Below are 100,195 nucleotides of genomic sequence, written 5' to 3' on the forward strand. Positions count from 1 at the left end.
CAACATTTAATTCCATAATTTCGCGTTCAGGTGAAAATGTTAACAAATTAGCGCCATTTAGATAAACACTTAATTCATTAAAAAATGAATTTTGAATTACTTTCTTTGGGAAATCATACGTTATTTGAACTCTAGACAAGTCTATTCTATTAGTACTATAAATCCAAAAATCTGATGAACGATAATTATTATCACTAGTAGTAGTTGTAAGTCTTGGATAAGTAGCTGTTGCTTGATTTTCAACAGTCCAACTATTTCGAACCATTTCAGAGTATTTATCTTCTCCATCAATCCAAAAATAGGAGTTGTTTTTCATTGCATGTGCTCCAAATTGACCTGTAGCTAAGGCAAAAAATGTTAGGTTTTTCCATTTGGCTGTAAAATTAATTCCTCCAGTGAATGGAGCTCCAAACCAACCTGCTTTTCCTAAATAAACCTCATCTTGTGCGTTAATAACCCCATCACCATTTTGATCTTTATATTTAATATCTCCTGGTTTAACCTGCCCAAATGATGGTTTTGCATGATTAGCAACATCCATAGCATCAGTGTAAAAACCTTCATTTTTAAGTCCCCACATCGCATCTAGAGGTTTACCTTGTCTATTTTGATATTCATCCTCAAACATCTCTGCTCTTTTAGATGCTTTGCTATCAAAATAATTTCCTGTAACTCCAACAGATAAATCTACTTGACCAACCCTTTTATTGACTCTTACATTAAAATCAAAACCTATACGTTGGTCATCATTATAGTTAACATATGGTATGAATGATGTATTAGGGAAATTTGTGGTAAAATAATTAGGATATAAAACACTAGCTTGAATTACATTTCCTTTCACTTTATTAGCAAAAAATGAACCATTGAAAGTAATTAATTTATTAAGAAATGAAGCCTCAATACCTGCATTAATTTCTTCTTTTTTAGCATAAGTAAGTGCTAAATTTTCTCCTCTTCTTGAATCAGTACTTCTATTTAATGCTCCATCTCTCCAACTAAACCATGCACCATCAGTTTGTGAATATATTGATTCATATAAATAATAATTAGAAACATCTAAATCTGTATTTAATATACCTGCAGAAACTGTAAATTTAAGATTATCTAACGCTTTCCAATTTTTTAGAAAATTCTCTTCACTTAATCTCCATCCCAAAGACAAAGTTGGAGAAGTTGCATTTCTTTTAGTTTCAGCAAACTTGGCAGAGTGTACTAATGCTTCACTAAATTCCACATAATACTTGTTAGCATAATTATAACTTAAATTAAGACCTAAGTTAGCATTACTTACTTTGTGATAGACTTCAGAAAGTGATTGTTGAAATCCATTAACTAACAATATTCCTGAAAAGTTATGAACATCATTAATTTTTTTAACATAATCAAACTGTCCCGAAAATGCAATTGTTTGTTGGTAAGCACTGTTAGCTATATTTTGAACTCCAGATTTAGCGTCTTCTCCAAATTTGGTTAAAGAAGTTATTTGATCAAAACCAGCATAGTTATTCCAATTTGCTTGGTATACCGCATAAGTATTATTAAATGATTGATTGTATGAAGTTTCATAATCAACAGCAAATTTTGAATGAAAAGATAAACCTTTAACAAAACTGTCTAATTTTGCATCAATACCTGTATTAAACTGAAACTGACGATTAGTATAAGTATTATATCCTCCTGCATAAATTGCAGCAAAAGAATTATTTAAATCTAATTGGGTTCCTCCCAGTAAATATTTACCTCCTATAATATTATTACTATTATTAACAATAGTTTGAGATGCTTCATCCCCTTCTTCAATCATATCAATAGGTACTAATGGGGTAAAACGATATGGTCTTGCAGTAGCAGCACTATTCCAATAATCAGTATTCACTCCGCGACCATTATAATAAATAGCATTGGTTCCAATAGTACATGAAATAAAATCATTTATAGCTAAATCTACATTACCCCTAATGTTAAAACGACTGGTATTGTTGTTCTTAGCTTCACCAAAATCTAATAAATCACCTGCTTTTGAAAAATTAACAATTGTATAATATTTGGCAACATTATTTCCTCCTTTAATTTCAACATTTGCATCATATCTTCTTGAAAAATCTTTTAAATATTTAGAAGAATAATAATCTACATCTGCATATCTATAAGGATTATTACCTGATGCATAATTGTAAATTGTTTCATCACTGTATAAAGATGGTAAACCGTCATTCATACGCGCTTGATTATAATACTTCATATACTCAGCAGAACCTAGATATTTAGGAAATCTTTTTACAACATCTATTCCTGCATTAGCTCTAACACTTATTTGTTGTTTTTGAGCCACACCTTTTTTGGAAGTTATATAAATAACTCCTTTAGCTGCTCGACTACCATATAATGCTACGGCAGCTACTCCTTTCATAAATGTAACTTGCTCAATCTCTACAGGTAAAATTGAACCTGCACCACGAGGTATTCCGTCTACTAAAACCAAATAACCTCCTGAACCCCATATATTCCCATTAAATCCTCCAACAAAAGTTTGCAAACCATCTAAACTATAAGTCGTATAATTTTTTTCTAAAATTTCCGGTAAATTAACATAAGATACTCCGCCTAAAAGATCAGCCTCTTGAACTTTCTTAAAAGCAACTTGAACCTCCTTGCTTTTTTCAAGAATTAGGTTGATTTCAGTTGATGTAGCTACCACTGTTTTCGTTATGTAACCAGGTGCTTGGAATATTATTTTTGAATTTCCAGGTAACTTAATTGAGAATTTTCCTGCAAAATCACTCGTTGTAGATATATTGTCTTTTTCACTTACTATTGAAGCACCAATAATTGGATTTCCTTCAATAGTCTTAACAAAACCTTGTACTTCTATTTTAAGACCAGCTTGAGCAATTAGAATTGTAGGAGAAAAAGCAATAATTAAAAAACATAACACTATTCTTAGTTGTATATATCTCATTATTTTCTAATTTGTATTTATAATTTTTAAAATAAACGGCATTATTACCATCCTGGATTCTGTGCAAATTCCAGATAAATATTCACATCTGAATTTTTCAATGGTAACCAATAATGCTTATCACTAAAGTTTCTCTCTAGAATAACATTTTCACGGATATTAAGCACTTTGTTGTTTTTAGGATTTGCAGTACTAAAACTAGGATCTCTATCAAATTCTATTGATTTTTTCAAAGTATATGGACTTTGAGTTAACAACATCCATCTACGTAAATCATTAAAACGATGTCCTTCAAAAGCTAATTCAACTGCTCTTTCACGTCTCACTTCACTCATAAATAAATCTAGAGATACTAAAAATTTATTCGCAACATGACCTACATTAGCCCTATCTCTAACTACATTAATTGCTTCAACCGCAGTTTTACTATATGATGCAACTTTTCCATTAGGTGAATTGTAAGCTACAGCAGCTGACTCTGCATACATCAAATAAATATCTGACAAACGCATCCAAGGTATGTGTATATTTAAATTACTTCCCCAATCATAACCGCCATCATATTTGTTTGCTGTAATTGGAATAAACTTGTATAACAAATACCCTGTTCTACTCCCTGTACTAATATTACGATAATTACCACCGGTAAATAAATTAGCATAACGATCAGCTGCATTAGCAGCCGGAAGTGTTCCTTTTACACATTGTACACCATCATAAACTATATCATTATAAAAACGAGGATCGCGCCCTTTCCAAGGATATGATGGATTATAACCAGACTCTGCATCAGCTTGAGTAATATTAGTGATAGGTAAACCATTAGCCATACCGTAATAATCAACATAGTTTGCCGTAGGTAAAAATTTAACATCACCATCAACTAAGATAGGAGCAGGTTGATACTGTTTACTTGTCCCCCAGTTAGAACCATTAGCTCCCCAATATGGTCCTCTAAAAATAGCTTCTGTACCACCTGGAATTGCCCAGTTTTGTCCAGTTGTATAAAAATTATCACTATATTTAGAAAAAGGTAACAACGCATATTTCGAACCACTGCTTTCAGTGTGATTTAATAATTCTGCAAAAGCTTCTGCTGCTTTTTTACAAAATTCAGTATTATAAGTTGCACTTCCTGTAGATACTTTATTCATTAATGGACTTCCTGCCCAAAGATAATTTTTACCTAAATATCCTAAAGCCATGATTTTATTAATGCGTAAAGCATTTTTTCCAAGAGTTCTTTTACCTACCGTGGTTTCATCCCAATCTACAGGCAATAAATCAGCTGCTAATCTAAAATCGGCTGCCGCCTTTTCAGCACACTCAGCATAACTTAATCTTGGTAATGTTAAAGGTTGATCGCTAGGTAATACTTGATCGATATATGGTAGACCTCCAAAATATTGCATAAATTGAAAGTGAAACCATCCTCTAAAAAACAATAGTTGTCCCTTAATTATGTCTTTTTCTTCCTGAGTTGCATCCTGTAATTGATCAATATTGGCCAAACCAATATTAGCCTTACGAATACCAGCCCACCCCAAAGTCCATAAATCTTTTGAAAAACGGTCGTTATTTGTTGAAACGTTTCTTCGGTTCATCCAGCCAGCCTGCCAGCCATCGTGCTCAGATTGCCATCCCCAAAAATTTCCATTATCAATTTTAACAACAAAGTGAAAATCACGTGCTGTAGATTGAATTTCATCTTCTCCCCAATTCCATGAATTTGTCCAATACCCATTGGTGAAATCTGGAATACATTGATATAATTCTTCAGTGAAACCTTGAAATTTAACAAAATTTTCAAAAGCTTCTTTTTCAGAAATTATAGTATCCGGAGATCTATCAAGATAATCTTCACAGGATACTGAACTAACAAATAAGCTAAATATAAAGCTATATTTTACTATGGTTTTGCAATAATTTTTCATTTTTTTAAAATTTAAAAAATAATATTAGCTCCTATATTAAAACGTCTTACCGTTGGATAAGCTCCTTGAGAGGCCCAACCGGTTCCTGCATAATTACTCTCTCTATCATCTGGCATTTTTGACCAGAAATATAGATTATCACCATTAATAAAAACTCGTATATTTTGAATTCCTAAAGATTTTACAAACGGAGTAGTACTTCCATCAAAAGTATAGGCTATCTCAGCATTCTTTAATCGAACGTATGATCCATCATACATATGACGTTGTGCATCATTGTAACTACTAGGAGTTGAAAGCCAACGAGGCATAGGTACATCGGCATTTATATTATCTTGAGACCATAATGATCCTTGATTATAAACTACATGATTTTGAGATACTAAACTTCCTAAAACAACTTGTCTAGTAACATTATTAACACCATAAAACTGAACAAAAGCACTAAAATTTTTCCAGTTAAATCCAACAGTAGCATTATAGGTGTTTTGAGGTATACCTGAATGACCATAAGGAATATTGTCATAATTATCTATTACACCATCAGCATTATAATCTAATAAGTTATAGTTACCAGGTAATTTTTGATTATCATTTGTATTTGTCATTGTACTAGCATATAACTCATCCCAAGTGTTGTAATAACCTTGTCCAACATAAGAATAAGCTTGTCCAATTACTTTACCTTCCGTTTTTTGATAATCTGGTAGTAACTTAGCATTATTCGCATCTACAATTTTATTTTTTGCATGACTCATATTTAAATCAGCCCAAAGATTTAAATTGTTAGCAAAAGTATGGTTCAACTTAATCTCTATTTCGTAACCTCTATTAGTTGTTACACCTAAATTGGCTGCAGGTGCTATTGCTCCATAATATGACGGAATTGCTCTACCTGAACCCCCAATAAAAATATCAGAACGATCTTCTTTGAACATATTCAAAGTTCCTTTTAAGAAACCTTTAAAAAATCCAAAATCCACACCTAAATTTGATTTCTTAGCAGTTGCCCAAGTAACATCAGGATTTCCAACGGCTGTCTCTCTATACCAATCGTAGGGACTAGCCTCTCCTCCTTCACCTGTTGTACCAAGCTGTGTACGCCCCCCAAATCCCCATTGAGTTAAATAAAGCCATCTGTTACCTCCAATATTATCATCTCCTACTTCTCCATAATTCAATCGAACTTTAAGCAGATCTAAAAATGATTCTGTTTTTTTCATAAATTTTTCTTTGGATATTATCCAAGTTACCCCACCAGATGAAAAAAATGCAAAACGTTTTCCTTTAACAAATCTTTCAGAACCGTTATAAGCTCCGTTATACTCAGCAAAATATTTACCCGCATAGCCGTAAGTAGTTCGAAAAACCCAATCTTCACGATAACGAGGAATTTCACTTCCTGTAGCACTTTGATCACGATTAAAAAGTCCCATCGCAGTAATTTCATGCTGAGAATTTATGTTGACTGCATAATTCATTTGAGCCTGATAAAAAATTCTTCTGTTAGTCGCTCCATCTTGCACCGTACCAGCACTTGGAGACCATTTTATACCTTCTTGAAAATCAAATCTATTATTAGAATCATAATTTTGTTTATAGATTACAGTTCCAGTAATAGGATCAATCCACTTTTCTTGTGTATTATTAAACAAATCGCTTACTCCTCGATTAGCTTCAATAAAGGTATTATCTAATGCAATAGTACCTTTAAAATTAAGCCCTTTAACTAGCATATCTAATTTTTGATCTATAGTAAAGTCAGTAGTGATTCTAGTAGTGGTTCTATATTGAATACCGCTAATAGCTAAGTTACGAACAGAATTCGATGCTTTTCCTTCATTAGGCGCAAAATACCCCCATGAACCATCCGATTCATAATAGGGTAAAAACACATCGGGCGCTGTAGAATAGGCTGCATCCCACATTGTATATTCACCTCCAGTAGCTCCCCATGGACTTTTCTTAACTCCATGCGAACCAGAAAGATTAACTTTAAAAGTAGTAGTTGGCGAAAATTGAAAATCCAAATTTGTCCTTACATTTAAACGATCAAAACCATAACCCGGTTCGTATCCTCTATTGTTATCATATTTTCTAAAAAGATCCCCTTCATGTAAAAAATCAGCACTAGAAAAATACTTAACAAATTCAGTACCTCCACTTACATTTAAACTTGCGTTATGCGACATTACATATTCTTTGAATAATGTTTTAGCCCAATCGACATTAGGATAGCGCTCTCTTTCCTCTTGATTAGCCGGAAACCTGTATTTGTTAATAATGTCTTGTGGAAGATAATCGTTCCAACCAGACGGGGCCAAGGATAATTCATTTTCAATAGCCTGATTTCTAATCATCAATGCATCATAAGCATCATACTTATTAGGTAATTGTGAAGGAACTTTCATAGTCGAATTTACTCGAGCTCTAATCAAAGCTTTACCTGCACTTCCACGTTTAGTTGTAATAATTATTACTCCATTAGCTCCCCTTGAACCATATACTGCAGTTGCAGATGCATCTTTTAAAATTGATATAGACTCTACTGATCCAATATCCACACTGTTCATTGGACGCTCTATTCCATCAACTAATATAAGTGGGGATGAATCATTCCATGTACCAGCTCCCCTAATTATGATACGTGGATCTTCTTCACCTGGCATACCTGTACTAGCTGTAGTTACTAAACCAGGAGCATTACCCGTTAAAGCAGCACCAATACTAGAAACTCCTCCGGCTCGCTCTAAAGTACTTCCTGAAACTTGAGATATAGCCGCTACTAAACTTTCCTTTTTTTGTTTACCATAACCCACCACCACAACTTCTTGCAAAGAAGTTTGATCTGTAGACATCGCAACATTAATAGTTGATTGTCCATTAACTTTTTTATCGACTGTTTTAAAACCAATACTAGTAAAAACTAATACTGCATCTGAAGAAGGCACGTTTATTTTATATTTTCCATCAAAATCTGAAATGACAGTAATCTTTGGGTTTCCTTTAACTGAAACAGTTACTCCAGGAATAGGAAGCTTATCTTCTGAAGAGGTTATAGTTCCAACAATTGTTATTTGTTGAATATATCGATCTTTTGCTGATTCACTCAAAGAAATCGACAAACTCCCCTCATTAGCTAACAACACATTCGAAAACAGATATAAAACACCCATCACCACGAACTTCCCTTTTCGCGGAATTTTTATTGATTGTATTTTCATATTATTTTTTTGACATTTTTTAATTTGTTAAAAATTATAACTTGAGATTTTTTTTAAAACTCATAGAAATTATATTTGCGCACTAGCCTAATGATATAAATCGAAAAGACTTAATACAGATTATAAAAATCCGATTAAATAATTTCGGATAATCTATTAATAAATAAAAGCGAAATACTCTATGATGATTAATTTGACTAAAACTAAATTTTAAAGAATGATTATCAATAACAATAAAATCCTAATTTCATAAATGTTAGTTTTACAAAACCAGACCAATAACCACAAATCAACTTTCAAAAATCAGTTTTTTTATTACATTATTATTTCATAGGCTTGAGTGGTTGTTAAAGTTGGTTGGTTAATAATATATTTTTGGTTACTCCTGATAATAGCACTTCACAGTATATAAAAATTCTGTTGAGTATAAATTAAAGCAATCGGTTGTTTAATTATAAGCGTAAATTTTACACAAATTAAATTAACAGAACTTTATGCTTTTTTTTCATAAACAAATATAATTAAAATTTCAAAATGAACAACCGATTGCTTAAATATTTTTTAATATATTTTTAATTTAATTTCACAATACATAATTTATATAATATATTATTATCACATGAATAATTAATCAGATAAATAATCCTTATGAATAATAGTATATTTATGCTTCTAGGATAATGATATGTTAAAAAATAAGATGTTTTTTTTCCTAAGAGTATCATTTTATTTTTTAGGAAGAAATAAAAAAGATAGATCAAATTGAGTATATATCTTTATTGAAACCGTATCCAATCTAATTCTACGTTTTTATCATTTTCTTTGAGAGTAACAAATAAATCGTGAATAGCTGTTAGTTGCTTAATAATTGGAACCTCTATTTCTTGCCAATCTGGTTTGGCTTTAATTTTAACTTCTGTGATCAATGCTCCATCAATAGTATTAGATTTTATGTGCAAGGTTCCTCCAGTTGTAGAATAGGCTTTTACAACACAAGTCTTTGCCTTATTTTTTCCAAAATCAACCTGATCGTATTCGATCCAGGCATTAGAACTGGACAAAGTCGTTTTCCAACCCTTAAAAGTATTTTTAGGGTCTAAAAATGATATATTACTACCTACATCACTTTTCTTACTGTACCTATCAATCTGTATTTCAGTCGTAGCCTTTGTAATTCCAACGCCTCTAAAAGTAGGAATTACTTTTTTTATAGTACCGTCTGAATTAAAAAACAAACTATCTATTCTAACAGACCTTGCTTTATCAAAAGATGGTGAATAGTCATTATGATGATAAAACAGATACCACTGATTTTTAAATTCAATTATGGAATGATGATTTGTCCAACAATTCGTTGAAGATTCATCCATGATTACACCTGCAACTTTAAAAGGACCAAGAGGATTATCACTGATAGCATACTCGAGACGTTCAATTTTATTAGCTACATGAGGGTAAGTCATATAATATATTCCGTTTCTCTCAAAAACGTAGGGCCCTTCCTTTAAACCTTGTGAAGGTAAATCTCCTAAAATTTTAATTTCAGAATCTAACTCAAGCATATTGTCTTTCAATTTAGCTCCATAAATATTACCCTGAGACCAATACAAATAAGCCTGACCGTCCTTATCTATAAAAACATTGGGATCAATTCCTTTTACCCCTTTGATAGGCATTTTTTCAGGAATAAAAGGCCCTGTAGGACTACTTGCTATTGCAACACCTATTGTGAAACCTTTTTCATTTGTAAGCGTATCGTTTACAGTAGATGGAAAATAAAAATAATATTTACCTCCTTTTTCAATGCAATCAGGTGCCCACATACTATAGCTTTCAGGACGAACCCATGGAACTTTATTTTGGTGTACAATCATACCATGATCTGTCCAATCTATCAAATTATCTGATGAAAAAACATGATAATCTTCCATACAAAACCAATCTTTCCTGCCTTTACCCTCACTTGCTAAAATATCATGTGAGGGATACAAATACACACGATTATTAAAAACTCTTGCCGAAGGATCCGCAGAGAATTGATTTCTAATTATTGGATTTTGGGCTGAAACACAAAGGATAAAAAGTCCAAAAAACAATGTGAAAGTCCGTGATTTTGACATTATCATAACTTGGGGAATTACTTTAAAATTCTAATAAGAGTAAATCTTGGTGTAGGCATTTTATCTTTTGCCAATATTTTTAAATGAACTGTTTCAGCTTTAGGAACTTTGACTTTGAAAGAATTCTTATCTACAGCTAGTATTTCAGCTGGAATTTCATTAATAAGGATTTCAAATTTCTTTGTATCTACTGCATCCAAAGTACTAATCTCAATATAGCTTCCAGTATTGTCTTTATTGATTAACTTATACGAAATATACGAACGTGTACTTCTCCAGAATTTATCATTATCATAACCCGAATTACTTTGTTCTCCTTTGTATTGATGGTCAACTTCAGGCTGCTGTTCTCCACAATTTATTTTATCTACTGTAAGAGCTTCAATTGCTAACTGTTGTAATTCTTGTTTTTGTTGAAGTTCTTTTTGTAATTCATAACCTTCTTTGCTAAAAGTTTGAAAATACATTTGGTAACGGGCATCATGTATTTGATAAAATGGTTCCAATTTCAATGTGTCCAATTTGAAACTCATATTATCAATAGTTTTTAATTGGGAAACGTAATCGTTTTTATTACCTACTAAAACATGTGCCTCATTAATTGGATATAATTTACCTCTTGTTTCATGCCCCATTCTACTATCATCTGCAAAAAGTCCTTTTAAATCTTTTGTAGATGTTTTAGCCGCTAAAACAATAGGACCACGAACAAATGCAGCCCAATTAGAACCATCTGGAAGATATTCTAATTGTGTCTCCATTGTAAATTGCACCACTACTTTGTCATTATTTCTCCATTTTCTATTCAAATTAATATATTGCGAAGGATTAGCAGTAAATAGTTCAGCTTTTCCATTTACTACTACTTTAATGTTCTTCGCCCATTTTGGATAACGAATATTTAATGAAAAATTTTGGCTTTTATTTAATTTTAAAATCAACTCTGTCCCATTTTCGTGTGGAAAATTATTATTCTGAATCAATTGTATCCCTCTTTCTTTCCAATTTAATTCTGATGGAATAAAAAGGTTCACAAAAACAGCATTGTCAGTATGGCTATAAATTAATTCCCCGTATTTCGTGTGGTTTTCAAGTCCAGATCCCACACAACACCACATACTCGTTTCAGGTTGTGAATAAACTCTGTAATGATTAGGTCGAATAGGTGTAAAATATACGAATCCACCTTTTTCTGGGTGTTGAGTAGATAAAATGTGGTTATACAGGGTTCGCTCATAAAAATCGAGATAACTAGGATCGTTATTGTTTAAAAACAAAGCCATCGTTAATCGTAACATATTATAACTATTGCAAGTTTCAGGCCCCTGATTTGATTCTAATACTTTTTTAAAATCATCAATCGGATTGAAATGTTCTCGATAGCTGTTTCCCCCAAATGCTACACTTCTTTTTTCGGTTACATTATGCCAAAAATAGTCAGAAGCATTTTTCCACGCTTTATTATCGTTTAGTGCTGCAATTTTTTCAAAACCTATTACTTTCGGGATCTGAGTATTAGCATGTAAACCTGTTAATTTATCTTGCTGCTCTAGTAGAGGATCTAGTAATTTGTGATGCGAAAGTTTTTCGGCTGTATCTAAATACTTTTTATCTTTTGTAATGATATACAAATCAGCAAAAGTTTCATTTATTCCACCATGCTCTGTGTCTAAAATTCGCTGAATTTGTTCTTTAGAAAGTGGTTTTATGAGTTCAATAAACCAATCTCCTAAGCCTAATAACACTTTTTTTGCTTGTTCATTTCCTGCAATTTCATAAGCATCACGTAATCCCGCAAAAAGTTTATGAATATTGTAAATTGGTACCCAAGTATTATTTAATCCAAAAGTACTTCCATCAATATCTCCTTTATGAATGCGTTCCCAAAAGATTTTCCCATTAGGAATACCCCCCACATAACCGTTCCCATTTTTTGCCTGACATAATGCTAATTCATTCACCATGTAATCCAAGCGAGTTTTCATTTCAGCATTCCCAGTACTGGCATACATCATTGCTAAAGCCGACAAATAATGTCCTGCAATATGACCATCTAATCCTGAACTTTCCCAATTTCCATATCGGCTAGCCTTTAGCGGCAAACCAGCATCAATTAAATAAGGTGCTAATAATTTATCAGGGTTAAGTGCTAAAATATATTGTTGATCTACATCTTGTGCCTTTTTAAAAATACCTTCTTTTAATTTTACATCTTGTAACTTAAAAGGTTGCATTTGAGCAAAAGATGATTGAATACAAAGAAACAATAATACATTTTTAATTTTAGTGAACTTCATAATTACTATTTTGAATGATAATCAATCGCTTTTTTATAGATTGACTCATCGGTTAAACTATTTTTGTAAAGTTATTTTGTTCCTCCAATTATTTGATAAAAAAATAAAATTATTTTAACCATCTGTTTAATACCAATTTAGGACATACAAAATAACCGCTACAATTATAATTATTGCCGCATTTTTATCCGTAAACTATTGGGTTTAACTTATGATTTTTTGGAAAAAACGAGATTATAAAGTTTTTAATTAAAAACCTCTCAAACAAATCAATTAAAATTAAATTTTAAATAATTCTAAATCAATTGACTCACCTAAACGACGATATCCTTTTTCATTAGGATGTAAAAAATCGTTATCATGCATATCAGGTAGTATAGTCTGTGATTCTGTACTGGATTCCATTACTTTATCAAAATCAATTACCGCATCAAAACTATGGCTAGAGCGTATCCATTCATTTACCATATTTCTTGCTTGTTGTTTAAAATCAGCATCATAAAATGATTTTTTAAATGGTAAAATGGTACAACCATACACTTTTATACCTTTAGCATGGGCTTTACTAATCATTAGTTTATAAGCTTCAATAAGTTCATTTGCTCGCACTGGAGCTTCTTCTGCTTTACGAATCCCTCCAATATCATTAATTCCTTCTAAAAGAATTAACCATTTAACTCCATTTTGAGATAGTACATCCCTATCAAAACGTTCTAAGGCTGTAGGTCCTAAACCACCTCTCAAAACACAGTTTCCGCCAATTCCTAAATTTAATACTCCGATAGTTTTTGTAGCTTCTTTTGCCAATAATCGCTCAGACAAAATATCTGTCCATCTATTTTGCTTATTTGTTCCAGAACCTCTCCCATCTGTTATTGAATTTCCCAAACAAACAATAGCACTTGTTTTTTTAGAAGCCATAACATCGACTCCCATTATGTTATACCAATGATCGGTTTTAATTGCACCAGAAAAATTCACATCCTTACTATGATCCCCTTCTAAAAGAAATGATGTGGTTCGAGATCCAGGATGACCAGAAATTTTCGAAGCTGTTTTGCCATAATGAATGGTAATGGCTAATAATTGACCGGGTTGTAATGGAAAATCAAATGCATCTGAAAAAACATCCGATTTTGCTTCAATAGCCACTGATGATTTTCCATCAAAAGTAAGTTGCTTAAGTGATTGACCATCAATCATTGCAGCATCAACAACATTTGCAACAGTTACCGATTCCAGAACTGTAGATTCATCACTAAATAAATTAGAAAAATGTAACCTTATATTTTTACCTCCTATGGAAACTCTAATAATTTGTCGCAAGGTATTATTGGTAAGTCCAGGACTTGGAGGAACATTATGAGGTTCAACGAGTTGTTGTGCAGTAGCCCAAGTTCCAACCCAACTTGACTTATTATTTGATAAGCGTTGAGATTGACATCCTGAAAAAAGAATCAGTAAATTTAAAAAAAAGACCCAACTTGTAAATCGTTTGTACATTAGCACGTATTTATTATTTCGTTTTAACAACTTAATTTATATAATACATTAATGACCAAAGAATGGCAATTAAAAATATAAAATAGGTCAATGTAAATACACCATTAGATTTCACAATGGTTATTTATCGAACATTATTGAAAAAAACTGAATTAAAATTAGGTTTGTCCTGAATATTTCTAGTCAGGACAAATCCAATGAATTATACCAATTTACTTTGGTTGTGCATCGTTGTTTGAAGTAGCATACAAGCCTAGCAAACAACCTGTAAACCCACCAGCAACATCTGTTGATAAAATATCGCCAGATACTGCTCCTCCAACATTAACAAATTCAACTCCATCTGTTGAATAACCAAAAGTATATTGATCTCCTTGGGCTTTGATTTGCAATTGTAGTGGTTTTTTAAGTTCAATTTTGGCACTAGCAACAATTGTAGAATTTACAGCTGTATCTCTTCTCGTTTTTTGATTTTTTTGTAATACTACATAATAATCATTATCCTTTTTTGTAATTCCAAATACATAATTTGACCCCTCATTTTGTAAAGCAACAACCCCTGCTAAATCTTTATCTGAATTTGGCTTGTATTCGATAGCTGTTGTAAAAGAAAAACTATTGTGTTGCTGACGATAAAACAAAGTTGAAGTAGGTTTCATCTCTTTGATGTTAGTATCAAATGGATTTATTTGTAAGCCTTTCTTAGTTGTTGCAATAAATTTTTCACGAGGTCCTCTCAGACCAATCCAACGGTAGTCTAATTTACTAGCTGTAAAATTATCTTTGAATGTAAAATTTCCATTAGGGAAAAAACCCTCTTTACCTGCTTTATTTTCGGTAACCCCTTTAGGCATTTTAATTTTTGGTTCTAATGGAATTAATCCATTTTCAAAAACGGGAAACTCTCCAGACCAATCTACTGGCAAAATAAATGTTTCACGTCCTGTATTCACTCTATTTTTTTCATTAGGTCTAACCGCTAAGAAAACACCATAATACTTATCACCAGGACCTTTAACTAAATCGGCATGACCAGCCCAGTCTACTTTATTTTTTCTGTCTTTTTCAAAATATCTTTGAGTCAATATCGGGTTGTTTGGTGCAGGAATAAAGGGCCCTTTTGGACTATCACTTTTAAAAATTACTTCGCTATGCCAACCTCCTGTACCTCCTTCGGCGCACATTAAAAAGTATTTTCCATCTTTTTTATACAAATGAGGAGCTTCAATCCAGATAGGTTTTTTAGCAGGATCTACACCACCATCAACAATAATTTTATCTGTACCAGGAATTACTTTATCGTTTTCAACATCGTATTCCCATAATTTAATCACACGGTGACCATTATAACGTTCTTTTCCTTGATCCGGAGCATCATTATGAACTATATATCCTTTCCCGTCATCATCGAAAAATATACATGGATCAATACCGCCAAAACCTAATTTAATTGGGTTCCCCCATCCTTTCTTAGGATCTTTAGTCTTTACTATTATATTATTCAATCCTCCTGAAAAAGCAGTTACAATCATATAAAAAGTATCATTATGAGGATTGTAAGTAATTCCAGGAGCATATACTCCAGCGCTAATTCCTGTGTCATGAGGGTTAAATTGAGTTACATCATTTAATACGCCTCCTAAATCTGTCCAGTTTACTAAATCTTTAGAGTGAAAAACAGGTACTCCTGGAAACATCGCAAAAGATGAACATACCATATAATAATCATCGCCTTTGCGAGTTATGGCTGGATCTGGATAACAACCTTGCAAAACAGGAGTATAAAATTCATCTGATTTTAATGGGTTATCTTTATAAATCTGATCATCACCTTGGTAGGTAAAATTCGAAAAGATAGGAGCGTTATTTTTTGACTTGTTTTGACTATTTGCTCCTGTCAAGGAGAACAAAACTGTACTTAAAAAAAGTAGTACTTGTGTTTTTTTCATTACATTATTTTTTTTGGTTGATTTCATTATTTTTTTTTTGAAACTCGTTAATCAGATGTTCTTTAAAAAAATATTTTGGTGATTAAAAATCTAAATTACATTATTTTTTTATTAAAACAACCGATTGCTTAAATATTTGAAAGGAAAATTATTTCCCAAACATCCAATAATCAAAATACAGGATATTGCTGCTGGCTTTTCCTTTGAAAACAAAATACAAATCATGAATGCCTGTTGTTTTTTTAACATCCACTGTTTTTAGAGCCCATCGGTCATTACCTCCCGTCATTGGTACATTTATCGTTCCTATTAGTTCACCTTCATTGGAATCTAATCGTATTTCCATTGTCACATTTCCATTGTGAGTAGTACCAATTCTGCTTGTGAATTTTGAAGCCCCTTCTTTACCAAAATCTACCTCTTTCACTTTTGTAAAAGAATTGTTGCTTTTGGCTGTGATAAAGTTACCAACACTATTATTTTTCATTGATTTTACCCCTTCTGACCAAGCGATTGTCTCTGCTTCTGTTTTAACATAAGGGTTCAAAGGTTTTAAAGTTTGCTTGATTCCTTCTGTCATATTCATTGGAATGATAGTACCATCTTTATTAAATTTAAGTTCTTCAACGCATACTGAACGAGTAAAACCTCCTCCTCCAGGAAGCGCTCCGTTATGATAGAAAAAATAACTTTTCCCTTTAAAATCAATGATCCCAGGATGATTTGTAAACGAGCCTCCTTGTGTAGGCATTACAATCCCTTGGTATTTCCAAGGTCCTAAAATATTTGTACTTGTAGAATATCCAATATGTTCTGAAATAGGCCCAGCAGCAAAAAATAAATAATACAGATTATTGCGCTCATATAACCAAGGTCCTTCTTCATAAGTAGTTGGCCTTTGTTCGTTTACTTTTCCTTCTCTTTTACCAAATGCTTCAATAGTATTTGGTATTTGTTGGATTTCGCCTTCGTAGGAAATCATATTCTCTTTTAATTTCACAAAATGACATACTGGATTCCCCCAAAACAAATAAGCCTGACCATCATTATCAATAAAAACCGTTGGATCAATATCGGCATTACTATTCGAAATTAAAGGTTTCCCTAATGGGTCAATAAAAGGACCGTAAGGACTATCCGAGACAGCAACTCCAATACCGTTCTTTCCCTGCCGATCAGTAATAGGCACATACATATAAAACTTTCCTTGTCGCTCGATACATTGAGTAGCCCAGGCATTCATTTTTGCCCAATCAAATTCTTTATACGAAAGAACAGCTCCATGATCTGTCCAATTGACCATATCTTCGGTAGTATATAAGCGCCAATCATTCATAGTAAACCAAGTGGATTCATCTTCGTCATGACTGGTGTATAAGTACACTTTTCCGTTATAAACCATTGGGGCGGGATCGGCAGTGTAATTCGTTTGAACAATAGGATTTTGAGCCTTTAACAAAGAAAGATTCAAAAATGCTACAAAAATAAAAAGTAATACTGCCTTTGATTGAAAAAATTTAAACATTAAAATGTATTGAATTATTAGTAAAAAAGGGGTTATTTGTCAGTTGAGGCTGTATTCAAAATTGTGTATTGACTCAATGAAGCTACATCTACTGGCTTAAATAAAAATTGAGAATACATGTACAATCCATTTTTCCAAACTTTAAAATCATGACCTCCTGGCTCTAAATAATACACATGAGGAACATTGTTTTTTAGTAAATATTCATGTGTACGTTTGCTAAAATTCAATAGTCCATCTGCATCACCACAAGAAATCCATAAAAGTTGTAATTTTTTCTTTGTTTCTTCTGGATTTGGAACCAAAACTTCTGGCAATTTCGTATTAGGAGCCGATGAAAAACCACCTACCCAGGCAAATTTATCCAGATTACCTAAACCAAAATTCAAAGATTGACCGCCACCCATGGAAAGTCCTGCAATAGCACGATGCTCTCTATCGGTTAATGTTGGATAGTTTTTTTCGATAAATGGAATTAAATCGTCCAAAAGATCTCTTTCAAAAGTAGCAAAACCTTGCACTTTTTCTGGAGCCATGATATTTCCTGTAGCACGATCGTCTTTTATCGCTCTACCATTAGGCATCACTACAATCATTGGCTTTATTTTTCCTTCGGCAAATAAATTGTCTAAAATAATTTGTGGTGTTCCGCCTTTTAACCATTCTTTTTCATCACCACCAATTCCATGAAGTAAATACAAAACTGGGTATTTTTTATCTTTAGAAAAACCTGGCGTTTTGTATACCAATGCTTTTCTGATGGTGCCTACGGTAGTAGAATTATAACTAATTGAATCTATTGTCCCATGAGCAATTGTTGGCCTTAATTGGTCAAATCCTTTAGGTCCTTCTTTTTCGATTTTCTGTGCAATTAGCATTAAATTACACATAAAAAGCATTGAAGCCGTTGCAATAATTTTTTTCATTGTTTAAGAGTTGTTGGTTGGTAAATATTTTATTTTTTAAAAATTTTAGAAGCAAATTGGTTCAAGCATCTACGCCAAGTAAGCCATTCATGAGCTGTTTCGGGTGATTCATAGTACACATATTTAATACCTTGTTTGTCTAACATTGTTTTAAATGCACCTACTGAACCCGGAAAAGGCACAGGTTCTTTAGTCCCTAATCCCAACCAAAACAGTTTTATCTTATTGTTTAGTGAATTGGCATCTTTAAATTTTCCCTCTAAAAAAGTATCAACATCAATAGGTTCTGCACTTGGATAATTAGAGGTTCCACTAAATCCACCATAATACGAAAAGGTGTCTAAATGATTCATCATAATTCTCATGGTTTGATTAGCTCCCATTGAAAGTCCTGCTATTGCTCTGTTTTCGCGATTGGCTATCGTACGAAACTTAGCATCAATCATAGGGATAATTTCATTAATTACCACTTCTTCAAAAACAGATTCTGGTCTAGAATTATTTGCTTGCGGTTTATATGCATATCCATTATCCATCACAATGAGCATTGGTGTCGCTTTTTGATCAGCAATTAAATTATCTAAAATTAAATTCGCTTTTCCTTGTTGAGACCATCCTGTTTCATCTTCAAAACTTCCGTGTTGTAAATACAGCACTGGATATCGTTTGTTTTGATTTTGATAATATTCTGCCGGTGTATAAACATAGCAGCGTCTATACGAATTAGTCAATTTAGAAAAATAAATATTTTCACTGACCAATCCGTGAGCAACATCTTTAAGAGCATAAAATTCTTTGTCTGTAGCCGGAATTTCAATACCACTTCCTAATCGACCAGCCCCATAAAAATATTGAGACCCTGGATCAGGAACCGATGCGCCATCAATATTTAATTGATAATAATGAAATCCTTCGTCTTGAGGATTAGATTCTCCAGTCCAAATTCCATTGGCATCTTTAATCATGTCGTATTTTGTCCCTCCAATGTCCAACTGTACTTTGTGGGCTTGAGGAGCAGAAATACTGGCTCTTACTCTACCCTGTGAGTTTACTTGAGGGAATAATTTCCCTTGTTGATTAACAGGAGATGGCTTAAAATCTTCAACTATTTGAGCGGTATTTGTTTGCCCCATTACGAATGAAGCAGACAACATCACAATTCCGAATACAATTGATTTAGTGACCATAATCTTTATTTATCAGTAAAAAGTAAAGGAGCGAATTCTTTAAAACTACGACGCCAAGTTAAAAATTCATGTGCTGTTTTATCCGAAACATATGAAACGGCTTTAAAACCTGCTTCTTTTAGCGTATTTACAGCACTATTTACACGATCTGGATTTTCTTTACTTCCACAACTGATAAAAATAAGTTTTACTTTAGACTTGTCTTTAATTTCTTCTGGTTTATAAATACCACCACTTAAAAGCGCATAATGTGAAAATACATCCGGTTTATTCAATGTGATTGTATGTGTTTCCATGCCGCCCATTGATAAACCTGCCATAGCTCTGTGGCTTTGCTTAGCAATCGTACGGAAATTAGAATCTACATAAGGAATTAATTCATCAACAAGTACAGTTTGAAAAGGTTCAATTTTAAAACTTGCCATACCTCCCCATTTAACTTCATTGGTCATACCATAAGTCATCACTATGATGAACGGTTTTATTTTTCCTTCGGCTATTAAATTATCCATGATTAGGTTAACACGTCCTTGATTACTCCAAGCGGTTTCATCTTCGCCCCAACCGTGTTGCAAGTACAAAACAGGAAACTTCTTAGAGGTTTCTGTAAAATAGGTTGGCGGTGTATAAACATAGGCTCTTCTCGAAGTATTAGTACTCTTAGAAGGAAAAAGAATTTGTTGAACACTGCCATGAGGTAGCTCCTTAAGTGCATAAAAATCTTGATCATGAGCCGGAATTTCTATCCCGCTTTCCCAACGAGTAGAACCATAATAATTTAATGCTCCAGGATCATTAAAAACCCCGCCATCAACAGTCACATGATAATAATGAAATCCTTCGTCCATAGGTCCTGCAGTTGTTCCTGTCCAAAAACCCTTTTCTCCTTTTGTCAGAACCGTTCCTCCTTTGGCTCCGCCTAATCCTAAGCTAACCACAACCGATTGTGCTTCTGGTGCAAAAATTTGAAACCTCGCATATCCTTGCGAATTAACTTTGGGAAATTCCTGTCCTGGCTGATTAAGCACAGAAGGTTTAAAATCTTCAGTAATTGTTCCCTGAGCTTTACATACCATGCAAGTCATGGCTAACACGAATGCAAATAAAATTGAAAATTTCTTCATAAAATATTTTTTAAGTAATTAATTTTTAAACAAAAGCGGTGCAAATTCATGTAAACTTCTTCTCCAACTTTGCCATTCGTGAGCTGTTAATGGAGAAATATAAAAATGTGTATTCATTCCTAAATTTTTAACCGCTTCGGTATTAACTTTTGGATCACCACCAATCCCAGCACGACGATTATCTAATTCGTGACTTCCGTAACTTACAAATAATAATTTTACATTTTCTTTAAATTCAGGTGCATTTTTTACATCTTCAACCGAGATACTTCCTCCACTAAACATGCCTACGTAAGAAAACATTTTGGGATTAGCCAATGTAATAACACGAGTTTGCATTCCCCCCATCGAAAGTCCAGCCATAGCTCTGTTAGCCGAATTAGGCAATGTTCTATAATTAGCATCAATCATTGGAATAATTTCTTCTAATAAGGTTTTGGAAAAACCATCCGCCCAACCTTTAGGAGGCCAAGTTCCGTTTGAACGTTGTTGTTGGATCGCCTCGGGACTTAATTTAGGAGGTGTCCAAGTCCCATTGTCCATAACAATAATAAAAGGATTTGTTTTCCCTTCGGCTAATAAATTATCCATAATCAAATTAGCATGTCCTTGGTTAGACCAACCTGTTTCATTTTCGCCTCCACCATGTTGCAAATACAAAACAGGGTAGCGTTTATTGTCTTTATTATAACCTGGTGGCGTATAAACAAAACAACGACGCATAGCATTATTGATTTTCGAAAAATAGAGTTGCTCTCTTAACTCACCATGAGGAACATTCTTGTTAGCATAAAAATCTTGATCTTTTGCAGGGACTTCTATTCCACTTCCCCATCTACTGGCACCATAAAAATACATACTTCCTGGATCAGGTACTGAAGCACCATCAATGTTCAATTGGTAATAATGAAAACCTTCATCTTGTGGTTCTGAATCTCCAGTCCAAAGTCCTTGAGCATCTTTAACTAAATCGTATTTTTTTCCTCCTAAATCAAGCTGAACTTTACTTGCTTCTGGAGCAGCAATTTGTACTCGTACTTTTCCTTGCGAATTTACCTGAGGATATTGCTTACCCTGCTGAGTGGTAGCCGAAACTTTAAAATCTTCATTTGATGGAGCTGTTTGAGCCAAACAAAGTCCACTAGAAACGAAAGAAATTAAAAGAAATCCTAAAATTTTCTGATTCATATTTTTTGGTTTAATAGTTAATAGACAATTAATTCGTTTGAGGTGCTATAATTTGATACTTTCCACTAAGATGCATTAAACTAAACAAGTACATCAAGCCATCATAATAAGGGTCAAAATAACCGTCCTCATAAGGTTCTAACTTGGCATTCCATAATGCATGCACAAAATCCAGACTAGCTTTATCCTTATTAACCAATGATGCTGTTGCTGAAGTTGCCACTAATCCAATAGAATGTCTTAATTTTTTAACTGGACCAGCCTGAAGAATAAAATCGGGGGTAGTTCCATCTAAATTGTATTGGTCTACATAGGTCTCCATTCCTTTGGAGCGTAAAAAATTTTGAAATCGCTTAGCATAATCTTCTTGCCAATCTTTGTCTTTACCGTACCAAGTATAATCCATGGCTATATTCATTGGCACACGCCATGAATCGTATCTAAAGGCTGCAGGCATCCAAGGTGTTGAATGAGGTGTCCCATCAAAATTGGTATAATCGGCATTTAAACCCGTTACGGGATGACACGCTTTATGCAAAAAATTTCGCGATACTTCGGCACAATCTTTATAAAATTGTTCATGACCATCTTTGGCGTATAAAGCCCATATTTCATAAAAAGCAGGCAAATGATACGAAGGGTCAGTCCATAGGTAAGCTCCTCCTTCTGGTACAAAAGATATTTGTTTATGTTCTGTGTTAATTAGATTAAAAATTTTATCCTTTCCGTCTTTTTTCCACATGGCATCCAAAATACGACGGGCTTCTTTATAATAATTAATCCCAGTATCATTGCCCCATCTATTGGATGCAAATAACAAACTAGTGATATAATATAGTTCTCCATCAGATGCTGAACCTTTCGCATTTTGCTTTTTTGTTTGCGGATTCACACTCCATGCAAAATAACCTTCTCTTGAACCTTCCTGATGCTGCATGTATTTTACAGACCATCGCCATAAACGATCAAAAACCTCCTTCTTATTTAATTGAACCGCAACCATCATTCCGTAGGACATTCCTTCTGTACGGGCATCATTATTTTTGATATCAGAAACGTAACCTAAAGAATCACCTTCTTCAAAATATACTCTGTTAGGTCCTTCAAAAACATCGTAATACGCTTTATTTAGTTTTTCATCAATGTCTTTTTGACTATATCCTGCTTCTTTAAAAAGATTACGATATTGAGGTTTTTCCCAACCTAATAAGATTTTACCTTTTTTGTTTTGAGCAGTCACTAATGAACTCACAAGTACCAATAATGATACAGAAATGAGCTTTTTAAAAATTGTATTGTTTTTTTTCATTTTTCTAAACTACTAATTACTGTATAATTATTCTCCTTATTTTCAAACTATTAATATCCGAACTATTTCCATAATAAAGTTCGTATTCGCCTGGAGTTACTTTCATTCCAATAGTGGCTGCATCATAAAATTCAAAAGACGAAACAGGTAATTGGATAGTAACATTTTGCTTTTCCCCTGCTTTTAGATCAACTCGTTGAAAAGCACGTAGCGTTTTTAATGGACCGTCAGGATCATTCAATTTTCTAACATATACCTGAACGATTTCTGTACCATCTCGTTTACTTATATTTTGTATTGGAAAACTTAAACTTACCCCTTCATTCGATTGAATGATACTCTTGTTTACAGCAGCATTTCCAATGGAAAACTTGGAATAACTCAAACCAAAACCAAAAGGAAATAAAACATCCGTTGTGTACCGATACGTTCTTCCTTTCATTGAATAATCTTCAAAATCACCAAATTTCTCCGAATTCTTATAAAATGAAATAGGAAGTTTCCCTGCCGGATTATAATCTCCAAAAAGAACATCTGCAACGGCCTGTCCTCCAGCTTCTCCCGGATACCAAGCTTGCAAAATAGCGTCACAACTTTCTGTTTCTGGAGTTAATGCAATCGCTGAACCTGAACAATTAACAAAAATGATTTTTTTTCCTGCTGCTTTTAGTTGTTGTAGACACATTCTTTGCACGGCTGGAAGTTCGATATTGGTCCTATCGCCTCCCTTGAAACCTGGATAGGAAACTGGCATCTCTTCTCCTTCCAATAATGTAGAAAGACCACCAACAAAAACGACCGTATCAATCCCTTTTAATTGCTGGATTAAACCACTAAAATTGACTGGATATTCTTTTCCAAAATCAAATTCCAAATTCGCTTGCCAATTATTTGATTGCGCATACAAAATTTCAATTTGATATTTTTTCCCAGCTTCCACAGCAAAAGGAATTTTACCTGGAACCGTGCGCCAATTAGTATATTTAACTACTGATTTCCCGTTAACCAACAATTCAAAAGCACCTGTAGCTCCCGTTTTAAAAACTAAAGAATCATTTGTTTTTGCTGTAAATTCGGTTTCATATTTTGCCGAAAAACCTTCTAATTTAACTCCTGAAGCAAATTCGTGTTGACCTGCTGTAGTAATTTTGATAGGATGAAGAATTTGTTGCGAAATTACAGCATCGCCTTCGCGATTGGGGTTATTCCAAAATGTAACTTTCATTCCTTTTTTCCCTTCAAAAGAAAATTGATCAAAATACGATTGAGTAACCTTATCCTCAACTAAATCAGAAGCTTTATCATAAAAAATTTTATTTGAGTTAATTTTGGATTCTATCCCATCTTTAATAGTAATGGTTTTTACGGGAGTTCCATTATAGTTCCCCCATAACATAGGTTCGTTATCAGCATTAGGACCTATCACAGCGAGTTTTCCAATGGATTTATTCAAAGGAAGAATATTGTTTTTATTTTGTAAAAGAGTCATCGATTTTTGGGCCATTTCAAGAGTCAATTGCTGATGTTCTTTGCTATTTAGCACCGAAGGCGGAATTTGAGCCCAAGGTACAATCGCATCATCATCCATTTCACCTAAATCAAAACGACCAATTAAAACACGAAGCAAACTTTTATCAATATCTTCTTCTTTAATTAAATCTTTGGCTACAGCTGCCGGTAGTTCTTTAAATGGATATTTTTCCCATACACATTCTACATCTGTCCCTGCTAATACCGCTTTTGAGGCAGCATGTACAGCATCCGATGATACTTTATGCGTTGTGTAAAAATCAGTTACCGCGCCACAATCTGATACCACCAAATATTTATAGCCCCATTCATCTCGAAGGATTCGCTGTAAAAGTCGGGTATTACTACAACATGGTTCATCATCTAAGCGTTGATAAGCGCACATCACCTGACGCACATCGGCATCTTGTACTAACGATTTAAAAGCAGGCAAATAGGTCTCGTACAATTCACGAGGATTAACCTGATTCAAATTTAATTCGTGTCTACTCCACTCTGGTCCCGAATGTACCGCATAATGTTTGGCGCAAGCCAAAAGTTTTCGGTATTTTGCATCTGCAGGACCTTGCAAACCTTTCACCACCGAAATTCCCATTCGAGAAGTTAGGTAAGGATCTTCGCCATAGGTTTCCTGACCGCGCCCCCATCGAGGATCTCTAAAAATATTAACATTTGGTGTCCAAACGGAAAGACTCAAAAATCGTTTGTTTTCATTTCCATTTTTAATCCACTGATTGTATTTAGCTCTTGCTTCATCAGAAACGGCATTAAAAACGCGATAGAGTAATGCATCATCAAAAGAAGCTGCCATTCCTATTGGTTCTGGAAAAACAGTTACATTATCATTATTAGCATAACCATGCAAGGCTTCACTCCACCAATTGAATTTTTTAATGCCAAGTCTTGGTATTGCATCACTCTGATCACACATTAAGGCGGCTTTTTCTTCGAGAGTTAATCGTGAAATTAAATCTTTGGCACGTACTTCTGAACTAAGAGAAGGATCCTTGTATGGGTATTGCTGTGCACTTAAGCCAACTATTGAAAATAAACAAATACATAAATGACTTATTTTCATACTTTAAATTTTAAAATTGAGATTTAAAAAGAGGAAAACTATTCTTTTGAAATGCTGTCCTTGATATGGAAATAATCAAAATCTACATAGCCTCCTGGGTTTTTAGTCGCATAATTAAATAGGCCAAAACGATAGCCCATAAAATGTGGCAGTGTATATGGCAATTTTATAGGATTACCAATTGAAATCCATTTTTTCCCATCTAAACTGTAAAAAAACATTCCTTTATCAGCTCTGTTTTTAAAATCACATTCTGCCTTAAAATAAACTTCGTCTTGATTAAGAGGAATACTGCTAATTTCTTTTGCATTCCCTTTTGCAGCATCTATCTTTACAATTTTCTTAGCACCATTTTCAATTTTAACTGCTAAAAGCCCGAATTCTTTTTGCAGTAAACAAAGACCTGCAAGATCGCCTTCTTTCATTTTAGAAACTTCTAAACGCGTAATCGCTGCACTTTCTGGTCCAATAGTTCTTTGCGTTAAGGTATTTTTAGCTAGAACAAAACTGCTATCAATTCTGGCTGTTTTTAATCTTAAATATCCTTTTCGTTCTCTAACAGACCAAAGTGAATTATCTGGATTATGGTTCCATTGCCACACTAAAGGCAAAGCTGCATCTTTTTTATTTCGAGTGAATTCATCCGAGGCTACAATACCAGGAATTAAACCTTTACTTGGCGGTAAATCTAAAAATTCTGGAACTTTACCATTAGTTCCCAAAATTGGCCAACCATTTTCCCATTGTACAGGAACTAAATAAGGAATACGACCTACTCCTCCAGCATCTCTGAATAGATAAGAAAACCATTTTCCATCCGGAGTATCGATAAGTCCTCCTTGAGCCACTCCTTGATCTTGTAATCCAATTTTGCCTTCCCAAGGCCCATCAATACTATCGGCACGATGAATAACAACGGTACGCATACCGCCACGTGGCCAACAAATATTAAATAAATAGTATTTCCCATTTACTTTAAAAAGTTGAGAACCTTCAGAATTCAGCATAATATTGTCCCCTGCAGGAGCACTTGCATTTTCAATCAAAACTCTTTTCGTTTCTTCTTTAACTCCTGACAAATCGCTCTTTAATTCAATACATTGAATTTTACCAGCGCCCCAAACCATATACACTTTCCCATTATCATCAAAAAGGATAGAATGATCATGATAGGAATTATTGAAAACAATTTTTTTCCACGGTCCCTTTTCAATGTTTTTAGTTGAAAAAATATAGGTTTTACCTGTTGTCCCTGAAAAAGTACTTACATAATAAATACCATTATGAAAACGTAAAGAACTTGCCCAAGAACCTCTCCCGTAATCATTTTTACCATTTTCAAGTTTAAGTCTGTCATCGTTATCTTCTAGTGTTTCATAGGCGTAACTAACTAATTTCCAATTAACCAAATCATTCGATTTCATAATTGGAACACCTGGATTCACGTGCATTGTAGTACTACTCATGTAGTAAGTATCTCCTACCCTTATCATAGAAAGATCAGGAACATCTGCATAAATCAGAGGATTTTTAGCCTTGTTTTCCTGTGAAAACGCAACCGTTTGTGTCATTAAAGCCAAAAGAGCACAAATGAAAATAGTAGTACTTTTCATTATATAGAAATTTAAAAATTAGGAAATCTTGTTATTTGATCTTACTCACGCCTTCCGTCGTTTGTATTACTTTTTGGATAGTACCATCCTCATTATAGTACATGTAATCTACACATACAGAACGTCTATAACTTCCACCTGTAGGTAAAGTTCCATTGTGATAAAAGAAATAGGATTTTCCTTTGTAATCTACAATACCAGGATGCGTAGTGAAACTATTTGGTACATTTTCCTGAATTATTCCTTGATAGTTCCATGGTCCTGTAGGGCTTTTTGCTGTACAATATTCAATCATCTCTGGCTTAGTACCAGCACTGGCATAAACCAAATAATAGAGCCCTTTTCTTTTATACACCCATGGCCCTTCAATATAATTTTTAGGTTTGAATGCAGTAATTGGGCCATCCATTTCTATCATATTCTCTTTCAATTTAACCCATTTACAGCTCCCATTTCCCCAATACATATAGGCTTGACCATCATCGTCAACAAAAACAGTTGGATCAATATCATCCCATGCATGTGGTTTATCGGTAGTCATTTCATTGATTACAAGAGCCTTTCCTATTGCATCTTTAAATGGTCCCGTAGGACTGTCAGAAACAGCTACACCTATGGCAGCGCCTCCTCCGCTAACTTCATCTTTTTTATGAAAGGTAGAAACAAACCAATAAAACTTTCCGTTTCGTTCAACACATTGAGCAGCATAAGCATCTCCTGTAGCCCAAGAAAAAGTACTTGGTGAAAGTGGTGCTCCGTGATCTTTCCATGTTTTCATATCAGTTGTTGAAAAAACATGCCAATCGGCCATTTTATAATTGGTATCGGCCTCGGTAGCAACATCGTGACCGGTGTAAAGAAATAAAGTGCCTTTGTGTACTAACGGCGAAGGATCGGCCGTAAATATATGTTTAATAATGGGGTTTTGTGCTGCTATATCAAAAAATGATATGCAACAAAGAGTCAAGAAAATACTTGTCTTTAATTTCATAATAATAAGTTTTGGTTGGTTAAATGGTGAATAGTATATAAGTTCTATTTCATAAATTTTATTTTTTAAGAATTACTTTTTTTCCTGTGTATTTGATACTTTTTCTTTTGACATCACTTCCATCACCTGAAATCCATTTAATATTCATCGTATAATTAGCAATGGCATTTTTATAAGTTCCTTTTTGATTATCGAATGTTAACGTTTGCGCTTTTTCATCCCAGTTTATAGGTATTTCAATACACTTTCCCTTCTCATAATTGTAATTATCACCTTCATCTTCATACAATGTAAATGTAGCGTTCTTTCCTGTATACACACGTATTTCTAATACATCCTGTTTTTCTTTTGTACTTTGAACAACCTTTCCAAGTGGAATAATTGAACCCTCTTTTACAAAGACTGGAATAATATCTAAAGACGCTGGTGTTGAAACAGTTTGCCCTCCATTAAAACGCTTTTCAGACCAAAAATCATACCAAGCATTTTGTTTTGGTAAATATACATCCCAATTTGAAACGCTTGGTGAAGTTATAGGAGCTACTAAAAATGATTTCCCAAACATATATTGATAAGCTTGACTTACGGCAGTAGTATCCTTATTAAAATCCATAATCAAAGGTCGCATTAAAGTGGAATTATTCTTTGATATTTGCCAAGCTTCTGAATAAATATAAGACAATAACTGATACCTAAGATTCATCATTGCTCGCATATTATTTTCGACTTTTTCTCCATATTTCCATGGCTCAGTTTCCGTTTGATAACCATGCATACGGAATATGGGATTAAAAACGGCCCATTGAAACCAACGAGTAAGTATTTCATGGTATTTTTCATCTTTATATTGTCCTGAACCCGGACGGAAAAAACCACCAATATCAGTTGTCCAATAAGGCATTCCTGTGAGATTGTAATTCAATCCGGCTACTATTTGGCGTTTATAAGCATCCCAATCCCATCCTATATCTCCAGACCAGTTGATAGTAGCATAACGTTGTTGTCCTAAAAATGCCGATCGGGTTAAAATAGCAACTCTTTTTTCAGGATTTGTGTTTCTTTGTCCATCATATACCGCCTTACTAACAAATAATGGATAAGTCAATCGGTAAAAATCTCCCAATCCAAAAAAAGTTTGTTTTCCTCTTAATGCATCATTTTCGGGTTCTGTAGCATCCATCCACCAAGAATCTACTCCCAAAGCAAATAAATTCTTATTGAGAGCATTCCAATGCGTCGTTTGTGCTTCAGGATTATAAATATCAATCCAAGGACTATTTTTTATAAATAAATTTTTTGAAACATATTCCTTAGCAATTTCAGATTCTTTATTTAGATTTTCCCAAACAGAAACCGAAAAATGTGTATTCAAATCATGGAGTTCTTTAATAAATTTTTCTGGTTCAGGGTAATGAGTTTCATCAAATTTGGGTACTCCCCATCCATATTTTCCCCAATATTGCCAATCCTGAACAATAACATCAACAGGCAAATTACGTTTTCTAAATTCTTTAACGGTATTTACTAAATGCTCTCCCGATGTATAGCGTTCGCGACATTGCCAAAAGCCAAATGCCCATTTAGGCAACATCGGGACATTGCCTGACAGATTTCTGTAATTAGCTATAATTTCATCTGTGTTTTTACCAGCAAAAACTACATAATCAAGGGATTTAGCATTTGGTGAATTAAAAACGGTTTCATCATTTGATAATTTTATTCCTAATATTGGGGTATTACTCGATTTACAAACCACTTTTACATTATGTTCTCCTGCTTTTAAGTTAACTAATTGGCTTACTGCTGGCGGCAACCACAAATTAGATTGATTAATTACATCAATTCCATCAATTAATACTAAATGGCGACTATCCATATCACCAAGATCCAACATCAAGGAATATTCACCATCTTTAGCTACTGAAAAATTACCCGAATAAACCGATTGCTGTTGCGAAACTTTTTGTGTTCCCGATGTAGTAGTAACTTCAACTTCTCGTTTTTCTCCTTCGTTTACCGTATTTTTAACTAAACTAATATTTTGATTGCTGGGATTGAAATAAGTCAATCCATACTGATGCCACAACAAACCATAGCCTTTATTAGACACTAAAAATGGAATAGCTATTTGTGTATTAACCTGTATTAACTTTCTGCTTCTATTTTTTAGATTATAAAAACCATCTTGAAATTGTCCTAAACCAAATAAATATTCATCCTGAGGAGATTCAAAACCCAATTGAGCATCAAAACAGGATTCTCCCAAGACGGTATTTAGTTTCATTATCCTTGAATTTGCTTTCTCAGTAAGGAATACTCTTCCTGATTTATCTCTGTATTGTAAAGTGGTAGTCTTTTTGTCAAAAATAACAGTCACCTCTTTTGTAGCCAACTGTAAGCTATTAGTCGTTTCTACTAATTTAAAAGAAGGCGAATGAAGTTTGTGAATCAATACAAATTCTTGTGATTCATGAATTGTTCCCAAATGATATTGCACCCTTATTGACTTATCAGTAAGAGGGGTAATATTTAAAACGCCTTCTGAAAGTTCTATAACTAAAGCTTCCTTATTTAATGTATGCTTTCTATACTGTTGTGCACTTATTGTAGCGCAAAACAAGCCTAGGATAAAGAGAAAATATTTATTTATTTTTTGCATGAATTTTTACTTTTTTTTCACTTTCATTATCTCAAGCATTTTAGCCGCATATCGTTTACCCAACATTCTATAACCTTCTGCTGAAAAATGAAGATTATCAAATGTATCTGGGATTCCAACGGAAGAAATCACATAAGAATTAGGAATTGTTTGTGGTAACGTAGCAATAATAGTATTCATACTAGCACATACACCCCCTTGATCTGCATTAACTACTTCTCCTGCTAATAAAGGGGTAGATTCAGCTTTCAGATTTAAATCTTTCAATAGATTATCATATACTACTTTTACTTTTTTAGTCCAAAGAGTATCGTTTGTATTTGATTCACCTTGATGCAATAAAATTCCTTTTATGATGCCATCTTTTTGAGCAATCTTAGCCATTTCTACTAATCTGGCATAAGGATTTCCATCATATTGTGATACCGTATTTTTTAACCAATTAGGGGCTGTACTTACATAGGATTCATAATTGTCTTTGTCAAAAAGTTCAATTTTGCATCCACCTACAGCTACATTAATAACACCCACTTTTACATCCTTAGGTAAATTTGCTATCATTTCTCTTCCAAAATAATCAGCAGGAGTAAGTCCTGTTGTACAACGACTTAAAGGAGGAACAGCAGTATACCACTGTCCTTTTTTTCTTTTTAAATTTTCGCAATCTACAGCTTCCAAAACTTGAAATCTACTATCTACAATAGTATCTTGAGGTTCAAACTTAGCATGACCCTCCATGTTAGACTGACCTAAACATAAATAAATATAAAATTTAGGATTTGGTTTTTGCGCAAATGAATTCAATCCTAAAAAGATTACTGCTAGGAAAACTAGCCTATTCCAATTTTTTTTCATAGTGGTTGGTTGTTATAGTGATTATAATTTATTTTATTCCATTATTAAGCTATAAAGTCCTCCTTTAGTAGTCGATACATCTACTAGAAAAGTAGGTTTGAGTGTTATTGGTACGATAGTAGACACATTCGAAATGATCGGTTTTGATGTTTCATTTACATAATAAAATGGATTGGGATTATCACCCTGTGCTTCTACTAATTTCCCTCCTGATTGTAGTTTCATCTTATTAGGCAAACGCAATCTTAAGTTTCCTCCTAAATCAGATTTTACAACTAATTTGACTAATTTCCCTTCATTCCATTCCATTGCTACAATTTCAAATCCTCCACGAGCACGTATACCGCTAATACTTCCCATTTTCCAAACATCTGGTAATGCTGGTAATAAATGAATAGCACCATCTGAACTTTGAACTAACATTTCTGTGATTCCAGAAGTACAGCCAAAATTTCCATCAATTTGAAATGGCGGGTGTGCATCAAATAAATTGGTATAAGTACCACCACCACCTCTATTAACTCCTAAAGGTGTCAATTGGTTTTTAATCAATGAATAAGCATGATTACCATCTTGTAATTTTGCCCACCAATTAATCTTCCATCCCATACTCCAACCTGTAGAAACATCACCTCGATGCAATAAGGTATTTTTTGATGCTGCAAATAATTCTGGTGTTTTGTATGCCGAAATTTGATTCGAAGGAAATAATCCATACAAATGAGAAACATGTCGGTGATTATCTTTTGGATCATCAATATCGTCTAACCATTCTTGCAATTGATTGTGCTTCCCAATATGCATTGGTGGTAATTGACTACGCATTTGTTTTAAAGAATCTACTAATTTAGTATCCAAATTTAATATTTCAGCAGCACGAATAGTGGAATTAAAAACATCTGTCACAATTTGTGTATCCATAGTTGTTCCTGCATCTAATGATGAACCATTGTGTGCCTGAGGAGCATTCTCTGGAGAATTCCCTGGATTGACAACCAACCAATTGTATTTGGGATGTTTCACTAAAAAATCTACATAAAATAAAGCTGCTCCTTTTAGAACGGGATAAATCGAAGCTAAAAATTCTTTATCACCCGTGTAAAGATAATGTTCCCATAAATGCTGACTCGTCCAGCCTCCACCAGCAGTCCATAATCCCCAAAAAGCTCCGTCAACAGCACCAGTTGCTCTCCAAATATCTGTATTATGATGCGCCATCCATCCTCTAGCGCCATACATCGTTTTTGCAGTTTCTGCCCCTGTAACGGACAAGTCTTTTACCATTTGTAAAAAGGGTTCGTGTAATTCAGAAAGATTGGTTTTTTCGGCTGGCCAGTAATTCATCTCCGCATTAATGTTGATGGTATATTTACTATCCCAGGCCGGATTTAAACTATTGTTCCAAATCCCTTGCAAATTAGCTGGTTGACCTCCTGGCTGAGAGGAAGAAATGAGCAAGTAGCGTCCATACTGATAGTACAACACTACAAATTGTGGGTCGAAAGTATTTCTGAAATTTTTCAAACGCTCATCCGTTGGCAAATTGACATCAGGAGTATTACCTAAGTCAAATTTAACACGATTAAAAAACTTTTGGTAGTTTTCAATATGTGCTTTTTTTAGCGTTCCGTAAGACTTTCCAGTAGCCAAATTCAAATATTCTAATGCTCTTTGATTTTCATCGGCATTTACATCCTGATAATTATTAAAATTAGTAGCCAAGGATATAAATAAAGTAGCTGAATTTGCACCTTTTACAACAATTGTATTATCGTTTTGTTCTAATTTCCCCTTATCAAGCACAATACGGGTAATCCCCTTGAATTTTATAACACTCGCAACTCCTTCATGATCACTTGTTCCTCCTGAAATTTCAAGATCTTTAGAGGGACTTATTCCAATATTTTTATTTTTATGTGGTGAAGTATACTTTGCAACAAAAGAAATCTGTCCCTTTTTAGTTGCAGTAAGATGAATTACAATCACTCTAGAGGCAAAAGACACAAAAGCTTCTCTTGTAAAAGTAACACCATCAACATCATAGGTCGTTTTGGTTATAGCTTTTTCTATGTCTAATTCTCTTTTGTAATTGGAATATTTTTCATGCCCTTCAAAATGCAAATTAAGATTTCCAACAGGCTGAAACATTTGACCGTGAGATTTCTTAGAAATGAAGGTTTGATTAGCTAATTTTTCCGCATCCTTATGTTTACCTTCAAAAATCAGTTTTTGAATTTCTGGTAATGAAGCTAATGCAGCTGGATTATCATTTCTATTAGGACCACCACTCCAAACGGTGTTTTCATTTAATTGAATAATTTCATCTGGTACATTTCCATAAATCATGGCACCCAAAAAACCATTCCCAATTGGTAATGCACTTTCCCACTTATCTCCTGAAGGTTGATTATACCACAATTTAAGAGCTGATTTCGATTGAGCATAGACAACCGAGATTCCAATAAAAAAGTAAAAAACAACTATTTTTTTCATTTTACTACATAATTTATGTGTTTAAACAACACTTATGAAATTAGGCAAAAAAAATCATGAAAACATGATTTTGTTTTAACAACTCAATTAATTCTATTTCTGTTTAAAGAAACTCTCCTCAGGTCCTAAATAACTTGGTTTTAAGCCTCCTGTGTCTAAAATTATCTTCTCCAAAACAATTCCAGGATCAATCATCCATACCTTTAAAGTATGAAAACCTGAATTAGGTACTTTCAGACTTGCATAAGTACGTCGTGCCTGATCCACAACTGATTTACTCCAATCTAAATTGGAATAATCAATTTTATAGTCCTTAGCCACATTGGTAACATATGTAGGTTCTTGATCATCAAAAGAAATAGCCAATTTTAAATCGCGATTAGGCATAAAATTCAATAATGGCGAAGTTATTAAAGTAATATTGATGCTATCTTTTGAGAACAAATATACTGGATACTCTAAACAGGCAGCGTTTTTATTAGGAACAGCAGCAGGGGAATGAGCAGGAGCTGTAGCGCGCATTCCTGATAATGTTAATCCGTAATCCTCTACTTTTATCCATTCTCTGTCGGCTTCTTTTTTATTTTTTGAAAAATGTTCTGCTTCAATAGCAACTACACCTCCACTTTCAACAAATCCACTAATTGATTTCCATTCGCTATCGGATGGTTTAAATGCCTGAACTACTATTGTGACCTCTTGATTGGCGCCCTTAATATTAATTAAACCTTCTGTAGTACCTTGAGGTGCTTTTTCTGAATTGAATTGAATCCAAATCCTCTTATCATCTTGATTGATTAATCCTTTCGTTTCACTAAAATTTAACCAAGGTACATCTGAAATGATTTCATACTGAAATGATTCTGAACCTCTGTTAAAAATATCAATATAGTGTTTGTTATTATTAAAAGAATCAAAAACAGGCAAGATTGCTTTTTCATTTGCCCCTGGCCAACTTAATTCACTTTCATCTACACTTACTCCCATAGATGCCGCAGCAAGCGGATTGACCTCTTGTAATTTAATAGCATTTAAATTGTTCTTTCTTGGCGGCATCCAACTTGTATACCCCAAATGAGTTTGATCCATGAAATGATTCCATCTTCCATCAGCATAAATTTTATTATAATGATGCATTAGTGTTGTATCCTGACGAAATAATTCTCGGGTTTGAATTGCCATAGCATTTGCACTAACTCTACCTTGTGAGGCAAATAAACTATTTTTGGCTGCTGCAAAATACAATTCGTTTACTAATGCACTCGCTTTAGTAGGAAACAAAACAATTTGATAAAACGCATCTTTTTGTTCCTTTGGCAACTTGGCATAAATAGATTCGGCTTGATCCTTTATTTTATTATAGTCCTCAACCACTTTTTCGGCTTCGAGATAATTTGTAACGCTGTAAGTTTTAGGTGTAATCGACTCTGGTTTTCTTCGACCGTTAAACTTAGTATATTGGGACAAAATCGATGTGATTTCATTGGCATATGTTGGCCCAAACTCTCTTGTGGCCCACAATCGAGTATATTCATTTATGTTAGCATTTGTCCATTTGTTAGGATCCCAAGCTAAAGACATAAAATACTCCATAGGCAATTCATATCCTTTGAAATGTCCGACGTTGACAATCCAAATTTTATTTGCTCCATATTCCTTAGCCAAAGACATTTGATCCCATATTTTTGAAATAGGATTGGTATTTATCCATTCGTAACTTCTAGGTCCACCGTGATAATCAAAATGATAATAAACACCCGAACCACCAGATCTAAGGTTTTCTTCTACTGTTGGTAATCTACGAAGGTTTCCCCAATTATCATCTGCCCAAAGTAATGTAATATTATCTGGAACTCTAAGACCTTCATTATAATAATCCATAATTTCTTTGTACAAACACCAAGATTGTGGAACTTGAGAAATATCTGGATTAATTTCTTCTGAAATGATTTTTTGTTGCTTGCGAACAATTTCTTCGACCATGGCAATATTAGATTTTATATCGCCTTTCATTTCAGAATCATTAGCACCTCGTAAACCTAAAGTAATTATACTTTCAAATTTTTTGTTTCTACGCACACCTTCTCTCCAAAATTTCTCCAAAGTATCGGCATGTTTTGTATAATCCCAATGTCCAATTGTTCTAAAATAACGCCTATCCCACTCCTGTTGAGCTCTAAGCATTGGTTCTTGATGAGAAGTTCCCATTACAATTCCATATTCATCCGCTAATCGAGCATTGTTTGGATCATCTTCATTAAAAGCGTTTCCCCACATGGCAGGCCAAAGGTAATTTGCTTTTATTCGAAGCATTAATTCGAAAACTTTCTCATAAAATTCATGCCCATAATTTACAACACCGTTACCTATTGGAGGATTTTTACTTGGCTTTATAGTACCAAATTTTTCTTTGATCCATCCACTTAAAGCAGGGGCTTCATCGTTAATAAAAATACCTCTATATTGAACACTTGGCGATTGAACAATTTTGACTGGTTTAATAAAAAGGGCTTCTTTGTGAGGAATAGCAACATCCGCCCAAAAATACCAAGGAGAAACACCTATTTGTTGCGATAAATCATATATACCGTATATCGTTCCTCTCTTGTCGTTGCCTACAATGACTAGAGCGTGATCCACACCTGGAAAAGGTTTTTTTATGGTTTGAATACTATACGCTTCCCATTTTCCTTTAATTCCGCTTACATCTAATTTTTTATTTTTTACCAATGCATCAATCAACGAATTTTTACCATAAGTCCCTACAATTACAACATTTTTAGTTGTTACGGATTTATCGTAAAAAATAGCTGGAGAATAATTAGTTACTTTTTTAATATCAGATTGTAAATCTTTTAAAGCTCTAACAACACCTATATATTCATTTGGACTTACATAAAGAGCACTACTTTTACCATTTGAAGATAACGTAAAAAAATCTTTTCCACTAACTGTAGAAATATAAGAAGGTTCTCCAATTGCCCAAATGGGAGGAGATAGAAAAACAAATAAAAAGAACAAAATAGTACGCTTTTTATATCTAAAAACCATAGCCTTCATATTATCTCAATTAAAGAATTAAAAAGTCGAGAGTAACCAACTCTCGACTTTTTCTAAAAAAACAAACACTAACCAAACTAAATAAATGTTATTGTAAACTATAAATCAAATGTTTATATTAGTTCGTATATCCTGGATTTTGATAAGCTGCTTTCTCAGCTGCTGTCATATTCATTGTTTCAAATTGATTACTTGGAATAGGACGTAAGTATAAATAATTTGAAATAGTTCTATTAACAGTTATTGGTGTGTGATCTCCTTTGTTTGGACCACCAATTTCATAAGTAGAAGCAAGCTCAGCCCATTTTTGAGTTCTTACCAAGTCAAACCAACGATATCCTTCTGCATAATATTCACGAGAACGCTCCGCTAAAATATAATTGATAGTAATAACCGCTGGTGTTGCAGCAACCATAGCTGCACTATTATCTACTACTTTAGGAACATTTCCGTTATTATCAAATCTCCATTTTCCAGCACGAGCACGAATAACATTGATTAACTCTCTAGCTGATTTACCAGTTGTGGTAGAAGCTCCTTTTACAGCTGCCTCAGCAGCAATAAAATAGAATTCAGAAAACTTAGCAATGTTAAATGGACGAGTAGAACCTGCATTAGGTTGTCCTAAACCTGTGCCATTATCAGTACGGTAAGGCCCTAATTTCCATAAACCAGGATATGCTTTTCTACTAACTCCACGTGGAGAAATTACATAATCGGCTCTACCTGGTAATGTTCCTGCTCCAATATTACTATCACCACCATTTCCTGGTGCTGGGTATGTAATAGGAGTTCCCGATTCATTATTCAAAAATGTTAATACTGCATCACCAGGAACGATTGGTAAACCATTAGCATTAATAATACTTGTTTCAGTCATTCCGGCTTTTGGCCAGTTAGCTCTGTAAACTGTAACAAAAGTTCCATCATAACGAGAATCATTTACTTTATCTGCAAAGGTATTTTCAATAACTCCAATCGTTGGGCACATACGAGTCCAAGGACGCCCTAAAGATTGAACTGCTTCACGTTGAACTGTACTTTTTCCTGAACTTCTTAATTCGGTATAGTTCCATGTCATCATCCATCCAGCAAAATTATCAGGCGCACCACCACTTCCAAAAGTTAAACTTGAACCATTAAAAAGTTCACTTTTTTCAGTATGATCAGCATATAAAATCATTTCACTGTTTCTATCATTTTTACCTAAATGAACGTCATAATAAGTCTCTTGTAATTTGAATGGACCTGGATTTTCAATTCCCTCAACAGCAACATCATACGCTTTTTGAAAATACCATGCTGCATCACGTCCGTCAGGATCTACTCTATTTGTTTCTGGATAGGTAGGTATATTATTTGGGTTTTGTAACCACCAAGCGTAAGTTAAATAGGCTTTTGACAAATATAACCTAGCAGCCGATTTGGTTAAAGCTCCCGTAACACGCGGTGTTGCTGGTAAATCATTGATAGCCTTAATTAAATCAGGAAAAACAGCTTTAGTATACACTTCTGGTACTGTATTACGAACTGAAGTAAAAGAAGGTGAAATATTAAATTTAAGTTCACCTGAACCTAAATCCAATGGTACCCCTCCATAAGTTTGAGTCAACAAGAAGTAATGAAAAGAACGGAAAAACCTAGCTTCTGCCAGAAGTGACTCGGCAACTCCCACTGCTGCTCCGTTTTCAATAATTCCATTTGCAGTATTAATACTAATATAAGAATTATTCCACAGAATTGAAGTTGGAAAACTAGTTGGCGTTATTGATCCTACCCCTGACATGTCCATATCTTTAAAATTCCCGTCGGCACTTTGAGCATAAGTTGCTTCATCAGTACCTGTGATTAGAGAATTGTAATAATAAGCTTGTCCATATAAATTTCTTAAGTTAAAATACAAAGCAGTTAATCCACCATTTACTCCTTTTTCAGTTTTAAAATATTCTGGAGTAAAAGTTGCTCTTGGCTTCTCTTCTAAAAGATCAGAACATGCGGTTGACAATGAGGCAACCAAAACTGCTGATACTATATAATTTTTAAATTTTATTATTTTCATTGCATTGATTTTTAAAATGTTAAATTAAGTCCAAACACTACATTTTTAGTAGATGGAGTATTCGTTCCAATGGTCAAAATACGGCTTAAATTATTACCAAGAGGAACAGCTGCATTTTCATTTCCTAAAGAGTTTGCCTCTGGATCCATTCCTGATTCCTTATGAAAATCAGAGAAGAAAACAAAAGGGTTTTGAACTGTACAATACAAACGTAATTTTTGCATTCCTAATTTTTCTATTAAATCTTTTTCGAAATTATACCCAAGAGTAATAGTTCTGATTTTCAAATATGTTCCATCAAAATAACCTAAAGTGGAACCATATTTTGGATTATCCCCACTTTGAACTCCCCCTGGTGCTGGGTATTTTGCATCTGTATTATCAGGTGTCCAATAATCTACCTTCACATTAGCTCTACGACCAGTTAATAAATTCAAATATCCACCAGAACCATACAAGGTACTATTAATTAATCCACCACTTCTAAATGCTCCTACAGCACTCAAATCAAACCCTTTAAAAGTCAAACGAGTATTAAATCCACCAACAAAATCAGGGTCAGTATCAATAATTTGTCTATCTGAATTTCCTATTTGTCTTGTTGGTGTTCCATCTGGATTAAATGTACCTGTATATTTTACTTTAATCATCCCCACATTACCCCCTGGCTCTAAAATATTTCTATACAAATCATCTTGTTGCCACAGACCAATTTTCTCAAAATCATATATTGAATTTATAGAGTGCCCTACAAACCACCAGTTCGCCTCATTTCTATCTTGACCTGATGCTAATGAAGTAATTTTATTTCGGTTTGCGGTTAAATTAACTCCTAACTCCCAAGTTAATCCCTCTGGATTATCCAATATAACACCATTTAAAGATACTTCAATTCCTTTATTCTGAGTAGAACCAACATTTGCTGTATATACTGGTACACCATTAGTCGTAGGCACATTCACATCTAATAAAAGATCACTAGTATTTGTGATGTAATACTCTACTGTTCCAGATAATCTATTATTTAACAAACCAAAATCTACACCATAATTCCAAGTTTTTGAAAATTCCCATCCTAATGCTGGACTTGGTAGTCTGTCAACAAAATAACCAGTAGAATAATTAGTCTCTCCGAAATTATACTTTACAGCTGCCAATCTACCCAAAGTTTGATAAGGATTTACAGCTTGATTTGAAGTTTGTCCAAAACCTGCTCTGAATTTCAACGCATCAATCACAGAAACGTTTTTCATAAACGATTCATTCTTAACATTCCAACCAACAGATACTGCTGGATATGTATGCCATTTATAACCTGGAGCTAATACAGATGACCCATCAGAACGTACGGTTCCAGTAATCATATATTTATTATCATAAGTATACATCGCCCTAGCCATGTAAGAACGTAATCCTCTAACCTGATAAGCTCCATCATTTGCCACAAGATCTCCATTCGCATTTCTTAAATTATAAAATTGAAAATCATCAGCAGCAATGTCTCTTGCTGTAAAACTAGAACTATTAAAACTTGTTTTCTCGTTTGAATATAAAGCTACAAAGTTTACGTTGTGTTTTTCAGCAAATACCCTATCATACGTAATCATATTTTCTAACAACCATCTAGTCGTAATAGAACTATTCACATTAGCCACTGATGGAGTTTTTTCATTGACAGCAAACACCCCTTCTCCAGTATAGTTACCTCCAAAACTAGCTCTGAAATTCAAACCAAGATTAACACGGTATTTCAAACCTTCGATTCCTGGAATTTTTACTTCACCAAAAATATTATTATACGATCCAAAAGCTCTAGTTTGATCTATATACTTATCACCAAGACCATTTAAAACATCTTTAGTAATTACATAAGCGTCATCAGCTCCCATTTGTATAATTCTTCTTAAACTACCATCTGCATTATAAGGATTTGCGATAGGAGAATTACTCAATACACCACCTACACCTAGACCATTACCATTATTTACTGAATAATTACTATTGGATGTAAATCCTACTTTAAATCTACCAATTTCTTGATTTAATGAGGCATTCAAACTTATACGTTCAAAATATTGCCCCGGAATAACAGCTTCATCTTTGTAATAACCTAACCCAAAATTATAGGACCCCAATTCTGTACCTCCTGTTACACCAATATCATGACTTTTTACAGCTGCTGTAGTATATAATAATTTCTGCCAGTTAACATCCACATCGTTTGATTCAGATACTCCATTTGAAAATCGGCCTACTAATGTTCTTAATTTTACAAATTCTTCTCCATTCATCATTGGATACTCACCAAATACTTCTTTTATACCATAAAACTGATTGTATGAAAATTGCGCTTTTTGCCCTTTTTTACCACCGATAGAAGTCACTAAAATAACACCATTAGCCCCTCTTGATCCATAAATTGCTGTTGCTGAAGCATCTTTCAAGATATCCACACTTTTAATACTGTTTGGATTAATATCATTTAAACTACCAGCAAAAGGAACCCCATCCAATACCACTAATGGATTGTTATCGGCAGTTAATGAACGTGTACCACGAATTCTGATTTGCATATCAGCACCTGGCTTTGTATTTGTTTGAGAAATATCAACCCCAGTTAATCTTCCCTGCAAAGCTTGAGAAATATTTGTAGCCGGTATTTCACGTAGCTCCTCAGCTCCCATCGAAACCACTGATCCCGTCACTGCTTCTTTTCTTTGAGTTCCATAACCAATTACGACTACCTCCTGCAAAGTTTTAGCGTCCTCTTGCAAGACTACATTAATTTTAGTCTGTCCCTTTACAGCAACTTCCTTACTCTCCAACCCCACAAAACTAAAAACAAGCACCGCATTTGAAGGAACATCTTTTATAGAATAAACCCCATCAAAATTAGTCATTACTCCAGTATTAGTTCCCTTAAGCAAAACATTTGCACCTGGAATCGGGCCATTTGCATCTGAAACAACTCCAGTAACAACCGATTGCGCATTTGCGCCTAGAGAAAATACGAACAGAAAGACAAGAAAACAAAAGCTTTTTTGGCTTTTCAATTTACCCTTGACATTTAAAAAGTAAGTCATAAAAAAATAATTAAATGGTTAGTTAAAAATTAGCAAAACTTTTTTTGTAATGGTTAAAACAAAATTAAAGTTGAACAACATTACAAATATACAAAAACAACACAATCGGTTGCATTATTTTTAATTTTTTTTATAAATAAAAAAAAGAACTATTTTTTGTCGATATTGTAAAATATAATCTTATTAAATGTAATTTGACAATATAAATATTTAACAAATAAAAGACTATAATTTAAATTAACAAAAAAAATAATGTAAAAAAAAATCGAAAATATTATTAAAATTGTTACGATTGAATTAAATGCTCAATATCTAAAAATGAGATTTCCGGATTAGCACCCGGAGCTGCAGCAACCAAAGCTCCAACAGCACAAGCATAATCAATTGCTTTTTGAGGCATTTCGATCGTTAACAATAAAAACAGTAAGGTTGCCAAAAAAGAATCTCCTGCCCCTACTGTATCTGAAACCTCTACTGGATAACCCCCATTTTCATAGATTCGACCCTCCCAAAGTAAATAAGCACCATGCTTACCTCTGGTAACACATATAGCTTGAGTAGCTGTTTTTTCAGAAATATAATGAATATTATCTTTTACATCTTTATACGGAGAGTGTAATTGGGAGGCAATTTCTAACAACTCCTCATCGTTAAACTTTATAAAATGAGCTGCATTCATTAATTGTTCCAATACTGAATAACTGTAATGAGGTTTCCTTAGATTAACATCAAAAACTTTATAGACTTTATTGTTTAACAAACCCATAAGGACTTGCCTAGAAACCAAATCCCTACACGCTAAACTTCCAAAGATTAACACATCGGCATTTGAGACAAAATGATTAGCCTCCTTAGTTAAAACAATTTTATCCCAAGCAGATGGATATGCTATTTCATAACTTGCAGAACCAAATTGATCTAAAGTCACATTTACTAAACCTGTTGGATATTCTTCAGAAACACTAACTGTACTTGTATCTAATCTAAAATTACTAAGTTGATTAAGTATTTCTCTACCATTTTCATCATTCCCCACCGAACTAATCATCGTAACTTCAGCTCCAAAAGATTTCAATCGTAAGGCTACATTTAACGGAGCTCCCCCTAATGTTTTATATGAAGGAAATAAATCCCACAAAACTTCTCCAAAGCAAACAGCTTTTAATTTATTTTTCTTATTCATTAACAGTGTTTTTATAATCCAATATTGTTTATGAAAAAAGTTTAATCATAATAGATAGCATCCAAATTGGTAAGATAAATTACTTTTATCAAATCGGTAAAAAATAAGATTAAAATAAAAACCTACCAAAAAACGGTATACAAAGCAACTAATATACTACAGATTATAAAAGAACCAATTATAAATTCAGAGGAAACTTTAAACATTGTTTTATCAACTTCAATTTTATGCTGCTCATGCAATACGATAGGTTCAGGTTTCAACAAACTTATCAACACCATTACTAAAACAATAATCACAAAAGTAATAGTCATTCTATCCAAGAAAGGGAAATCTGGAAAAGAACCATCGGTCCACATTGGCAAAAACTTCAATACAGTTGCAATTGGCACCGTTAATAAGGCCCCAGCTAATCCTGCATTTGCTGTGGTTTTTTTCCAAAACATACCCAACATAAAAATGGCAAGTACACCTGGTGAAAAGAAACCTACATATTCTTGGATAAATTGATAGGCTTGATCCAAACTTTTCAAAGAAGGCGCCACAAGCGCACCAATAAACATAGCAACAACAACCGTTAAACGACCTACTCTAACTAATTTCTTTTCAGAAGATGATTTATCAAAATATTTTCTATAAATATCTAACGAAAAAATGGTTGAAATACTATTAGCTTTTCCTGCTAAAGAAGCTACAATTGCAGCAGTAAGAGCAGCCAATGCAATCCCTTTTAATCCAGCTGGCAATAAATTCATCAAAGTAGGATACGCACGGTCTGGTTTCAAAACACCAGAAGCATCTAACATCTCTGTTTGAAACATCCCATTTTGATGCATTACATACATTGCAATTCCAGGTAAAACAGCGATAACTGGAACTAATAATTTTAAGAATGCAGCAAACAAAATTCCTTTACGAGCTGTTTTCAAATCGGCTCCAAGAGCACGTTGAACAATATATTGATTACAACCCCAATAAGCCAAGTTATTAATTAGCATTCCTCCTATAATTACAGACATTCCTGGTAATTCTGTATAATGAGGATTTGATTTATCAAAAATCATTTGCAAATGCCCTGGGGCTTTATCAGCTATGACAGCCAAACCTTTAAAAATATCTTTTCCGTAACCAAACTGTTCCGAAAGCAGGGTCAAAGCCAAATAAGTAGTCACTAAACCTCCCAAAATCAACACAATAACTTGGAACATATCAGTATACCCAATTACTTTCATTCCTCCAAGCGTCACTATAATTGAGAACAAACTCAAGGCAATTACACAAAACTCAAAACTTACTGGAGCTATTGAAGAAATGGCTAAAGCTCCTAAATAAATAATAGAGGTAAGATTTACAAAAATATAAATCAACAACCAAATAACCGCCATAATAGCACTTACAGTATCATTATACCTTTTAGCCAAAAATTGCGGCATGGTAAAAATCTTGTTTTTCAAATAAACAGGAAGAATAAAAACAGCTACAATAATTAAAGTTGCAGCCGACATCCATTCATAAGAAGAAATTGCTAATCCAAGCGCAAAACCAGAACCACTCATCCCAATAAAATGTTCAGCAGAAATATTAGAAGCGATTAACGACGCTCCAATAGCCCACCAAGTAAGCGAACCTTCTGCTAAAAAATAATCATTAGAACTGGTTACAGCATTTTTTTTACTTTTATAAATATACATCCCGTAAGAGGCAACTATCACGAAATAAATTAGAAAAACAATGTAATCGGCGGTTTGTAAAGGATTCATAATTTTGGTTGGTTTATAATAGTTTATCAGATAACTCACATTTAATAGTACGCAAACTAAAAAGAGATTTTTTGTTATTAGTTAAAATAAAATGAATATAAATTTTCAATAACAAAAAAATAACACGCTTTTACAATGCATATTCGCAAAAGTAACCGCTAGACTTAACTCAAACATGGATTAATCATGCTAATACATGGATAATTTAAACACAAAAGCATTATTTAGATAATCCTAATACATAATTCACACAACAACAAACAACTTATAAACCAACTGCTTAAACATAAAAAAACCTCCAAAATCAATTGGAGGTTTTTTTATAAGCTTAACAAGTGAAAATTCTATGAACTTATTTTGAGTAGGCTACAGCAACTTGTTTACTTGAACCTAACCCTTCGATTCCTAATTCGATAACATCACCTGCTTTTACATAAATTGGATCTGGTTTAATTCCTAAACCTACACCTGGAGGTGTTCCTGTACTAATGATATCTCCAGGAAGCAAAGTCATAAACTGACTTAAATAATGTACTAAAAACGGAATCTTAAATACTAAATTAGAAGTGTTACTGTTTTGAAATGTTTTACCATTTACAGTCAACCACATTTTAAGATTGTTCACATCAACAATTTCGTCCTGAGTTGCCAAAACTGGTCCTAGAGGTGCAAAAGTATCACATCCTTTTCCTTTAGCCCATTGCCCACCCATTTCTATTTGGAACGCTCTCTCACTATAATCATTCAACAAAGCATAACCCCCAACATAATCTAAAGCTTCCGCTTCTTCAACATAACTTGCTTTTTTACCTACTACAAAAGCCAATTCCACTTCCCAGTCGGTTTTTTCACTTCCTTTTGGGATAACCAAATTATCATTTGGTCCACACAATGAGGTTGTTGATTTAAAGAAAATGATAGGCTCTGTTGGGATTGGAGCACCTGTTTCGTGGCAGTGATCCACATAATTCAAACCGATACAAATAATTTTTGAAGGGCGTGCAACTGGCGAACCTAAACGAACATCATTTGAAACTTCTGGAAAAGAAGTTCCATTATCAATTGCTGCTTTTAACTGCTCTAAACCATTATTTTCAAAAAATGACTCGTTATAATCCGTTACAATTGAAGAAACATCATATCTTTTTTCTCCAACTAAAATTCCTGGTTTCTCTTTTCCAGCTTCACCAAAACGTATTAATTTCATGCTATTTATTTTTGTTTAAATCTATTCAACTTTTACAATAAGTATTTTCTTCTGTCTAATTATTCAATTTAATAAAACCTCCATCAATTGGATAATCCGAACCGGTAATAAATCCCGCTTCATCACTTGCTAAAAACAAAGCTAATGTTGCAATTTCTTCTGGTTTACCCATGCGCCCTATAGGTTGCGATTTGGATAATTTATCAAAAATTTCCGCCTCATTTCCTGGATAATTTTTAGCAATAAATCCATCTACAAACGGAGTATGTACACGAGCAGGCGAAATTGAATTACAACGAATATTCTCGTTGATATAATCTTTGGCCACAGATAAAGTCATAGACATGACAGCTCCTTTAGCAGTTGAGTATGCAAAACGGTCTGGAATTCCTACCCACGAGGCAATTGAAGCTAAGTTAACAATTGCTCCTCCACCCGATTTACGGAACTGCGGAATAGAAGCGAACAAACAATTATAAACTCCTTTTACATTTACAGCCATAATTCTATCAAAATCAGCTTCTGGAGTCGTATCTACCTTACCTACATGAGCTATCCCAGCATTATTAACTAAAATATGGATATTACCTATTTTTTCGAAAGTAGCTACTACCTCATCATGATTAGCCACATTACAAGCATGAGCAAAAACCTTACCTCCCTGAGCAGTAATTTCATCTACCGTTGATTGTGCACTTTCGGTAGTTAATTCTAAAATATGAACCTCAGCTCCGTGCTTTGCAAATAAAACAGAAATTGCTTTTCCAATTCCACTTCCACCACCAGTTATGATTGCTTTCTTTTCGTTTAATGAGAACATTATATAATTGTATTAAAAATTAACATTACTAGACCTAAATGACAATTTTGAATCATAATTCCTATCCAAATGCTTCAAAATTACCAAAATAGAAAAATAAAAAAACGGAAATCCATACCAAAGCACCCCTATTTTCAATAAATAAGAGCTTGAAAATTACTAAAATATGAAAAAATAAAGGTACAGTGTGAATTGCCTAAAAAATAATTCAATTTTATCCTTAATTAATTATTATTTATCTTTGCCCACTGATGAAATTAGAGAAAACCAAAATATCAGCTTACATCAACAGCGCAATTTCTGTACAAGCCAGAGAAGAGCCTTTTTTTCAAGCTCCTTTCCATGCGCATCCCGAAATAGAATTGGTTTATATCAAAGAAAGTTTTGGGAAACGTATTATTGGAAATTCTGTAAATCCTTTTGAAGCTGGCGACATGGTTTTATTAGGTTCAGATATACCGCATGTATGGCTAAATGATGAAATATATTACCACGACATCAATCAATTAAAAGCCAAGTCGATTGTTAGCTATTTTAACAAAGATATTTTCGGACCTGTATTCTACGAAATGAAAGAGGCAAAAAAAATCAATTCTCTCTTTGAAAAAGCAAAAAAAGGCCTAGTAATTACAGGAAAAACCAAAAATATAATTGCCGAAAAATTAGAAATTTTGGTAACTAAAAAAGATTTTGAAATCATCATCGGTTTATTCGAAATCCTATCCCTTATCTCTGAAAGCTCAGACTACCAAATTATAAACATCGAAGCGTATAGTCCAACTAATGATACTTTCAAAAAAGACCGTCTCTCTGATGTTTTTCAATACATCAAAGACAATTACAAGAAAGAAGTATCACTGGATGAAGTAGCTAAAATAGCTAACCTTACACCCACTTCTTTTTGTCGAATGTTTAAAACAAAAACGAAAAAAAATTTTGTAGAATATTTGAATGAAATCCGCATTTCTAATGCTTGCAAACACCTGATAGAATCAGACATGAGCGTTTCGGAAATTGCTTATGAATGCGGTTACAAAACGGTCTCAAACTTCAACAAATTATTCAAAAAAAACACTGGAAATACCCCCAAAGAATACAAAAGCAAAATAGCGCGTTAGGTTTTTCCAAAACGATAAATAAATTTAAAACCTCCATATAAATTAATTGGATTCCCAGGATAATAATACCTAGGAGGCGCACTTCCAAAACCTACTGCATTAGGCAAAATACTTGAAGCATACTTTTCATTTAATAGGTTTTGAACTCCTAGTTCCCAATCCATTTTTAGATTTTTTAGTATCGACAAAAAATAGCTTGCCTTAATATCTAAAAGTTGATAGGAATTCATTTTTTTAGTATTGGCATCATTCAAAAACATTTTATCTGTCCATTGATAAGAGGCAACAAAATGGAAGGCGGAAGCCGTTTGCAAATCAAAACCAAAATTAAATTGCGAATTAGGAACAGCAGGCAAATAATTGCCCGAATAATCCACCCCACTATCAACAAAATCTGTAAACTTAAATTGATTGATTGTTCCAGACAAATAAGGATTTAATCGAATATTCGAATCAATAATTAGGCTGTAATTGACTAAAAACTCAACTCCTTGATGCGTACTCTTTCCTGCATTAATCCCAATATACTGATCTTCTGCAATGCGACGTGCTACTAATAAATCAGTAATTGGAGTATGGTAATATATAATTTCGGTATACAGCTGCTTATCAAAGAAATTAGCCTTAAAACCGATTTCATAATTGGCTCCTTTTTCCGATTTTAAGTTGGTGTTAATTGTTCCATTAGCCGTTAAAGACTCAGCAACTGTGGGAATTGAAAAACCTTTACTAAAAGAAATATAGATATTTTTTGTAGCATCAATACTGTACGACAAAGCCAATCTAGGCGACCAAACGGATCCAAATGTAAACTTCTCTTTGTCCTTTTTTGCATCTAAAAAAACATCTTGCTGACTGTAATAAGTGGTATTATAAGCCAATCCAGATTCTAAATTTAAACTCCTTGCCAGTTTGGTTTCCATTTGAAAAAAAACATTCCAATATCCTCTATTTTGTTCCATTTCACTAAACTGATTTCCTTGCACGCTACCTTTTCCTGGAAAAGATTGATACAAATTCTTGTACAATGAAAAGGAATAATCTTCGGTTAAAAATTCGGTACCAATGCTAAAAACAGTTGGTAAAGAAAACAATGAAGTTTTATGATTTACTTTAGAACGAAATCCTATCCTATTCGTTTTATCAGTTATTATATCAAAAGGTCTTGCTTCGTATGCATTCTTATAAATAGAAAAAACAGTTGTATTCAACGACCAATGGGATGAAAATTGATGATCAAATCCGAGACCAAATTGCAACTTATCATAGGATTCAAACCCCTTAGCAGCTAGCCAAGTTGAAGCAGCCGATTTAGGATTAGTATGAAATGCCGTTTCACTTATCGAACTTGGAATAAACGCGTTTAAACGAGTGGCGATGGTATATAAAGCTAGCGAACTTCTTTTAGAAAGTAATAGTTTACCAAATAGATTTAATGATTGTCTATCGTAATTACTATTAGCCCTATATCCGTCTTGATGTAAATTAGTATAATTGGCAAAAAATGTGTTTCTTGAATCATTAAATTCAGTCGACAACGATTGTTTATTCAAACCAAAACTCCCAAATGTTGTTCCTGATTTTCCAACAAAAGTATTTGCTTCTACTAATTTAGCTTTCAAACTGATCACACCTCCTAAACCAGATCCAAAACTAGTTGCATTAGGCCCTTTAATTATTTCTACTCCTCCTAAAGCAGTCAAATCAATATCTTCCAAAACCGTCTCACCATCAGTACTAGAAAGTGGAATCCCTTCAAAATACGCCTTAATTTTACTAGTCCCATATTGTGTTCTAGCCCCAATACCCCTGATAACAATTCGATTCGTATTTAAAGTTCCTTGCTGCATAAAAACACCAGGAATTTTATTTAATACAGAGGTCAAAATCACCCCATCAGATTGATTAATTTCTTTTTCGGTTAGCACTGAAACAGCAGCAGCAGAATGTTGTATCGATTTTTCTATAGGAACGTTTGTTACTACTAATTCTGATAAAGAAACGGTATCTTTTTTTATCTGACCAAAAACAGAACTACATAGCAAAAGCACTATATAAAAAATCAGCTTATTATTTATTTTCAATTTCAAAAGTATTAACAAAGAACAAAACTAATATTAACCGCATTATCGCTATTTCGATATTTATTTCCAATCCAATTTAATTAATGCCACAGCTTGTCTTTTTAAAGCAATAGGCACTTTTAAACTCCCTGATTTAATTACTACATTAGTATTTGAAATAGAAGCTAATTTTGCTGACTTTTCAAGAACTGCAATTTGTTCTGCTGTTGGATTTTGTGGCGACCCCATTTTTTTCCAAACTTCATAGGAATTAGAGTGATTTTGGTCTATTAAAAAAATCTCCATTCTGGCTTTTTGGGCTGGAATATTTTCGATAGTTATACTTACCGTTTCAATAGGTCCAGATTTATCATCATCATGATAATTCCATACCATAACTGCCGCAGACTTTAAATCCTTTGTTGCCAATGCTCCAATATCTGACTGAGTGCCGCGAATACTTGATTTAAGTACTTCTTCTATTGGATACATCCGATTACTTTTAACTGCTAATCGTTTGCCTGACATTATACCAAACATTCTGAAAACATTTAATACAGGTTTATCCACTCCATTTGTAGCCAAATCTCTAAAACCATAAAACCAGGGCTGATTTTCAAACTCAAAAGACCAAGAAACCGCTCCTAGAAAATTCGCCTTTGTCTGATCTGCCAATATATATTTACGCGCAAAGGATGCCGCTGTGTAACTAGAATACATGGTACCGTTTCGATAGGCATTCTCTGGATTTGTAGCCATACCGCAGGCTGCACAACCTTCAGGATCAGATTCACCAATTATGATGGGAAGATTTTTTGTTTCTGGATACGACATAGCAAGCTTAAAACCTGTTTCTATATCGTTTAATTGTGGCGCCATATTCATTCGAACAGCACCATCTACTAATTTCGGACTGCCTTTAGCATGAAAAAGAATTGCCTCCATAGGCGAACCGATTTTTCCTGTGGCATAATTGGTACCACTTATACAATGTTTAATAAAATCATTCGTCCATTCCTGAGCATCTTTCCCTCTCGTACCTGCAATATTAATTCCTCCAATTTTTGCAGTAGGCAGAGCTTTCTTAAGACCATCGGCAGCATAATCATACATCTTAAAAAATTCCTCCCTTGTACCTTTCCAATAGTGGCCATTTGGTTCGTTCCAAACTTCCCAATACCAACTTTCCACTTCCTTTTTCCCATATCGCTCCACCGAATGTTTAACCCATTCATGAACAAGATTACGCCATTTATCATAATCTTTAGGTGGATAAGCCCAACCTGTTATAATATCAGTATACGGATCACCTGGTTTCCAATAATGTCTGTACGGACTAGGATTAGTAGACAATGCTTCGGGCATAAAGCCTATTTGTGCCAAAGGTTTCATTCCTCTTTTTACATAAGTATCAAAAATACTATCTACAATTTTCCAGTTATAAATTGGATTCCCATTAGCATCTTCTGTATAAGCATTAGTTGAACCCCATTTTAATGCTGCTTCACCATCACCGGTCACTAATAAACTATGGGTACGTACATATACAGGAACTGGACTCAAAACTGCAATTTCGCTAAGCAGCTTTTTACCGTCTTTCATGTAAGTATAATTCGGTTCATCATAACCAAACCATGCCCAAACGGGGGTCATCGGAGCAATCTCCTTCTTTAAATCAACATGAATTAAAGCTTGTTCCTCATTTGTACTTTGGCCCTGAAGCACCGTAAAAGTCATCAAAATAAAGCTAAGGTAATAGGTTAATTTCAACATATTCATTGTTTATTTGGTTGGTTAATAACTAACTAAAATACTACTTTTAAATTTAGTACAAACATTCACATTAAACTATTATAAAGAATTACCTCTTAAACAAAAAAAACTCCAGATTGCTCTGGAGTTTAGTATAATCGAAAATAGAAAAAAATCTATTTAATCATTTCAATTTTTTGTACTTCTTCTTCATTGATACTATCAAAGAATCCTTGTTCATTCATCCAGTCGTCACTGAATACTTTACTCATATAACGTGACCCATGATCTGGAAAAATGGCAATCACATTACTGTTTTCATCAAACTCACCTTCTTCTGCATATTGTTTAATTGCTTGTAAAACGGCTCCTGAAGTATAACCTACAAACAAACCTTCTTTTCTTGTAATTTCTCTCGCCGAGTGTGCACTTTCTTCATCTGTAACTTTCATAAACTTGTCGATTACATCAAAATCAGTAGCAGATGGAATTAAATTTTTACCTAGACCTTCAATGCGGTATGGATAAATTTCTTTTGCATCAAATTCTCTGGTTTCATGGTATTTTTTCAATACCGATCCGAAAGCATCAACACCTAAAATTTTAATATTTGGATTTTGTTCTTTCAAATATTTAGCAGTCCCTGAGATTGTTCCTCCCGTTCCACTACAGGCTACAAGATGAGTAATTTTACCATTGGTTTGTTTCCAAATTTCAGGACCAGTCGAGTTGTAATGTGCATCAATATTTAACTCGTTAAAATATTGATTAATATAAACAGATCCTTTTGTTTCTTCGTGCAATCTTTTAGCAACACTGTAGTAAGAACGCTCATCATCTGCCGAAACGTGAGCAGGACAAACATATACTTTAGCTCCCATGCTTCGAAGCATGTCTATTTTATCTTTTGATGATTTAGAACTTACGGCTAAAATGCAATTATACCCTTTGATAATACTCACCATGGCTAAACTAAATCCTGTATTACCAGAAGTTGTTTCGATAATGGTGTCCCCAGGAGATAAAATGCCTTTTTTTTCTGCTTCTTCAATAATGTATAAAGCAATCCTATCTTTAGAGGAATGTCCCGGATTAAAAGCTTCTACCTTAGCATAGAAATTACCTTCTAAATGTTCGGTGACTTTGTTTATCTTGATAAGAGGTGTATTACCTATCAGTTCTAAAACATTATTATAAGCATTTATTTCTTCTTTCATAAAAAAATAGTTAATCAAGATTAAGTTTTATTTAACCTGGATACGCAGCAAATTTAACAAAAAAAAACTAATTAGTTTTCAATTTTTTCCAAATCTAGTAAAAAACTAAATTCTTTTGCTAATTCTTTGAGTGCTTCAAACCTTCCTGAAGCCCCACCATGACCTGCATCCATGTTCGTATCCAAGAACAAAACAGTATCGTCATTTTTAAATGTTCTTAGCTTAGCAACCCATTTTGCTGGTTCCCAATACTGTACTTGTGAATCATGCAAGCCAGTTGAAACATACATATTTGGATAACGCTGTTTTTTAATATTATCGTATGGCGAATACAATCTCATGTACTGATAATATTTTTTAACATTTGGATTTCCCCATTCGTCGTATTCTCCAGTTGTCAATGGTATACTTTCGTCAAGCATTGTAGTCATAACATCTACAAATGGCACTTGAGCGATTACTCCATTGTACAACTCTGGTGCTTCGTTGATAATTACCCCCATCAGCAATCCTCCAGCCGAACCTCCTTCGGCATAGAAATGAGCTGGCGAAGTATAGTTACATTCAATCAAATACTTGGAACAATCCATAAAATCCGTGAATGTATTTTTCTTATGAAGCAATTTTCCATCTTCATACCAGTGTCTACCTAAATCTTCTCCACCACGAATATGCGCTATTGCATAAATAAAACCTCTATCTAACAATGACAAACGTGTAGAAGAAAAATAGGCATCCATAGAATGTCCATAGGATCCATAAGCATATAACAACAGCGGATTTTTTCCGTTTTTCTCTATTTCTTTGCGATACACCATCGAAATAGGCACTTTAGTACCGTCTTTGGCAGTAGCCCAAACACGTTCTTCTATGTAATTATTTTTATCAAAAGTACCACCTAAAACTTCTTGTTCTTTTTTAACCTCCTTTTCTTTGGTACGCATATTAAAATCAATAATCGAAGAAGGCGTTGCCATTGACTGGTAACTATAACGCAAAATTTCCGTATCAAAATCAACGTTTGTAGAAGTATAAGCCGTATAGGTTTCACTGCCAAAAGGCAAATAATATTCTTCCTTACCATCCCAAGACATTATTCGGATTTTATTTAAACCTCCTGTTCTTTCTTCAAGTACCAAATAATTGGCAAAAATTTCAATATCTTCTAGCAAAACATCTTCACGATGTCCAATAATTTCTACCCAATTTTCTACTGAAGTAGCCTCCTCAGGGGTTTTCATTAATTTGAAATTTTCGGCCTTATCTTTATTTGTCAGAATATAAAAACTGTCTTTATAATGATTGATGCTGTACTCTACTCCTCTTTTTCGTTTTTGAAAAATCTTGAATTTCCCATCTGGATTATCTGCATTCAAAATACGATATTCAGTAGTCAATGTACTTCCTGATTCGATAGCCAGATATTTACGCGATTTTGATTTGGCAATATCTACGCTAAAAGTGTCGTCTTTTTCAAAATAAACTAAGACATCCTCTTCTTGTTTCGTTCCAAGTTTGTGTTTAAAAATAGAATCGGAGCGCAAAGTAACCTCATCTTGTTTCGAGTAAAAAATAGTTTTATTATCGTTAGCCCAAACTGCCGAACCGGTAACTTTTTCAATTTTATCTACCAAAATCTCATTGGTTTCTAAATTCTTGATCTGAATCGTATAAATTCTTCTCCCTATCACATCTGTACTAAAAAGAGCCAACTTATTATCCGGACTAATACTCATAGCTCCTAACTTGAAGTAGGATTGTCCTTCTGCCAAAACATTACAGTCAAAAAGAATTTCTTCGGCTGCCGAAAGACTACCTTTTTTTCGGGAATAAATTGGATAATTTTTTCCCGTTTCATAGCGGGTAATATAATAATAGCCATTGTACAAATAAGGAACTGATTCGTCCTGTTCCTTGATTCTGGCTTTCATTTCTTCAAATAATTTAGCTTGGAAATCCTTTGTATGAGCAGTCATTTTTTGATAATACTCATTTTCTTGGTTAAGGTATTCAATGACTTCAGGATTTTCGCGGTCATTTAACCAAAAATAATTATCGATTCTAAGATCTCCAAATTTCTCTAATTCGGTAGGTATGATTTTAGCAACAGGCGGTTGTAATTTTTCTATCATTTAGTAATTCTCAACATTTATATACTAGCTGATGCAAAAGTAGGCGAAACAGTAAGTAATACGAACTTCTTTTTCATCAATTTTAACATTGTTATCTTTGTAAAAATACTAATTTCGTAGACTAATTTTAAAAAAACAAAAATGGATTTAATGGGAATGATGGGTAAATTAAAAGAAACCCAAAACAAAATTGAAGCAACTAAAAAACGTTTAGATACCGTTCTTGTTGACGAACAAAGCACTGACGGACTATTGAAAGTAACAATCACAGCAAACAGAACTATAAAATCGATCTCAATCGCTGATGAATTATTAGAAGACAAAGAGCAACTAGAAGACTATATGATTTTAGTCTTGAACAAAGCCATTGAAAAAGCAACAAAAGTGAATGAAGCCGAACTAGATGCTGTTGCCAAAATGGATATGCCAATGATTCCAGGGATGGACAATTTGTTTAAATAAGAGGGATGCAAGAAGTTAGAAGTTGGAAGTTTATGTGAAGCAAAAAACTTCCAACTTCCAACTTCTAACTTCTAACTTCTAACTTCCAACCTCTAACTTCAATCTACATTTTCGCCAAAGTCTCTAACACATAAGTATGCATTACTTCTCGATAATCCAAGTGGGTCACCATACGTAATTTTCGATTTCCGATAGCATTGATAGAGATGTTTTTCTGTTTCAATTTTTCGATAAAAACGGCATCACTATATTCTGGAATCAAGGAAAAAATCAAGATATTCGTTTCTACTGGCTCAACAGTCGCTACCCATTCTTTTTTCTTTAACACATTGGCTAATTCTTTGGCGCGTCTGTGATCCTCTGTTAATAATTTGATGTTATTTTCTAGGGCGTACAATGCTCCAGCAGCTAAATAACCGGATTGTCGCATAGCTCCTCCTAAAACCTTTCTGATTCGCAATGCGCGCTTAATCGTTTCTTTATTCCCTAATAAAACGGAACCAACTGGAGCGCCTAATCCTTTTGAAAAACAAACCGAAATGGTATCAAATAATTTTCCGAAATCTTTTGGATTTTGTCTTTTAGCAACCAAAGCATTCCAAATGCGTGCTCCATCTAGGTGTAATTTTAAGCCATGCTCATCGCAAACCGCTTTTATCTTTTCCAACTCTTCCATTTCATAACAGGCTCCTCCTCCTAAATTGGTTGTATTCTCTAAACAAACCAATGAGGTTTTTGGGCTATGAAAAAAATCCGGATCATTAATTTGCGCTGAAACTTGCTCCGCTGTAATCATTCCTCTCTTACCTTCTATCAATCGGCAAGAAACACCGCTATTAAAGGAAACACCTCCTGCTTCAAAATGAAAAATATGAGCAAATTTATCAGCAATTAATTGATCGCCAGGTTGAGTATGCAATTTAACAGCCGTTTGATTAGCCATCGTTCCTGATGGAAAAAACAAGCCGGCTTCCATGCCAAAAATAGCGGCTACCCGGTCTTCAAGTTCATTTACTGTGGGATCTTCCTTGTACACATCGTCACCCACATCAGCATTGAACATATATTGTAACATTTCGTAGGACGGTTTTGTTACGGTATCACTTACTAAATTTATTTGCATTATTATATTTTTTATAAAGACTTAATTGGCTTCAGTCCTACTTATTTTTTACTATTTTTGTGCCACAAAATTACATAATTTATGACAACTACCGAACAAATTAAAGGTATTGTAGAACGCCTTGGTGCGTTGAGGAGGTATCTTTGACGTTGATGCTAAACTTATCGAAATTGCTAACGAAGAAGAGAAAACCTTTGCTCCAGATTTTTGGAACAACGCTAAGGAAGCCGAACTTATTGTAAAGAACCTTCGAAACAAAAAAAAATGGATTGAAGACTACGACAAAGCCGTTGCTCTTAACGACGAATTACAGCTAGCTTACGAATTTTACAAAGAAGGCGAACTTTCCGCTGAAGAACTTGACGAACAATACGCACTTACCGAAAAGCATATTGAAGGCATCGAATTCAAAAACATGCTTTCGGATGAAGGAGACAGCCTAAGTGCCGTATTACAAATTACAGCCGGAGCTGGTGGAACTGAAAGTTGCGACTGGGCTTCGATGTTAATGCGTATGTACATGATGTGGGGCGAAAAATACGGTTTCAAAATCAAAGAACTGAATTATCAGGAAGGCGATGTAGCGGGAATTAAAACCGTGACTTTGGAATTTGAAGGTGATTATTCTTTTGGTTATTTAAAAGGAGAAAATGGTGTACACCGTTTGGTGCGTATTTCTCCATTTGACAGTAATGCCAAACGACACACTTCATTTGCTTCTGTTTATGTTTATCCTTTGGTAGATGATAGTATCGAAATCGACATTAATCCTGCCGATATCGAAATTACTACTTCACGCTCAAGTGGTGCTGGAGGACAAAACGTAAACAAGGTAGAGACTAAAGTACAATTGTACCACAAGCCAACAGGAATTCAGATTCAATGTTCGGAAACGCGTTCACAGCAGGACAATAGACAGCGCGCTATGCAAATGCTTCGTTCGCAGTTGTACGAAATCGAATTGAAAAAGAAACAAGCGCAACGTGCTGATATTGAAGCAGGAAAAATGAAAATTGAATGGGGTTCTCAAATCCGTAATTACGTGATGCAACCTTATAAATTAGTCAAAGACGTTCGTACCGGTTATGAAACCAGCAATGTCGACAGCGTTATGAACGGCGAAATTGACGAATTCCTGAAAGCCTATCTGATGATGATGGGACAAAAGGAAGAGGAATAGTTTTTTTAGTTGATGATTGACAGTTGACAGTTGACGGTTTTTAGAATACAGCATACTAAGTAACGTCAGTTCAAGTGTTTTTTGTGCAGTGAAACGGAACAAAAAATGTATCGAGAACTATTTGAAGATTTTAGAAAACAGAGAGCAGATTGCAGAATTTTAGGATCCTGCAGTCTGTAGTCTGAATTCTATTTTCTTTTCTCTTTCTTCTAACTCATAATTCACAATCCATAACTCCTATAAATGACCGAGTATTTCTTCGACCAGCACTACAACAACATCCACTATGGCCTGGAGAGTCTCAACCTAAAAGAATTTGAATCCTGTACTTTTACGAATTGTAATTTTTCTGAGTGCAATTTTATAGGCGTTATTTTTATTCATTGCGAGTTCAACAACTGTATTTTTGACAATTCAAAAATCAATCATACGGCTTTTAGAACCGTTCATTTTAACCATTGCCAAATCAAGGAAGTCAATTTTGCCATGAGTAACAAACTCATTTTCGAAATGCACTTTAATCACTGCGTATTAGATTTTTCTAAATTTTACGCCTTAAAACTCAAGGGCATTACTTTTAACAATTCCAGTTTGATTGCGGTCGATTTCATGGCTACTAACTTAACCGGAGCCCAATTCTACAACTGCGATTTGTACCGCTCCGAATTTGAAAAAGCCATCGCTAATAAAGTCGATTTTAGCAGCAGCTACAACTACACCATCGACCCTGCCAAAACCCAATTGAAAAAAGCAAAATTCGCTCTCGAAGGTTTAAAAGGACTGCTTTACAAGCATGGGATTATTGTGGAGTGATTTTTTCTTTTTTAATAGTATAACTATCGGTAACCCTGTCAGAGTTTAAAAGGCTAACAGGGTTTTATCGTTTAAAACATTTATTTCTACAATATATTTTGTAAGAATATTTTAATATATTTGAAATAGCGATTTAATAATCGTTATAATCAAAAAAAAAAAAAAAATCGACATTTGACATTCTAACTATGCTAAAAAAAATAGTTTTATTTACATTCTTTCTGCTTTTTCAATTTGTAAATGCTCAAATTACATTGACTAGTAATATTGGAAATAATATAAAAGATTCAGGTATGACACCTTATACTTACAATGAATCATGGGGTAAAATTTTCAAACTATCTGATTTTGGTATAACTCCTAACGAACAATTAATTATAAATTCTGGTCAGGTTGGTATTAGTAAATCAAATAACACAACAAGATGTAGTTTTACAGTTTATAGCATTGATGCAAATTTCCCAAACTCACGTATAATACCATTAGGAAATAGCCAACTCATAAACACCCCATTAATTAATGATACACCTGAAATTATTAAAATCAACTTTGATTTACCCATTATTGTTCCTGCAAATACCGAAAGGATTTTGGTTGTATTCGGAAAAAACACAGATATTTATAATCCTAATTCAACTGAATTAATAATAGCAGGTACAGAAGAAGATACAGCTATATCATGGTACCAAGCTGATCGAAAATATTACCAATTCACTCCTACTACAGAATTAGACATTCCTGTTCCAAATGCTAATTTTTATATTACTGTAACTGGAAAGGTGTCCAATGTAAAAAGTTCGGGGACTGTAGCCAGATTATCCCATAACATATGTGATGATTTATTAAGAACCGGCATACATAGTTGCTATGGAGAAACACATTATTGGGCTAGAGATTTTAACTTAAAAGATTTTGGCATATCAGCTAATGAAGAATATGTAATAACTTCTGGCCAAGTTGGGGTTAACAATACATCATGGGGAGCAACTGCTAGTTTTAACATCTATAAAATAGATAATAATTTCCCTGCTTCCTTTTCTGAAACAGATTTAATTGGCAGTAGTCAAATTAAAGATATTCCTCCAGCCATAGATTCTGAGTCACAAATAATTCAAATAGATTTTAACACTCCAATTATCATACCTGCAGGTGTAGAAAAAATACTAGTTGAAGTTCAAAAAGGTAGTAACTCTGTGTTAGGAGGAGGAGCTCAAACTGCCTTCATAGCAGGTTCAACACAAGACAATGGAATTTCTTGGTTTAAAGGTTGCGCTATTAAGGCTGGAATTCCAAATGACGAATATATTTCTACGGCAGACTTCGGAGTACCTGACGCCAATTTTTATATAAACGTAACTGGAAACGTGAACAATGTTTCTAATCATTTTGAAATGAATTACACTAATAATTGCTCTGATTTTTTGAAAGAATTCAGTATTGATGACGAAACAAAAATAGCCTCGGTAGTCTGGGATTTTGGCGACCCTGCTTCCGGTATTAGCAATACTTCCACGGATTTATCTCCATATCATGATTTTTCAGCTGATGGTACTTATACTATTACAGCTAAAGTTACGGCTAAAGATGGTACAATTGAAAATTTAAGTGAAACTATTGATGTAAAAGAACCTCCAAAAGCATATGGAATTGACAATATTTATGCTTGTGAAAATAGTTTCAATTCTGGTTTTTCGAATTCGTTTAATACATCTACCATTAGCCAACAAGTCCTGGGCGGACAAACAGACAAAGTTGTTACTTTTATTGACGGGAAAGGTAACAAATACAACGCACTTCCTAATCCTTTTACAAACACAATAAAAAACAGAGAAACTATTACGGTAAGAGTTTCACACAAAGACAACTTATGCTGTTACTCTGAAACCTCATTTGGTTTAATTGTAAATCCTTTACCTAACATTTCAATGCTAAACAACATCAATGTATGTGATGACAACAATGATGGATTCTCAACTTTTAACCTTAATCAGACAAAATCTGACATCCTAGAAAATCAAACTAATCTGGAAATTAAATTTTATCATGAAAACGGTACGCAAATATCAGAAACCGAATTAAGCTCATATCAAAATTCAATTAAAGACGCAGAAACTATTACGGTTAAGGTAAAAAATACCGATACAAATTGTAATAACGAAACAACTTTTAAATTAATTGTAAATCCATTACCAATTGCAAACACTTTAAATAACTTAACAGGTTGTGATGACAATAATGACGGAATTTCTGAATTTTTCGACACTACAAATATTGAAACTGAAGTTTTAGGAACTCAAACAGGAATGCAAATCAGTTATTTTGATTCTAACGGTAATTCTCTGCCAAGTCCTTTACCTAATCCTTATACCAATTCAACTCCTAATCAGGAAACAATTACAGTAAGAGTTACAAATCCAACAACTAACTGCTATTCCGAGACATTATTAAATTTAACTACATCATCAAAACCTGCAATTAATCAACCACAAGACTTATATTCCTGCGATGAAGGTGATGGATATTCTCATTTTGATACTTCAAATATAGAAAATCAAATTATTGGTAATCAAACTGGTTTGAATATCAGTTATTTTGATGAAACTGGAAACAGAATTCCAAATCCTTTACCCTTAAATTTTCTGAACACAACAGCCTGGTCTCAAACTATAAATGTAAAAGTTGAAAATCAATTCAATTCACTTTGTTTTTCTGAAACATCATTTAAATTAAATGTAAATGAATTACCTAACATTAATCTCGAAAATGATTATTTCCTCTGTGATTTAGAACCTTCATTATACCTTACAACAAATCCAAATTTTGATTCTTGGGAATGGAAACATGAAGACAATACTATCATATCAAATTCATTTGAAGCTAATTTGGTTAAGGAAGGAAAATATACACTTACTGTAACTGAAATTAGAAATGGAATATCCTGTAAAAATTCATTCAATTTCAATTTAATCCGTTCTAACTTACCACAAATTCAAGAAATTAAAAATGGTGAATTAGGTACTAATTTTATTGAAATAATAGCTTCGGGAGATGGAGATTTTGAATATTCAATTGATGGTCAAATTTACCAAGACAGTAATTATTTTTCAAATATACTAGGTGGTAATTTTACCGTTTTTGTAAGAGATAAAAAAGGTTGTGGAGAAGATTCATCAGAAATAACAATTATTGATTATCCTAAATTTTTCACTCCTAACAACGATGGATTCAATGATTATTGGCAAATTAAAGGAATAAATAAATACCCCTATTCTAAAATATTAATTTTTGACAGATATGGAAAGTTGTTAAAACAGTTGACTCCAAACAGTCAAGGATGGGATGGTATTTTTAACGACAAAGCACTACAGCCAGATGATTATTGGTTTAAAGTAAATTTAGAAAACGGTAAAACTTTTTCGGGGCATTTTACATTAAAAAGATAAAAAATCAAAATAGTAACAAAAAAATTCTAACCATGAAAAAACTACTTATCCCTTTATTGATTATTGCCATTTCTTGTTCCTCTAAGAAAAAAGCAAACACTAATGATAATGAAGACAAAGGTGTAGGCGATACCCGAACCAAAACAGTCGAATTGATTGACAACTACACCTACTTACTTACCGAGCAAAGTGACGACAAAACCTATGGCTATGATAAATCCAATCCTATTAAAGTGGGCGGTGTAAAAACCAATGAAGGCCCGCTTAACGAAAGACGCTTTTTGAATGCTTTATTTGGTCCGGGCAACAAAAAAATGACGTATTTTAGAGCGGGAAGTTGCTGTGCTTTTAAAACACCAAATGGTTATTTTAACAATACCGGTATGCTTGACAGATACCGAGTAACCGAAATTGGCAGTAAAGACACCTTAGACATATACATCAACATGTATGATACTGGTGATTTGAAAATTCCTGTGGGTTTGAAAGCCATGGAGAAAAAAAACAAATAACTCAAGCCTTAACTTCAAAATAAAACTTATGGAAATCGTATCAAAAATTGGTATTGGCTTTGTTGCTCTAGAACACCTTTATATTCTGTATTTTGAAATGTTTGCTTGGGAAACCATTGGCAAACGAACATTTAAAAGTTTGCCTGAAGAATTATTCACTCCAACCAAAGGTTTAGCGGCAAATCAAGGTCTTTACAACGGCTTTTTGGCTGCTGGATTGATTTGGACTTACTTTATTTCAGATACTATTTGGCAAAAAAACATTGCTACTTTCTTTTTAAGCTGTGTCATTATTGCTGGTGTTTTTGGAGCCATCAGCGCTAGTAAAAAAATATTTTTCACCCAAGCCTTGCCTGCAATCATTGCTTTAATTGCAGTATTATTGGTCAAATAAATAATACCAATTTCAATAACTTAGGATCACACCAATTTCCACTAATTACTTAGTAGCAATTTGTACCATTAGTGGTTTATAAAAGGCTATTTCCATTGCTTAATTTTGGATTAAATTAACAACTGCCCAGCTTAAGAACTGAACATTTTTGAGTACTTTTGTGGCACTTTTTAAAAATGTAATCCCTTTACAAATGGATAAAAAAATAGTCGCTTTTTTATTTTCTACTCGCTTAATGGCTTTTCTATTTCTGGCATTTGCAATCGCAATGGCAACCGGAACTTTCATCGAAAGTAAATACAACACCGATACCGCCCGTATTTGGGTATATAACACTTGGTGGTTCGAGGGAATTATGGTGTTTTTTATGATTAACTTCATCGGGAATATTAAGCGTTACCAATTACTAAAAAAAGAAAAATGGGCTACTCTTCTACTCCATTTGGCTTTTATCCTGATTCTTTTAGGAGCTTTTATCACGCGTTACATCAGTTTTGAAGGGGTGATGCCTATTCGCGAAGGCGCTACAGAAAGTCAATTTTATTCGGATAAGACCTTTCTAACCATTTTTGTAGATGGTGAATACAAGGGCGAAATGAAACGTCGTGTTTATGAAAAACCTATTCTACTTTCGCCTGTAACCAATAATGATTTTTCGGTTTCTGGACAATTTGCCGATACTCCTTTTAAGGTGAATTACAAAAATTTCATCATGGGCGCTAAGGAATATATTAAGCCTGATGCTAATGGTACTTTGTACATGAAATTAGTCGAAGCCGGTTCTGGTGGTCGTGAAGAGCATTTCTTAAAAGAAGGCGAAGTACAAAACATTCACAATGTACTTTTTGCTTTAAATAAGCCTACAGATGGTGCTATCAATATTAATTTTGATGGAAAAGACTATACTATTCAAACTCCATTTGAAGGAAACTTTATGCGCATGGCTGATAAGTTCCAAGGAAGTGTAAGCAAAGACAAAGTGCAACCTTTGATGATGCGTTCGTTATACAGCATTGGCGATATTCGAATTGTTTTTCCTGACCCTGCCACTAGAGGAGTAATTGATTATGAATCGAATAATGATTTTAAAGCTAAAAACCACGAAGATGCGCTGGTAGTTACCGTAAATGCCGAAGGACAGCAAAAAGAAGTAACACTACTAGGTTCAAAAGGAAAAACAGGCGAACCTAAAACCGTGAAAATTGGCAACATCGAATATTCTCTATTTTTCGGAAGTAAAGCGTACATTTTGCCTTTCAAAATCAAATTGAATGATTTCATTGCTCAAAAATACCCTGGAACAGAAAAAAGTTATTCTTCTTTTGAAAGTCAGGTAACGGTTCAGGATTCGGCTGAAAAACCATTTGACGCCCGTATTTATATGAACCATGTTTTAGACCATAAAGGCTATCGTTTTTTCCAATCTTCTTTTGATCCTGATGAAAAAGGAACCGTTCTTTCCGTAAACCACGATTTTTGGGGGACTTACATTACTTATGCGGGTTATTTTATTTTGTTCTTTTCGTTAATGGCTATCATGTTTACCAAACACTCCCGTTTTGCTGATTTAAAACGCAAATTAGACGTAGTAAAAGAGAAAAAAGAAAAATTGATTCCCTTTTTACTTTTATTGTTAAGCTTAAATGGTTCTGCACAAACGCAGAAACACGACCATGATCATGAAGGTCACGACCACAATCATGAACCTACAGAACAAGCGCATAATCATAATCACACACATACTACAGAATCTGCAAAAACGGAAAAAATGCCCGCAAGAGTTGCTCCTACCGAAAAGCAATTAGATTCTTTGATTACTAAATACAAAGTTTCCGAAAAACATGCGGCTAGTTTTGGTAGATTGATTATTCAAGATGCGGGAGGAAGAATGAAACCTATTAATACTTTCTCGTCAGAATTGTTGCGAAAAGTAAGCCATGCTAACGAATACAAAGGTTTGAATTCCGACCAAGTATTCTTATCGATGTCACAGTATGCCCAACTTTGGATTGAGGTTCCCTTGATTTATATTAAAAGCGGAAATGACAGTATCCGTAAAATCATTGGGATTGATTCTAAAGCCAAATATGCGCCTTTTATTGCCTTTTTTGACGGAGAAGGAAATTATAAATTATCGCCTTATTTAGAAGCCGCATATCAGGCTGCTAATCCAAATCAATTTGAAAAAGATTTTGTTGAAACGGATAAAAAAGTGAATTTGATGGAATCGGCATTAAGCGGAACTATTTTGAAGATTTTCCCAATTCCGAACGATCCAAACAACAAATGGATTTCACTGAACGAAGTAGAAAAATCAGGTTTAAAAGGCATGGATTCTACTTATACTAAAAGTGTACTCCCATTATATTTTGGTTCATTGACGAATGCTGCTACTTCTGGTGATTATAAAAATGCCGATGAACTATTAGAAAGCATTCACGGTTTCCAAAAGAAATTTGGCGCTAAAGTAATGCCTACAGACCAAAAGGTAGACATGGAAATTTTATATAATAAATATGATGTTTTCCAAAAATTACCCTATTGGTATTTAACAGCAGCCATTTTAATGTTATTATTTACCATTTTAAAAATATTCAAAGAGGGCAAAGTCTTGAATTATTTGGTAAACGGAATGCACATCATCATCGGATTATTATTTGCCTTACATACGGCTGGACTTATTGCGCGCTGGTACATTTCGGGTCACGCGCCTTGGAGTAATGCTTATGAGTCGATTGTTTATGTTTCCTGGGCCACGATGTTCTTTGGTTTGGCTTTCGATATAAAATCTAAATTAACCGTGGCTTCATCAGCCTTCGTTACAGCGATGATTTTGATGGCAGCTTATATGAACTGGATTGACCCGGAAATTGCTAATCTACAACCTGTATTGAACTCCTATTGGTTAATGATTCACGTAGCTGTGATTGTAGCAAGTTATGGACCGTTTGCATTAGGATTTATACTTGGTTTTGTTTCGTTGTTATTGATCTTTTTTACCAACGAAAAGAATAAAACCAAAATGGATTTGAACATTCAGGAAATCACCTATATCAACGAAATGGCTTTAACTATTGGATTGATTATGTTGACCATTGGAAACTTTTTGGGTGGACAATGGGCTAATGAGAGCTGGGGACGTTATTGGGGTTGGGACCCAAAAGAAACTTGGGCTTTAATCAGTATTATGGTGTATGCTTTTGTAATTCACGCCCGTTTTGTACCATCTCTTAGAGGGAAATGGGTTTTCAATTTGATGAGTATGTTTGCTTTTATTTCTATTTTATTTACCTATTACGGAGTAAACTTCCATTTAGTAGGTTTGCATTCTTATGCTAGTGGTGAAGCTCATTCATTAAACTGGATTTATTATTCAATGGGAACAATTGCTTTAATTGGTGCCGTTACTTATCCAAAATACAAAAAATATTACAATAAGAAATAACTAAAATGCTAGTTAGTTTTGGTACTACAACAAAAAAATCCTTCTATGTGAAGGATTTTTTATTGAACTAAATTGTAGCGTTAAAGAAAGAATTAGATCTTAAACCAATTCTGAGCAATTTCGCTTTCTACTAATTTATTACTGTTGTGTACATATTCGTTTTTAGCAGGATTATAGGTATAATCGGCTGCCCATTTTTTAAAGTTGTTAGCCACTTCTTTTATGGAGTCACAAATAAATTCAATTTCTTCATTAGTCATAATTGGGTGAATAGACATACGTATCCATCCTGGTCTCTCAATTAGGCATCCTTCTAATATTTTTAATTCAATAGATTTAGAAGTGGTTTGATCCACATTTAAAAGATAATGACCATAAGTACCTGCACATGAACAACCTCCTCTAGTTTGAATTCCAAAACGGTCGTTCAATAATTTCACTACTAAATTATAATGTGCGTCTTCGATATAAAAAGAAATTACACCTAATCTTTCGGTATGATTTGGAGCTAAAATTTTTAAATTAGCAATACTAGCTAATTTCTTGAAAATGATATCCGTCAATTCATGCTCTCTATCTAGGATATTTTGCACACCCATTTTCTCTTTTAATTCAATCGAAAGTGCAATTTTAATTGCTTGTAAAAACCCCGGAGTACCTCCATCCTCACGAGTTTCAATATCATCAATATAATCGTGATCGCCCCAAGGATTCGTATAACTCACAGTTCCTCCTCCTGGATTATCCGGAACTAAGTTTTTGTATAATTTTTTGTTGAAAATTAATACTCCTGAAGTTCCTGGTCCACCTAAAAATTTGTGAGGGGAAAAGGTAATCGCATCTAAATATTCGTCTTCATTTTCAGGATGCATATTAATTTTAACATACGGAGCAGAACATGCAAAATCAACAAAGCACAAACCATTGTTTTGATGCATGATTTTAGCAATTTGGTGGTAATTAGTTCTAATACCCGTTACATTTGAACACCCCGTTACAGCGGCTATTTTAATAGGCACCTGTTGGTATTCTTCAAGTAAATTTTGTAGCGCTTCTAAACTAGGTAAACCTTCTGGATTAGATGGAATTACCACTACTTTAGCAATTGTTTCTAACCACGAAGTTTGGTTCGAATGATGCTCCATGTGGGATACAAATACAATAGGGCGTTTTTCTTCTGGAACCTTAGTATGTTCTTTTAGATTTTCATTCAACTTAATCCCAAGTATACGTTGAAATTTATTAATGGCCCCAGTCATTCCTGAGCCCTCTGTAATTAAAACATCGTCCTTAGAAGCATTAACATGTTTTTTAATAATTTCTCTTGCATCATGATAGGCATGAGTCATTACACTCCCGGTAATAGAAGTTTCGGTATGTGTATTGGCTACATAAGGTCCTATTTCATTTAATAGTTTCTCTTCGATAGGTCGATACAATCTTCCACTTGCGGTCCAGTCGGCATAGATTATTTTTTTCTTACCGTATGGAGAATCAAAATACTGATTAAGACCAACTACATTGTTTCTGAAGGGTTCAAAATAAGCTTCCAATTGCGTCGCTTTTGTTTTTGAACTAAAAGTTTTTTTTAGAATATCATTTAATTTACTCATAAAATCAAAGAATTAATAAAAACCACTTTGAAGTTACAATCAAAGTGGTTTTAAATAAAACAAAAAACTAATGGAATTTATTTTTTAAATTTTGCAATACCATCATGTAACCAAGTATGATAAGTTGCTACATCTGGTGTATAACCTACTGGTTCAATCAATGTATTTTCTTGATGATCCATTAAAACATAAAACGGTTGCGAATTAGCCTTGTATTTTAAAGTTTGTAATTCACTCCATTTTTGTCCAATGTATTTTAATTGTTTACCCGGTTGTAATTTTGATTCCGTAATTTCATTTGCTTCTAATGGACGTTTGTCATCAACATACAAGGAAATCAATACCACCTTATTTTTAAGGATTTCTATAATTTCTGGTTTAGGCCAAACATTTTGTTCCATTTTTCTACAATTTACGCAAGCCCAACCTGTAAAATCTAACATTACTGGTTTGCCTACTTTTTTGGCATAAGCCAAACCTTTATCATAGTCATCAAAAGCTAAAATATCGTGAGGTGCCAATAAATGTGCGCCTTCAGGAATTTCGGCAACTGCTGCTGTCCCTCCTCCTGCTTTAGAATAACCTACTCCATATGGTGATTCGCTATACTCCTGCGGTGGTGGAAAAGCACTAATTAAATTTAAAGGTGCTCCCCAAAGTCCTGGTATCATATAGATTGTAAATGATAAAACAACTAATCCTAAACTTAATCTACCAACAGAGATATGGGTTAATGGGGAATCATGTGGTAATTGTATTTTTCCAAAAAGATAAAACGCCAATGCTCCAAAAACAGCAATCCAAATTGCAAGGAAAACTTCTCTTTCTAATAAATGTGACTGCAATACTAAATCAGCTTGTGAAAGGAATTTGAAAGCTAAAGCTAATTCTAAAAATCCTAAAACCACTTTTACAGTATTTAACCATCCTCCCGATTTAGGTAACGAATTTAACCATCCAGGAAAAGCAGCAAAAAGTGCAAAAGGCAATGCAATAGCTAATGAAAAACCAAACATTCCAATAATTGGAGCAATTCCTCCTTTAGAAGCGGCTTCAACTAACAAAGTTCCTACAATAGGTCCTGTGCATGAAAAAGATACAATTGCTAAAGCCAAAGCCATAAAAAAGATACCAATCATACCTCCTCTATCAGCTTGAGAATCTACTTTATTAGCCCATGAATTAGGCAACATAATTTCAAAAGCACCCAAAAATGACACTGCAAACACCACTAATAGGATAAAGAAAATAATATTAAACCAAACATTAGTAGCTAAAGCATTTAATGCATCTGCACCAAAAATACTAGTTACAGCTGTACCTAATAAAACATAAATAAATATGATACAGATACCGTAAATAATAGCATTTCTAATACCTATTGCTTTGTTCTTACTTTGTTTTGTAAAAAAACTTACCGTCATAGGTATCATTGGGAACACACATGGTGTTAACAAAGCAGCAAAACCAGATAAGAAAGCAATGAAAAAGATAGACCAAATTCCCTTTGGCGTTGAATCATCAGCTGTTTTAGCATCATTAACATCTGTTGTTTTCGCAACTTCTGAAGCTACAGCTTGCTCCGCTAAAGTAGCTTTAGTAAGATCAAATGACAATTCAGCTTCTTTTGGATCTAAACTTTCCGTTCCATTACTGGCTACATATTCTAAGTAAGTGATAATCGATTTTACATCGCCTTGCGTTTCTATTCTCTGTTTAAAAACAGCCTCTTTTTCAAAAGATTTTAGCGATAATTTAAAAAAGGGATCTTCACTAGTATTTCCACCTTCTTCTACAGTATTCCCTACAATTTTAAAATTACCTGCACTATCATCATAGGTAAAACTGGTAGCTGTAGGTCCTCCTTCAGGAACTTCCTGAGAATAAATATGCCAACCTGATTCAATTGTAGCCTTAGTTACTAAATCATATTCGGTAGCAGAAACTTTTTCAACAGTGGTTTTCCATTTTACAGGTTCTGAATTTTGTGAATTTCCAATAAATGTATAAACGAATGCAACTAATGCAAAAAGGAATTTTTTCATCTATTCTTTTATTTTATACTGAATTCTAAATCTTCTTCAGTAGGAGGCAAACATCTTGAATCGTCGCAAACCATATATTCTACAGTAGCTTTAACTTTAAGTGGTGCTTTACCTTTTAATTTAATACGTTGTTTAAAAGCAGCTTTGTTTTCGAAATATTTAATTTGCATTTCAAAAATAGGATCTTGTACTGTATGTCCTTTATCTTCTGATGTAATTCCTTTTTTAAGATAATTTGGATTTCCAGCAAAAACAAATTTCGTAGGTTTTGGTCCATTCTCTGGAATCGTTTGAGAATATAAATGCCATCCTGGTTTTATTGTCGCAGTAGCTACTAATTCGTATTCGGTTGCTGATATCTTATTAACTGATGTTGTCCATTTAACTGGTTTCAATACTTGAGATTGCCCAACAAAAGCAATCATAAGAGCGAAAAATAATATAACTCTTTTCATGTTTGTAATTAATTTAGATTATTGATTTTAGGTTTAAATACTATTTGATAGGTTTTATTTCCGCTAAGAATCTTCTTAGCCATTTCTTGAATATCTTTATCAGTCATACTATTTACGATGTCTACGAAATTTTTTGGATCGTCGATATTTTGATTGTATCTAAAATATCTTGTCAACAATTGCATATCATAACTATTGTTATTTTTTTCTTGCTCGCGTTCTTTGATAAAGTTTACTCTTGTTTTATTTAAATCACTCGCATTAATTGTGCCATTAGCTATTTTTTGCAATTCTTCTTTTACGATAACCACTAATTTATCTGCCATGTCAGGATTACAGTCAAATGAAAAACTTACATAACCCATTGCATCTGGTTCTCTAACAAAACTAGCATAAGCTCTAGGACTATACGCTCCACCTTCTGCTTCTCTAACTGTTTCAGTAACTCTAAGTTGTAACATATCCCCTAAAACATCCGTAAAAATTTCATTTTTGATGGTGTAAGGTAGATAATTTTTATAAAAAATATTAACTGAAGCTTTTGGATCCTCCATTGCAATGTAAATATCTCTATTTATGTTATCTGAAACCCATTGTGCATAATTTTTCTTGAACGTTTCTTTTGTATTTTTTGTTGGAATACTAGCTATGTATTTCTCCAAAAGAACTTTTAAATCCGACTCTTTAACATCTCCTACAATAAAAAACTCAAAATCAGATGCATCGGCAAATCTATTATTGTATACTTTTTGGATTTTGTCAAATGAAATAGCATCTACAAACGCTTTATCAAAAATACGTTTCTTAGGATTGTTTTTTCCGTAAACAGAAACAATCAAACTATCTCTCATTTTTTCACCAATATCAGCACTTCTTTTAATCAAATTATCATTTAAGTTATTAACAAGTACTTTATAAGCATCAGCATCAAAACGTGGTTTTACAAAGTTAAGATGAACCATTTGTAACATAGTCTCAACGTCTTTAGTGCTTGAACCTCCTGAAAGCGATTCACTAAACTCTCCTAGATTTAATTTTAGGTTAGCCATTTTACCTGCTAAAACTTTTGACAAATCAGTTGCATTGTAATTACCTAATCCTGACATCTGAATTAAATTAGTCATTACCGAAGCCGATGGTAAATCTTCATTATTTAAAAGTGAAGTACCTCCGTAACTCATCGCATTTAGTGACACGACATTCTTTTTCTTGTCGGCAAATTTGTAATGTACTTTTATGCCATTGCTTAAAACAAAAGTGGTTGCTCCTACTTTTTTATCATTTTCTATCTTACTGATAGTTCCAGCTTTAATATCTAAATCAGAAACTAAGGTTTTTCCATCAAATGCTTCTGTATATGGTTCTAAAGAAGAATTATTTTCAACATTGTTAATAATATTGTTAGCTTTTTCTTCTGTTAAATTGTCTTGACCCTCTACTCCTACCACACTTAAATATCTATTATTTTTAGTGTACAGTCTTTTTAATGTATTATGAATTTCATCGGCTTTAATATCCTTGAGAATTTCTTTTACAATCTCATATTCCTTAACAATATCAGTAATTGTTCTATTTTCTAAGTAATTATCCTGTATACTATTTTCGATACTTTTATGACTGGCATCGTCTTTCTTCGCAATTTGATTTTCGTAAGAAGATTTAAACATCTCAATCATTCTGTTTATTTCAGACTGGGTATAACCAAATTTAACCGCTCTATAGATTTCGGTAAAAACCTCGTTTAATGCCTCTGCTTGCTTATTGGGTTTAGGGCTAATTTCTAAACTAAAGGTTTTTGTTGTTCTAGTAAAATTACTATAACTTACATCTGCACCTAAGAATAAAGCTTCTGGTTTTTGTGCTTTTTCGCTAAGTCTAGAAGAAAGCATCCCCATTGCCATATTCTCTAAAAGAGAACGTTTTAAATCGCCCACCGTTTGTGGTTCTAAAGAATTTTTATGACGAATACCAAAATTAATAGAAGTTGATTTTACTTCAGGATCCATCCCGAAACTAAACAACATATCTTTATTTTCTGGAATGTCAACTAAATATCTTTTTATAGGATTTGTAACTGCTGGAATCTTAGAAAATTTATCAATAATTTGTTTTTCAATGTCAGCAGCATTAAAATCTCCAATAATAGCTATCGCCTGTAAATCAGTACGATACCAATCATGATAAAAATCTCTAAGTGCTTTGTATTTAAAATTTTCAACTACTGACATCAAACCTATTGGTAATCGATCTGCATATTTAGAGTGATTAAAATAAATTGGGAATGAAATTTTAGACAAACGTGCATAGCCGTTTTGTCTAGTTCGCCATTCTTCTTTAATAACACCTCTCTCTGCATCAATTTCTTCATCTGCTAATAACAAATAATGTGACCAATCAAATAATACTTGTAAACACGTATCAACTAATCCATCTTTAGTAGGAATATCATTCAAATTGTATACTGTTTCGTCAAAACTAGTATAAGCGTTTATATCTTTTCCAAATACAGCTCCATGCTTTTGTAAGGTGTTTAAAATCCCTTTTCCAGGAAAATGTTGAGTCCCATTAAATGCCATGTGCTCTAAAAAGTGAGCCAAACCTTGCTGATCTTCATTTTCTAAAATAGAACCTACATTTTGAATAATATAGTAACTAGCTGCACCTTTTACGACCGCTGTACTCTTGATATAATAAGTCATTCCATTAGGTAATACTCCTTTTTTAATGGATTGATCTACCGGCAATGGATCCGAATAATTTAAGGATTGTGATACTGCCTCAAATGGCTGTAAAAGAGTAAATAAAAAAGATACGATTAATAGTTTTTTCATAAAATAAGTTGTCTAATGTTGTTGAAAATTTACAATCCGCTTTAATTCATTTTCCAAAAGTATTCGCAAAAATAATCATTTTATGTTAAAAAAAATTTAAAATAAAACTATATAACCCCGATAGAATTAAAGAATATTTAAAAAAATAACATAAAAAAACTGAATTTATCTACAATTTTAAACAAAAACAAATAATAATTCATTACTATAATTAATTCATTTTCTACTAACTTATTAAAAAAATAACAACGTTATAAATCATCTTAAAGCATGACAAAAAAACAGCTACTAAGTCTTTACTAAAACAATAACACTTTAATTTACAAACTATTATATTCCACCAAGACAAATCATTATTTCTTCATTCAAAAACTTTTAATCGACTTGCGTATTTCTTAACAATAATTTGAAAAAAAACAAACGAACAATTCCATAATTATTTTTCCCATTAATTTTCTTTTGGACAGCAATTCAAAAAAATATTCCAAAACTTTTCAATTTTTTTTTTGCTAATTTTACGCTTATGATTAAAATATGTATAATTGGCTCTGGAAATGTAGCGCAACACCTAATAACTACATTTCAAAATCTTGAGAAATCAGTGAATGAAATTGAGCTGATTCAGGTATTTGCAAGAAAAAAAGAAAATCTTGTACATTTACTTCCATTAGAAAAAATAACCGACGATTTTAATACATTAGTAGAAGCTGACATATACATCATTTCGGTTTCTGATGACGCCATTGCTACTGTTTCCGAAAAGCTTCCGTTTAAGAATCGCTTGGTTGTTCACACTTCTGGAAGTATGCCTTTTAACATATTATGCAACCATAATCGAAAAGGCGTATTTTATCCATTACAAACATTTACTAAAGGAAAAGCGGTAAACTTCAAAGAAATTCCTATTTGCATTGAAAGTGAAAATAGTACTGATTATAAAATAATAGAAAGAGTAGCTAAAATGATTTCAAATGCTGTTTTTGCTATCAATTCTGAACAAAGAAAAGCCTTGCATGTTGCAGCCGTTTTTGTAAATAACTTCACAAATCATCTATACGCTATTGGTAAAACAATTTGTGAGGAAAATCAAATTCCATTTGAAATTCTAAAACCTTTAATAAAGGAAACCATTTCAAAATTAGAAAACCTTACACCTAATCAAGCCCAAACAGGACCTGCGATACGTAATGACCAAAAAACAATCGAAGCACATGAAGCTTTTTTAGAAAATGAAAATCAATTAAATATTTATAAAATCCTAACACAATCTATACAAGATAATGGCAAAAAGTTATAAAGAATTAATGAACGACATCACAACATTTATCTTTGATGTCGATGGGGTACTTACTGACGGATCTGTATTTGTAAACAACGATGGTGAAATGCTACGAACAATGAATATACGTGATGGCTATGCGCTTAAAGCAGCTGTAGAAAGTGGATACAATGTTTGCATCATTTCAGGAGGTAGCAACGAAGGAGTTCGAGTGCGTTTACGTAATCTGGGAATTAAAGATATTTATTTAGGAACACCAGACAAGGTAGAAACCTTTGATCAATATATTGATATTAATCAAATTCAACCAGAGCAAGTACTTTACATGGGAGATGACATCCCAGATTATCATGTGATGCAAATTGTAGGTTTAGCAAGCTGCCCTCAAGATGCTGCTCCAGAAATAAAAGGAATATCAAAATACATTTCACATAAAAATGGCGGAAAAGGAGCTGTTCGTGATGTAATTGAACAAGTAATGAAAGTCCAAGGCAAATGGATGGCAAATTTTAATGGAAAACATGATTAGATGGTAGAAGGCAGAGAGCAGAATTTAGATTTCAGAATTACTAAACAATAATCTTCTAATTTCTAACTCCTAACTCCTAACTTCTAACTCCTAACTTCTAACTTCTAACTTCAAAATGAACTTCCTCAACCTCATCCGTTACAAAAACCTTTTGATGCTTGCTTTCATGCAACTGGTTTTAAGGTATGGTTTTTTAAAATTACAAAAGATAGATTTGGCGTTAGCCCATTGGCAGTATGCTTTATTAGTATTAAGCACGGTTTTAATAGCAGCAGCAGGTTATGTGATCAATGATATTTTTGATCAAGAAACCGATCTAGAAAACAAACCTAATAAAGTTATTGTAGGCAAAAGTATTTCTGAAACTAAAGCATACAACATATATGCTTTTTTGAACGTTACTGGCGTTGTTATAGGGTTTTATTTGGCAAATGTAATTATGCGTCCCAATTTTGCTACCATCTTTGTATTTATAGCAGCTACGTTGTACATTTATGCAAGCAGTTTAAAACAGATGCTACTAATTGGGAACATTGTTGTAGCCTTATTATTAGCCTCAAGTGTAGTAATAATTGGAATCTTTGACATTTTCCCTGCAACAGATTATTCTAATCAAAAAGCAATGGGAAGCTTATTTTCTATTCTTTTAGACTACGCTATTTTTGCCTTTATGATTAATTTAATTAGAGAAATGGTAAAAGATTTAGAAGATTTTGAAGGCGATTACAAACAAGGAATGCAAACATTAGCTGTCGTTTTAGGTGTTCAAAAAACTACAAAATTTCTTTTTGTACTGAACTTTGCCCCAATTATTGCTTTACTATTTTATGCTAATAATTATCTCATTCCAAATCATTTAGTAGTTGCCGCGATTTATAGTCTACTTTTTGTTTTAGGTCCGCTTATTTATTTTAGCATCAAAATATGGAGCGCCACATCTAAATCCGATTTTACCCTTTTAAGTACGATTTTAAAATGGATTTTATTTTTTGGAATTTTATCTATTCTAATTATTTCTTTAAACATACAATACAATGCTTCGTAATAAACTCAAAAAATACCAAATCATTTTAGCTTCGGGTTCTCCTCGAAGACAACAATTTTTCAAGGATTTAGATTTGGATTTTGAAATTCGATTAAAAGAAATCGAAGAAATATATCCTGCTGAACTCAAAAGAGAAGCGATTACCAATTATTTGGCAGCATTAAAAGCAGCTGCATTTGAAGGCGATTTAAAAGATAATGAAGTATTGGTAACTAGTGACACTTTGGTTTGGCATAATGAAAAAGCATTAGGAAAGCCAAAAGACAAACAAGATGCCTTTGCTATTTTAAAATCATTATCCAATGCAACACATGAAGTAATTACCTCTGTTTGTTTTAAAACCAATACCAAAACAGATGTGATTTACGAAATTACCAAAGTTACTTTTAATGAATTAAGTGATGATGCCATTGCATATTACATTGAAAATTACCAACCCTTTGATAAAGCAGGAGCCTATGGTATCCAAGAATGGATTGGATTTATTGGTGTAGCAAAAATAGAGGGTTCTTATGCCAATGTCATAGGATTACCTGTAGATAAAGTTTATCAATATTTTAATAATCTAAAATAAAAGATATGAAGTTTTTTGAAGAACATTCTAATGAAATCATAATCAGTGGAGTTGTTATCGTTGTAGTAGCCATTTTAAGGGTCATTTCTACCAAAATAGTTCGTCGATTTGCTAAAACTTCAGATAGAATCGAACATCGAACGAATTTGGTCATTAAATACATTCATCTCCTTATTAATATTTTAGCCTGTATCGCTTTTATTATCATTTGGGGAGTGAGAGCAAAAGACATTGTACTAGCCGTTTCGTCAATCGCTACTGTTGTGGGTGTGGCTATGGTTGCTCAATGGTCAATTTTAAGTAATATTACATCGGGCGTAATCTTGTTTTTTAATTTCCCTTTCAAAATAGGTGATACTATAAAAATTCACGATAAAGATTTCCCTGTTATTGGTGAAATAGATGACATTTCAGCATTTTATATTATACTTAAGACTACTGACGGAGAACAAGTAATTTACCCCAATAACCTTTTATTCCAAAAAGGGATATCAATAATTCAAAACAATTTTGAAGAAAAAGAATTTACTGATTAAGTAAATTCCGCATAATAATAGACACAATCAGCACGTAATACATTATAAATCAGTACATTTATATAAATAACTGAATTTTTAATTTAATAACACCTATTATGAAAAAGCTAAATTTTTACTTGATTGCCTTGATTGTATCATTAAGTGTACTCCCGATGAATTCCTATTCAGCAGAAAAAAATGCAACAGCAAATCCAAAAGAGATTCCTGCAGAAGTACAAAACATGCTCAATAGATTAAACGAAATTAAAGAAATGGACAAATCTAATTTGTCGTCTGCTGAAAAAAAAGAATTACGTACCGAAGTAAAAACGATTAAAAAGAATTTAACAAAATCTGGTCAAGGCGTATATCTTTCGGTAGGAGCCATTATTATTATTGTTCTGTTACTAATTTTATTACTTTAAAAAACAAAAACATAACATATTAAATATCAGCTGTTTTACTCAGGTAAAACAGCTTTTTTTGCTGTATACCTAAGCCAAAATATATTTTTTTGGCACAGTTATTGGCTAGCACTTAGTAAGTTCAAATGTCTAATATTAAAAAAAATAGAAATTATGAAAACTATAAAATTATTTATCGCAGCCTTTATATTATTCGCTACAACTTCTCAAGCACAAGTTTCTGTTAATGTAAATATTGGTGCACCACCAGCATGGGGACCAGTTGGATATTCAAATATTGATTATTATTATTTACCAGATATTGAGTGCTATTATGATATTCGTCTTTCACAATTTATTTATTTTGGAAACGGAAGATGGATACACTCAAGAAACTTACCTGTAAGATACCGTAATTATGATTTATATCGCGGATACAAAGTAGTTTTAAATGACTATCATGGTAGAAGCCCTTATGTATATTTTAAGAATCATAAAGCTAAATATTACAAAGGTTATAAAGGGAAACCACAAAAAAATATCGGATATCACCATGACAACGGTAATCACAAAAACCACAAAGGAAATTGGGGTAAACATAATTCCGATCACGGACATAAAAATCGCTAATTTTAAAACTGATTATAATAAAAGAAACGCTAAGGGCGTTTCTTTTTTTTTTACCATTTTTAAAAAGTTAATATAATGTTAAAAAAATAAAACTGGCACATAAATTGAAAACATTTATACAAGATTAATGTAAAAATCAAGAACTGTATAAAACGGTAAAGAAGTGTCTAAAAAAAAGTAATGGTAAATTATTAATCTATAGCAAATATAGACTAAACAAGTATTTAATCCCTTTTTATATATTTTAAAAAAAACAAAAAAAGCTATGAGCGTTTCTTTAATATTAAAAAACCATTTTTCTTAAAAGTTAAAACAATGTTAATAAAAAATAATTGGCACACTACTTGTAAATACTTAAATAGAAATAAAATTTAAAACAATTAAAACCCCAAAATAACTTAAAATATAGAAATCATGAGAACTTTTAAATTAATCGCAACAGGAATCATTTTATTCGCAGCAGCTTCTACTTCTCAAGCGCAAGTTTCAATTAATGTAAATGTAGGAGCACCTGCAGTTGTTGTAAGACCAGCGTGGGTACCACAGAACCATGTAAATGTAGATTTTTATTATTTACCTGATGTTCAAGCCTATTTTGATGTAAACGCCTCTTTATATGTTTACCTAAATAATGGTAATTGGTGCCGTTCAAGATATTTACCAGCACATTACAGAAACTACGATTTAGTTCATGCACGTCGAATTGCATTAAATGGTTACCATGGTAGCAGACCTTATACCTACTATAACTGCCATAATGAAAGATATGATAATCGTTACTACAAAAAAAGATATGTAGAAGGACGTTACTACAATGATAGAAGATACAATGATAGATATGCCGATAATTACAGAGGATATCGCGACAGAGATAATGACAGAGACGACGATCGCAGAGGAAACCACTACGGACACAGAAACAGATAATGTATTAAATAATAAAACAACAAGCCATCTTAAGATAAAAATTAAGGTGGCTTTTTAAATTAATACCTATCAAAATGAGGAAACATTTGATGATTTCTTAATAAAAATCATAAAAAAAAGATAAATTATTCTCATGAACAATCAAATGTTTAGGTTTCTTAAATTAGAATCCCTTTATTTGGCACATCTATTACAACTAAAGAACCAAAAACAGTATGAAATCCTACTCTATTGAAGAAATAAACGAAGTCTTACAAGGCGTAATTATTGGCAGCACTTCGCAAAAAATTATCGCAGCTGAACAGCTCGAAATAGCCAATGATTCGCAAATTTCTTTTATAGGCAACAAAAAATATGAAAAACTTTGGGATACATCAAAGGCTTGTGTAGCGGTTGTTAATGAGGACATCGCTATTGAGCCAGGTGAAAACCGAGCTTTTATCAAAGTAAAAAATGCCGACCTAGCAATGTCTCAAGTATTAGAACTTTTTGCACCAACAATGCCAGAATTTCACGTAGACATCCACCCAACAGCAGTAATCGATGGTTCTGCCTTTATTGGAAATGGAACTAAAATTGGCGCAGGATGTTACATAGGACCAAAAGTAACTATTGGTGAAAATAGTATTATATACCCAAACACTACCATTCTTGACGAATGCACCATCGGTAAAAATACCATAATATGGTCGGGTACCGTAGTTCGAGAACGTTGCCACATAGGTAACCATTGTATTATTCATCCTAATGCTACTATCGGAGCTGATGGTTTTGGTTTTAGACCTTGCCCGGAAAGAGGTTTGGTAAAAATTCCACAAATTGGTAATGTAATTATTGGCAATCACGTTGAAATTGGTGCTAATAGTTGTATCGATAGAGGAAAATTCAGCTCTACAATTGTGGGTGATGGCTGCAAAATTGATAATTTAGTGCAAATAGGTCACAACAGTAAACTGGGGAAATTTTGCATCATGGCTGGAAACAGTGGTCTTGCAGGATCTGTAACCTTAGGAAATGGTGTTATCATTGGCGGAAGTGCTTCGATAAAAGACCATACCACTATTGGTGATAGAGCAGTAATTGGTGCCGGATCCGGTGTTACTTGCGATATCCCTGCTGGAAAAACCATGTTAGGTTATCCTGCAGTTGAAGCTCGTGATGCCTTAAAACAATGGGCTATTTTAAAACGACTTGTAAACGATTCCAAGAAATAATATTATTTTTTTTATTTTTTCCGCAAATTTTCAAATTAAAACCTTGAGAATTTGCGGTTATTTTTTTCCACTTCTAACTCAGAAAATCTTACATAAAAAAAAGAGTTTTTCAAAGTTTAATATCTTTCATCGGTGTAAATCAGCTAAATCTGTTTTATCTGTGTTCCAAATAAAAAATATTTCTTTTTCCTGTAAAAATGGATTAATGGTTTTGTATTTTAGCTTTAAATTTTCCCAAACACAATTTCAATATGGATATCAACTTCAATAAAAACGAAGACCACAATAAACTTTTAATTTCTGATTTAAAACAAAAATTCTCCAAAATAAAATTAGGTGGAGGTGAAAAACGAATTCAAAAATTGCACGCCGAAGGCAAAATGACAGCGCGTGAACGTATCGATTATTTGTTAGATACAAATACAGAAAGTATTGAAATCGGAGCATTTGTTGGGGACGGTATGTACGCAGCACATGGCGGATGTCCATCTGGAGGAGTTATCGTAAAAATTGGGTATATCAAAGGCAAACAATGTATTGTTGTGGCCAATGATGCCACAGTAAAAGCAGGTGCTTGGTTTCCTATTACGGCGAAGAAAAACCTTCGTGCACAGGAAATTGCGATGGAAAATAAAATTCCAATTATTTACTTGGTAGACAGTGCTGGAGTGTATTTACCATTGCAGGATGAAATTTTCCCTGATAAAGAACATTTTGGTCGCATTTTTAGAAACAATGCTATCATGAGTAGTATGGGAATCACTCAAATCTCGGCTATTATGGGAAGTTGTGTTGCCGGCGGAGCCTACTTACCAATTATGAGCGATGAAGCGATTATTGTTGACAAAACCGCCAGTATATTTTTGGCAGGAAGTTATTTGGTAAAAGCCGCTATAGGTGAAAATATAGACAATGAAACCTTGGGCGGTGCTACAACACATTGTGAAATCTCCGGTGTGACCGACTACAAAGCCAAAGACGATAAAGACGCCTTAGACAAAATCAAAAATATTGTAGACAAAATAGGCGATTACGAAAAAGCAGGCTACAACCGAATAAAAGCCGTGAAACCAGCATTAGAACCTAAAGAAATCTACGGAATTCTACCCAAAGCACGTAGCGAACAATACGACATGAAGGAAATCATTCTTCGTTTGGTAGACAATTCAGAAATGGAAGAATACAAAGAAGGCTACGGACAAACTATCATTACAGCCTATGCCCGTATTGACGGTTGGGCGGTGGGAATTGTAGCCAATCAACGTAAGGTTATTAAAACCAAAAAAGGCGAAATGCAATTTGGTGGTGTAATTTACTCCGATAGTGCTGATAAAGCCACCCGATTTATAGCCAATTGCAACCAGAAAAAAATTCCTTTGGTGTTCCTTCAGGATGTTACTGGATTTATGGTGGGTTCCAAATCAGAACAAGGCGGAATCATTAAAGACGGTGCTAAAATGGTGAACGCAGTAAGTAACTCCGTTGTACCTAAATTTACTGTGGTAGTAGGTAATTCCTATGGTGCTGGAAACTATGCCATGTGCGGAAAAGCCTATGACCCAAGATTAATTGTCGCCTGGCCAAGTGCCGAATTAGCCGTAATGGGTGGAACTCAGGCAGCTAAGGTATTAGCACAAATTGAAGCTTCCTCGCTAAAAGCCAAAGGCGAAGAGGTAGATGAAGTCAAAGAAGCCGAATTGTTTGCCAAAATAAAAGCAAGATACGACGAACAAGTTTCGCCTTATTACGCCGCTTCCCGACTATGGACCGATGCCATTATTGATCCACTGGAAACCCGAAACTGGATTTCAATGGGAATCGAGGCAGCTAACCATTCTCCAATCGAAAAACCATTTAATTTAGGGGTAATTCAAGTATAAAAGAAGTCCTTTTTCTTCGTGAAATAAAGCTCCGAATTCACTAATGCAAAAAAAACATTCGTGAATTCGTGGCTAAAACTACAAAAAATGAAGTACCAATTTAGAAAAGCCAACCTTTCCGAAATTCCACAAATCTGGGCTATTTTACAAAAGGCCATTGAACGTCGAAAAGAAGACGGAAGTAACCAATGGCAGGATGGTTACCCTAACCCGGAAGTCATTCAAAAGGACATTGAAAAAGAGGCCGGATTTGTATTGACTTATGAGGAGAAAATCATTGGTTATACCGCTGTTCTTATTAATGACGAACCGGAATACGCTAATATTATTGGTCAATGGTTAAGCAATGAAGACTTTGTAGTGTTCCATCGTGTGGCGATTGCCGAAGAATATCTTGGTAAAGGTTTGTCTAAAATCATACTGAATTTCATAGAAGCATTTGCCTTGAGCAATAACATCTACAGCATCAAAGCCGATACTAATTTTGACAATTTTGCTATGCTACGCATTTTCGAAAAACTGGGTTATCACTATTGTGGCGAAGTCTATTTTAGAGGTAGCGCCCGAAAAGCTTTTGAAAAAGTGCTGGAGAAAAAGAAATGATTGAAAACCTATTCTCTCAACTTAATTTCAGAACTTTATCATTCTAAAAGATTCCATCCAATTTCAACTAAAAAATACAGCTATGGCAACTGAAATTATTACAAGCACTCCTGATTCTGAAATTGTAAGTTCCCGAATTTTTAATTTTCCAAGAACACTTCTTTTTCGTGCCTGGTCAGAATCGGAACATCTTAAAAATTGGTGGGGTCCTGCAGGATTTACCAATACTTTTAATGAATTTGATTTTAGAGTAGGTGGCAAATGGAGTTTTATCATGCATGGTCCTGACAAGGGAAATTATGCCAATGAATGTGAATTTATCAAAATTGAAATCCCTTCATTAATTGCATGGAAACGCCATTCGAAAACTATTTTTCAAATTTTGGCAACATTTGAAGAAATCACTCCTGAACAAACCCTATTAGTTTTTAAAATGCTGTTTCACACCGTTGAAGAATGTCAAAAATTAAAACCTTTTGTTGTAGATAAAAACGAAGAAAACTTCGACCGACTCGAAAAGGAATTAGCTAAAATGACTTCATAAAATCATTTTTAATATTAGAAAAACATACTTTTTTAGAACTTCTGATTTATTTTTATATTTTTAAAGTTCTCTCACCAAAGGGCATTCCCTCCTATTTTTAATCTTAAAAAACAAAATTGGCATGGAAATACAAGATTTGGAAACCATCTCCATCACCAATAAAATGGTTCAAAAGGTATATAGCTCCGAAATAACTGTTTTGGAAGATATCCTTTCGATAGAAGAACCACTCGAAATTCGTTTGAAATATATTCAGGACAACGAAGTTTACAATCAAACTATTTCGGTGACCATGCGGACTCCAGGAAACGATGTGGAACTTGCCTTAGGTTTTTTATTTACCGAAGGAATTATCTCTTCCTACGAAGCCATTCAGGAAGTGAATCATTTAGAAAAAAACTGTGCTTTACAAAAAAAGAATAGCATCCAAGTGGTTTTAAAGGATGGTTTTACGCCACATTTATTACAATCGGAACGAAATTTCTACACCACTTCGAGTTGTGGGGTTTGCGGAAAAAGTTCGATTGAATCCATTAAAACAGTGAGTCCTTTTGAGAATTCTAACAAACCTAAATTTGATATTTCGGCTTCGGTTTTATACCAATTACCACAAAAACTGAGAGCTGCCCAAAGTGATTTTGCTAACACGGGTGGTATTCACGCTTCGGGCTTATTTTCGATCGATGGTGAATTATTGCTTTTACAGGAAGATGTGGGACGGCACAATGCCTTGGACAAATTGATTGGTCAAGCTTTCGCAAAAGGGCTACTGCCTTTAAACCAACATATTTTATTATTAAGCGGAAGAATTAGTTTCGAACTGGTGCAAAAAGCTGCTATGGCAGGCATTTCTATTGTGGTTGCTATCGGCGCACCTTCGAGTTTAGCCGTAGAATTAGCTCAAGAATTTGACATTACCTTAATTGGTTTTCTCAACGAAAATCGATTCAACATCTACCATTCTGCAACAACAATTACCCTATTAACAGAAAAAGAGCAGACTCTGATTCCAAATTAAAGCGACTATCATGACAGAAGATAAAAATCCAAAAGAACCGAATGCTGAAAATCCTTATCAGACTTTAGATTTAAAGCAAACTAAAATAAAAGATTGGGCAGCCGGTATGTCGGGTGTAAAAGCGGCTTTTAGCGATTTGATTGAAGAAAAAACGCTTGTTCGAGGTACAAAAGCACTGTTCAAAATGAATCAGGCAGGAGGTTTTGATTGTCCAAGTTGTGCTTGGCCCGATCCAGATGATGACCGCTCACCTTTAGGCGAATATTGTGAAAATGGCGTCAAAGCCTTAGCCGAAGAAGCCACTACTAAAAAAATTACCGCTGATTTTTTCAAAGAAAATTCGGTTTATGCTCTTTCGCAACTCAGTGATTATGAAATTGGCAAAAAAGGCCGATTGACCGAACCGATGTATTTACCCAAAAACGGAACGCATTACGAGCCGATTTCCTGGGATGCCGCTTTTGAAAAAATTGGAAAAACACTAAACGAATTGGATTCACCTAACGAAGCTGTTTTTTATACTTCGGGAAGAACCAGTAACGAAGCTTCATTTTTATACCAACTTTTTGCAAAGGAATTTGGAACCAACAACATGCCCGATTGCTCTAATATGTGTCACGAAACTTCAGGAGCCGCTTTACGTCCAACAATCGGAATTGGAAAAGGAACCGTAAAACTGGATGATTTTTACGATACCGATTTGATTATCATCATCGGACAAAATCCCGGTACGAATGCGCCCCGAATGCTGAGTGCATTAGAAAAAGGTAAAAAAAACGGTGCCAAAATCATTGCGATCAATCCACTACCCGAAGCAGGATTAATGGGATTCAAAAATCCGCAAGAAGTAAAAGGCGTTATTGGCAGCCCTGTAAAACTTGCCGATTTATACCTTCCTGTAAAAATCAATGGTGATATGGCATTGCTAAAAGCGATTGAAATTTTACTATTGGAAGCTGAAAAGAAAAACCCGGGTAAAGTATTCAACCACGATTTTATCAACAAAAAAACTACGGGTTACGAAACCTACATTCAACAATTTGCCAACTATAATTTTGACGAACTAGCCGCACAATCAGGAGTTACCAAAGAAGCTATTCAACAAGCAGCTGAAATGATAGCGTTTAAAAACCGCATCATTGTGTGCTGGGGAATGGGATTGACCCAACAACCTAATGGCGTAGATATGATTCGGGAAATTCTCAATATTCTACTCTTAAAAGGAAGCATTGGTAAACCCGGTGCTGGTGTTTGTCCAGTACGTGGTCACAGTAACGTACAGGGAAACCGCACCATGCTAATTGACGAAAAACCCACTCCAGAACAACTGGATCGTTTACAAAACTATTTTGGTTTTAATCCACCAAGAGAAAAGGGTTACGATGTAGTTCACGCGATCAAAGCCATGCATGAAGAAAAAGCCAAAGTGCTATTTTGTATGGGAGGTAATTTTCTATCGGCTACACCAGATACGACTTTTACAGCTAATGCGCTCAGAAAATTGAAGTTGACAGTGAGTGTTTCCACCAAATTAAATCGAACGCATTTAATCCATGGCAAAGAATCACTGATACTCCCAACCTTATCCCGAAGTGATATGGATATTGTAAATGGCGAACTCCAAATCGTTACTACCGAAAACTCTATGGGAGTGGTTCAGGATTCAAAGGGGATTTTGAAACCCGTTTCGGAACATCTTATCAATGAAACCCAGATTGTTTGCCGCATGGCGATGGCAACTCTGGGCGATAAATCGGTAGTGGACTGGCAAAAATACGCCAATAGTTATGATGCGGTGCGCGATGCCATTGAACAATGCATTCCGGGATTTGAAAACTATAATGTGAGAGTGCGACAAAAAGGTGGTTTTTATTTGCCCAATGCCGCTAGAGATGGACAATTCATTACGAAGCAATTTGGCGACCGAGCGCCTTTCACACTCACTACTGTTCCCGAAAACAAACTGGAAGCCGATGAATACATGATGGCTACTACCCGCACCCACGACCAGTTTAACACCACTATTTACGGATTGGATGACCGTTACAGAGGAATTAAAAACGAACGCCGTGTGGTTTTCATGAACCCAAAAGACATTCAAAAAGCAGGATTCAAAAACGGCGACCGAGTGGATTTATTTAATTATGACGATGGAATCGAGCGTATTGCGCCTTTATTTATCATTGTGTCCTACCCTATCCCTGAAAAAAACACCGTAACCTATTTCCCGGAAACCAATGTTTTAGTTTCTGTAAATAATGTGGTCAAAGAAAGCAACATGCCGGCATCTAAATATGTCAAAATCAAAATCAAAAAACACGATCCTTTGATTTATGAGAGGATAAAAAACTAATAAATAGTAATTGTAATTTCATTACTAGCTGCTCTATTTCATCTAATGATTAAAAGCAGCTAGTTTTGTTTCAAAAGTGTTTTTTTTTGTAAGAATATTTTAATAATTTTGAAAAGTTGTTACAAGTTGGAACTTCTTTCAACTAGACTAATATTAGCTGTAACTTAAAAAAACAGAACAAAATTGAGAATAGCTTATAAAATTTTTACAAATGAAATACAAGATTTATTAAATCTTTATAATTCTACTTTAATTGCATATGAACAAACACGATTAGTAAAAAAATCGAGTTGGGAAATAGAAAACAGTATAGAAAATTGTATTGTAGAAAATCTAGCTAATTTTGAGTCAAATATTAATTCTCTATCATTTGACTTAAGACAACTTTTACTAATAAAATTAATTTCAATACTTGAACAATTTCTTATAGATAATATCAAATTTATATTTACAGAAACTAAACAACCATTCAAAACGAACAATATAATTGAATTTCAACATCAAGAACTTTTATCATATAATTCACTAACAGAAATTTTTAATAAAATTATTAACAAAGATTGTAGACAATTATCAAGTGGTGGATTTGATAAAATCATAAAATATTATAAATCAAAATTCAATTTGGACTTGAATTTATTTTTTCCTTCAAAAGAAAGAATTATGGAATATCATGATAGAAGGCATTTACATGTCCATAATCTTGGAAAAACAGACAGACAATACCGCAAAAAATATAATACTAACAAATCAGGAGTATCAATAAGTGACGATTATATTAGAAACGCAATTACTGACATAAAAATTTTTGGTGAAATTGTAAATAAAAACACTCTAAAATATTTACAGAATTTAACTCCTTCAAAAGAGAATAAAATTAAAACTAGAACAATTTGGTTTTCCTTTCAAAACAATACTGAAAAACTAGATGTTATTGAAGATACATTTGGATTTTGGAGCAATGATGAGTTAGTCGTTTTTAAAGACATATTGTTAGAAAAAAGGAATCTATTTGATAACTTTATTGAAATAAAAATATGTGGAGAGCAAAATAAAATAAAAGATTATATAACCATTTTCAAAAAAACTTCAAAATCAAATCAAAACATCAAATTCTTCCAAAAACTTTTTGATGATTATGTTATTCCCAAATATCCTAAAAAAGAAAAAATATACATTGAACCACAACCTAAAGTAGAAATAACTGAAGAGCTAATTCGCAAAGTTGAAAAACTTTTACCTAAAGAACCTTGGGAAGTTGGAATACACAAAAAAATAGCACTCGAATTAGATCAATCAAACAAAACAATTAGCCGAGTTATAAAAATAATTATTTCAAGAAAAACTTCAAACCTTAACTAGTCCAAGCTAGCGCGAGCATCTTGCTCGTGCCCATCCCTATAATTTATTATATTTAGATAAAAATACAATGAGTAGAAAATATAAGTTTGGAGAAAAAACAGGAGCTTATCTTATAAGTTTTGCAACTGTAAATTGGATAGATGTTTTTACCAGAGATTTGTATTTTAGTTGTATTACAGATTCATTGAATTATTGTAGAAAAGAAAAAGGAATGGAAATTTATGGTTATTGTATTATGCCTAGTCATGTTCATTTAATTTTTCGATCAGCATTTGGAGATCCTTCAGGATTAATAAGAGATTTTAAAGGTTTTACTTCTCGTAAAATGCTAAAATTGATTGAAGAGAATCCACAAGAAAGTAGAAAAGAATGGATGCTTTGAATGTTTGAAAGAGCTGGAAACAAAAATTCTAACGTGAAACACAGACAATTTTGGCAACAAAATAATCAGCCAATAGAAATTTGGTCTTTAAAAATTTTTGAACAAAAATTAAAATATATTCATGACAATCCTTTAGAAACTGGTTTTGTAACAGATCCTATAGAATGGAAATACAGTAGCGCCAGAAATTATGGTAATGACGACCATTCTATTTTGGAAATTGATTTAAATTAATTGTGGGCACGAGCAAGATGCTCGCGCTAGCTGAAGAAGAAAAATATTTTAACGAATTTGTACGTGAGCAAGGTTTAAGCCAATAAAAAAACATTTCAACATAAGTTTTTTTTAAAAGCTCGAGATCGCGGATTTATAATTCCACAAAGAGGAGTAAATTATCTTGATAAATAACGGAATGAGATTCCTCCTCCGTAGGAATGACAAGATTGAGAACTTTGATTGTAAAAAAATTAACTTAATTAATTTTTACTTTAAGCTTTATTCGTGTAGTTTGTCATTCCGACGAAGAAGGACACAAGCGAAAGCGAATTGGCGAAGCAATCTCATCAAATTGAGTTGAGTCTTGATCGCAGATTTTAATTCTAGATGAGATTGCTTCGTTCCTCACAATGACAGGATTGTGGTTAATTTTAAATGCTCCTAATTAACGGATTCAAAAAAAACTAACCCTTCGGTTTCATTTATAAGCGATAACTGCACTACTCGGACCGGTAAGCGGGAGTATTTCTGTATTTTTAAAACCAACGGCTTTCACCCATTTATTAAAATCGGCAAAGGTATAATCAAAGCCGGTTCCAGTTTCAATTAGCATATTCAGGCTCATCATGAGCCCAAAAGCATTCTTATTTCTTTCGGGATCAATAATTCCTTCTATCGCAATAAAAGCACCACCTTCAGGTAAAGCATCATAAGCTTTTTGAATCAGCATCATTTTGGTTTCTTCGTCCCAATCGTGCAGAATATTTCCCATCGTAATGATATCGGCTTTCGGAAAATTGTCTTTGAAAAAATCACCTCCGGCAGTTTGTACCCTGTCCTGTAATTGAAATTGTTGAATAATTTCATCAGCAATGGGTGTAACAGGAGGCAAATCCCAACTGATACAACTTATGTGTGGATGATGTTTTGCAATCATTGAGGATAGAAGCGCACCTGAACCTCCAATATCCACTACTTTTTTCGCCTTAGAAAAATCAAATTGCTGAGCCAAAGCCATGAAATTCCCCATTTGAACACCGCTCATGGCATGGATGAATTCTTTTAGTCGATTAGGATCTTCATAGATTTTTTCAAATAAATTATCACCTTGTTTGGCTTCGTTTTGCGGATGCCCTGTCAATAATCCTGTTTCTAAATTTCCCCAAAAACTATAAAGCCTATTATTCAGCATTTCCAATATTCCACCTATGTAAGTGGCTTTCTTTTTATCTAAAAATACGTTGGTATCCAAACTATTGGAATATTTGGCAGTATCCCAAAAACCTTCTCTATTTAAAAACCCAAAGGTGGTTAAGGCATCAAGAAAATCAAAAACATGTCGATCCGTACATTTAAAATTTAATTCCGCTTTAATCTCATTGGCGGACATTTCATTGTGTTCAGCGAGCAAAGTAAATAACTCGAATTTAACGGCGCTCAAAAGAATTTTGGATGCCCAAAATCCGGTACCAATTTGCATGATACTTCCTGGGGATGGTTGACCTGAATGATTTTCCATTAGTTAAAAATTTGAATTTGACATCAGTTTGTTTTATCTGTTTATTCCAAATATCTAACTATTAAGAAATTTATTTTCTTTAATCAAAATAAAATTTGGAAAATACTAATTTACAAACAACTAAGCAAAAAATAACATTATTTTTCGGATAATATTTACTCATCTCATAACTGCATTAAAATACATTATAAACTGTATTTTATATATAAAAAAACTTAAATTATACTTATCCTAATTTTCAATAAAACAAAAGAATATCAAATTAAAAATGTCACGATAATAACTTTTAAGAAAAACTGCTACATTTGGTCTATTAGTCTTACTTAAAGAAGTTCAAAATCTAATTAATATCAAAATTCATTTTCATAAATATAGGTTGATTATAAATACAATTATATTCACAAAAAAATCACTCATAGGATTAAAAATTAAAAAATGAGAAAATTAACAATATTTCTATTTTTAAACTTATCATCTATCTGTTTTGGTCAGACAACTATTAAATTTGCTGACTCTATTAGAAAATCTTATGCAATACCTGAAATAAATTATGCTGTCATTGACTCAAAAAAAATTTTGGAAATCGCAGCTATTGGACTTCATTCTACACAACTAACCGATAAGGCCACTTTAGAAGATCGATTCCATATGGGTTCCAATACTAAAGCATTAACTGCTTTTATAATTGCAAAATATGTTGAAAGAGGAAAACTAAAATGGTCTACTAAATTCTTTGATTTATTTCCTGAATGGAAAGAAAATTCAAAACCAGAATACCATACTATTAGCTTACAAGATTTACTGTCTCATAGAGCTAGAATTCAGCCTTTTCAAGGTGAAAACGATCCAATTATACCTGAATTAATAGGTTCTAAACAAGAAAAAAGAAAAGCCTTTGGACAATTTGTACTAACATTAAATCCTACAACAATAGACTCTATTCATCAATATAATTATTCGAATGCCGGATATACACTAGCAACTTTGATGATAGAAAAAATTAGTAAAAAAAGCTGGGAAGAACTAGTTAAAAAAGTTTTTAATAAAGATTTAAAAATAAATATAGGATTTTCATGGCCTGAGAACCAAAAGCACAAAGATACTTGGGGACATTTTACTGAAAACAATAAACTTACCCCTGTGCCTTCTAATACTGATTATCATTTAGATTTCACAGAACCCGCAGGAGATTTAAATATTAAATTAAAAGATTACATAAAGTTTATTCAAATCAATTTAAAAGGGTTAAAAGGGTCAGATAATTATTTAAAAGCAAAAACATACCAGTTTATACATAACGGAATAGAAGACTATTCATTAGGTTGGTATAATATACATGAAAAAAGAATCGAACTTTCAACCCATTCTGGTACAGCAGGTACCTACTACACACTTGTACATATTGATAGAACTAACAACAAATCTTATATAATTTTCACCAATTCATTTAATACAGAAACACAACAAGGCGTTAGGCTATTAATGAGAAAATTAAAAGAAAATTACACCATCAATAAGTAATTTCACTTTCCTATTTAAACAGTTTTCAACGCTTCAATCAAGCCATCAATATCATCTTTTGTATTATAATGACTCAGAGAAATACGCAAACTGGGCTTTCGAACCAAATCTTCGGAGAGAATTTCGGCCAATACATGCGAAGGTCTTATACTTCCACTTTGGCAGGCACTTCCCCGAGAAACGGCTATACCACGCATATCCAAATGAAATAAAATCATCGCGGTTTTTTCTTCTGAAAAAGGCAACAACACATTCAAAATATTATAGAAATTAGCTGCTGTTCCATTAAACAGTACACCCGGAAAAGTAATTTCTAATTGTTGAATTAAATATTGCTTTACGGCTGTAATCTGTTCTTTTTCTGCTTCTAAATGCGCATACGAAAGCTCCAAAGCCTTTGCCATTCCCGCAATTTGATGTACGGCTTCGGTTCCGGCACGCAAACCTTTTTCCTGTTCGCCTCCATAAAATAAAGGTTGCAAAGCCGAATTTTTTCGAACAAAAGCAAAACCTATGCCTTTAGGTCCGTGGAATTTATGCGCACTCGCCAAAACAAAATCAACTGGAATCGTTTGTAAATCCAATTGCATTTTTCCCATCGACTGCACTGTATCCGAATGAAAAAAAGCATTGTACTGCTTACAAATCAAACCTACCCTTTCTAGGTCTAAAACCGTCCCTATTTCGTTATTGACATGCATTAAACTTACCAACGTTTTGACATCATCGGCTAATAAAGTGGACAAATGAGTTAAATCGATACTTCCATCTACTAATACATTGACGTAATCTACCTGAATGCCAAATTCTCTTTGCAAAGCGGTGATCGCTAACAAAACGGCATGATGTTCTATCTTGCTGCTTATGATTCGTTTTACACCTAAATCTTTTACTGCTGAACGCAAAATCCAATTGTTTGCCTCCGTTCCTCCCGAAGTAAAAACGATTTCCTGCGCATTGACATTCAGTTGCTTGGCAATTGATTTTCGGGAAAGTTCCAAAATATTTTTTGCATTTCGACCAAAACTATGAGTAGATGATGGATTCCCATAATCTTCGGTTAGTACTTTAGTCATCTCTTGAATGACTTCAGCTCGTATTGCAGTTGTCGAGGCGTTATCGAGGTATATTTTTTTCATTGCTGCAAAGTTATAAAATATCAATTATCAAAAGCCGATTCAGAATTGTCATTTTTTGCCTATTTTTGTCAAAATTTTTACAATGAAAAAAGCCCTAAGTTTATTCGTTTTACTAACACTTTTTAATTCCTGTGATGATGGCAATCTAACTCAGGAAGAAATAAGCTTCGATGAAGTAGCGACTCAAAGCTGTTCCAATACAAGTAGTACCAATACATTACTCTATAAACTAAAAGATCAGGAAGCTCTAATCATGGAAATTCCTAATACCAGTATTGTTACCGAACTTACTGCTGCCAATGACACCATTGAACTAGATATAAGTAACACATCAAATAGAGTAATCTATCGTTTTTACAATGGAACAGTAGCTACAGACAACATCTGTGAATCTATCGCTCCAGCGACTCCTGTTATTACAGACCAATGGACTGCTGTAAGTGGTAAAATTCAAATTGTAACTACTGCTGCAAAAACAACGAATGAAACTACTGGTGCCACAAAAATTAATGGATACAATCATAATATCACACTTAAAAATGTGACTTTTTCAAAAGCAAATGGAACTCAGGTCTATGAAACTTTCCCGTTTGGTGATTATAAAACGGATATAACTGCCTTGTCTTTAAATTTTGATCAAACATTAGAAAAATGTACTTCATCCAATGAAATTTACAATAACAACAACAGTGAAGCATTGGTATTAAACATTGACCCTAATTTAATCTTAAACGAAACTACTCCAATAAATAGTCCTAGAACAGGATTAATTGGAACAAGTACAAACAGCTTGACTTATAAGTTATTTACGGGTGGCGTATTGAATAGTGATTATTTTTGTCAAACAACAACTCCAAATACGCCAACATTGAGTCAGCAATGGGATGGCATTCCTGGTGTAAGTGGTGTTAGCGGAATTATTGAAGTTAGTACAACAACCAATGGTCCAAACACATACAAACATACAATTGTACTTAAAAATGCATCTCTTCAAAAAGGAATTTTGAATTTTAATCTCGGTAAAAATTACATTCTAGGAGATGTTTTTACCTCTAATTAAAATTTAGTTTTATATCATAAAAAAAGGCTCGTTTGAAATTCAAATGAGCCTTTTAACTTTCTAAGAAATAGTATTATTATTTTTTACTCTGCCTGATATAAACCTCCATTGCTCCCTGACCATACTTTTGATAGTTTGCCTCGTGAAAATCAATATTATCATATCTTCCTAACAGGAAATCCAGCTCAGCTTTCAATACCCCTTCACCTACCCCATGAATCAAAACAATCTTGGGAATACGATTTTTAATCGCAAATTCAATGTGTCGTTGCGCCGTTTCGGCCTGTAAGGTCAAAATATCATAATTAGACATTCCGTTCTTGTTCTTGACCAATTTCTCGATATGTAAATCAAATTCTGGGACTCCTACCTCGCGTTTGTCTTTTTTCTCTTTGACAAAACTTCTTGGTTTAGGAATGGCTTTTTCTTTTTTTATCGCTTCAGCATTTACTCCTTTGATACTGTCCATTAAATTTTCTGAACCACTGGTTTTAACCAATTCACTCATTGCAAATTTCATTACAAAACCCTCTTCGGTTTCAATAGTTATTTCTTGCCCTTGAACCGACAAAACTACCCCATTGATGGCGTCATCTAGTACCGAAACTTTATCTCCTTTAGTCAACATCTTCTTCTTCTTTTTCTGGATTTTTACTTGGCGTTTTTGCACTTAATCGCATCATCCCAAACATAAAAACGGCCATTGCGATTACAGTCACATACACATTTTTTTCTGCAGCCGTTTGCTCATAAAAAGCAACAACAATGGCAATAAACATGATAGGGAAAATTATTTTTTTCATTTTTATTTGAATCAGTTTTCAAAAGTAATAAATTTAAAATTGTAGTGGGAGTAAAGACGATTTCAATTGTAAAAAACAACTTTAAAACGAGTCTATTCTTTTTTGTGAAAAACTATACCACCACAAGAATGCCTCTTAGTTCTTGGTCTTTTATTCAAAATAGTTCAATATATTTGTTAAATATTAAACAACAAAAAACGTACTACGCTTCTTGTTACTAAACTTACAATCCAAAAGTCATGACAAAGGATTTAATAATAAAAAATATAGGCGAACTTAAAAGCCACACTTCGATTAATTATGGTATCAAAACGAAGGTAGAAGCATTTACAGAAAAAATATTCTACACCTTATTTGACGCCAATGCCCCATTGGATAAAAGTATTGATGAACTGGAAAAACAATTCAAAGAAATTGCAGCTCTAGCTTGTAAAAAACCAAATTCTTTGTGTGATGAGACTTGGAATCAATTTGTTAGCAAACTCCCATCGGTACTACAAAGTTTAAATCAAGATGCTGCATATATTTTAGAAAACGATCCTGCTTCTAATAGCATTGAGGAAGTTTATTTAGCCTATCCTGGTTTCTATGCAATTGCTATTTACCGTATTAGTCACGAATTATACCTTCAAGACTTATTGCTTTTTTCTCGTTTAATGAGCGAATATGCCCATCGTATTACAGGAACTGATATTCACGCAGGAGCGCAAATTGATTCGCCATTTTTTATTGATCATGCAACAGGTATTGTAATTGGAGAAACAGCTGTAATAGAGAAAAATGTCAAAATTTACCAAGGAGTTACTTTGGGAGCTTTAAGTGTAAGTAAAGAAATGAAAAACGCTAAAAGACATCCAACGGTTGAAAAAAATGTTTGTATTTATGCCAATGCAACTATTTTAGGAGGCGAAACAGTTATTGGTAAAAACAGTATAATTGGTGGTAATGCTTGGATAACCAAATCTACTCCTGAACGCTCTATTGTAACAAATACAACTACCACTGAAGTAAAAATAAAAGAATTAAAATAAATGGATCCAAAAAAAATATTGGACCTGATTGGCAATACACCTTTAGTGGAAACGACCAATTTGGTTAAAAATAAAAACGTCAAATTATTATTAAAACTGGAGGGGAATAACCCTGGGGGTAGTGTCAAAGACAGAGCGGCTTATTACATGATAAAAGGCGCCTTAGAGCGTGGAGAAATTAAAAAAGGCGACAAATTAATCGAGGCAACCAGCGGAAATACTGGAATTGCTCTAGCCATGATTGCTCAATTATTAGGAATCGAAATTGAATTGATTTTACCAGAAGACTCCACTAAAGAACGCACCCAAACAATGCGTGCTTATGGTGCAACGGTGATTCTAACTCCTGCCAAAGAAGGAATTATTGGTTCTAGAGATTATGCGGATAAAAAAGTAGCAGAAGGCGGTTATTTAATGCTAAACCAGTTTGCTAATGATGACAACTGGAAAGCCCATTATAATACTACAGGACCTGAAATTTGGAGAGACACTAATGGAACGGTAACTCATTTTGTTTCGGCAATGGGAACTACTGGAACTATTATAGGTACTTCAACGTACTTAAAAGAACAAAATCCTGCTGTTCAAATTATTGGAGCACAACCATCAGAAGGATCACAAATTCCGGGAATTAGAAAATGGCCTCAGGAATACTTGCCTAAAATATTTCAAGCTTCAAAAGTAGATCGTACTATTGATGTGAGCGAAAAAGAAGCTCGAGCCATGACTAAACGACTGGCGCTGGAAGAAGGCGTTTTTGCAGGAATGAGTAGTGGTGGTGCTGTTGCCGTAGCAGTAAAACTTGCTGAAGAACTAGAATCTGGCGTGATAGTAGCTATTATTTGCGACCGCGGAGATCGCTATTTATCCTCTGATTTATTTGATTAGATTTTCAAATTTATAGCACTAAAAAAAGGCTTGTTTTCTACTAAAAAAACAAGCCTTTTTAAATTTGGAATATTATATCAATGTAGCCGATGTACTTATTGTAGTATTAAACAACTTAGAAATTGGACAATTTTGTTCTGCTTTTGTTACCAATTCTTGAAAAACGGCATCCGAAATTCCTTCAATTTTAGCATTGACAGTTAAATTAGACTCCTTAATTGTTCCTTCTAATAAATTAATCACACATTTGGTTTCGATACTTTCAATTCCAAAACCGGCTTCCGTAATATAAGCTGATAATTGCATTGTAAAACAGCCTGAATGTGCCGCAGCAACTAATTCTTCAGGATTTGTACCTACTCCTTCCTCAAAACGAGAATGAAAGGAATATTGGGTATTATCTAATGTTTTACTTTGAGTTGTCAAAACTCCTTTCCCTTCTTTTAGAGAACCTTTCCAAACTGCTGTTGCGTTTCTTTTCATATGTTTCTATTTATTGTTTTACACTTTAAATTTTAACTCACTCTAATTTAATACTTTTTTCACATAAACCATTTCGAAAAAAGATACTTAATCAAAATTTAAAAGCCAACTCAAATGAATGAGTTGGCTTTTGATACTATAATTTTAAAATTATTATTTCTTCATTAAATTGATAGTTTTACTTTCAACTCCCTGAGTAATTTTAGCAATATAAGTTCCTCTTGGTAAATCTTCTCCAAATTGAATTGTTTCACCAACTTTTCTATCTATTACTTTCAATAATCTACCAGTGCTATCATATAATAATACCTGAACATTTTCAGTACTTCCTGTTTCAACTGAAAGCGTAAAATAATTAATAGATGGATTAGGATAAGCTACTACATTGAATAGGATTGGGTCTTGTGCCACATCTGAAAACATTGTAGAATGCGTTTTTTCAGTACTTATATCTTTCGCACTACCTTTTTTCTTCACTTCATGAATTACAATGGAACCGCCAGATAAAACAGTTGAAACCTCTGAATTTTCATCTGCTCCTAAACCATTGTCATACACAACGCCATTAGGTCCCCAAATTTTAATTCTAAATTGATCTGGAGCAATAGCTCCATTATAATCGCCATCTATTGCAACCAATGTAAACTTATACCCTGAAATTCCATTAATAGTTCCATCTCCTCTATATGTTGCTTTTCTTCCTGAAATAACTAAAGAACCAGATTCGTGCAAAGTTGACTTGAAATTCAAATCTCCTGCCTTAAATTGAAACTCTGTATTTCCATCTACCTGATTATTCCCTTTTTTATATTTAGCATTAAATCCAAAATTAGCTTTACCTACCAAAGATAAATTTGCTGTATATGCTCCTGCTGGAGAATTAATCCATCCTCCTCCAGTAACAAAACTACCATTTGGATCATATACAGGCATATACGCCTCGGTTGATACGGCACAACCTGAACCAGCAGTTGCAATAACTTTATATAAGTCAACCACTAAACTAGAAACTTGGGTAGAAGCCAAACCATTGGCATCTGTTATTCCTGTATATGTTTGAACGTTTCCTACACCCGAACTCAGACTAAAATATACTGTTACACCAGAAACAGCAGGGACAATTTTTGCCGACAATGTAGCAACTGATCCTAAAGCAACTGGAGTACTACTCGCTGATGCATCAACACTATTTATTCCTAAAATTGTAAAATTTGCTGAATTGTAGGTGATATTGTAATTATTAATTACCGTAGAAGGTGATGAACTTATCGAAGCTGATATGGTATATATTCCTGCTGATTCGCCACCAGTTCTGCTGTAATTTACAATTATATTATCAGAAACTAAAAATCCTGATGTGGTACCAGTAAAACTAATTGGGTCTCTTTGCCCACAATATTTACTTGAAGCAACTGGGGTTACTGTAGCTGATTTTGGGGTAATGATCAATTCTGAGTTTGTTGGCGAGATGCTGTAATTTGGATTGCTGCCTAATGTAATGGCAATTGGATAACTACCTACTCCCGAAAATTGGGTTGCTGTGGTAGCCAAACTATAATCCAACGCATCGCCGTTTACTGTTCCTGAAATTTGGGCTGTCAATAACGGATTAACCTCTCCGTAGATTTTTGATTTTCCATCGGCAACTATTGTAGCTGATTTTGGAGTAATGGTCAATTCTGAATCTGTTGGTGTGATGCTGTAATTTGGATTGCTTCCTAATGTGATTGCAATTGGATAACTACCTACTCCCGAAAATTGAGTTGCTGTGGTAGCCAAACTATAATCCAACGCATCACCGTTTACTGTTCCTGAAACTTGGGCTGTCAACAACGGATTAACCTCTCCGTAGATTTTTGATTTTCCATCGGCAACTATTGTAGCTGATTTTGGAGTAATGGTCAATTCTGAGTCTGTTGGTGTGATGCTGTAATTTGGATTGCTTCCTAATGTAATGGCTATTGGATAACTACCTACTCCCGAAAATTGTGTTGCAGTGGTAGCCAAACTATAATCCAATGCATCGCCGTTTACAG

At 33.6% G+C, this 100,195-nt stretch carries 67 protein-coding genes and 2 pseudogenes (1 of these 69 running past the window's edge); 28 read left to right on the plus strand and 41 right to left on the minus strand.

The genetic code is table 11. From position 1 onward, the window contains the following. From ACFPTQ_RS11885 to ACFPTQ_RS12010, 26 genes are all read right to left on the minus strand, one after another. On the minus strand, nucleotides 1-2,962 hold the 5' portion of the coding sequence (locus tag ACFPTQ_RS11885) for a SusC/RagA family TonB-linked outer membrane protein (RefSeq protein ID WP_379777749.1). 53 nt of this gene lie to the left of the window's left edge; only the first 2,962 of its 3,015 coding nucleotides appear in the window; the start codon lies at nucleotides 2,960-2,962; its stop codon lies off the left edge, out of view. 44 nt (nucleotides 2,963-3,006) lie between these two features. Continuing rightward, complete coding sequence (locus ACFPTQ_RS11890) at nucleotides 3,007-4,896, minus strand: RagB/SusD family nutrient uptake outer membrane protein (protein WP_379777750.1); 1,890 nt, start codon at nucleotides 4,894-4,896, stop codon at nucleotides 3,007-3,009. Nucleotides 4,897-4,907: 11 nt separating this feature from the next. After that, on the minus strand, nucleotides 4,908-8,120 hold the full coding sequence (locus tag ACFPTQ_RS11895) for a SusC/RagA family TonB-linked outer membrane protein (protein WP_379777751.1): 3,213 nt from the start codon (nucleotides 8,118-8,120) through the stop codon (nucleotides 4,908-4,910). A 776-nt stretch (nucleotides 8,121-8,896) separates the two neighbouring features. Further along, on the minus strand, nucleotides 8,897-10,240 hold the full coding sequence (locus tag ACFPTQ_RS11900) for a family 43 glycosylhydrolase (protein ID WP_379777752.1): 1,344 nt from the start codon (nucleotides 10,238-10,240) through the stop codon (nucleotides 8,897-8,899). A 17-nt stretch (nucleotides 10,241-10,257) separates the two neighbouring features. Further along, entirely contained in the window at nucleotides 10,258-12,537 is a 2,280-nt protein-coding gene (locus ACFPTQ_RS11905) for a beta-L-arabinofuranosidase domain-containing protein (protein WP_379777753.1), read from the minus strand. Between the two features lie 279 nt (nucleotides 12,538-12,816). Further along, entirely contained in the window at nucleotides 12,817-14,040 is a 1,224-nt protein-coding gene (locus ACFPTQ_RS11910; protein ID WP_379777754.1) for an SGNH/GDSL hydrolase family protein, read from the minus strand. 212 nt (nucleotides 14,041-14,252) lie between these two features. Then, nucleotides 14,253-16,016 (minus strand): glycoside hydrolase family 43 protein, encoded by a 1,764-nt coding sequence (locus ACFPTQ_RS11915; RefSeq protein WP_379777755.1) that lies wholly within the window; start codon nucleotides 16,014-16,016, stop codon nucleotides 14,253-14,255. 121 nt (nucleotides 16,017-16,137) lie between these two features. Next, nucleotides 16,138-17,514, minus strand: coding sequence for a glycoside hydrolase family 43 protein (locus tag ACFPTQ_RS11920; RefSeq protein ID WP_379777756.1), 1,377 nt, complete (start codon nucleotides 17,512-17,514; stop codon nucleotides 16,138-16,140). Nucleotides 17,515-17,546: 32 nt separating this feature from the next. Continuing rightward, complete coding sequence (locus ACFPTQ_RS11925; RefSeq protein WP_379777757.1) at nucleotides 17,547-18,440, minus strand: alpha/beta hydrolase; 894 nt, start codon at nucleotides 18,438-18,440, stop codon at nucleotides 17,547-17,549. Between the two features lie 29 nt (nucleotides 18,441-18,469). Further along, nucleotides 18,470-19,627 carry an alpha/beta hydrolase-fold protein gene (locus ACFPTQ_RS11930; protein ID WP_379777758.1) on the minus strand — a complete coding sequence of 386 codons (1,158 nt, stop codon included), beginning with the start codon at nucleotides 19,625-19,627 and terminating at the stop codon, nucleotides 18,470-18,472. Between the two features lie 5 nt (nucleotides 19,628-19,632). Continuing rightward, a complete protein-coding gene (locus tag ACFPTQ_RS11935) occupies nucleotides 19,633-20,751 on the minus strand; it encodes an alpha/beta hydrolase-fold protein (RefSeq protein ID WP_379777759.1) in 1,119 nt (372 codons plus the stop codon). 18 nt (nucleotides 20,752-20,769) lie between these two features. Further along, nucleotides 20,770-21,939: an alpha/beta hydrolase gene (locus tag ACFPTQ_RS11940; protein WP_379777760.1), complete on the minus strand. Its 1,170-nt coding sequence runs from the start codon at nucleotides 21,937-21,939 to the stop codon at nucleotides 20,770-20,772. Between the two features lie 28 nt (nucleotides 21,940-21,967). Beyond that, a complete protein-coding gene (locus tag ACFPTQ_RS11945; RefSeq protein WP_379777761.1) occupies nucleotides 21,968-23,248 on the minus strand; it encodes a glycosyl hydrolase family 8 in 1,281 nt (426 codons plus the stop codon). 16 nt (nucleotides 23,249-23,264) lie between these two features. Then, nucleotides 23,265-25,856 (minus strand): xylan 1,4-beta-xylosidase, encoded by a 2,592-nt coding sequence (gene xyl3A / locus ACFPTQ_RS11950; RefSeq protein WP_379777762.1) that lies wholly within the window; start codon nucleotides 25,854-25,856, stop codon nucleotides 23,265-23,267. Nucleotides 25,857-25,894: 38 nt separating this feature from the next. Then, a complete protein-coding gene (locus tag ACFPTQ_RS11955; protein WP_379777763.1) occupies nucleotides 25,895-27,469 on the minus strand; it encodes a glycoside hydrolase 43 family protein in 1,575 nt (524 codons plus the stop codon). A 31-nt stretch (nucleotides 27,470-27,500) separates the two neighbouring features. Beyond that, nucleotides 27,501-28,460: a glycoside hydrolase family 43 protein gene (locus tag ACFPTQ_RS11960; RefSeq protein WP_379777764.1), complete on the minus strand. Its 960-nt coding sequence runs from the start codon at nucleotides 28,458-28,460 to the stop codon at nucleotides 27,501-27,503. 58 nt (nucleotides 28,461-28,518) lie between these two features. Continuing rightward, on the minus strand, nucleotides 28,519-31,119 hold the full coding sequence (locus tag ACFPTQ_RS11965; protein WP_379777765.1) for a TIM-barrel domain-containing protein: 2,601 nt from the start codon (nucleotides 31,117-31,119) through the stop codon (nucleotides 28,519-28,521). Between the two features lie 6 nt (nucleotides 31,120-31,125). Continuing rightward, the gene (locus ACFPTQ_RS11970; protein ID WP_379777766.1) at nucleotides 31,126-31,974 is read right to left on the minus strand and encodes a sialate O-acetylesterase; all 849 of its coding nucleotides are present in this window, start codon (nucleotides 31,972-31,974) and stop codon (nucleotides 31,126-31,128) included. A gap of 33 nt (nucleotides 31,975-32,007) precedes the next feature. After that, entirely contained in the window at nucleotides 32,008-34,467 is a 2,460-nt protein-coding gene (locus ACFPTQ_RS11975; RefSeq protein ID WP_379777767.1) for a glycosyl hydrolase family 95 catalytic domain-containing protein, read from the minus strand. 93 nt (nucleotides 34,468-34,560) lie between these two features. Next, nucleotides 34,561-37,527 (minus strand): glycosyl hydrolase 115 family protein, encoded by a 2,967-nt coding sequence (locus tag ACFPTQ_RS11980; protein ID WP_379777768.1) that lies wholly within the window; start codon nucleotides 37,525-37,527, stop codon nucleotides 34,561-34,563. Between the two features lie 118 nt (nucleotides 37,528-37,645). Next, nucleotides 37,646-39,586 (minus strand): RagB/SusD family nutrient uptake outer membrane protein, encoded by a 1,941-nt coding sequence (locus ACFPTQ_RS11985; RefSeq protein ID WP_379777769.1) that lies wholly within the window; start codon nucleotides 39,584-39,586, stop codon nucleotides 37,646-37,648. An 11-nt stretch (nucleotides 39,587-39,597) separates the two neighbouring features. Then, entirely contained in the window at nucleotides 39,598-42,669 is a 3,072-nt protein-coding gene (locus tag ACFPTQ_RS11990; RefSeq protein ID WP_379777770.1) for a SusC/RagA family TonB-linked outer membrane protein, read from the minus strand. A gap of 286 nt (nucleotides 42,670-42,955) precedes the next feature. After that, nucleotides 42,956-43,852, minus strand: a complete 897-nt coding sequence (locus tag ACFPTQ_RS11995) for a carbohydrate kinase family protein (RefSeq protein WP_379777771.1) — start codon at nucleotides 43,850-43,852, stop codon at nucleotides 42,956-42,958. A gap of 122 nt (nucleotides 43,853-43,974) precedes the next feature. Next, complete coding sequence (locus tag ACFPTQ_RS12000; RefSeq protein WP_379777772.1) at nucleotides 43,975-45,612, minus strand: sodium:solute symporter family transporter; 1,638 nt, start codon at nucleotides 45,610-45,612, stop codon at nucleotides 43,975-43,977. A 352-nt stretch (nucleotides 45,613-45,964) separates the two neighbouring features. Beyond that, nucleotides 45,965-46,819, minus strand: a complete 855-nt coding sequence (locus tag ACFPTQ_RS12005) for a fumarylacetoacetate hydrolase family protein (protein ID WP_379777773.1) — start codon at nucleotides 46,817-46,819, stop codon at nucleotides 45,965-45,967. A gap of 55 nt (nucleotides 46,820-46,874) precedes the next feature. Then, nucleotides 46,875-47,639, minus strand: a complete 765-nt coding sequence (locus ACFPTQ_RS12010) for an SDR family NAD(P)-dependent oxidoreductase (protein WP_379777774.1) — start codon at nucleotides 47,637-47,639, stop codon at nucleotides 46,875-46,877. 251 nt (nucleotides 47,640-47,890) lie between these two features. Here ACFPTQ_RS12010 and ACFPTQ_RS12015 point away from each other — a divergent pair, with 251 nt between their 5' ends. Continuing rightward, a complete protein-coding gene (locus tag ACFPTQ_RS12015; RefSeq protein WP_379777775.1) occupies nucleotides 47,891-48,757 on the plus strand; it encodes an AraC family transcriptional regulator in 867 nt (288 codons plus the stop codon). On the opposite strand, the gene ACFPTQ_RS12020 is transcribed toward ACFPTQ_RS12015, so the two are convergent. The 4 genes from ACFPTQ_RS12020 to ACFPTQ_RS12035 form a co-directional block, all read right to left on the minus strand. Next, nucleotides 48,754-50,841, minus strand: coding sequence for a TonB-dependent receptor family protein (locus ACFPTQ_RS12020; RefSeq protein ID WP_379777776.1), 2,088 nt, complete (start codon nucleotides 50,839-50,841; stop codon nucleotides 48,754-48,756). The two genes, ACFPTQ_RS12015 and ACFPTQ_RS12020, sit on opposite strands and share 4 nt — an antisense overlap. 60 nt (nucleotides 50,842-50,901) lie before the next feature. After that, a complete protein-coding gene (locus ACFPTQ_RS12025) occupies nucleotides 50,902-52,593 on the minus strand; it encodes a GH39 family glycosyl hydrolase (RefSeq protein WP_379777777.1) in 1,692 nt (563 codons plus the stop codon). A gap of 155 nt (nucleotides 52,594-52,748) precedes the next feature. Continuing rightward, nucleotides 52,749-53,789 (minus strand): PLP-dependent cysteine synthase family protein, encoded by a 1,041-nt coding sequence (locus ACFPTQ_RS12030; RefSeq protein ID WP_278035939.1) that lies wholly within the window; start codon nucleotides 53,787-53,789, stop codon nucleotides 52,749-52,751. A 71-nt stretch (nucleotides 53,790-53,860) separates the two neighbouring features. Beyond that, nucleotides 53,861-55,921, minus strand: a complete 2,061-nt coding sequence (locus ACFPTQ_RS12035) for a S9 family peptidase (RefSeq protein WP_379777778.1) — start codon at nucleotides 55,919-55,921, stop codon at nucleotides 53,861-53,863. Nucleotides 55,922-56,059: 138 nt separating this feature from the next. Here ACFPTQ_RS12035 and ACFPTQ_RS12040 point away from each other — a divergent pair. Then, nucleotides 56,060-56,383 (plus strand): annotated as a pseudogene (locus tag ACFPTQ_RS12040) (YbaB/EbfC family nucleoid-associated protein); the annotation flags it as partial. 103 nt (nucleotides 56,384-56,486) lie between these two features. Here ACFPTQ_RS12040 and ACFPTQ_RS12045 read toward each other — a convergent pair. Then, nucleotides 56,487-57,506, minus strand: a complete 1,020-nt coding sequence (locus ACFPTQ_RS12045) for a threonine aldolase family protein (RefSeq protein ID WP_379777779.1) — start codon at nucleotides 57,504-57,506, stop codon at nucleotides 56,487-56,489. Between the two features lie 81 nt (nucleotides 57,507-57,587). Between ACFPTQ_RS12045 and prfB the strand changes: the two genes are divergently transcribed. From prfB to ccsA, 6 genes are all read left to right on the plus strand, one after another. Then, a protein-coding gene (prfB, locus tag ACFPTQ_RS12050; RefSeq protein WP_379777780.1) for a peptide chain release factor 2 occupies nucleotides 57,588-58,686 on the plus strand; the annotation gives its coding sequence in 2 pieces (ribosomal slippage) (nucleotides 57,588-57,650 and nucleotides 57,652-58,686; 1,098 coding nt in all). A gap of 243 nt (nucleotides 58,687-58,929) precedes the next feature. Then, nucleotides 58,930-59,499, plus strand: a complete 570-nt coding sequence (locus ACFPTQ_RS12055; protein ID WP_379777781.1) for a pentapeptide repeat-containing protein — start codon at nucleotides 58,930-58,932, stop codon at nucleotides 59,497-59,499. A 188-nt stretch (nucleotides 59,500-59,687) separates the two neighbouring features. Then, on the plus strand, nucleotides 59,688-62,942 hold the full coding sequence (locus tag ACFPTQ_RS12060) for a T9SS type B sorting domain-containing protein (protein WP_379777782.1): 3,255 nt from the start codon (nucleotides 59,688-59,690) through the stop codon (nucleotides 62,940-62,942). 32 nt (nucleotides 62,943-62,974) lie between these two features. Continuing rightward, nucleotides 62,975-63,454, plus strand: a complete 480-nt coding sequence (locus tag ACFPTQ_RS12065; protein ID WP_379777783.1) for a 2-dehydro-3-deoxyphosphooctonate aldolase — start codon at nucleotides 62,975-62,977, stop codon at nucleotides 63,452-63,454. A 28-nt stretch (nucleotides 63,455-63,482) separates the two neighbouring features. Beyond that, the gene (locus tag ACFPTQ_RS12070; RefSeq protein WP_379777784.1) at nucleotides 63,483-63,848 is read left to right on the plus strand and encodes a DUF1304 domain-containing protein; all 366 of its coding nucleotides are present in this window, start codon (nucleotides 63,483-63,485) and stop codon (nucleotides 63,846-63,848) included. 193 nt (nucleotides 63,849-64,041) lie between these two features. Further along, nucleotides 64,042-67,293, plus strand: a complete 3,252-nt coding sequence (ccsA, locus tag ACFPTQ_RS12075; RefSeq protein ID WP_379777785.1) for a cytochrome c biogenesis protein CcsA — start codon at nucleotides 64,042-64,044, stop codon at nucleotides 67,291-67,293. Nucleotides 67,294-67,385: 92 nt separating this feature from the next. Here ccsA and ACFPTQ_RS12080 read toward each other — a convergent pair whose 3' ends face one another. The 4 genes from ACFPTQ_RS12080 to ACFPTQ_RS12095 all read right to left on the minus strand — a co-directional run bounded on the left by ACFPTQ_RS12080 (nucleotide 67,386) and on the right by ACFPTQ_RS12095 (nucleotide 74,237). Beyond that, nucleotides 67,386-68,906, minus strand: a complete 1,521-nt coding sequence (locus ACFPTQ_RS12080; RefSeq protein WP_379777786.1) for an aminotransferase class V-fold PLP-dependent enzyme — start codon at nucleotides 68,904-68,906, stop codon at nucleotides 67,386-67,388. A gap of 77 nt (nucleotides 68,907-68,983) precedes the next feature. Further along, nucleotides 68,984-70,951 carry a protein-disulfide reductase DsbD family protein gene (locus ACFPTQ_RS12085; protein ID WP_379777787.1) on the minus strand — a complete coding sequence of 656 codons (1,968 nt, stop codon included), beginning with the start codon at nucleotides 70,949-70,951 and terminating at the stop codon, nucleotides 68,984-68,986. An 8-nt stretch (nucleotides 70,952-70,959) separates the two neighbouring features. Next, nucleotides 70,960-71,406 (minus strand): protein-disulfide reductase DsbD domain-containing protein, encoded by a 447-nt coding sequence (locus tag ACFPTQ_RS12090; RefSeq protein WP_379777788.1) that lies wholly within the window; start codon nucleotides 71,404-71,406, stop codon nucleotides 70,960-70,962. 8 nt (nucleotides 71,407-71,414) lie between these two features. Then, complete coding sequence (locus ACFPTQ_RS12095; protein ID WP_379777789.1) at nucleotides 71,415-74,237, minus strand: M16 family metallopeptidase; 2,823 nt, start codon at nucleotides 74,235-74,237, stop codon at nucleotides 71,415-71,417. 523 nt (nucleotides 74,238-74,760) lie between these two features. Between ACFPTQ_RS12095 and ACFPTQ_RS12100 the strand changes: the two genes are divergently transcribed. The 16 genes and pseudogenes from ACFPTQ_RS12100 to ACFPTQ_RS12175 all read left to right on the plus strand — a co-directional run bounded on the left by ACFPTQ_RS12100 (nucleotide 74,761) and on the right by ACFPTQ_RS12175 (nucleotide 89,733). Continuing rightward, complete coding sequence (locus ACFPTQ_RS12100) at nucleotides 74,761-75,534, plus strand: Rossmann-like and DUF2520 domain-containing protein (RefSeq protein ID WP_379777790.1); 774 nt, start codon at nucleotides 74,761-74,763, stop codon at nucleotides 75,532-75,534. Beyond that, a complete protein-coding gene (locus ACFPTQ_RS12105) occupies nucleotides 75,518-76,045 on the plus strand; it encodes a KdsC family phosphatase (protein ID WP_379777791.1) in 528 nt (175 codons plus the stop codon). Before ACFPTQ_RS12100 ends, ACFPTQ_RS12105 begins: the two co-directional genes overlap by 17 nt. Before the next feature lie 115 nt (nucleotides 76,046-76,160). After that, the gene (locus ACFPTQ_RS12110; RefSeq protein ID WP_379777792.1) at nucleotides 76,161-77,090 is read left to right on the plus strand and encodes a geranylgeranylglycerol-phosphate geranylgeranyltransferase; all 930 of its coding nucleotides are present in this window, start codon (nucleotides 76,161-76,163) and stop codon (nucleotides 77,088-77,090) included. After that, nucleotides 77,080-77,664, plus strand: coding sequence for a Maf-like protein (locus ACFPTQ_RS12115; protein ID WP_379777793.1), 585 nt, complete (start codon nucleotides 77,080-77,082; stop codon nucleotides 77,662-77,664). The genes ACFPTQ_RS12110 and ACFPTQ_RS12115 overlap by 11 nt, the downstream gene beginning before the upstream one ends. 5 nt (nucleotides 77,665-77,669) lie before the next feature. Then, nucleotides 77,670-78,200, plus strand: a complete 531-nt coding sequence (locus ACFPTQ_RS12120) for a mechanosensitive ion channel domain-containing protein (RefSeq protein WP_379777794.1) — start codon at nucleotides 77,670-77,672, stop codon at nucleotides 78,198-78,200. Nucleotides 78,201-78,298: 98 nt separating this feature from the next. Beyond that, nucleotides 78,299-78,607 (plus strand): hypothetical protein, encoded by a 309-nt coding sequence (locus ACFPTQ_RS12125; protein ID WP_379777795.1) that lies wholly within the window; start codon nucleotides 78,299-78,301, stop codon nucleotides 78,605-78,607. Between the two features lie 153 nt (nucleotides 78,608-78,760). Then, complete coding sequence (locus tag ACFPTQ_RS12130; RefSeq protein ID WP_379777796.1) at nucleotides 78,761-79,216, plus strand: hypothetical protein; 456 nt, start codon at nucleotides 78,761-78,763, stop codon at nucleotides 79,214-79,216. Nucleotides 79,217-79,630: 414 nt separating this feature from the next. Beyond that, nucleotides 79,631-80,143: a hypothetical protein gene (locus ACFPTQ_RS12135; RefSeq protein WP_379777797.1), complete on the plus strand. Its 513-nt coding sequence runs from the start codon at nucleotides 79,631-79,633 to the stop codon at nucleotides 80,141-80,143. 215 nt (nucleotides 80,144-80,358) lie between these two features. Continuing rightward, nucleotides 80,359-81,357, plus strand: coding sequence for a UDP-3-O-(3-hydroxymyristoyl)glucosamine N-acyltransferase (lpxD, locus tag ACFPTQ_RS12140; protein ID WP_379777798.1), 999 nt, complete (start codon nucleotides 80,359-80,361; stop codon nucleotides 81,355-81,357). Nucleotides 81,358-81,608: 251 nt separating this feature from the next. Then, entirely contained in the window at nucleotides 81,609-83,237 is a 1,629-nt protein-coding gene (locus ACFPTQ_RS12145; RefSeq protein WP_379777799.1) for an acyl-CoA carboxylase subunit beta, read from the plus strand. An 87-nt stretch (nucleotides 83,238-83,324) separates the two neighbouring features. Next, nucleotides 83,325-83,840 carry a GNAT family N-acetyltransferase gene (locus ACFPTQ_RS12150; RefSeq protein WP_379777800.1) on the plus strand — a complete coding sequence of 172 codons (516 nt, stop codon included), beginning with the start codon at nucleotides 83,325-83,327 and terminating at the stop codon, nucleotides 83,838-83,840. Between the two features lie 82 nt (nucleotides 83,841-83,922). Beyond that, on the plus strand, nucleotides 83,923-84,384 hold the full coding sequence (locus ACFPTQ_RS12155; protein ID WP_379777801.1) for an SRPBCC family protein: 462 nt from the start codon (nucleotides 83,923-83,925) through the stop codon (nucleotides 84,382-84,384). A gap of 121 nt (nucleotides 84,385-84,505) precedes the next feature. Then, the gene (fdhD, locus tag ACFPTQ_RS12160) at nucleotides 84,506-85,402 is read left to right on the plus strand and encodes a formate dehydrogenase accessory sulfurtransferase FdhD (RefSeq protein ID WP_379777802.1); all 897 of its coding nucleotides are present in this window, start codon (nucleotides 84,506-84,508) and stop codon (nucleotides 85,400-85,402) included. A gap of 10 nt (nucleotides 85,403-85,412) precedes the next feature. Beyond that, nucleotides 85,413-87,755: an FdhF/YdeP family oxidoreductase gene (locus ACFPTQ_RS12165; protein ID WP_379777803.1), complete on the plus strand. Its 2,343-nt coding sequence runs from the start codon at nucleotides 85,413-85,415 to the stop codon at nucleotides 87,753-87,755. A gap of 183 nt (nucleotides 87,756-87,938) precedes the next feature. After that, complete coding sequence (locus tag ACFPTQ_RS12170; protein ID WP_379777804.1) at nucleotides 87,939-89,117, plus strand: hypothetical protein; 1,179 nt, start codon at nucleotides 87,939-87,941, stop codon at nucleotides 89,115-89,117. Nucleotides 89,118-89,184: 67 nt separating this feature from the next. Then, nucleotides 89,185-89,733: pseudogene (locus tag ACFPTQ_RS12175) on the plus strand (REP-associated tyrosine transposase). Nucleotides 89,734-90,193: 460 nt separating this feature from the next. On the opposite strand, the gene ACFPTQ_RS12180 reads toward ACFPTQ_RS12175, so the two are convergent. Further along, the gene (locus ACFPTQ_RS12180; protein ID WP_379777805.1) at nucleotides 90,194-91,234 is read right to left on the minus strand and encodes a methyltransferase; all 1,041 of its coding nucleotides are present in this window, start codon (nucleotides 91,232-91,234) and stop codon (nucleotides 90,194-90,196) included. Between the two features lie 435 nt (nucleotides 91,235-91,669). On the opposite strand from ACFPTQ_RS12180, the gene ACFPTQ_RS12185 reads away from it, so the two are divergent. Then, nucleotides 91,670-92,755 carry a serine hydrolase domain-containing protein gene (locus ACFPTQ_RS12185; protein WP_379777806.1) on the plus strand — a complete coding sequence of 362 codons (1,086 nt, stop codon included), beginning with the start codon at nucleotides 91,670-91,672 and terminating at the stop codon, nucleotides 92,753-92,755. Nucleotides 92,756-92,769: 14 nt separating this feature from the next. Here the strand turns inward: ACFPTQ_RS12185 and ACFPTQ_RS12190 are convergent, their stop codons facing one another. Further along, nucleotides 92,770-93,894: a cysteine desulfurase family protein gene (locus ACFPTQ_RS12190; protein WP_379777807.1), complete on the minus strand. Its 1,125-nt coding sequence runs from the start codon at nucleotides 93,892-93,894 to the stop codon at nucleotides 92,770-92,772. 82 nt (nucleotides 93,895-93,976) lie between these two features. Here ACFPTQ_RS12190 and ACFPTQ_RS12195 point away from each other — a divergent pair, with 82 nt between their 5' ends. Next, nucleotides 93,977-94,954 (plus strand): hypothetical protein, encoded by a 978-nt coding sequence (locus ACFPTQ_RS12195; protein ID WP_379777808.1) that lies wholly within the window; start codon nucleotides 93,977-93,979, stop codon nucleotides 94,952-94,954. Nucleotides 94,955-95,030: 76 nt separating this feature from the next. Here ACFPTQ_RS12195 and ACFPTQ_RS12200 read toward each other — a convergent pair whose 3' ends face one another. Together ACFPTQ_RS12200 and ACFPTQ_RS12205 are read right to left on the minus strand one after the other, a co-directional pair. After that, complete coding sequence (locus ACFPTQ_RS12200; RefSeq protein WP_379777809.1) at nucleotides 95,031-95,582, minus strand: Smr/MutS family protein; 552 nt, start codon at nucleotides 95,580-95,582, stop codon at nucleotides 95,031-95,033. Further along, complete coding sequence (locus ACFPTQ_RS12205; RefSeq protein WP_379777810.1) at nucleotides 95,572-95,757, minus strand: hypothetical protein; 186 nt, start codon at nucleotides 95,755-95,757, stop codon at nucleotides 95,572-95,574. The genes ACFPTQ_RS12200 and ACFPTQ_RS12205 overlap by 11 nt, the downstream gene beginning before the upstream one ends. Before the next feature lie 239 nt (nucleotides 95,758-95,996). Between ACFPTQ_RS12205 and epsC the strand changes: the two genes are divergently transcribed. Then, nucleotides 95,997-96,788, plus strand: coding sequence for a serine O-acetyltransferase EpsC (gene epsC, locus ACFPTQ_RS12210; RefSeq protein ID WP_379777811.1), 792 nt, complete (start codon nucleotides 95,997-95,999; stop codon nucleotides 96,786-96,788). Beyond that, the gene (gene cysM, locus ACFPTQ_RS12215) at nucleotides 96,789-97,676 is read left to right on the plus strand and encodes a cysteine synthase CysM (protein ID WP_379777812.1); all 888 of its coding nucleotides are present in this window, start codon (nucleotides 96,789-96,791) and stop codon (nucleotides 97,674-97,676) included. It abuts the gene before it with no gap. 72 nt (nucleotides 97,677-97,748) lie between these two features. On the opposite strand, the gene ACFPTQ_RS12220 is transcribed toward cysM, so the two are convergent. Both ACFPTQ_RS12220 and ACFPTQ_RS12225 read right to left on the minus strand, forming a co-directional pair. Next, nucleotides 97,749-98,159, minus strand: a complete 411-nt coding sequence (locus ACFPTQ_RS12220; protein ID WP_379777813.1) for an OsmC family peroxiredoxin — start codon at nucleotides 98,157-98,159, stop codon at nucleotides 97,749-97,751. A gap of 153 nt (nucleotides 98,160-98,312) precedes the next feature. Continuing rightward, the coding region (locus ACFPTQ_RS12225) for an MBG domain-containing protein (RefSeq protein WP_379777814.1) at nucleotides 98,313-100,195 on the minus strand (1,883 nt) is incomplete at its 5' end.

Origin of the sequence: Flavobacterium sp. GCM10022190, from assembly GCF_042656445.1 — a bacterium.
GTDB lineage: Bacteria > Bacteroidota > Bacteroidia > Flavobacteriales > Flavobacteriaceae > Flavobacterium > Flavobacterium nitratireducens.

Bases quoted from the DNA above. Each gene is read 5' to 3' on its own strand.
- ACFPTQ_RS11890 (WP_379777750.1), bottom strand. From the start codon at position 4,896: ATGAAAAATTATTGCAAAACCATAGTAAAATATAGCTTTATATTTAGC.
- ACFPTQ_RS11895 (WP_379777751.1), bottom strand. From the start codon at position 8,120: ATGAAAATACAATCAATAAAAATTCCGCGAAAAGGGAAGTTCGTGGTG.
- ACFPTQ_RS11900 (WP_379777752.1), bottom strand. From the start codon at position 10,240: ATGTCAAAATCACGGACTTTCACATTGTTTTTTGGACTTTTTATCCTT.
- ACFPTQ_RS11905 (WP_379777753.1), bottom strand. From the start codon at position 12,537: ATGAAGTTCACTAAAATTAAAAATGTATTATTGTTTCTTTGTATTCAA.
- ACFPTQ_RS11910 (WP_379777754.1), bottom strand. From the start codon at position 14,040: ATGTACAAACGATTTACAAGTTGGGTCTTTTTTTTAAATTTACTGATT.
- ACFPTQ_RS11915 (WP_379777755.1), bottom strand. From the start codon at position 16,016: ATGAAATCAACCAAAAAAAATAATGTAATGAAAAAAACACAAGTACTA.
- ACFPTQ_RS11920 (WP_379777756.1), bottom strand. From the start codon at position 17,514: ATGTTTAAATTTTTTCAATCAAAGGCAGTATTACTTTTTATTTTTGTA.
- ACFPTQ_RS11925 (WP_379777757.1), bottom strand. From the start codon at position 18,440: ATGAAAAAAATTATTGCAACGGCTTCAATGCTTTTTATGTGTAATTTA.
- ACFPTQ_RS11930 (WP_379777758.1), bottom strand. From the start codon at position 19,627: ATGGTCACTAAATCAATTGTATTCGGAATTGTGATGTTGTCTGCTTCA.
- ACFPTQ_RS11935 (WP_379777759.1), bottom strand. From the start codon at position 20,751: ATGAAGAAATTTTCAATTTTATTTGCATTCGTGTTAGCCATGACTTGC.
- ACFPTQ_RS11940 (WP_379777760.1), bottom strand. From the start codon at position 21,939: ATGAATCAGAAAATTTTAGGATTTCTTTTAATTTCTTTCGTTTCTAGT.
- ACFPTQ_RS11945 (WP_379777761.1), bottom strand. From the start codon at position 23,248: ATGAAAAAAAACAATACAATTTTTAAAAAGCTCATTTCTGTATCATTA.
- xyl3A (WP_379777762.1), bottom strand. From the start codon at position 25,856: ATGAAAATAAGTCATTTATGTATTTGTTTATTTTCAATAGTTGGCTTA.
- ACFPTQ_RS11955 (WP_379777763.1), bottom strand. From the start codon at position 27,469: ATGAAAAGTACTACTATTTTCATTTGTGCTCTTTTGGCTTTAATGACA.
- ACFPTQ_RS11960 (WP_379777764.1), bottom strand. From the start codon at position 28,460: ATGAAATTAAAGACAAGTATTTTCTTGACTCTTTGTTGCATATCATTT.
- ACFPTQ_RS11965 (WP_379777765.1), bottom strand. From the start codon at position 31,119: ATGCAAAAAATAAATAAATATTTTCTCTTTATCCTAGGCTTGTTTTGC.
- ACFPTQ_RS11970 (WP_379777766.1), bottom strand. From the start codon at position 31,974: ATGAAAAAAAATTGGAATAGGCTAGTTTTCCTAGCAGTAATCTTTTTA.
- ACFPTQ_RS11975 (WP_379777767.1), bottom strand. From the start codon at position 34,467: ATGAAAAAAATAGTTGTTTTTTACTTTTTTATTGGAATCTCGGTTGTC.
- ACFPTQ_RS11980 (WP_379777768.1), bottom strand. From the start codon at position 37,527: ATGAAGGCTATGGTTTTTAGATATAAAAAGCGTACTATTTTGTTCTTT.
- ACFPTQ_RS11985 (WP_379777769.1), bottom strand. From the start codon at position 39,586: ATGAAAATAATAAAATTTAAAAATTATATAGTATCAGCAGTTTTGGTT.
- ACFPTQ_RS11990 (WP_379777770.1), bottom strand. From the start codon at position 42,669: ATGACTTACTTTTTAAATGTCAAGGGTAAATTGAAAAGCCAAAAAAGC.
- ACFPTQ_RS11995 (WP_379777771.1), bottom strand. From the start codon at position 43,852: ATGAATAAGAAAAATAAATTAAAAGCTGTTTGCTTTGGAGAAGTTTTG.
- ACFPTQ_RS12000 (WP_379777772.1), bottom strand. From the start codon at position 45,612: ATGAATCCTTTACAAACCGCCGATTACATTGTTTTTCTAATTTATTTC.
- ACFPTQ_RS12005 (WP_379777773.1), bottom strand. From the start codon at position 46,819: ATGAAATTAATACGTTTTGGTGAAGCTGGAAAAGAGAAACCAGGAATT.
- ACFPTQ_RS12010 (WP_379777774.1), bottom strand. From the start codon at position 47,639: ATGTTCTCATTAAACGAAAAGAAAGCAATCATAACTGGTGGTGGAAGT.
- ACFPTQ_RS12015 (WP_379777775.1), top strand. From the start codon at position 47,891: ATGAAATTAGAGAAAACCAAAATATCAGCTTACATCAACAGCGCAATT.
- ACFPTQ_RS12025 (WP_379777777.1), bottom strand. From the start codon at position 52,593: ATGTTGAAATTAACCTATTACCTTAGCTTTATTTTGATGACTTTTACG.
- ACFPTQ_RS12030 (WP_278035939.1), bottom strand. From the start codon at position 53,789: ATGAAAGAAGAAATAAATGCTTATAATAATGTTTTAGAACTGATAGGT.
- ACFPTQ_RS12035 (WP_379777778.1), bottom strand. From the start codon at position 55,921: ATGATAGAAAAATTACAACCGCCTGTTGCTAAAATCATACCTACCGAA.
- ACFPTQ_RS12045 (WP_379777779.1), bottom strand. From the start codon at position 57,506: ATGCAAATAAATTTAGTAAGTGATACCGTAACAAAACCGTCCTACGAA.
- ACFPTQ_RS12055 (WP_379777781.1), top strand. From the start codon at position 58,930: ATGACCGAGTATTTCTTCGACCAGCACTACAACAACATCCACTATGGC.
- ACFPTQ_RS12060 (WP_379777782.1), top strand. From the start codon at position 59,688: ATGCTAAAAAAAATAGTTTTATTTACATTCTTTCTGCTTTTTCAATTT.
- ACFPTQ_RS12065 (WP_379777783.1), top strand. From the start codon at position 62,975: ATGAAAAAACTACTTATCCCTTTATTGATTATTGCCATTTCTTGTTCC.
- ACFPTQ_RS12070 (WP_379777784.1), top strand. From the start codon at position 63,483: ATGGAAATCGTATCAAAAATTGGTATTGGCTTTGTTGCTCTAGAACAC.
- ccsA (WP_379777785.1), top strand. From the start codon at position 64,042: ATGGATAAAAAAATAGTCGCTTTTTTATTTTCTACTCGCTTAATGGCT.
- ACFPTQ_RS12080 (WP_379777786.1), bottom strand. From the start codon at position 68,906: ATGAGTAAATTAAATGATATTCTAAAAAAAACTTTTAGTTCAAAAACA.
- ACFPTQ_RS12085 (WP_379777787.1), bottom strand. From the start codon at position 70,951: ATGAAAAAATTCCTTTTTGCATTAGTTGCATTCGTTTATACATTTATT.
- ACFPTQ_RS12090 (WP_379777788.1), bottom strand. From the start codon at position 71,406: ATGAAAAGAGTTATATTATTTTTCGCTCTTATGATTGCTTTTGTTGGG.
- ACFPTQ_RS12095 (WP_379777789.1), bottom strand. From the start codon at position 74,237: ATGAAAAAACTATTAATCGTATCTTTTTTATTTACTCTTTTACAGCCA.
- ACFPTQ_RS12100 (WP_379777790.1), top strand. From the start codon at position 74,761: ATGATTAAAATATGTATAATTGGCTCTGGAAATGTAGCGCAACACCTA.
- ACFPTQ_RS12105 (WP_379777791.1), top strand. From the start codon at position 75,518: ATGGCAAAAAGTTATAAAGAATTAATGAACGACATCACAACATTTATC.
- ACFPTQ_RS12110 (WP_379777792.1), top strand. From the start codon at position 76,161: ATGAACTTCCTCAACCTCATCCGTTACAAAAACCTTTTGATGCTTGCT.
- ACFPTQ_RS12115 (WP_379777793.1), top strand. From the start codon at position 77,080: ATGCTTCGTAATAAACTCAAAAAATACCAAATCATTTTAGCTTCGGGT.
- ACFPTQ_RS12120 (WP_379777794.1), top strand. From the start codon at position 77,670: ATGAAGTTTTTTGAAGAACATTCTAATGAAATCATAATCAGTGGAGTT.
- ACFPTQ_RS12125 (WP_379777795.1), top strand. From the start codon at position 78,299: ATGAAAAAGCTAAATTTTTACTTGATTGCCTTGATTGTATCATTAAGT.
- ACFPTQ_RS12130 (WP_379777796.1), top strand. From the start codon at position 78,761: ATGAAAACTATAAAATTATTTATCGCAGCCTTTATATTATTCGCTACA.
- ACFPTQ_RS12135 (WP_379777797.1), top strand. From the start codon at position 79,631: ATGAGAACTTTTAAATTAATCGCAACAGGAATCATTTTATTCGCAGCA.
- lpxD (WP_379777798.1), top strand. From the start codon at position 80,359: ATGAAATCCTACTCTATTGAAGAAATAAACGAAGTCTTACAAGGCGTA.
- ACFPTQ_RS12145 (WP_379777799.1), top strand. From the start codon at position 81,609: ATGGATATCAACTTCAATAAAAACGAAGACCACAATAAACTTTTAATT.
- ACFPTQ_RS12150 (WP_379777800.1), top strand. From the start codon at position 83,325: ATGAAGTACCAATTTAGAAAAGCCAACCTTTCCGAAATTCCACAAATC.
- ACFPTQ_RS12155 (WP_379777801.1), top strand. From the start codon at position 83,923: ATGGCAACTGAAATTATTACAAGCACTCCTGATTCTGAAATTGTAAGT.
- fdhD (WP_379777802.1), top strand. From the start codon at position 84,506: ATGGAAATACAAGATTTGGAAACCATCTCCATCACCAATAAAATGGTT.
- ACFPTQ_RS12165 (WP_379777803.1), top strand. From the start codon at position 85,413: ATGACAGAAGATAAAAATCCAAAAGAACCGAATGCTGAAAATCCTTAT.
- ACFPTQ_RS12180 (WP_379777805.1), bottom strand. From the start codon at position 91,234: ATGGAAAATCATTCAGGTCAACCATCCCCAGGAAGTATCATGCAAATT.
- ACFPTQ_RS12185 (WP_379777806.1), top strand. From the start codon at position 91,670: ATGAGAAAATTAACAATATTTCTATTTTTAAACTTATCATCTATCTGT.
- ACFPTQ_RS12190 (WP_379777807.1), bottom strand. From the start codon at position 93,894: ATGAAAAAAATATACCTCGATAACGCCTCGACAACTGCAATACGAGCT.
- ACFPTQ_RS12195 (WP_379777808.1), top strand. From the start codon at position 93,977: ATGAAAAAAGCCCTAAGTTTATTCGTTTTACTAACACTTTTTAATTCC.
- ACFPTQ_RS12200 (WP_379777809.1), bottom strand. From the start codon at position 95,582: ATGTTGACTAAAGGAGATAAAGTTTCGGTACTAGATGACGCCATCAAT.
- ACFPTQ_RS12205 (WP_379777810.1), bottom strand. From the start codon at position 95,757: ATGAAAAAAATAATTTTCCCTATCATGTTTATTGCCATTGTTGTTGCT.
- epsC (WP_379777811.1), top strand. From the start codon at position 95,997: ATGACAAAGGATTTAATAATAAAAAATATAGGCGAACTTAAAAGCCAC.
- cysM (WP_379777812.1), top strand. From the start codon at position 96,789: ATGGATCCAAAAAAAATATTGGACCTGATTGGCAATACACCTTTAGTG.
- ACFPTQ_RS12220 (WP_379777813.1), bottom strand. From the start codon at position 98,159: ATGAAAAGAAACGCAACAGCAGTTTGGAAAGGTTCTCTAAAAGAAGGG.